Consider the following 109,877-nt stretch of genomic DNA (forward strand, 5'->3'; position numbering starts at 1 on the left):
TCACGGTGATCTCGGCCAATCCAAGCTCGGCGGCGACCTGCTTGTTCATCAGCCCGGATGCAACCAGGGCCAGGACGTCGCGCTCGCGTGCCGTCAGCGCCTCGAAACGGGATCGCACACCCGAGATCGATTTCTCGGCATCGCGGCGCTTGCGATCTCTCTCGATTGCCGCCTGCACCGCATCCAGCATGTCCTGGTCGCGCACCGGCTTTGTCAGAAAATCGACGGCGCCGCTTTTCATGGCTCTCACGGTCATGGGGATGTCGCCATGGCCGGTGATGAAGATGATGGGCGTGTGAATATTGGCCTTGGCGAGGTCCGCCTGCAGGTCGAGGCCGCTCGAGCCCGGCAGGCGGATGTCGAGCACGAGGCAACTGGGGACCGCGGGCGGTTTGGCTTCCATGATCTCCGCCGCCGAGCTGAAGGCTTCGACCCTGAGACCAACGGATTGAAAGAGATTAGTGAGCGCGCGGCGCATCGACGGATCATCATCCACGATCAGAACGATCGGATCGCCGGCGCTCGGCCCGGCCTGCTTGGCATTGTCAGTCACGACGTGTCCTTGTGCGACAAGGGCAGGGCGATCTGGAATGTCGCACCGCGTCCCTCGTTTTGGAAGGCCGAAAGTCGGCCCGCGTGAGCCTCGATGATCGATCGGCAGATCGAGAGTCCCATGCCCAGACCGCCGGATTTCGTCGTGAAGAAGGGGCTGAAGATGCGCTCCTTGACGTCTTTGCCGAGACCGACACCGCGGTCCGTCACGGTGAGGAGCAGACGGTCGTCGTCATCCGCACAACACGAGCGGATCGCCAGCTCGCGCGGGCGATCGACATTGGCCTGCATCGCCTCGATGCCGTTCATCACCAAATTGATCAGCACCTGCTGGAGCTGGATCCGATCGCCGCAGACCTGGGGCAGGTCGGACGCCAACTCCATCCGCACCGACACCCCATGGGTCGCGAGCTCGCGCCGAACGAGCGCCACGGCCTCTCTGACGACCTGGTTGATGTCGAGTGCAACGATTTCGATCTCGGTCTTCTTCGCAAGCGCCCTGATCCGGCGGATCACCTCGCTCGCGCGATTGGCGTCCTCGACGATCCATTCGGCGGAACGGCGCGCGGCTATCAGATCGGCCGGTTCGCGGTCGAGCCAGGCGATGCAGGCGTCCGCGTTGGAGATCACCGCGGCCAGCGGCTGGGTGATTTCGTGGGCAATCGAGGTGGTCAGTTCGCCGAGTGTCGTGACGCGCGTGACGTGGGCGAGCTCGCCTTGTGCCTTGCGCAGCGCCTCTTCCGCCTGCTCGACGCGGATCGCCGCCGTGACGTCGCTGCTGACGCCGCGATAGCCGAGAAAATTGCCATTCGCGTCGTGAAAGGGCTTGCCGCTGGTGCGTACGTAGATGGGAGATCCGTTACGATCCTTGCTGCGGTAGATCAGATCGCGGAACGGAACGTGGGCATCGAGCGCCGCGCGATGCTCCTCCCATTTCTCCGGCTCGAGCTCGGCATCGGGTGGAATGTCCCAGCGGGGCAGGCCGATCACGCCCGTCGGCGGGGCGCTGGAGCTGTCGGCATGTTCCGATATCCTGGTGATGCGGTGGTCAGGCCCGGTCTCCCAGAACCAGTCCGATGCGGTTTCGGCGTAGTCGCGGAATCGCTGCTCGGATGCCTTGAGCTCGTCGAATGCCTTGTGCAGCGCATCTTTCGCCGCGATCTGCTCGGTGACGTCCACATGCGTGCCGATGATTTCCATCACCTCGCCGTCGCGGCCCATCACGGGATGGCCCTCGCTGTGGACGCGTCTAATCGCGCCGTCGGGGCGCGCGATCCGGAAGTCGATCTGGAAGGGCTGCTTCTGCCTGACAGCTTCACGTTCGACCTCGATAATCCGCCGAAAGTCCTCCGGCAGGATACGTTGCTGAAATGCCCGGGCCGGGACATCGGTCTGGTCCGGCTCAAACCCGAACAAGCGGTAGAGTTCAGCCGATCGGTAGGCGAACTCCTGGCGATGAACGTCCCAGGCCCAGCTGCTCGTCTGGCTGAGGCGCTGGGCTTCGGTCAGATAGGCTTCGCTGCGCCGCAGCCTCTGTTCCGCTTCCTTCGTGATCGTGACGTCGGTCACCGCCCCGACGAACTCGATGCGCCCGGATGGATGCCGAACCGCGCGCGCCACGGAATGCAGATATTTGACCGATCCGTCGGGCATCAGCAGGCGGTATTGGTGGTCGAAATCCTCCGCCAGGCGGTAGGCCCGCTCGAGGGTGCTGCGGACCGTATGGCGATCTTCCGGATGGATGCGCTGGAAGACGAAGCCCAGGCTCGGCTTCGTCGCCGGGTCACACTGGAAGATGCGGAATGTCTCCCTTGACCAGACGGCTTCGCCGGTCGCAAAGTTCAGGCCGAAGCTGCCGGTGTGGCTCAGTTCCTGGGCCTGGGCGAGGTAGTCCTCGCTCTGCCGCAGTGCATCCTCCGCTTCCTTGCGCTGGGTGATGTTCTCGCAGGCAACCAGCAGGATCGGCGTGCCGTCGCCGCGCAGCATCGCCTTGGCGTTTTCACGGACCCAAAGCACCGACCCGTCCTTCCGGAATTTACGAATCTCCCAGGTATGCGACTGGTCCACGGTCGTCAGGCACAAGGCGACGCATTGACGTACGAAGTCGCGGTCTTCCTCGAAGAAGACGTTCAGCACCGATTGGCCGATCAGCTCGTCCGTCGTGTAGCCGAGCTGGGCGGCGCCGAACGTGTTGACGTTGAGCACCTTTCCGGCGGGATCGACCATGAAGTACATGACGGGATTGTGCTCGAACACCTCGCGCCATTGCTTCACGGCATCACGCAGGTCGGTATTCTTCCGCGAGGCGTCTACGACGGCCGGGCCGTCCTTCTCGCCGTTGCCGAATGAGCGAAGCGCTGCAAGGCCGCCGAGCAGGAATTGTGCGGCCGAACTCCCGATTTTCGTGATCTGGCCAGGCATCATCGCAAGCGTTCCGGCTCGCCGGCGTCGAAGGCGAGTAGAGCACTTTGGCATAACAGGGGCAATTGCCTCCGACGAAAGTCGGATTCCCGGCAAAACTCCCGACTGCCGTGCAGCTTGCGCGCCTTGCGCCGTCACGTTGCGCTGGCCGACGTCCGCAAAACTACGGCACAAACCTACGTATAGCTCGCACAACCCTAGTTCTAGCGTGCATTTACCTCCGTACAATTGAGCGGTGCGTTGCAAGGAGCCTAGTCTTGCGGCCAATCGAGAGAAGTCGATTGCGGAGCACAAATCGCCGAAATGCTCGGCGTGTTACTCCCGAAGAGCCAGGCTCTGCGTCCGTTGCCCCGACCTGCCGCACGATTTGGCGGTCGCGATTGAGAAGCCGCATTTTCCGTGACGACCGTGGCGCCTCCTGCCTTTTGCGCAGGAGGAAGCCAGGACCCCAGAGGTCAAGAGGAGAGGATCATGTGCGATAGGCCTGATGATTCCGACCGACGTTCCGAGTCCGAAAGCTGCGCCCTCTGTGCCGGGAAGTTTGGCCTGATCCGGTACTACTCCTGGCGGACGCCGCTCTGCTCGCGGAAGTGCCTCGACCGGTTCAGGGCACGTCGCGAACGCGACCGCCGCTGGCTGTTCCAATGTCAACTGGCATGACGATCGACTGCCGCACCTAGCCCGTCAGGTCATTTTTCGTCCGGAGGCTGTGAGTTGAACCGAGGCTGCAAGCTCCTGTTGGCGATCGCGCTGCCGCTTCCGCTGGCGACGGGCGTGAAGGCCGAGGACGTTGGACGGGATGGTTCGCATCGTCACCATCCGCCTCAGGATCAAGTGCTGCACGAGAAGTTCTATTCGAACTGGCGCATGCCGGACAATCCGGTTCTGAGCTGCTGCAACAATGCGGATTGCTACCCGACCGAGATACGCTACGTCGAAGGCCGGATCTACGCACGGCGCCGGGAAGACGGCAAATACATCCTGATCCCGTCCCAGAAGGTCGAGCGCAACAGGGACAATCCCGACGGCCGCAACCATATCTGCGCGCCGCCGCCGTCCGCCTCTCTGGTCGATACGGTCTTCTGCTTCGCGCTGGGAGGTGCCACGTGAGATTCATATTGGTGAACGGCAGAACCCCGTTTCGCAAGACGTCATGTCTGTGGTGTTGCGAGGAGATCGACGGTGGCTATCTGCGCGATGCCAGGACGCTGCTGCGCTACTGCGGCTACGAGTGCTACGCAATTCATCAGGACGCGGCGTCGTTGATCCAGGAGCGTTCGCGCGCGGCGTCCTGAGCGGACGGGCAGGAAATAGGCGAGGACACGGCATTGAGATTCATGCTCGTCAATCAGGAACACCCCCGCCACGGCGCGGCCTGCAGCGCATGCGCCCGGCCGCTGGGTTCGAGCTACGTCCGGCAGGTGTCCAGGCAGGAGCGGTATTGCGACTATGATTGCTACCGCCAAGAGACGGCCATGGACATGTTGTGGCCCTACCGCAGCGCGATCGAGACGGTCGCGGTGCTGACGGCCATCACGAGCTGGAGCTGGATGATGCAGATGGGCGCGCTCTCGCGCTCACTGGCTGAGGCATATCTGCGCGTGCACAACCTTCGAACCCTGGAAGGAGGTGACGGCTAGCCCCACGATGCCGGCCGCGCAGAACCGTCGGCCGCAGTTCCCGCGTCCAGCTTCGCGCCGCGTCCAGCCCCGGCGGTCGCGAGGCTAGGGCGATGGGGCTGCGGCCGATGCCGTTGGTTCCGCGCTCACTTCGTGCGTCGTGACGCGCTGCTCGGATTTCGCGGCCATCATGCCGCTGCCCTCGAACCTTGCGCGGTAGACCAGCACGTTCTCTATCACACGCTGGACGTAGTTGCGCGTCTCGGACAGCGGGATGCGCTCGACCCAGTCGACCGGATCGACTTTGGGATCCCTGGGGTCGCCGCGGGCCTGCACCCATTCGCGCACCCGGCCGCGGCCGGCATTATAGCCGGCGAAGGTCATGATCTGGTTGCCGCGATATTCCGACAGCAGCGCGCTGAGCTCGGCGGCGCCCATCTGCGTGTTGTAGACGGGGTCGGAGACCATCCGGTCCCAGTCATAGGTCAGGCCGAAGCGCTTGGCGGTGTCGCGGCCGGCTTCCGGCGTCACCTGCATCAGACCGACCGCGTTGGCAGGCGACTTGTCGCGCTGGTCGAACGAGCTCTCGGTGCGCGCCACCGAATAGATCACGCTGGTTTCGATCGCGGGCGCGACCTGCTTGTGTTCGGGGATGCCGATGGTCGGGAAGGCGTAATGGTCGAGCGCGAGCCCACGCGCCAGCGCCGTCTTGCCGACCTCCAGCATCACGCGGGCATCGTTGCGCCGGCCGGCGAGCTCACCGAGCGCTTCCAGCGCTGCGACGTCGGTGCTCTCCTTGGCGAAATCCTCGGCGTAGTAGAACGCCATGTCACGCTCTCCGATGCCGTAGAGCATGTCGGCAGCGCGCACGCGCTCGTCGGTCGGCGGCGTGTCGGCCGAGGCCAAAGCGGGCGAGGGCGCGCGCAACTCGATGCGGTCGATGCCGAGCCTGGCGCGGGCGAGCTGGCCGTAATAGGCGGTCGGATAGCGCGCCGCAGCCTTGTAGCTCATGCGGGCGTCGGCAGCTGCGCCCATGGCTTCCGCCGCGCGGCCGCGCCAGTAATGCGCGCGCGACAGTGCGATCGGGTTGACCGAGCCCTCGTCGATCGCGGCGAAATGCACCATCGCCGTCCTGGGATCGTCGAGATAGCGCAGCGCGATCCAGCCGCACATGAAATGGTAGTCGATGCGGTAGACTTCCTTTTCCGGCACCGCCGCCGTGCGCACCACGTCGTAGGCGGTCCTGGCCTTGCCCTGGTCGAGCAGCTTGCGCGCCAGCAGGCGGCGTTCGCGCCACCAGGCATCGGTGTCCTGCGCCGCCATCGTCTCGGGCGCGGCCGCGAGGATCACTTCGGCCGCGTCGTCGATGCGGTCCTTCTGCAGATGCCATTGCGCGCGGCACAGCACGTAGCCGAGATCGCGGCGCGCCTCGGCCGCGACGTCGTCGAGATAGTCCTTGGCCTTGTTCGCCTTGCCGGTGACGGCGGCGCAGGCTTTCACGATGGCCAGCGCATCCTCGCCGAGACGCTTGGCCGCGCGCCTTGCGCCGGCATAGTCCTTGGCACCGAGGCGCTTGTCCATGCGGGCGCGATGATCCTCGGCGCTGAGGAGATCGCGGAACGCCTCGTAGGAATCTTCCTCGCTGCGCTCGGACAATTCGTCCGTGCGCCAGGCCTCGCGTACCAGCCGTGCGGCCCGGTCGGACTCGCCTTCGCTCAGCAGCACGCGGGCAAGCGCGAACTTGCCCTTGGCGCTGGTCGGCCGGTCGAGCGTGAATTTGTGCACGGTGGCCGCGTCGGACTTTTCCTGCCACAGCCGGGCCTCGGCGCGGCGGCGGAGCGGGGCGCTGCTCGGCCAGTCGGGATTGGCGGCGAGGAAGGCGGCGTAGCGCTTGAAATTCGCGGTGCTCTCGGAGTGGCGCAGCATGAACCAGTCGGCGAGCTTTTGTCCCGCCGGATCGGCGATGCGGTCGCGCGCGGCGCTGGCATCGTCGCTCTTGCCCCGGCGCGTGAGATCGATGGCGTCCTTCAGCGCGGCGAGATCGCCGGTGAGTGCCGGCGCGGCCGGCTTCTCCGCAGGCTCGTCGTCCTGCTTCTTCGCCTTGCGCTTGGCCTCGGCGTGCTTGCCGTGACGCGACTTCGCGGCGGCGTGCCGCTGCTTGCCGGCCTTGCCGGCGGCTTTGGCTTCGTGCGTCTTCTTCGACGCGGACGATTTGTGACTGCTCTTCGCTGCCAGTTCGGACGGGAGAAGGGCCAATGCGGCCACGGCAACGACACACGCGAGCGAGCGTAGGCACTGGTTCATTGGATGGTCCCCCTGCGAAACCACTACAAACCAAGGTCCGCGACGACATGCGGCTTGAGAATCAAAAACGACACCAAAACGATGTCACGACATCGTTTCGCATTCCTCACGCTGTCGCAACAATGCGGCAAAATACGGATAGGGCCATGGAACTTCCGCAAAGGAGAAAAGGGCAGGTGCTTTAACCTTTGTTAACGATTTGGGCTCGCGCGCCGGTTGTGCGCGGTCTGGCGCGTCACGACAGCCAGATTGCGCGTGTTCCCGCCGTCAAATCCGGTGTATGAGTTCCCTCAAACCCGTCCTTCAGCCTTTGCCCCGCACCTATGCCGATTTTCAACCAGTCGATCCGGCGCAAGATCGTCGGCATCGCCCTCGGATTGATCGTCCTGATGCTCGTCACCTCGATCCTGTCGATGGTGATGTCGAGCCAGGTCGGCGTCCTCCTGGACGAGCTGACCAACCGCTACATCCCCGCCTACGGCGAACTGGCGCGCGCCAATATCCGTTCGCTGGAGCGGTCGGTGGCGCTGCGGCGCATGGTGATGATGAAGATGCAGGAGGCCCCGGACGAGGAGGCCTACGCGGCGCGGCTGAAGGAGTTCGAGGAGGCCGACCGCAAGATCGAGCAGGAGACCTCGGACGCGCGCAAGCATATCAATGCGATTATCGAGGATCCCAGGACGCCCTCGGACAATGCCGCGCTGGCGCGGATCGACATCCGCATCGAGACGGCCGTCTCCGAGCTGCGCCGTGGCATGGCCGAGGACCACGCAAAGCTGCTCAAGCAGATCGATGCCAAGCAGATGCCGGAGGCGCGCGGGACGCTGGAGCATCTCGACGTCCTGCGCGACCAGTTCAACGACCGGATCGACGGCATTCGTGGCGACATGCTCAAGCAGGTCTACGCGTCGACGTCGACGGTGGTTGGCCGCCAGCATCAGGCGATCATGATCTCGGCCGTCGTCACCATCCTCGCCGCGGTGGTCGGCTTCGTCTTCGCCCTGCTGGTCTCGAGCGGCATCACGCGGCCGGTGCGCCTGTTGCTCGCCGGCACCCGCGAGGTGGAGGCCGGCCGCTTCGACAAGCCGATCGCGGTGTCGACCCAGGACGAGATCGGCGAGCTCGCCGCCGCCTTCAACCGCATGACCGAGCAGCTGCGCCACAACGAGCGCGTCCGCGAGACCTTCGGGCGCTACATCGATCCGCGGGTGGTGCAAGGGCTGATCGACAGGCCGGAGGTCGCCATCGACGGCCAGCGCCGGGTGATGACCATCATGTTCTGCGACATGAGCGGCTTCACCTCGATGAGCGAGGGCATGACGCCGCGCGGCCTCGTCAAGGTGATGAACCACTATTTCACGGTGATGTCCGCGCCGATCAGGGCGCATCGCGGCATCATCGACAAATATATCGGCGACGCCATCATGGCCTATTGGGGACCTCCCTTCATCGAGGAGGACGAGCCGGCGCTGCTCGCCGGCTATGCCGCCATCGACATGGCCGACCAGGTGCCGGCGCTGCAGAAGCAGTTGCCGGACCTGCTCGGCATTCGCGCCATGCCCGGTCCCTGCGATCTGCGCATCGGCATCGCCACCGGCGAGGTGCTGACCGGAAGCATCGGCTCCGAGCTGATGATGAGCTTCACGGTGATGGGTGACGCCGTGAACCTTGCCTCGCGCCTCGAGCTCGTCAACAAGGTCTACGGTACCCGCATCCTGATCTCGCAGGCCACGGCGGATGCGGTCGGATCGAACCTCGAGCTGCGCGAGATCGATCGCCTCGCGGTCGCCGGCCAGAGCGCGCCGCAGCCGATCTTCGAGGTGATGAGCAAGGCGCACGGCCTGAGCGTGCCGCAGGAGGCCTTGCGCACGCACTATGCCGCAGGTCTCGCCGCCTATCGCGCGCAAGCCTTCGACGAGGCCCGCAGCGCTTTCGGCGCTGCGCTCGAAGCCGTTCCCGGCGATGGCCCCTCGCGCACGCTGCTCGATCGCATCGCGCAGTTCGAGGCAAATCCGCCGGACGCGGGATGGGACGGCGCCTGGCGGCTGGAGCAGAAATAAGCCGCCCGCTACCGTTGCGACGCCTGCGGCGACGAAAATTGATTCTACTCCATAACGATGTTCGCCGTGACCTATTTCCCGGGCTTAGGTTGAGTGTCCTTGAGGCGTTTGACGGGGACACGCCGATGACAGAACTTGAGGACAGGCTGGAACGTTTCGAGACGCTCACCGCCGAATGCGAGCTGATCGCCAAGCTCGCCACCGACAGCACCAAGCGCGAATTCTATCTCAAGCTCGCCGGGCACTATTACGAGCTGGCGGATGAGACGCGCCGCGCGGTCGCGACCAGAGCTGCGGCCTGAGGCAGAAATCTTAGCACCGCTTGATGCGGAACCCGTGCGACACCGCGGGCTTGCGCCTGAAAGCCGTTTTTAACGTTTCGCGCGCATTGACCCGTGTTTCTCTCAGGCGATCCCATGCGTGTTCTGTTGTTGCTCGTGCTTGCCTTCACGATGGCGGCCTGCAACCAGGAGCAGGACATCACCGGCTCGACCGCGGTCTGTCCGATGCGCAGCTACACCTCGTACAACCCTCGCGACATGAACCAGTGCGTGGCCGCCTGCAAGGCGTGCGATCACGGCAATACGGTCACGTGCACGACGTCCTGCAGCCTCAAGGGCGCGCACTGAGGCGGTTTGCGTGGGATCGCAACGCCGCGGAACTCCGGCCGCCCTCGCGCGGCCGGGGCTGACGGTGCCAAGACACCGGAACGATTCACTTGGGTTAATCATTGAAGGGACGGGCAGGGGCATGGAGTCCGATGGAATGGGTATGCTCGATCCCGGACGGTTTCTGGTGTCGTGCTCGCACTGCGAGGCATGGCCGATGGCGGCCAATGTGAAGCGCTCGAGCTGGTCGGCGTCCCCGCACGAGGTCCGCTTCGTGTGCCCGCGCTGCCGTCGCGAGGAGACTGCGATCATTTCCGCCTCCGGGCAGCTGATGCCGGTCAAGCGCGTTGAAATCCCGCCGCGCGACGTCACCGCGGCCTGGGCTCAGGCCCAGCGGCCAAGAGGGCGGGCGTAGCTCGCCCGTCTCACTGGCAAGAGGGCGGGCGTAGCTAGCCTGTCTCCAGCGTAAAGCGGCGGGCGTAGCCCGTGAATGATCCCGTTTTGGAACCCGGCCATCGCCAGAGCGTTTCCGCCCCGACATCAAACGCGATCGAGGCCGTGCGAATGATCAGCGAGCATTTCGACACCCGCACCCGCATCAACATGAAGCTGGCCCTGGACCGGGTCTGCCGCAATCGTCCAGACGGCGAGGAGCATCGCTTCCGCAGATCGGTCGCCGAAAACATCATCCGCTGTGCGCTTGCAGGCCGGACCGGCATCGGTCAGCTCGTCGACGCCGGCGAGCGGGCAATGATCACGACGCGCGCCGAGCAAGAGCCCGCCTAGCGCCCGGCCGCTTCTCGCATGCATGTCATATCGAGGCCCCCGGCGGATGTGCTAGGATCGGGACCGGAGATCCATGATGCCCGCCGAAATGCACTCGCCCGAGATTGATCGTTGCCGCCTTCACCCGGTGGCGCAGCGCCTTGCGCCGCTGTTCTGTTTCGCGCTGCTGACCGCGGCCTGCGCGCTTGCGAGTTTTGCGCTGGCCTGTGCGACGCCGTTCGCAGCCTTCGCCGTCGTTGCGGCCGCGATGCTGCCGCTGCGTCCGGCACTGCTCGTGGTCGCCGGCGCCTGGCTCGTGAACCAGGGCATCGGCTTCGGCGCGCTGCATTACCCGATCGATAGCAGCACCATCGCGTGGGGCTTGGTCATCGGCGCGGCGGCGCTGCTGGCGACCGCGGCGGCATCGGCCGTGCTCCGCAGGCTGCCACAGGGCCGCACGCCGCTGATGCTGGCGATCGCGCTCATTGCCGCCTACGCGGCCTACGAGCTCGCGCTGCTTGCCGCGACGCCGTTCCTCGGCGGCGAGGGCGCCTTCACCGCCGCCATCGTGACGCGGCTTGGGTTCCTCAGCGCCGTCTGGCTCGCCGGCCTCGTCGCGGGCTGCGAGATCGTCCGCCTGCTCGCTCCGTTCGGCCGCAAAGTGCGGAACGCTTGAGCGCTTCCTAGCTGCGCCCCGTGCGCGGCTCCAGCCACCTCATGATCACCGCGCACGGCGTCTGGCGGCTGCGCGGCAGCCTGTGCCGCTCGCTCGCATCCTGTGCGAAGGCGAGGGCCTGCTGGCCTGATCGGCGCTGTTCGGGGGCACGTGCCATCCACTCGCGGATGACGGCGCGCCGTGTCTTCGACTTCAACATAAGAGAGAACTCCAGAAGACAGGATCGAGCAGGGGCCGGATCAAGCCGTTCGGCCCCTCCTCCCCCTGCGTGACCGGCGGCGGCCTATGCCGCCTTTTGCATCGGATAGGCCTGCGAGCGTCGTGCGAGCAGGGCGCTGCCGCAGGGATGCTCAGTGCCTTGCAGCACGATGAAGCCACGCTTCGCCACTGCGGCGCGAAGATTGTCCTTCGCCGCCGGCTTCTGCGCGTCGAGCCAGATCACCAGCACCGCGCGCGGGCCGAGGAAGCCGTCGAGCCAATCCATGGCCGCATCGAGCGCGCCGAGCGGACGCCGCCGCCAGTCCACGAGGGCTGCGTCGTACTGGGCGGCCGGGAGGCCGCAATTGCCGGCCGATGCCGCCAGGAAATATCCGCGCCGTTGCAGATCCATCATCAATTCGATGCTCTTGGCACCGACCACGACAATGCGCTGCCCTGGCGAGCAGCCTGCGAGCGCGATCATGGGGTCAATGATCCTGTCGCCGACCTCTGAGGTAGACATGAGTTCACCGGTTCTGTTGGTGTTGCCTGGCAGGGAGGGCCGAACCTTGCGGGACAGATGTGGCGGCGTGCCGCGCTGTCGCCTCGTTCGCGTCCCTGCGCTCGGTCGCGCCGACAGGCGTGACCGGCTCGATATGTTGCCGGCGGCGATATGATTTCGAGATGAGCGTGGCCGCGATCGTATAGGTTCGGCATAGGACCACTATGCCGCGCCTAGAAACTGGCGGTCCGATCCCTATCGCATTCAAACATGTCCGCCGTCATGTTCTGACCTGTAGCTGCAACCCTTTGCGGGAGGTCAGGATGCCGGCATATCGCGCCTTCGTCGTCGGACGGCACAGCGTACCGATCGGCGTGGTTCAGATCGATTGCGCCGACGATGACGCGGCGATCTCTCGCGCCGCCAAGCTCGTCGACAGCCACGATGTGGAGCTCTGGCAGCGCGATCGACCGGTCGCGCGGTTCGAGGCGCAGTCCGGACACATGCACAGGAAATAGGTCGCGGATAGCTGTTGCCGGACGGGCAAAACATCTGACAATTTCGGCGAGGGTCGCGGCGTACTGGATTCCCCCACCTTCGCGGGAAATGACAGCGGAGGACGGCGCCATTGCCTCACGCTCCGTCATTGCGAGCGCAGCAGCTTGCCAGGCACCCAGGCATCGCAAGGTGGGCAAAGCGCAACGTGCCCACATCGATGCGCATTTTGACGGGATTGGTCGGCACGGCGCTTTGCGCCTTTGCTCACCCTACGGCAGTGCGCCGCGTCGCTGGCGCCTCCAGCGACTGCGCTACGCGCCCGTGCAGAAAATTGATAGCCGGGGCGACTCAGTTGCGGTTCATCCTCCGCGACCGCACAGCCGGGTGCGTGCTTCGTGTCACAAAATCTCAAGTTGTGGAGTGTCATCTTCGCGGCGGTATCGCGGTAGCCTTCCCCGTGTCTTCCCGGTAACGATTGTGCCGTCTGCGCAACACTCACAGTGGATTTAACCCTCATCACGGGTCGTTCGCATCAGCGCCGCTTTTTGGCCACACCCGAACATGAATAAAATCACTCTAAGTTTTAGGCAGCGGCGATCCATCAGGCGGCAACGGGAAATCCCAAGGTCGATTCAAATCTTGGCTCTGATTTTTCGGGTCTGAAAGGGTTGACCGGGGAAACTGGTTTGCGATGGGCGCGAAGATTGACAAGCAGAGGCTGCCGAGCCGTCACGTGACGGAAGGCCCTGCGCGCGCGCCGCACCGGTCCTACTTCTACGCCATGGGTCTGACCACCGAGCAGATCCACCAGCCCTTCGTCGGCGTCGCTTCGTGCTGGAACGAGGCCGCGCCCTGCAACATCGCCCTGATGCGCCAGGCGCAGGCGGTGAAGAAGGGCGTCGCGTCGGCCGGCGGCACGCCGCGCGAATTCTGCACCATCACCGTCACCGACGGCATCGCCATGGGCCATGACGGCATGCGCTCCTCGCTGCCGTCGCGCGAATGCATCGCCGACTCGGTCGAGCTGACCGTCCGCGGCCATGCCTACGACGCGCTTGTGGGTCTGGCCGGCTGCGACAAGTCGCTGCCCGGCATGATGATGGCGATGGTGCGCCTCAACGTGCCGTCGATCTTCATTTACGGCGGCTCGATCCTGCCCGGCAATTTCCGCGGCCAGCAGGTCACCGTGCAGGACATGTTCGAGGCCGTCGGCAAGCACTCGGTCGGCGCCATGTCGGACGAGGACCTCGACGAGATCGAGCGCGTCGCGTGCCCCTCGGCGGGCGCCTGCGGCGCGCAGTTCACCGCCAACACCATGGCGACCGTCTCCGAAGCCATCGGCCTTGCGCTGCCTTACTCGGCCGGTGCCCCGGCACCGTACGAGATCCGCGACGCGTTCTGCATGACCGCGGGCGAGAAGGTGATGGACCTGATCGCCCAGAACATCCGGCCGCGCGACATCGTTACCCGCAAGGCGCTGGAGAATGCCGCAGCCGTCGTCGCCGCGTCCGGCGGCTCAACCAATGCTGCACTGCACCTGCCGGCGATCGCCCATGAGTGCGGCATCAAGTTCGACCTGTTCGACGTCGCCGAAATCTTCAAAAAGACACCTTATGTCGCGGATTTGAAGCCGGGCGGCCGTTATGTCGCCAAAGACATGTTTGAAGTAGGTGGCATACCGCTTCTGATGAAGACGCTGCTCGACAACGGATTTCTCCACGGCGACTGCATTACGGTCACCGGTCGAACGATCGCCGAAAACCTCAAAAGCGTGAAATGGAATCCGCACCAGGACGTGGTGCACCCGGCAGATAAACCCATCACCGTCACCGGTGGTGTGGTCGGTCTGAAGGGCAATTTGGCGCCAGAAGGTGCGATCGTGAAAGTCGCGGGAATGTCCAACCTCAAGTTTACCGGTCCGGCCAGGTGCTTCGACCGTGAGGAGGACGCGTTCCAGGCTGTCCAGAACCGCACCTATCGCGAAGGCGAAGTCATCGTGATCCGCTACGAGGGCCCCAAGGGCGGCCCCGGCATGCGGGAAATGCTCCAGACCACCGCGGCGCTGACCGGCCAGGGCATGGGCGGCAAGATCGCGCTCATCACCGACGGCCGCTTCTCCGGCGCCACCCGCGGCTTCTGCATCGGCCATGTCGGGCCCGAGGCGGCGGTCGGCGGCCCGATCGGGCTGCTTGAGGACGGCGACATCATCGAGATCGACGCCGACGTCGGTACCCTTAACGTAAAATTGAGTGACGCTGAGCTGGCTCAGCGCAAGACCAAATGGGCCGCTCGCGCGACTAACCACACGTCGGGTGCGCTCTGGAAATATGCTCAGCAGGTTGGACCAGCGGTCGGGGGGGCAGTGACCCATCCGGGCGGCGCGCACGAGAAGCAGTGCTATGCGGACATCTAGGCGTGCCATTGTTGCGTTTGTGTTGGGGGCCAGTGCGCTGGCCGCGCCCGCGCTCGCCTTCGACGGCGCGCCGGTCAACAAGGATGCGGCTCTCCCCGTCGTGACCACCTTGCCGGGCGCTGCACCGACCGTGCGCAGCCGGACCGCGCCGGTCACCGCGCCCCAGGAAACCTCGCTCAGTGCCCTGCAATATGCCGCCGAGGGTGGTCATCCCATCGCGCAGTGGAAGCTCGGCCGCATGTACGCCAATGGCGACGGCGTCGCCCAGGACGATCTGCGCGCCTTCGAATATTTCAGCCGGATCGCCAACGCCCATGCCGAGGACAGCCCGTCGGCGCCGCAGGCGCAGGTCGTGGCCAACGCCTTCGTCGCGCTCGGCCGCTACTATCTCGCCGGCATCCCGAACTCGAAGATCAAGGCGGACCCGGACCGGGCGCGGGAGATGTTCTCCTATGCGGCCTCCTATTTCGGCAACGCGGACGCCCAGTACGATCTCGCCCGCCTGTACCTGAAGACTCCGGACGCCTCGCGCGAGGACTTCCGCTATGGCGCCCGCTGGCTCGGCCTTGCCGCCCAGAAGGGTCAGCACGAGGCGCAGGCGCTGCTTGGCCAGATGCTGTTCAACGGCGACCGCCTGCCGCGGCAGGCCGCGCGCGGCCTGATGTGGCTGACCCTGGCGCGCGATAGCGCCGGCGCCGAAGAGACCTGGATCAAGGAAAGCTACAACCGCGCCTTCGCCAAGGCCTCCGACGACGACCGCGCCATGTGCCTGCAAATGCTGGAACAGTGGGTGCAGGGGCGTCGGGAGTAAGAACGGCAACCTTGGTGCCGTAGGGTGGGCAAAGCGAAGCGTGCCTACCACCTGTTTCGATCATGAAGAGATCGTGGGCACGGCGCTTTGCGCCTTTGCCCACCCTACGGCAGTTGCGATTGCCGCCGGCTGAGCTTACGCCGCCTCCAGATCCAGATCCGCCCACACCGGCACGTGGTCCGACGGCTTCTCCCAGCCGCGCACATAGCTGTCGATGCCGACATTGGCGAGCTTGTCGCTGGCCTGCGGCGACATCAGCAGGTGGTCGATGCGCAGGCCCTGGTTCTTCTGCCAGGCGCCGGCCTGGTAGTCCCAGAAGGTGTAGAGCCCCGGCTCGTCCGTTACTGCCCGCAGGGCATCGGTCAGGCCGAGGCCGAGCAGGGCCTGAAAGCTCTCCCGCGTCTCCGGCTTGAACAGGGCGTCCTCGGTCCAGGCGGCCGGATTGTGCACGTCGCGGGCATGCGGGATGACGTTGAAGTCGCCTGCGAGGATCAGCGGCTCCTCAGTCTTAAGGCGCTCCTTCGAATACTCAAGAAGCCGCGACATCCATTTGAGCTTGTAGGGATATTTCTCGGTCCCGACCGGATTGCCGTTGGGCAGATAGAGGCAGGCGATGCGCATCACGCCGGACTTGAGCGTCACCACGCCCTCGAGGAAGCGGGCATGGGTATCCTCGTCGTCGCCGGCGAGCCCCGACTTGGTTTCGTCAAAGCGGAGCTTCGAGAGCAGGGCGACGCCGTTGAAGGTCTTCTGCCCGTGCGTGACGACGTTGTAGCCGAGCGCCTCGATCTCCAGCCGCGGGAAGGCATCGTCGACGCATTTGATCTCCTGCAGGCAGACGATGTCCGGCTGGCACTCCTTCAGCCATGTCAGCAGCAGGTCGATCCGCTGCCGGACCGAGTTCACGTTCCAGGTGGCTACTCTGATGGGCATGTCGGCAAGGCTCCGGGCAGGGGCCTTGGTTAGAACAAAATGCAAACGCGCCCGTCAAGGAGGCCGCAAAATCTCCCACAAAATTAACCCGGCTTAAGCCGGCTGCAGGCCATTGATGGGAAAAAGGTTCCGCGGATGGGATGGCCGGTCGAGACTTCACAACGCATTGAACAGCGCGACGGCGTCGTCGGCGCGTTCCTGTACTGGCTCGGCGGCTTCGAGATCGAGGACGGCCTGACCGCCGATCTCAGCGAGCGCCAGATGGGCCGCATCCGTGCCAAGCAGATCGACGCGGTGATCCGGCTGATCCCGGTGACGATGGCCGTCACCATGCTCAACGTCGCGATCGTGCTGATCCTGTTCTGGGGCCGGGGCTGGAACGACTTCCTCGCGATCTGGGGCATGACCCTCGCCGTCACCGCGTCGCTGGCGGTGCGGGCCTGGCGGCGGTCGCATCACAACCCGCCGCAGGAGGCCTCCCCCCGCGCCGCGCGTCACATGATGCGGCAGGCGTTTTTCCTCGCCGCGATCTGGGCCACGCTGCCGCTCGCTCTGTTCAGCCGCATCGAGCCGACCAGCCAGCTCATCCTCGCCTGCCTGATGGTCGGCATGATGTCGGGCGGCGCCTTCACGCTCTCGACCTTCCCGCGCGCCGGCCTCGTCTATCTCGCGACCATGACGGTCGGCTGCGCCGGCGCGCTGCTGCTGTGCGGCAGCGGGCCTTATCTGGTAACCTCGGTGTTCCTGCTGCTGTTCGCGTTCTTCATGGCGCGCAACATCGTCTCGCAGGGCAATCTGTTCCTCGGCAACCTCAAGGCCCAGCTCGAGCTCGAGCGGCAGACCGAGATCATCTCGCTGCTGCTGAAGGATTTTCAGGAGAACGCCAGCGACTGGCTGTGGCAGACCGACGCCGACGGGCATCTCACCGACGTGCCGCAGCGCTTTGCCGATGTCGCGCAGCTGCCGCTTCCGCTGCTGAAGGGCTCGCACTTCGCCGACGTGCTCGACATGCTCTGTCCCGAGGACAAGAGCGCGGCCTACAACATCGTCGGCCTGATGGAGCACACCGAGCCGCTGCACGAGATGAACCTCAAGGTCGTCGCCGGCGGCGAGGCGCGGCTGTGGTCGCTGACCGCAAAGCCGGCCTATGACCGCGACGGCCAGTTCCTCGGCTATCGCGGCTTCGGCCGCGACGTCACCGAGCGCTGGCGCGCGGAAAAGGCCGAGGCCGAGAGCCGCGCCAAGTCCGACTTCCTCGCGGTGATGAGCCATGAGATCCGCACGCCCATGAACGGCGTGCTCGGGCTCGCCAGCATGCTGCTCGAGACGAAGCTCGACGCGGAGCAGCGCGAGGCCGTCACCACGATCCGCGAGTCCGGCGACAATCTCCAGCGCATCCTCAACGACATTCTCGACCTCTCCAAGCTGGAGGCCGGCCGCTTCCAGTTCGAGGCGATCGACTTCGCGCCGCAGGCGCTGGCCGAGACGGTGGCGACCGTGGTACGCGCAAGTGCGAAGAGCAAGGGGATCACGGTCAAGGTCGAGCTCGATCCGAACCTGCCGCCGACGCTGCGCGGCGATGTCGCGCGTATTCGCCAAGTGTTGCTCAATCTCGCATCCAACGCGGTGAAATTCACCGACGAGGGCGAGGTGACGATCGCGGCCACCTGCCAGGCGCGACGCGACCTGCTGGCGACCGTCGAATGGACGGTGACCGACAGCGGCATCGGCATCGCGCCCGAGAAGCTCGGCCAGCTCTTCAGCGATTTCGCCCAGGCCGACGCCTCGATCAGCCGCCGCTTCGGCGGCACCGGCCTTGGCCTTGCGATCTCACGGCGCATCATCGAGCAGATGGGCGGCACGATCGGCGTCACCTCGACGCCGGGCGAAGGCTCGACCTTCCGTTTCACGCTGGTGCTGCCCTGGAGCCAGGTGCAGGCCTCCGATGCCGCGGCCGGCCGCGACGAGGCGGAGGAGTTGAAAGCCCGTATCGCGGACCTCGACCGGCCGCTGAAGGTGCTGGTCGCGGAGGACGACGCCGTCAACCGCATGGTCGTGAGCAAGATGCTGGGTGCGTTCGAGGTCGAGCTACGGGTCGTCACCGATGGCGTCGAGGCCGTCGCGGCTGTCTCCGAAGGCGACTACGACATCGTGCTGATGGACGTGCGCATGCCGGAGATGGATGGCCTTGCCGCAACCCGCGCGATCCGCGCGGAAGGAGGCCGCTTCCACGCCTTGCCGATCATCGCGCTCACCGCCAACGCCTTCCCCGAAGACGTCAGGATCTGCCGCGAAGCCGGCATGTCGGATTTCCTGGCCAAGCCGCTGCGCAAGCCGGCGCTGGCCGCGGCCTTGCTGCGCGCGCTCGACGGCCATGCGCTGTCGGAGGATGCGCCGCTTCAGCCGGAGCTGATGCCGGCGGACGTGGAGTGGACGGATGAAGAAAGGCAGATGACTGGGGTCTAACCAGTCAGATCGAGAAGCTCGTGCCGCAGCCGCAGGACGCCGTCGCGTTCGGATTGTTGACGCGGAACGAGGCGCCGATCAGGTCGTCGACAAAATCGACCTGCGAGCCCTCCAGGAACGGCTGCGAGGCGGAATCGACCAGCACCACCGCATTGTCCTGCTCGATCACGAGGTCGTCGTCGGTGCGGTCGCGGTCGATGTCGAACTTGTACTGGAAGCCGGAGCAGCCGCCGCCCTCGACCGAGATACGCAGCATCGCGCCGGAGCCTTCGCCCTTGAGGATTTCCCCAATCCGGCGTGCGGCCCGGTCACTGATGGTCACGGCAGTCGTCATCGCAAGTCTCCGATAGTCCCGCGGTCATACCAAGTTGGCTTGCCCAATTCATTTGGTATCCCGCGCCCGACATAGTTAAGTGCCACCATACGCAGAATCAAATGGATAGGGACTAAATTCGCCGTGTCCGTCGGAATGGCAGCCCCCCGCGCGCCCTATGCCTGCGACCCCGACCGCAGCCGCGGCCGGCTGGTCGCCGAGCCCCCGAGCCGGACCCGCAGCCCGTTCCGGCGGGATTGCGACCGGGTCATCCATTCCACCGCGTTCCGCCGCCTCAAGTACAAGACCCAGGTGTTCGTGTTCCACGAGGGCGACCATTACCGCACCCGGCTGACGCATTCGCTGGAGGTGGCGCAGATCGCCCGCGCGCTGGCCCGGCAGCTTGGCCTCGACGAGGACCTCACGGAAACCCTGGCACTTGCCCACGATCTCGGCCATCCGCCGTTCGGGCATGCCGGCGAGCGGGCGCTGGACGCCTGCCTGAAGGACTTCGGCGGCTTCGACCACAATGCCCAGACCTTGCGTGTCGTTGGCTCGCTGGAGCACCGCTATCCTGAATTCGACGGGCTCAACCTGACCTGGGAGTCGCTGGAGGGCATCGTCAAGCACAACGGCCCGCTGACCGATCGCAGCGGCGCGCCGGTCGGGCGCTATCGCGAGCACGGCATTCCCGTCGGCATCGCCGACTACATCAAGGTCTACGATCTCGAATTGTGGAGCTTCGCCTCGCTCGAAGCCCAGGTCGCCGCGATCGCCGACGACATCGCCTATGATGCCCACGACATCGATGACGGCCTGCGCGCCGGCCTGTTCGATCTCGACGATCTCAGGGCGATGCCGCTGACCGCGGAGATCATCGACGGGATCGCCGCCCATTATCCCGATCTCGAAGACGTCAGGCGCGGCGCCGAGCTGGTGCGCGAGCTGATCTCGCACCTGATCGGCGCGGTGTTTGCCGAGGCGCAGAAGAACCTCGCCGCGACCAGGCCGCAATCGGCCCAGGACGTGCGGCAGCTGAGCCGGGCACAGGTCGCGTTCCCCACCGAGGTTGCCGCGGAGGAGGCCGCCATCAAGCGCTTCCTGTACCAGCACATGTACCGCCACAAGCGGGTGATGCGGGTGATGGGGGAGGCCGAGCAGATCCTGTTCGACCTGTTCGCAAAATACCTGAAATCGCCGGCCGAACTGCCGCCGGAATGGCTGGTCGGGGCGCAGACCGATGACGAGGGCGACCGGGCCCGGCGGATCGGCAATTTCATTGCCGGAATGACCGACCGTTTCGCCCTCACCGAGCACCAGCGGCTCTTTGACTCGACCCCGGATTTGCGTTAGGCGGCGCCCATGCCCCAGACATCCTCATCCCTGCATCTGTTCGCCGATGTGCTCGCACGCGTGCACGCCGCCTGCCGCGCGCTCGCGGCGGACGCCAGCTGGCCCGAGGGCATCGATTTCTCGCGCGTGGTGGTCGAGCCCCCGCGCGATGCCACCCATGGCGACATGGCGACCAACGCCGCCATGGTGCTTGCGAAAGAGGCAAAGGCAAAGCCGCGCGACCTCGCCGAGCAGATCGCCGAGCGGCTCCGCGCCGACGCGCTGATCGCCAAGGTCGATGTCGCCGGTCCCGGCTTCATCAACCTGACGCTGAAGCCGGCCGCCTGGGCGGAAGCGCTGCGCACCGTGCTGCGCGAGGCCGCCGATTACGGCCGTGTCCGCGGCGGCGCCAAGGTCAACGTCGAATATGTCTCGGCCAATCCGACCGGGCCGATGCATGTCGGCCATTGCCGCGGCGCCGTGTTCGGCGACGCGCTGGCGAGCCTGCTCCAGTTCGGCGGCCACGACGTCACCCGCGAATATTACATCAACGATGCCGGCGCGCAGGTCGACGTGCTCGCGCGCTCCGCGTTCCTCAGGTATCGCGAGGCGCTCGGCGAGGACATCGGCGCAATTCCGGAAGGCCTCTATCCCGGCGACTATCTCAAGCCGGTCGGGCAGGCGCTGGCGAAGGAGCACGGCGACAAGCTGCGCGCGATGAGCGAGGCCGAGTGGCTGCCGACCGTGCGCGCCAAGGCGATCGCAATGATGATGGACGAGATCAAGGACGATCTTGCCGCCCTCAACATCCGCCACGACGTGTTCTTCTCCGAGCGCTCGCTGATCGAGACCGGCGACAACAAGGTTGCCGAGACCATCGATTTCCTGAAGGCCAAGGGCGACATCTACGAGGGCCGCCTGCCGCCGCCGAAGGGCGCGCCGGTCGAGGACTGGGAAGACCGCGAGCAGCTGCTGTTCAAGGCGACCGCCTACGGCGACGACGTCGATCGTCCGCTGATCAAGTCGGACAATTCCTACACCTACTTCGCCTCCGACATCGCCTACCACAAGAACAAGTTCGACCGTGGTTTTGCGGAGATGATCGACGTCTGGGGCGCCGACCATGGCGGCTACATCAAGCGCATGCAGGCGGCGGTGAAGGCGACCACCTCCGGCAAGGGATCGCTCGACGTCAAGATCGTCCAGCTCGTCAAGCTGCTGCGCAACGGCGAGCCCGTGAAAATGTCGAAGCGGAGCGGGGACTTCGTCACCTTGCGTGAGGTGGTGGATGAAGTCGGCCAGGACGCCGTCCGCTTCATGATGCTCTATCGCAAGAACGACGCGGTGCTCGACTTCGACCTCGCCAAGGTCATGGAACAGTCGCGCGACAACCCGGTGTTCTACGTCCAGTACGGTCATGCCCGCGGCCACTCGATCTTCCGCAACGCGCGGGCGGAGGTGTTCCCGGAACTGCCGGAGGACGCCGGCAAGCGCATCGCCTGGCTCAGTGAGTCGGCCGTCGAACGGCTGTCGGACCCCGTCGAGCTCGATCTTCTTAAGCGCCTCGCAATTTATCCTCGCATGCTGGAAGCGGCTGCCGCGGCCCATGAGCCGCACCGAATTGCCTTCTATCTCTATGACTTAGCGAGCGAATTTCACGCACTTTGGACGAAAGGGCGGGATTTGCCCTATTTACGCTTCATTATCAATAATGATGCAGATCTTACAAAGGCGCGACTGGCCATGGTCCAGGGCGTCGTCTCTGTCCTGGCATCGGGCCTCGCCATCCTCGGCGTCCATGCTCCGGACGAGATGCGGTAGTTTGGGGCGAACTACTTAATGGGAATTCGGGGGTAACCGGCAGAAGCCGGATCGCTTAGACTTGGTTGAATGCCTTGTGGGTCGGAAGCCGTGCCTTGGTCGAGGGGCGCGCGGCTTTCCCGAAGGGACGCATCATCACGATGGCCGAACGATATCACGACAGACCGTTTCCTTCCGATGACTATGGTCGCGGCGGCGATCAGCATGGAAAGGCGGACAGCGATCCCTTGGCCGAGCTCGCCCGCCTGATCGGACAGACCGATCCGTTTGCCGCGCAGGGCCGGCCCGCCGCGCAGCCGCCGGCCGCACCGGCGCAGAGCTACCAGGACGATGACTACCGTCAGGAAGATTATCAGCAGGACTATGCCGAGCCGGCCGCGCCGCCGCCGTCCGGGCCGCCGTCATGGATGCGCCGCGCCAACGTGCAGCCGCAGCCGACACCCGCGCCGGAGCCCGACTATCCCGTTTCGGTCAGTCCGGTGCACCCGCTGCACCGCTATTCCGCCCAGCCGGCCGCGCCCCAGCCTGATGTCCACCAGGTGCAGGCGTATCAGGATCATGCCTATCAGGGGCATGCCTATCAGGAGCAGGCCTACGCGCCGCAGGATCAGGGCTATCAGCAGCAGGCTCATCAGGAGCCGTATCAGCAGCAAGCCTATCAGGAGCCGCACCAGCAGCCCGGTCCGTCGCGCTACGATGATGCGCTCTATGGCCGTCTGGAGACGGGCGAGCAGGACTTTCAGCGCGACCCGGCCTATCCGGACGATCCGTACGCGTTCCAGAGCGACTATCCCGAGGCCGATCTCGACGAGCCGAAGAAGCAGCGCGGCGGCATGATGACGGTCGCGGCGATCGTCGCGCTTGCCGTGGTCGGCACCGGCGCTGCGTTCGCCTACAAGACCTATGTCGGCTCGCCCCGCAGCGGCGAGCCGCCGATTATCAAGGCCGACAACACCCCGACCAAGATCGTGCCGGCGCCGTCGGACTCCTCCGCCAAGGTGCCGGATCGCATGGTCACCGGCGATGGCAGCGAGAAGATCGTGCCGCGCGAGGAAGCGCCAGTCGACGTCAACGCCAGGGCAGGTGGTCCCCGCGTGGTGTTCCCACCGCTGAACCAGAACGCCAATCCGCCTGCAGTGGCGAGCGTGTCGCCGTCCACGGTGCCGCCGCCGAGCGCGGGTCCGGTTCCGAGCAACGGCACGCTGCCGAACAACTCGCCGCGTCCGATCAGGACCGTGGCCGTGAAGGGCGATCAGACCGACAGCGCCACGCCGCAATCGGCCGCCGCCAGGCAGCCGGCAGCAGCGGCGGCGAAGCCTGTTGCAGCTCCGGCTCCTGCAGCACCGGCCGCGCCGCGCAATCCGCCGACCTCGGCCAATGCCAGCGCCAACCAGCCGCTCTCGCTCGCGCCGCAATCGGCGCCCGCGTCCGAGCCGCCGCAGCGGATGGCCGCGACCAACCCGACGCAGATCGCGCCCGCGAGCAGCGGCGGCGGCTTCATCGTGCAGGTCTCCTCGCAGCAGAGCGAGGACAGCGCGCACGCCTCCTACCGGGTGCTTCAGAGCAAGTACGGCAGCGTGCTTGGCTCGCGCTCGCCGGTGATCAAGCGGGTCGATCTCACCGACAAGGGCAAGGGGATCGTCTACCGCGCCTTCGCCGGTCCCTACGCATCGGCCGAGGAAGCGACGCAGGCCTGCAACAGCCTGAAGTCCGCCGGCCTGCCGACCTGCTTCATCCAGAGGAATTAACGGCCGTTTCCTTGACCCCCTCGCGGGGCAGGGTTAATCGGCCGTTATGAGCACGCGGGCCTTCATTACCGGCGTTTCCGGAACCGAACTGACCGCCGACGAGCGGGCGTTTATCCGCGCCGAGCGCCCATGGGGCTTCATCCTGTTCAAGCGCAACGTCGCGACGCCGGCGCAAGTTGCTGCGTTGGTTGCGGAATTGCGCTCGGCTGCGAATGCTCCCGACGCCCCTGTCCTGATCGACCAGGAGGGTGGACGGGTGCAGCGGCTGGGCCCGCCGCACTGGCCGGTCTGTCCGCCGGGCGCCGTTTTCTCGACCTTGTACGACACTGATTCGGCGCTCGGGCTCACCGCGGCGCGTCTCAGCGCCCGCCTGATTGCGGCTGATCTGGCCGATCTCGGCATTACCGTGGACTGCCTGCCGTTGGCCGACGTGCCGGTGCCGGGCGCCGACGCCGTGATCGGGAACCGGGCCTATGGCACCTCGCCGGACAAGGTCGCAGCGATTGCCCGCGCGGTGACGGAGGGGCTCGAGCAGGGCAGCGTGCTGCCGGTGCTCAAGCACATCCCCGGCCATGGCCGCGCCACGGCCGACACCCATTTCAAGCTGCCGACGGTCGACACACCGCAGGACGAGCTGGAACGCACCGACTTCGCCGCATTCAAGCCGCTGGCCGATCTGCCGATGGCCATGACTGCACATGTTGTGTTTAGCGCGGTCGACCCCGCCCATCCGGCGACGACATCTGCGACAATGATTGCTCAGGTGATTCGCGGCGCAATCGGGTTCCAGGGTTTGTTAATGAGTGATGACGTGTCGATGAACGCGCTGGCAGGCAGCATCGCCGAGCGGACCCGCGCCATCTTCGCGGCCGGCTGCGACATGGCCCTGCATTGCAACGGCAACATCGAGGAGATGCGCGAGGTCGCCGGCCAGACACCTGAGCTGTCGGGGAGGGCGCTGGAGCGGGCGAACGCTGCGCTCGCGGCGCGCAAGGCCCCACAGCCGTTCGACCGCGTCGCTGCGCGCGCCGAACTCGACGCATTGATCGCACGGGCAAACACGGCATCCGCATGACCGCAGAAATCCTATCGTTTGAAACCGGGCGGCCCGCAGAGCTCGCCGAGGGTGAGCCGGCGTTGGTGGTGGACGTCGAGGGATACGAAGGCCCGCTCGACCTGTTGCTCGCGCTGGCGCGGCAGCAGAAGGTCGATCTCGCCAAGATCTCGATCCTGGCGCTCGCCGACCAGTATCTCCACTTCATCGAAGCTGCGCGAAAGATCCGGCTGGAGCTCGCTGCCGACTATCTCGTCATGGCGGCCTGGCTCGCCTTCCTGAAGTCGCGCCTGCTGCTGCCGGAGCCGCCGAGCGCGGAAGGCCCGAGCGCCGAGCAGATGGCGACCGCGCTCGCCAATCGCCTGCGTCGTCTGGAAGCCATTCGCGAAGCCGCCAACCGGCTGATGAACCGGCAGCAATTGCTGCGCGACATCTTCCCGCGCGGCGAGCCCGAGCAGATCGCCGAGATCAGGCATCCGAAATACACCGCGACGCTGTACGACCTGCTCACCGCCTATGCCTCGCAGCGCCAGTCGCGCGTGCTGGCCAGCGTGCATCTGGCCAAGCGCACGGTGTGGTCGCTTGCCGAAGCGCGCGCGACGCTGGAGCGGCTGGTCGGCAGCATCACCGAGCAGGACGATTGGGGCGTTCTCGACGACTTCCTGGTCCGGCATGTCGCCGATCCCACGCAGCGGGCGACGGTGTTCGCTTCGAGCTTTGCCGCAGCGCTGGAACTGGTCCGCGAAGGGCAACTGGAGCTGAACCAGAAAGAGGCATTTGCGCCCATCTATTTCCGGAAGGGGCGTCCTAAACCGGTTCCGGACGCAGCTCCTGCGCCCGACGCGCCGGTCGCTTAAGTGCAAGAAGGAGAATCTGCCATGGCAAGCCTGGCTGAAGTGCGGGTAGAAGAGGCCGAGCCGATGGAGAACGAAGCCCAGGCACGACCCGAGGAATTGCGGCTGCTGGAAGCGCTGCTGTTTGCCTCGAATGAACCGCTCGACACCGCGACGCTGGCCAAGCGCATGCCTGACGGCGTCGACGTCAAGGCTGCGCTCGAGCAGCTGCAGGCCGACTACGCCTCGCGCGGCGTCAATCTCGTGCGGGTCGCCAACAAATGGACCTTCCGCACCGCCGGCGATCTCGCCTGGCTGATGACGCGGGAGAGCACCGAGACGCGGCGCCTGTCGCGCGCCGCGATCGAGGTGCTGGCGATCATCGCCTATCACCAGCCGGTGACGCGCGCCGAGATCGAAGAGATCCGCGGCGTCGTCACCTCGAAGGGCACGCTCGACGTGCTCCTGGAGACCGGCTGGATCAAGCCGCGCGGCCGCCGCAAGACGCCCGGCCGCCCGCTGACCTTCGGAACCACCGAGGACTTCCTGTCGCAGTTCACGCTGGAACAGCTCGGCGACCTGCCGGGCCTGGAAGAGCTGAAGGGCACGGGCCTCCTGGATTCGCGCCTGCCGACCGGCTTCAGCGTGCCGACGCCGTCGGACGATCCGGCGCTGCGTGAGGACGAGGATCCGCTGGAACCGGGCGAGGACCTCGATCTCGCGCTCGCGCCTGCGGTCGAGCCCGAGACCTCGGAAGCGGCTCCGGAAGGCGGCAATGAGGGTGGCGGCGAGGGTGGCCCCGAAGGCGGCACCGAAGACTGACGTACCGTCCGTCCGCGGACCCCTGCGACCAGTTACCACTTAGCAAGATTACGTAGTGCCAACAGAGAATTGGCACTGCCTTGGTCCTTGTTTTTGACACCCGCCAAGCCTAGGTTTCGGTGAAGATCGGCCGGGTCCCCGGCCATGCGTGTTTGGAGGGTTGCAGGATGGGTTCACTCAGCATTTGGCACTGGATCTTGGTGATCGCAGTGGTCCTGCTGCTGTTCGGCCGCGGCAAGATTTCGGACCTGATGGGCGACGTGGCGCAGGGCATCAAGGCGTTCAAGAAGGGCATGCAGGACGACGACAAGGTTGCCGACAAGCCCGCCGAGCCGTCCAAGTCCATCGAGCACAATGCCGCGCCGACCGCGGCACGGACCGACGTCGGCAGCAAGGCCGTCTGAGCCGAAAGAAGCACGCGAGACGCGGGGTGCGACCCGATCCTGCGCACAAGGGATTGGGCCGGCTCCGGCTGGCGTGAACGGAAGACCTCATGTTCGACATCGGGTGGAGTGAACTGGTCCTGATCGGGGTCGTGGCCCTGATCGCCATCGGCCCGAAAGAGCTGCCGGGCGTGCTGCGCATGGTCGGACAGTGGATGGGCAAGGCCCGCAAGATGGCCGCCGAATTCCAGGGCCAGTTCCAGGAAGCGATGCGCGAGGCCGAGATGGCCGACCTCAAGAAGAGCTTCGACGAGGTCAAGGAAGCCGCCACGGGCTTCAATCCGCTGAGCTCGCTGCAGAAGGACGTCAGCGACGCGCTCCGCGTCGATGCGCTGGACAAGCCGGCCGAGACGCCGGCCGTCGCCGCCGTCGAACCGCCCGCAAGTCCCACCACTCCGGAGCCGCCGCCGCCCGCGACCTTCGTGGAAGCCGAGGCGCATCCGGTCGTGGACGAGCCGCTCGTCATCACCCGTGAGGTCGAGCAGGCCAAGGTTGCGCAAGACCCTGTCGCTCAGGACACCGCGCCATCCGAAGCGATCAAGGACGCCAAAGCGTCATGACCGACGCCGATATCGAGGCCAGCAAAGCCCCGCTGATGGACCACCTGATCGAGCTGCGCTCGCGGCTGATCAAGGCGCTGCTCGGCTTTGGCATTGCGTTCATCTTCTGCTTCTTCTTCGCCAAGCAGATCTACAACGTGCTGGTCTGGCCGTTTGTGTGGGTCGCGGGGCCGGAGAATTCCAAATTCATCTACACGGCGCTGCTGGAATATTTCATCACCCAGCTCAAGCTGGCGCTGTTCGGTGCGGGATTCATCTCGTTCCCGATCGTTGCCACGCAGATCTACAAGTTCGTGGCGCCCGGCCTCTACAAGCACGAGAAGCAGGCCTTCCTGCCGTATCTGGTCGCGACCCCGTTCTTCTTCGTGCTGGGCGCGGCGCTGGTCTATTTCGTGGTGCTGCCGATGCTGGTGCGCTTCTCGCTCGGCATGCAGCAGGCCGGCAGCGACGAGACCGCGCAGATCCAGCTCCTGCCCAAGGTCGGCGAATATCTGTCGCTGATGATGTCACTGATCTTCGCCTTCGGCATCGCCTTCCAGCTTCCGGTGATCCTGACGCTGCTCGGCCGCATCGGCATCGTCACCTCGAAGATGCTGCGCGAGAAGCGCCGCTATTTCATCGTGATCGCCTTCGTGATTGCGGCGGTGCTGACGCCGCCCGATGTGCTCAGCCAGTGCTCGCTCGCGATCCCGCTGCTGGCGCTCTACGAGGGCTCGATCATCGCGGTCGGGATGGTGGAGAAGAAGGCGGCGGCGTCAAAGGCTGCCACCGGCACCGACGTCACGACGCCGGCCAATCCGGCGGAGTAGGGCCGGCTAGCTCCACTGTCATTCCCCGCGCAGGCGGGGAATCCAGTACGCCTTGGCCTATCGGGAATCACCCCCGTCTCTGGAATACTGGATCGCCCGCTTTCGCGGGCGATGACGGGATGCTAGGAGACGCGCTGACGTACAACGTTCGCGCTGTATGTTTCCGCGCCGATCTAGGACCACAGCCATGCACGACATCAAATCGATCCGCGACAATCCGCAAGCCTTCGACGCCGGTCTCGCCCGGCGTGGCCTGAAGCCGTTGTCGGCGTCGCTGCTGGCGATCGACGAGAGGCGGCGCGCGGCAATCCTGGCCTCGGAGCAGGCGCAGGCGCGGCGTAATGCGGCCTCCAAGGAAATCGGCGACGCCAAGAAGGCGAAGGACGACGCGCGCGCCACCAAGCTGATGGCTGAAGTCGCCGAGCTCAAGACCACGATGCCGGAGCTCGAGGCCGCGGCGAAGGCTGCCGACGAGGAATTGACGAAAGAGCTGTCCGCGATCCCGAACATTCCGTTCGACGAAGTGCCCGACGGCGTCGACGAGCACGGCAACGTGCAGCACCATGTGTTCGGCAACAAGCGCAGCTACGGCTTCGCGCCGAAGCTGCATGACGATCTCGGCACCGCGCTCGGCTACATGGATTTCGAGGCGGCGGCCAAGCTCTCCGGCGCGCGCTTCGTCGTGCTGAAGAAGGGGCTGGCGCGGCTCGAGCGCGCGATCGGCCAGTTCATGCTCGATCTGCACACCAACGAGCACGGCTACACCGAGATCAACCCGCCGCTGCTGGTGCGCAACGAAGTGATGTTCGGCACCGGACAGTTGCCGAAATTCGAGGACGATCAGTTCTGGGCGATCAAGGGCGAGCTGCTTGCATCGCCGGACCATGAGCGGCTGAAGACCGAACGCCTCGGCCTGATCCCGACGGCCGAGGTCTCGCTCACCAACCTCGCGCGCGAATCCATCCTCGACGAAAAGCAATTGCCGATGCGCCTCACGGCGCTGACGCCGTGCTTCCGCGCCGAGGCGGGCGCCGCGGGCCGCGACACCCGCGGCATGATCCGCCAGCACCAGTTCACCAAGGTCGAGCTGGTCTCGATCACGACGCCCGAGACCAGCAAGGACGAGCTGGAGCGGATGCTGTCCTGCGCCGAGCAAGTGCTGCAGAAGCTCGACCTGCATTACCGCGTGATGACGCTCTGCGCAGGAGACATGGGCTTCTCGTCGCAAAAAACCTATGACATCGAGGTCTGGATGCCCGGGCAGGGCGAGGGCGGCATGTTCCGCGAGATCTCGAGCTGCTCGGTCTGCGGCGACTTCCAGGCGCGCCGCATGGATGCGCGCTCGCGCGGGCCGGACGGCAAGCCGCGCTTCGTGCACACGCTGAACGGCTCCGGCACCGCGGTCGGCCGCGCGCTGATCGCCGTGATGGAGACATATCAGCAGGAGGACGGCTCGATCGCAGTCCCCAGCGTGCTTCAGCCCTATATGGGCGGCCTGAAGGTGATCTCGCGCGACTAAAGCGTTTTCGAGCGAAGTGGGTACCGGTTCGCGTCAAGAAAACGCGTCGCAATAAGCGTCGCGTTGCTCATCTGAAACACGAGAAACGTTTGGCGAAGATCGGGCGGCCGGGTATCCTGACGGCCACCCGTCAATGCGAACCTCGATTTCATGCCCTTGCACCGCGACATCTTCTGGGTCGGCAGACAATGGGCGGTGACGGGCGCCGGCATCCAGGCCGTCGACCAGCGCCTGCGCGGCGTGCTCGACATCGAGATCGCGCGGCTCTGGGACGACCAGCTCGTGCAGAGCCGGCGGGCCAAGCCCGGCGTGAACGCCGCGGATTTCGACAAGGCGGTGACCGTCGCCCGCGAACGCTTTCCGCAGGAAGCGGCGTCCGATCCGATCGTTGCGCAGCTGGAAGCGCTCGGCGTGGTCGAAGCACCCGCCGCAAGCCCGGTCCCGCCGGCAATGCAGCTGCGTGCCGAGGGCCGGCTTGCGCGCTTCCTGCCGCAATGGCGCGTCCGCCGGTAGCGCGACGAGGCCCGGGAACCAGGCGGCCGCGAAATGTGCCCGGTTTGCCTGATCGGCCGTTGCCGGATAAGACGGCTCTGACCCCCGCTTTTCCAGGAATCGACCAGCCGCATGCGCATTCTCTGCACCAATGACGACGGTATTCACGCTCCCGGCCTCAAGGTCGTGGAGGAGATCGCGCGCGCCTTGTCCGATGACGTCTGGGTGGTGGCGCCCGAGCTCGACCAGTCCGGCGTGTCGCATTCGCTGTCGCTGAACGATCCGCTGCGCTTGCGTGAGGTCGGCCCGCGGCACTTCGCGGTGCGCGGCACCCCGACCGACTGCGTCATCATGGGCGCGCGCCACATCCTCGGCACCAAGCCGCCCGATATCGTGCTGTCCGGCGTCAACAAGGGCCGCAACGTCGCCGAGGACGTGGTCTATTCCGGCACCATCGCCGGCGCGCTGGAAGGCACCATCCTGGGGCTGCCGTCATTCGCGCTGTCGCAGGAGTTCAGCGTCGAGACCCGCGAGCGGCCGCCGTGGGACACCGCGCGCAAGTTCGGCCCCGACATCCTGCGCAAGGTGATCAAGGCCGGTATCCCCAAGGACACCGTCATCAACGTCAACTTCCCGTCCTGCGCGCCGGAGGAGGTGCTCGGCATTCGCGTCACCCGCCAGGGCAAGCGCAATCTCGGCTTCCTCAGGATCGACGAGCGCAGGGACGGCCGCAACAATCCCTATTTCTGGATCGGGTTTGAGCGCGCGGCGATGATGGATACGCCCGCGGAGGGCACCGACCTCGCCGCGCTCCGCGAGCGCTACGTCTCGGTGACGCCGCTCCGGCTCGACCGCACCAATGAAGCGTTTTCGGAGGAGCTGAGCGCGACGCTGAAATAGCGATGCCGGGCGAGCAGCCGTAGCCCGGATGGAGCCAACGGGTCGGCGCAAGGCGCCCGATGACAGGCTCGGCGAAATCCGGGGCTGCTGCAGCTCGTGGCACGATTCCCGGATTGCGCTTCGCTCCATCCGGGCTACGGAAGTCTCCTAGCTGCCGCGCAGCGCGGCTTCGATGGTCCTGCCGAGCGCATCGAGCTGGAATGGCTTCTGCAGTGCCGGCCGGTCGCGATACTGCTCGGGCAGGCCGGAGGAGCCGTAGCCGGTGGCGAAGATGAAGGGACAGCCCTTCGCCTTGATGACGTCGGCGACCGGCGAGATGACCTTGCCGTTGACGTTGACGTCGAGGATGGCGATGTCGAACTCGGTCGCCTGGGCAAGCCGCATGGCCTCGGTGATGTCGCCGGCTTCGGCTGCGACCTTGTAGCCGAGCTCCTCGAGCATGTCCGCGACCATCATCCTGATCATCACCTCGTCTTCGACGAGGAATACAGAGCGGCCGGAAAGCCCTGTCGCGGTCATTGTCGGTGAGTCCTTGCCCATTCTGCAGAAAACGTTCGCAGATTACACGAATCGACGCAATGCGCGTTTCGGCGAACGGTCGGCCGAAAATGCCCTTTGAGCCCGGTTCGCTGCAAGCCAATTTATGGTCAAATAACGCTGCAAAAGGCTATCATGGGTTCCTGAGCAGGAACAAGATTCCTGTCCGCCGCTTGGGCTCTGCAAGCTGCGATCCGCACCTGACGAGACGACACTGGCCGCAATGACCCCCACTCAGCCCCCGCCGGAAAAGATGATGTTTCAGCTCACGCTGAGGCGTCGAGGCATCAGCGATCAGGCGGTCTTGCGGACCATGGAGGAGGTGCCGCGCGACGAGTTCGTCGACGAGGCCGATCGCGAGGGAGCCTATCGCGACAGCGCGCTGCCGATCGCTTGCGGCCAGACCATCAGCCAGCCCTTCGTCGTCGCCTACATGACCGAGCAGCTCCAGCTCCGGAAGCAGCACCGCGTGCTCGAGATCGGGGCCGGCTCCGGCTACCAGGCCGCGGTCCTGTCGCGGCTCGCCGGCCAGGTGCTGACGGTCGAGCGTTATCGCAAGCTGGCGGACGCGGCGCGCGTCCGGCTTGAAAAGCTGGACTGTCACAATGTCGAGGTGATGCTCGGCGACGGTCTCAACCTGCCGCCCAATATCGGTCCGTTCGACCGCATCATCGTCACCGCCGCGGTCGAGCAGCTTCCGGAGAACCTGGTCGAGCGGCTCGAGGTCGGCGGCATCCTGATCGCGCCGGTCGGGCCGCATCAGGGCGTCCAGACGCTGGTCCGCCTGACCCGGACCGAAGCCGGGATCGAGCGCAGGGAACTCGTCGAGGTCCGCTTCGTTCCCGCGCTGCCCGGCGTGGCCCGGGAGCTGTAGAACTCCGGATCAGCTGTGCTGCCAACATCTTATTGGGAGGGTTAAGCCGTTATTTACTCGGCGCGTGTTTACTTAAAACACCAGTTCAGTTGCGTACGAGTGAGTAACCATGTCTGTCGTCGCCGAGTTGCTTTACTCGCGCCGCGTGCCGCAGGTCGCGGTACTGGCGCTGATCTCCTTCAGTTTCGCAGGGTGCAGCGCCGACATGTCGTCGCGGCTGTCCCAATCGAACTTCTCCAACCCCTTCGCTTCCGACCAGACCGGTTCGGTGCAGCAGGCGCCGCCGCAGCAGCCGCGTGAGCTGCCGCAATATGCGCGGCCGCAGACGCAGCCCGGTTACTACCAGTCGCAGCCCTTGCCGCCGCCGGCAGTGTCCGCGCCGCAAACCCTTCCGGTTGCGGGAGGCGGCGGCGTGTCCGGTGGCGGGCGCGGCGTCAGCTCCTATGCGCCCCCTTCGCAGCCGCACCTGGAGACGACGGCCACCGTGCCGCCGCGCTCAGTGGCAGCCGCCCAGCCGGCCGGTGGAACCAAGATCATCGTCGGCACCAGCGACACGCTCGACGTGCTCGCCAAGCGCTATCACGTCACCCCGCAGGCGATCCTCGCCGCCAATGGCTACAAGGGCCCCCGCGCGCTCTCGCCCGGCCAGCAGCTGATCATCCCGCATCCGGCCACGGCCGCTGCACCCGCGCCCGCGATGGCTCCGGTCGCGGCAGCTACCCCTGTGAAGCCGGTGGCGGCCATTGCCGCACCGTCCAGCACCCACTTCGTCAATCGCGGCGATACGCTCGCCAGCATCGCCCGCAAGAACCATATCTCGGCCGCCGAGCTCGCCCGCGCCAACGGCATCGAGCCGTCGGCCAAGCTCAAGCTCGGCACCAAGCTGAACGTGCCTGGCGCCAAGACCGCTGTCCTGGCAGCGCCGGTTGCGGCGGCTCCCGTCGGTGCTGCTCCGGTTGCCGGTACGCTCCAGCCGGTAGCGGCCGCTCCTGCGCCCGCCACCAAGATGGCCGCCGTCGCCGCGCCCGTGCAGAGCGCGCGCCTCGCCCAGGCCACGGCCAATGTCGAAGAGAAGCCCGCCGCTGAAGCTCCGGCGAAGGCTGCGGAAACCACCAGTGCGCTCCCGACCTTCCGCTGGCCGGTGCGCGGCAAGGTGGTCACCAGCTACGGCGCCAAGACCAACGGCAAGTCCAACGACGGCATCAATCTCGCGGTGCCCGAGGGGACGCCGGTCAAGGCGGCTGAAGACGGCGTCGTTGCCTATTCCGGCAACGAGCTGAAAGGATACGGCAATCTGGTCCTGGTTCGGCACTCCAACGGCTACGTCACCGCATATGCCCATGCGAGTGAGCTGTTGGTGAAGCGCGGCGATACCATCAAGCGCGGTCAGGTCATTGCCAAGTCGGGTCAATCCGGGGAGGTGGCGTCGCCGCAGCTCCACTTCGAGATCCGCAAGGGATCGAGCCCGGTTGACCCGCTTCAATTCCTGAATGGGGCGTGAGGCCTAAATTGCCTCCGCACGAAAACTGTCATCGCCCGGCTTGACCGGGCGATCGAGTATTCCAGAGACATTCGTTATTGAGCCGATAAGCCGCGGCGTACTGGATTCCCCGCCTACGCGGGGAATGACAGTGGTGTGCTGGGCGATGGCTTTCGGCTCATTACTTCGCCGTCAACTTCACGCCGAGCCGTCCCGCCAGCTCCTGCACGAACTGCCAGGCGACGCGGCCCGAGCGGGAGCCGCGCGTGGTCGACCATTCCAGCGCCTCGCGTTCCAGCGCCTCGTCATCGACCTTGATGCCGAAATGGCTGCAATAGCCGCGCACCATGGCGAGATATTCGTCCTGGCTGCAACGGTGGAAGCCGAGCCAGAGGCCGAAACGATCCGACAGCGAGACCTTCTCCTCGACCGCTTCGCCGGGATTGATCGCGGTCGAGCGCTCGTTCTCGATCATGTCGCGCGCCAGGAGATGGCGGCGGTTCGAGGTGGCGTAGAGGATGACGTTCTCGGGCCGGCCCTCGATGCCGCCTTCGAGCACGGCCTTGAGCGACTTGTAGGACGCGTCGTTGCCGTCGAAGGAGAGGTCGTCGATGAAGACGATGAAGCGGAAGTCGGCGTCGCGCAGCTTCTCCATCAGCATCGGCAGCGTCTCGATGTCCTCGCGGTGGATCTCGATCAGCTTCAGCCGGTCGGCCGCCTTGCGGTCGGCATTGATGCTGGCATGCGCTGCCTTGACGAGGGAAGACTTGCCCATGCCGCGCGCACCCCAGAGCAGGGCGTTGTTGGCGGGCAGGCCGCCTGCGAAGCGCTCGGTGTTCTCCATCAGGATGTCGCGCATCCGGTCGACGCCCTTGAGCAGGAACAGCTCGACGCGGCTGACCCGCGGCACGGCGGAGAGGCGGCCGTCGGGGTGCCAGACATAGGCATCGGCCCGCGCGAACGTTTCGCGCTCGACGGCGGGCTTGCCCTGGGCTGCGAGGTGCGCCGCAATGCTCTCGAGCGCGCGGACGAGGCGCTCCTGGGAGAGGTCCGGGGATGGCTTGGAATCTGCCTTGGAGGCGACCCTTCGGGCCGCCGTGGGGCGTTTTGCCGCGACGGCGGCGGGCTTCCTGGCAGGGGTACGGGGGCCTTTGCCGGCCGGGCTTTTGCTAAGGTTTTTGGGCATGTCCGAAGTTCCTGAGAATGCAGCCTTATCGGGCCTGACGGCGCGCCGCAAGGTGGCCAAATCGACGGTCTGGCAGCGTTGCAATTGGGGCAATGGCCGCTATAGTCCGCGCGAATTTGACCGAACCGGTCGCCTTGAGGGCCTGACCGGCTTTCCCCCGTTCTCACGAGGATCGTCCGAATGTTGATTACCCCTGCGTATGCCCAGGCTGCGGGCGCCGGTGACACCAACAGCATGTTGATGTCGCTGCTGCCGTTCGCCCTGATCTTCGTGATCATGTACTTCCTGATTCTGCGTCCGCAGCAGAAGAAGGTCCGCGACCACGCCGACCTCGTGAAGAACATCCGCCGCGGCGACACCGTCGTGACCTCGGGCGGCCTCGTCGGCAAGGTCACCAAGGTCGTCGACGACGACCAGATCGAGTTCGAGATTTCCGACGGCGTGCGCGTGCGCCAGATGCGCCAGATGATTTCGGGCGTGCGCGCCAAGGGCGAGCCGGCGAAGGAATCCAAGGATAGCGCGAAGGAATCCGCCAAGGACGACGCCGCGTCGAAGTGAGCGCTTCCGCGGCTTCCTCAAGTCTCCTGATCTGACAGGTCCAATCGATGTTGTATTTCACGCGGTGGAGGGCGCTCGGGATCATCCTGACGGCGCTGATCGTGTGCCTCTTCGCGGTTCCGAACTTCTTCCCCGAGGCGACGGTCAAGACCTGGCCCGCCTGGGCGCAGCGCCGGATCGTGCTCGGCCTCGACCTTCAGGGCGGCTCCTATCTGCTGCTCGAGGTCGATTCGAACTACGTGAAGAAGGAGCGGCTGGACCAGGTCCGCGACGACGTTCGCCGGACGCTGCGCGATGCCAAGATCGGATTCACCGGCGGCGTGACCGTGCGCAACGACGCCGCCGAGGTTCGCATCACCAAGGACACCGACGTGCAGCCGGCGCTCGCCAAGCTGCGCGAGCTGTCCCAGCCGCTGGGCGGCCTGATGGGATCGAGCGGACAGCGCGACCTCGAAGTGGCTGACGCCGGCGGCGGCGTGATCCGCCTGACCATCCCGCAGGCCGCGATGCTCGACCGCATGCGCAAGACCATCGAGCAATCGATCCAGATCGTCGAGCGCCGCGTCAACGAGCTCGGCACCGTCGAGCCCGTCATCCAGCGCCAGGGCAACGACCGCATCCTGGTGCAGGTCCCCGGCCTCCAGGACCCGACCCGCCTGAAGGAGCTGCTGGGCAAGACCGCGAAGATGGAATTCCGCATGGTCGACACCTCCGTGCCGCCGGATCAGGCGCAGCAGGGCAGGTTGCCGCCGGAATCCGAGCTGTTGATGAGCGCCTCGCCGCCTCCGACGCCATACGTGGTCAAGAAGCAGGTGCTGGTCGCCGGCGGCGATTTGACCGACGCGCAGGCGAGCTTCGACCAGCGCACGGGTGAGCCGGTCGTCAGCTTCAAGTTCAACACCTCGGGCGCGCGCAAGTTCTCGCAAGCCACGCAGGAGAACGTGGGTCTGCCCTTCGCGATCGTGCTCGACAACAAGGTGATCTCGGCGCCCGTCATCCGCGAGCCCATTACCGGCGGTCAGGGCCAGATCTCCGGCAATTTCACGGTGCAATCGGCCAACGACCTCGCCATCCTCTTGCGCGCCGGTGCGCTGCCGGCGCCGCTCACGGTGGTCGAGGAACGTACCGTCGGTCCGGGCCTCGGCCAGGACTCGATCGAGAAGGGCGAACTGGCGGCTTACGTCGGCTCGATCCTGGTCATCGTGTTCATGCTCGTGACCTACCGGCTGTTCGGCGTGTTCGCCAACATCGCGGTGGCCATCAACGTCGCCATGATCTTCGGCCTGCTGTCGCTGCTCAGCGCCACGCTGACGCTGCCCGGCATCGCCGGCATCGTGCTCACCGTCGGCATCGCGGTCGACTCCAACGTGCTGATCTACGAGCGCATCCGCGAGGAGCTGCGCGGCGGCCGCAACGCGATCTCGGCGATCGACGCCGGGTTCAAGCGGGCGCTCGCCACCATCCTCGATTCCAACATCACCACCTTCATTGCCGCCGCGGTGCTGTTCTACATCGGCACCGGCCCGGTGCGCGGCTTCGCCGTGACGCTCGGTATCGGCATCATCACCACGGTGTTCACCGCCTTCACCCTGACGCGGCTGATCGTCGCCGGTTGGGTGCGGTGGAAGCGGCCGCAGAGCGTGCCGATCTAGGAGCCTGATCGTGACTCACACCGTTCTCATCGGGCTCGGCGTCCTCATTGCCATCCTCACCGTGGTCGCGGCCTTCGGCTGGCTGCCGTCGCTGCGCATCGTCCCGGACAATACGCATTTCGACTTCACGCGCTTCCGCCGCATCAGCTTCCCGATCTCGGCCGCGCTGTCGATCCTCGCGATCACGCTGTTCTTCACCCATGGGCTGAACCTCGGTATCGACTTCAAGGGCGGTACGCTGCTGGAGGTGAAGGCGAAGTCCGGCGTCGCCGACATCGCGGCGATGCGCACCTCGCTCGACGCCCTCGGTCTCGGCGAAGTCCAGCTGCAGCAGTTCGGCGGCCCCGAGAACGTCCTGATCCGCGTCGCGGAACAGCCGGGCGGCGACGCCGCACAGCAGGCAGCCCTCGCGAAGCTTCGCGGCGCGCTCGGCGACAGCGTCGACATTCAGCGAACCGAGGTGCTGGGACCGCGCGTCGCCGGTGAGCTGCTGGCCTACGGCATGATCGGCCTGATGCTCGCGATCATCGCGATCCTGATCTATCTCTGGTTCCGGTTCGAATGGCAGTTCGCGCTGGGCGCCATGATTGCCAACGTGCACGACATCGTGCTGACGATCGGCTTCATGTCGGTCAGCCAGGTCGATTTCGACCTGACCAGTATCGCCGCGCTGTTGACCATCCTGGGCTATTCGCTCAACGACACCGTCGTCATCTACGACCGTATCCGCGAAATGCTGCGGCGGTACAAGAAGATGCCGATGCCGCAGCTGCTCAACGAATCCATCAATTCGACGCTGTCGCGCTCGATCATCACCCACGTCACCGTGACGCTGGCGCTGCTCGCGCTGCTGCTGTTCGGCGGCCACGCCATCCACAGCTTCACGGCGGTGATGATGTTCGGCGTGGTGCTGGTCGGCACCTACACCTCGATCTTCATCGCGGCGCCGATCCTGATCTATCTCGGCGTCGGCGAGCACCGCGAGGATGCCAAAGAAGACGCTCCGCCGGCGAAGAAAAACAAGGCATGATCCGAACTGCAGGCCCCCGCATGCGTTTGCGGGGGCGGTAAGCTCATTCGGACGAAACTGATGGCCGGCGATCCCAACGCACCGCATTTCCCGCGCTCGGCGCCGATCGATGCCTATGGCAAGGGCGGCTTCGCCTTTGCCGGCATGTCGCATCGGGGATCGCTGCTCTGCCTGCCCGACGCGATCTGGGCCTGGGACGTGACCGACCCTGCCAAGATCGACCGCTATTCGCTGGACCGGGTGTTCGCGGCCGCCAACAGCATCGACACGCTCCTGGTCGGCACCGGAACCGGCCTGTGGCTGCCGCCGCCGGAACTGCGCCAGGCGCTCAAGGCGGTGAGGGTGGTGCTGGACACGATGCAGACCGGCCCTGCCGTGCGCACCTACAACATCATGATCGGTGAGCGTCGCCGCGTCGCTGCCGCGCTGATCGCCGTGCCATGAGCGCCGCCGCCGCGCCGCCCGACAGCGTTTTGTTCTGCGCCGATCTCGTGCGCAGCCACGATTTTCCGCGCTATGCCGCGACCCTGTTCGCGCCCGCCGCCGAGCGCCGCGCGCTGCTGGCGCTCTATGCCTTCAACGTCGAGATCGTCCGCGTCCGCGACCAGGTCAGCCAGCCCTTGCCTGGGGAGATCCGTCTGCAATGGTGGACCGACATGCTGTCGGGCCACGTCCATGGCAGCGCCGAGGGCAATCCCGTGGCGGCGGAGCTGCTGCGCGCGATCCGCGATTTCGACCTGCCGGTGGAGCCGCTGTCGCTGCTCGCCGACGAGCATCAGTTCGATCTCTACAACGATCCGATGCCGACGCTGACCGCGCTGGAGGGCTATCTGGCAGCGACCTCGTCGGCATTGTTGGGTTTGGCTGGCCGGGTCATGGGCGCGCCGCCAGATGCCGCTGATCATCTCGCGCGGCATGCCGGGCTCGCCCAGGGCATCGTGCAGGTGATCGCCAATCTGCCGCGCGATGCCGCGCACCGGCAATTGTTCCTGCCGCAGCAGGTGCTGGAGAGTCACGGCTGCAGCATGGAAGATGTGTTCGCCGGCAAGGCGACGCCCAATCTCCATGCGGTGCTTGAGCAGCTTGCGGGTGAAGCCCGCCAGCATGCGACGACGGCCGTGTCGTTGTTGGCGCAGGTGCCGCCGTCGGTGCGGCCGGCGTTCCTGCCGCTGAGCCAGGCGCAGGCCGACCTCAAGCGCCTCACGCAACCCGGGCGCAATCCGTTTGCGCTACTGCCGCCGTCGCGACTGCGCACGCTGTGGACGCTCTGGCGTGCTTCACGTTCCCGGGAGTTTACCAAATAGCGTTTGGTTTCTCGCCCGGGCCGGGCAAATGCTCTATGCTGTCCCATGGCTGAGTTGTCCCAAAGCACGTCTTCCGATCTCACTGGCTTGCCGGTCGCGCCCGCCGACATTCATGCCGCCGCCGAGACCATTCGTGGCGCCGTCGTCGAGACGCCCTGCAGCTACAGCCGCACGCTGAGCAGCATCTGCGGCTGCGACACCTGGCTGAAATTCGAAAACCTCCAGTTCACGTCCTCGTTCAAGGAGCGCGGTGCGCTCAATCGGCTGAACGCGCTGACGCCGGAGGAGCGCGCGCGGGGCGTGATCGCGATGTCCGCCGGCAATCACGCGCAGGGCGTCGCCTATCACGCCAGGCGCCTCGGCATTCCCGCCACCATCGTGATGCCGGTCGGCACGCCCATGGTGAAGGTCGAGAACACCCGGCATCACGGCGCGGAGGTCGTCGTCACGGGCACGACGCTGGAGGAGGCTGCCACCTTTGCCCGGAGCCACGGCGAAGCCCGCGGCATGATCTTCGTTCATCCCTACGACGATCCGCTCGTGATCGCGGGGCAGGGCACCGTTGGCCTCGAGATGCTCAAGGCCGTGCCGGAGCTCGACACGCTGGTCGTCCCGATCGGCGGCGGCGGGCTGATCAGCGGCATCGCCATTGCCGCCAAGTCGATCAAGCCGTCGCTGCGGATCCTCGGCGTCGAGGCCTGGCTCTATCCGTCGATGTACAATGCCATCCATGACGGCAATCTGCCGGCGCGCGGCGACACCTTGGCCGAAGGCATCGCGGTGAAATCGCCGGGCAAGATCACCACCGAAATCGTCCGCCGCCTGGTCGACGACATCGCGCTGGTCAACGAAGCCGAGCTCGAGCGCGCGGTCGCGACCCTGATCTCGATCGAGAAGACGGTCGTCGAGGGCGCCGGCGCCGCCGGCCTTGCCGCGCTGATGTCCGATCCCTCCCGCTTTGCCGGCGAGAAGGTCGGCCTCGTCCTGAGCGGCGGCAACATCGACACGCGGCTGATCGCCTCCGTGCTCACCCGCGAGCTCGCGCGCGAAGGACGGCTGACCCAGCTCTCGCTCGACATTCCCGACAGGCCCGGGCAACTCGCGGCCGTCGCGGCACTGCTGGCCGAAGCCGGCGCCAACATCATCGAGGTCTCGCATCAGCGGACCTTCTCCGACCTGCCGGCCAAGGCAACGCTTCTGCAGCTCGTCATCGAGACGCGCGACAGCGCGCATCTCGACGAGGTCATGGCGAAACTCAGTGCCTCCGGGCTGAGCGCGCGCTGCACGTAAGAGACGTATTGAAACGCCGGGCCGGGGTTCGCTACTCCGGAAGGCCGGCCGCGCGGAGGGCATCGCCGAGCGAGGCCGCGAGGTCGGGCGCGCAGTTGACGCCCTGAAATTGACGGCTGTAGCGAAACGTCGGGTGCAACTCGAGCACACGCGCGGCTGCTGCTTTCGCCTCCTGCAATCGTCCAAGCTTTGCGAGCGCTGCGGTCAACTGCACATAGGTGATGCTGTGGCGAGGATTGGCCTGCACCGAGCGGTAGGCGGCGCGGCTTGCCTCCTCGTATCGGCCGCGGTGGAAATGTCCCATAGCCTGCGCGTCGAATGCGGCGAAAGCCCATGAATCGAACGGGCTTAGCCGCATGCCACGTTCGCTCCATTCGATCGCGCGGTCCGCGTCTCCGCCCCAGCCGAACATGACACTGCCGAGGATGTAGGTCAGCGCCGAGGATGGACTGATGGCGAGCGCGGCATCGAGCGCTGCAAATGCTGCGGAGCGGTCGTGGCCGTCCATGCCAAGCGAAAATCCCGCGAGGGTGAGGGCCAGGGCATCATCCTGGCCGTGGGCGATGGCCGAGCGTGCGTGGCGGATCGAGGCCTGGCGGTTGACGTCCTGCAGACCGGATCGAAGGAACAGGCAGTGATGGCACATCGCGGCATTTCCGTGCGCGAGCGCGTAGTCGGGTTCGAGTGCGATCGCACGTTCGAGCAGCACGAGTGCCCGGGTGACCTGATCCGGCATGCCGGAATCGACGTCCGGTTGGGCGCGCAGGACGAGGTCATAGGCATCCAGGTTGTCGGGCCGCTTGCGCCGGACCCTGTTGATCTCGGCGCGCCGCAGGCTCGGCGCTATCGCGCCGACGGTGGACAGAGCGATGTCATCCTGGAGAGCGAAGACGTCTTCGGACCGGCGGTCATACCGCTCGGCCCATACATGCATCCCGGTCGACGCGTCGATCAACTGGCCGGTAATGCGGACCAGGGTGCTGGTCCTGCGAACGCTGCCTTCCAGCACATAGCGTACGCCAAGTTCGCGGCCGACCTGTTTCACGTCCACCGCCCGGCCCTTGTAGGTGAAGGTGGAATTGCGCGCGATCACGAACAACCAGTTGATGCGCGAGAGGCCGGTGATGATGTCGTCGACCATCCCGTCGGCAAAATAATCCTGCTCCGCATCGCCGCTCAGGTTCGTGAAGGGCAGCACCGCGATCGATGGCCTGTCGGGCAATGTCAGCGATGGCGCCTCGGCGGTGGGCGCGCGATCCGGATCGGACGTTGTCGCAGCCGGACCAACATAGCGGTAGCCGCGGCGCGGCAGCGTTTCGATCCAATGTGCCTCACCGGAGACGTCCGCCAGCGTGCGCCGCACGGCCGCGATCTGGACGGTCAGATTGCTGTCCTCGACGGCCTGGGCGGGCCAGGCGGCCTCGATCAATGCATCTTTCGACACCGGCGCGCCAGCCCGCCGGACGAGCAGGGCCAACAGCAGCACGGCGCGCTGGCCGAGTGGAGTCGGCTCGGCACCGTGGAACAGGATCCCCGCGTCACCGTCGAGGCGGAAGGGACCGAATTCGAGGATCGCGGCCATCGCCCAAGAAGGGCACATTTCGCAGGTTTTTTGCAATGATTTCCGGGCCGTTTCACGACTTTCCGGCCCGGCTCGACCACCATGGCGGACCTGTGAGGAAGGCTCCAGCAAGCCAGGGAGGGATACATGACCGCCAAATACGTCGTCCGCAGGCCCGGCGAGACCAAAGGGGTGATGCTGCGCGGCCAACCCATGGCGTTCCTGGTGACCGGCGAGGACACCAGGCATACCAGCATGTTCGACTGGACGATTCCGGCGGGGTTCGCCACCGGCCGGCACGTTCATCGTGTGCAGGAAGAGACCTTCTACATGCTCGAAGGCGAGTGCGAATGGCATGTCGGGGATGAGGTCGTCCGGGCTGCAGCGGGAACCTACCTCTTCATTCCACCCGGCGTTCCCCACAACATCACCAACGTCAGCGAGAAGCCCGCCCGCGTCCTCATGACCGTCTCACCTCCGGGACACGAACATTACTTCGAAGCGCTGGCCGAGCTCACCGCAAAAGGACCGCCAGATGCGAAGGCCATCAGCGAGCTCCGCGCTCGCTTCGATACCGACCAGCTCTCAGCGCTGACGGCACGAGCCTGAAGGCTTTGGCGGAGCGATGGTCGTGCGGCTCCGAAGGCGGCTGGCGATGCGGGTCCGCTCTTGCTACCGCGACGCCAAATCCGCGAGATGACCGATCAGCCGGTCGATCTCGGTCTCCGTGTTGTAATAGTGCGGCGAGGCCCGCACGACGTTCGGCAACGAGCGCATTTCGGCGTCGATGCGGGTGCTCGCAGGATCTGACGCGCCGATTGTGATGCCGGCCGCGGCGGCGTTGCGGACGATATCCTCCGCCTCGTGCCCGTCCATCGTGAAGCTGACGATCGCGCCCGGCGTGCGTCCAAGGTCGCGAATGGTGACGCCGCGAATGCCGGCGAGGCCGCTGCGAAGCCGGCCGGCAAGCAGGCGGCAGCGCTGCGCGATCGGGCCAATGCCGATCTTGAGGGCATAGTCGACAGCCGCGCCGAGGCCGAGCCGGGCTGCGTAATTGTTCTCCCAGTTCTCGAAGCGGCGCGCATCGTCGCGCAGTCGATATTCGTTGCGCGAGACCCAGGGTGCCGCGAAATGGTCGATCATCGGCGGCTCGAGCTGTTGCATCAGTGCCCGGCGGACATAAAGGAATCCGGTGCCGCGCGGGCCGCGCAGGAATTTGCGGCCCGTGGCGGACAGCATATCGCAGCCGATCGCTTCGACATCCACCTCCATCTGGCCGACCGCCTGGCAGGCGTCGAGCAGATAGGGGATGCCGTGCGCCCGCGCGATCTTGCCGATTGCCGCCGCGGGATTGACCAGCCCGCCATTGGTCGGAACCCAGGTGATCGCGATCAGCTTGACGCGCTCATCGATCATGCGCTCGAGCGCCTGGACATCGAGCTCGCCGGTGGCATCGCTGGGCACGATTTCGATGACCGCGCCCGTGCGCTTGGCGACCTGAAGGAACGCAACATAGTTTGCGGCGTATTCCGCCTCGGCGGTCAGGATGCGGTCGCCCTTGCGAAACGAGAGCGAATAGAACGCCATCTGCCAGGCGACGGTGGCGTTTTCCACGAGCGCGATCTCGTCGGGAGACGCATTCAGCAGACGCGCGGCGACGGAGCCGTAGACCGCGCCGAGCCGGTCGGACTCGCGGTCGGACGCGGCATAGCCTCCGATCTCGCTCTCCAGATCGATGTGCTCTTTCATCGCGGCTGCGACCACGGTGGGCATGAGGGCCGCGCCCGCATTGTGGAGATATGCTCGCCTGGAGGCGGCCGGCGTGTCGGAACGAATTTGGTCGAGATCGAGCAACGTCACCTCCGCCTGCTGGCTGCACAGCCAGCATTAGGCGCGATGCCGCGCGTGAGCAAGGCCGAGGCCACAGCACCAATCTTGGGAAAAATCAGCAGAATTGAGCGCGCGGTTGGTATGTGATTCCAATTCAGCAGCCTCGCTCTCGGCAATTTGAGAAATCCGGCGGCTCCGAACGCGATATTCTCCTGCATCGGAACATCGCCCATGCAAGAGAAAACGCAGTCGTCGCGCCCGACCGGCGGCGCGCCCCGAATTAACATCGCCAGGCGGATCGATCTCACGACGCTCAGGCTGTTCATCGCCGTCTGCGAAGAGGGCAATTTGACGCGTGCCTCGCAGCGCGAGGCGATCGCGCCCTCTGCCGTCAGCAAGCGCATGAATGATCTGGAGGAGGTTCTCGAGGTCACACTGTTCGAGCGGCATCCGAACGGGATGGCGCTGACGCCGGCCGGCGAGTCGTTGCTGCATCATGCGCGCGTGACGCTGCTCAATGTCGAGAAGATCGCGGTCGACATGGCCGAGCATGCGCGCGGCGTGCGCGGGCATGTGCGGATGCTGGCCAATCTGTCGTCGATCGTCGAGTTCCTCCCCGACGATCTGCCCGGCTTCTTCCGCTCGCACGAACTGGTGCGCCTCGACCTGCAGGAGCGTCCCAGCGCGGATGTCGTTCGCGGTGTCGAGGAGGGCGTGGCTGAAATCGGCATCTGCTCCGCGGATGTGTCGACGCGCGGGCTGGATCGGTTCTCGTACCGGCGGGACCGCCTCGTGATCGTGGTGCGCACGGACCATCCGCTTGCATCGGCCCGGGAGGTTTCGTTCGCCGATACGCTCGACTACGACCATGTCGGCCTGTTTGCGGCGAGTTCGATCTATCTGCGCTCGCAATACACGGCGCAGCAGATCGGCAAGTCGATCCGGCTGCGGGTTCATGTCCCGGGCTTCGATGCGGTGTGCCGGATGGTGCAGGCCGGCATGGGCATCGGCCTCATTCCCGATCGTGCGTTCGAGGTGCTCAGTCACGGCATGAACCTGACGGCCGTCGAGCTGAGCGACGACTGGGCCGACCGCGAGCTGGTGCTGGTGGCGAGGGATCCGGCGGGACTGTCGGCGACCAGCCAATTGATGCTCGACCATCTGCGGATGCCGGGCAGCAGGCCGCACTGACTCCACGTCGTTCGTCATCCGCGAACGCGTGTTCATCAAAGGATATTGGACTTGAGACGGTGAGCTCGGCGACACCTCGATCAAAGACGATCGAGGAGCGCGAGACATGGACGGACCATTATCCGGAATACGGGTCGTCGAACTCGGAACATTGATCGCCGCGCCGTTCGCCGCGCGGCTGTTCGCCGAATTCGGCGCCGACGTCATCAAGATCGAGCAGCCGGGCAGCGGCGATCCCTTGCGCAGATGGCGCAAGCTGCATCAGGGCACCTCGCTCTGGTGGTATCTGCAGTCGCGCAACAAGAAGTCGATCGCGATCGACCTGAAATCGCCTGATGGTCGCGACGTCGCGCTGCGGCTGGCCGCACAAGCCGATGTCGTGATCGAGAATTTCAAGCCGGGCAGCCTTGAGAAGCTCGGCCTCGGCTGGGATGTGCTGTCGAAGCTCAACCCAGATCTCACGCTGGTGCGCATCTCCGGCTACGGGCAAACCGGCCCTTATCGCGATCGCTCCGGTTTCGGCGCGATCGGCGAAGCCATGGGCGGGTTGCGTTTCACCACGGGCGACCCGGACAGCCCGCCGGCGCGGGTCGGCATCAGCATCGGCGACAGCCTTGCATCTCTTCACGGCGTGATCGGCGCGCTGATGTCGCTGCTCCGCGTCAAGACCGGGCAGGGACGAGGGCAGGTCGTCGACGTCTCGCTCTACGAGAGCGTGTTCAATCTGATGGAAAGCCTTGTCCCGGAATACGATCTCATGGGGCATGTCAGGACCCGCACCGGCGGGGCCCTGCCGGGCATCAGTCCCTCCAACACCTATCCGAGCTCCGACGGACGCCACGTCGTCATCGCCGGAAACAGCGATGCAATCTTCAAGCGGCTGATGCAGGTGGTCGGCCGGTCCGATCTGGCCGACGAGCCGTCACTTGCCAGCAACGACGGACGGGTGCGCAGCAACGACATGCTCGACGCCGTGATCGCGACGTGGACGTCGGCGCGAACGATGAACGAGATCCTTGCGCGTCTCGATGCGGCCGACGTCCCCGCGGGCCGGATCTATTCGGTCGCCGACATCGTCGACGATCCCCATTACGCCGCCCGCGAGATGATCCTGCCGACCGAGCTGCCGGGGGATGTCACCGTCAAGATGCCGGGTATTACGCCAAAGCTCTCGGAGACGCCTGGCGAGGTCAGGTGGTCGGGCCCGACGCTGGGACAGCACACCGACGAGGTACTGACCGGCCTCGGCCTGCAGGCGGGCGACATCGCGCAGCTGCGCCGCAGCGGAGCGGTGCAATGATGGCAACGCATCCGGATATCCTGATCCAGGAAGTCGCTCCGCGTGACGGCCTTCAGATCGAAGCCAGGTGGGTCGAAACCGGCGACAAGATCCGGCTGGTCAACTCGCTGTCCGCGATCGGCTTTGGCCGCATCGAAGTCTCGTCGTTCGTGTCGCCGGCGGCGGTCCCGTCGCTGCGCGACGCGGCGGATGTCTTCGCCGGCATCGAGCGCCGGCCCGGCACGATCTATACGGCGCTGGTCCCGAACCGGAAAGGCGCAGAGCTGGCGCTGGCGGCACGTGCCGACGAGCTCAATTTCGTCATGTCGGCCAGCGAGACCCACAACCGCGCCAACATGAACATGACGCACGCGCAGTCGCTGGCCTCGCTTGCCGAGATCGTGAGGCCGGCGCACGCCGGTGACGCCCTCGTCAATGCCACCGTCGCGACCGCGTTCGGCTGTCCGTTCGAAGGCGTGCAGCCGTTCAAGAAGGTGCTCGACATCGTCAAGCGCTATCTCGACCTCGGCACCGACGGCATCACGCTCGCGGACACCACGGGCATGGCCAATCCCAATCAGGTCTCGCAACTGGTGGCCGAGGCCTTGATGCTGCTTTCTGCGGACAGGCTCACGCTTCACTTCCACAACACGCGCGGCCTTGGGCTCGTCAATGTTCTCGCGGCCCATGACACCGGCGCGCGCCGCTTCGACGCCGCACTGGGGGGCCTCGGGGGATGTCCGTTTGCGCCGGGCGCGACAGGCAATGTCTGCACCGAAGACCTCGTCAATCTCTGTCACGAGATCGGCTTGCGGACCGGTCTCGATCTGCAGCGCTTGATTGATCTGTCGTTCCGGCTCCCCGGGCTGGTTGGACATGAGGTGCCGGGGCAGGTCGCCAAGGCCGGCCGTCCCCTCGATCTGCATCCCATACCCGATCGTTTGCGGCGCTCGGGCTGAACGGCCGCCAACAAATCTCAAAGCAAAATTGGAGGAAACCATGACGATTGCGACGGCGGCCACCGCCGACCTCGACGCTGGACTGACGGAGCAGCAGGTCATCAGGAAGATCGCCTGGCGGCTGATGCCGCTGATCATCATCTGCTACTTCTTCGCGTTCTTCGACCGCGTCAATATCAGCTTTGCCAAAACCGCACTCCAGACCGATCTCGGGCTGAGCAACACCGCCTACGGATTTGGCGCCAGCCTGTTCGTCGTCGGTTATGTCCTGCTGGAAGTGCCGAGCAACATGCTGCTCTATCGCTTCGGCGCACGGCGCTGGATCGCCCGCATCATGATCTCCTGGGGACTGGCGACGGCGGCCATGATCTTCGTCCGCAGCGAATGGCAATTCTACGCACTGCGCTTCGTGATCGGCGCTATGGAAGCCGGTTTCGCGCCGGGCATTCTCTACTATCTGACGCTCTGGTTTCCGAAGTCGCATCGCGGCCGCATGACGTCCGTGTTCTTTCTTGCGACGGCGTTCTCCGGGATCGTCGGCGCGCCGATCTCCGGCCTCATCCTCAACTATCTGAACGGGCTGCACGGTCTTGCGGGCTGGCAATGGCTGTTCCTGGCCGGCGGCATTCCCTGCGTCGCCCTCGGCTTCGTCGTGCTGCTGCGTTTCGACGACGGGATCGCGCAGGCCGAATGGCTGAACGACGACGAGCGGCGGCTGATCTCGGTCCAGCTGGATCGCCAGAACAGCGAGATCGGCGAGCATTCGGCATGGCGCTCGCTGCTCATGCCCGGCGTGCTGCTGCTCGGCTTCATCTACTTCCTGATCCAGATCGCGTCCTACGGCCTCAACTTCTGGGCGCCCGATCTGATCAAGGCGGCCGGCGGAGGCAGCGCGGCTGCAATCGGCTTCCTGACCGCCGTGCCCTACATCTGCGGGGCGATCTGCATGATCATCGTCGGACGCTTGTCGGACGCGTCGGGCGAGCGACCGAAATTCGTCGCCGGCCTGGTGCTGGCTGCGGCGGTGGGCTTCTTTGCCTCGGGCGCGTTCGACCGGAATGTCGTCACGCTGGTCGGTTCGCTTGCCATCCTCGGCGCCGGCGTCGTTGCGGCCATCCCGACGTTCTGGACGCTGCCTCCGAAGATCCTGACCGGTGCGGGCGCGGCGAGCGGGATCGCGCTCATCAACACGCTGGGGCAGGTCGGCGGTATCGTCAGCCCGATCATGGTCGGGTCGGTCAAGGATATGACCGGCAGCACGACGCCGGCGCTCTATGTGATCGGGGGCCTGTGCCTGCTCTGCGCCGTCCTGGTGTTGACGGTGCTTCCACGAGATCTCAAGGCCAAGGATCTGGCCGAGCCGATCCGGTAAGGGCGCGACCCGTTCGTCTCAGTCAGGCAATGAACCGGGCCGGGATGCGCTGTCGATGATGTCATCCCAGCTCTTCCCGGCCGCGCGGAGAAAGTCGATGGAGGGCCCGGCCGGATTTGCCGTATTGGGCAATCGTTCGCGCCCGAATTCTTGTCCTGAGCGGCTCCGGCGTGAGGTCCTTGAACGCCTTGGCGATCGCGAGGCGCTCGGCATGGACCGCTCTCGCAATGGTCTCGGCCTCAAGGCCCCGGCGCCGCATATCCATGGCCATTTCGGCGAGCGTCTGCACCTTCCGTTCGTACGCCGAGCGAAGGTCGTCCATGGGCGATGCGCTCTTTCGTGTCTGGTCGTCTGCGACGGCCAGCTCAGATGCAGAGGCTGAGCAGCTTGATATGGCAGCTGCTGGATTTGGGCTTGGACTCGGATTTGGGCTTGCTGGCGGGCGCGGCATCGCGCTTCACCGCGACCAGCGGCTCCGCGTCCTTGTTGCCCTTGCCTTTACCTTTGCCCTTGCCTTTGGGCTCGTAATCGCCGGCGATCACCATGGCCCAATAGGTGCGCTTGCCGCTGGCGTTCCTGGCGCTGGCGACGCCGACGCGGGAGGCGTTATGCAGCAACAGGTTCTTGCGGTGCCCGGAGGAGTCGATCCACTGGCCCAGCGTCTTCTCGAAATTGTCGTAACCGTAGGCGATGTTCTCGGCGGCGCGGCCTGCGCCGGCCGGGGCGACGCGCCGGTTGAACGGGCCGAGCGCATCGTGGCTGAGATCGTCCTTCGCCGCCATCGCGCGGGCCTGGTCCATGGCGATGCGGTCGAGCGTTGAATCGCGGACGACGCGGACTTCGCCGTGCTTGAGGCGGAAGCTGGAGATCAGCTCGGCCGCGGAATCGGCCGTCGCCGGGGCAGCCGAGAGCAGCAGGAGGCTGGCGACGAGGGCGCCAACCACACGATGCATTACCGTCCCCCCAGTACCCATGACCCCGCCAAGTCCGAATGATCCGACCGCTTCTCTATCGCTATTGTGGAGGCTTCATGGCGCGGGCGGCGCTAGCCGGCCGGCAGATCGGCCTCGAAATTGAAGCGGTCGCGCAGGTTCTTGCGCTGCTCCAGGATGTCCTTGAGGAAGGCGCGGTCCTGGTCGTTTTTCATCATCGGCTCGATCAGGTCGAGCTGGTTCATCGCGACCAGCTGCAGGATCTCGGTGCGCGGCTTGCCGCCGGCATCGCGCGGCAGCGCGTGCACCACCTGGATATGCTCCGGCGGCTTGGGGCCCTTGGCCGCCGATAGCTCGCTGCGAAGCTGGCCCTCGAGCGTGGCCTGATCGGCTTCGACGAAGGCATAGAGGCCGACGCCGGAGCGCCGGTCGGCGAAGGCGACGATGGCGGTGTCGCGCACCGCCGGGTTCTTGCGGATCAGCTCGGCCAGCACCGGCGCATCGTTGACGAGCCGGCGGCCGCCGCCCTCGCGGTCGGTGAAATTGAACAGGCCGCGCGTGATCGCGCGATAGACCTTCTTGCCCGTGGCAAGCCACAGGCTGGCGGCAAACGACTTCTTCGCCAGGATCTTTCGCTCGCGCGGCGTCAGCGCCTCAGGGGCGTAGGAGCGCTTGTGCTTGAGCAGGTGGCGGAGATCTTCGTAGGCCAGGATGCGATAGAGGCGGCCGCGCCGCGCAAAGCACGCGGCAAGCTGGAAGTCCGTCACATAGGCGCGGCCGTCGCGGCCGACCAGCCAGTTCTGCTCCTTGGCGAGGTCATTGTGGCAGATGCCGGCGCGGCGCAGCCGCCGCAGCGCCGCCTTGGCCGAGCGGAAATAGGCGAGGTCGCCATGGGGCTTTGCCAGGTGCAGCGCGACGCCGTCGACGAAGCCGCGCACCAGCGCGCGGCGTCCGGCCCACAGCAGCTCGGGACCGACATCGAGGCCCTTGGCGAGGGCCAGCGCATGCTTCTCGCGGGCGAACAGATGGCGCGCCAGAGGGAATGACCACCACGGCACTTCATCCAGCCGGCGCAGCACGGCGTCGACCTCGCCGGTGTCGGCGCGGAAGCGGCCGCGCTCGACGGTCGAGAACACGTCGCGCTTGAGCAGCACGCCCTCGGTCCAGCGCGCCGAAAGCTCCGCGGCGTCGTCTTTGGGGAGGCTCATTGTCAGCTCACGCAGCGGCAGCGATGCGCAGGTGATCGGCGATCCAGCGATCGAGATCGGCAAGCGCCAGCGCGCTCATCGCCTGCTTCTTGGCCACCGTCTTCTCGTTGCCGCGCAGGCGCGTGCCGTCGGGCTTCTTCGTCGGCGCGCTCGCGAGCGGCGGGAACAGTCCGAAATTGATGTTCATCGGCTGGAACGAGCGCGTGCCAGGCTCGATCGTCTCGATATGGCCGCCGGTGATGTGGCCGAGCAGGGATCCGAGCGCGGTCGTGTTCGGCGGGTTCGCAAGCGTCTCGCCGCGCGCATCGGCTGCCGCATAGAGGCCGGCAATCAGGCCGACGCTCGCGGATTCCACATAGCCCTCGCAGCCCGTCATCTGGCCGGCGAAGCGCAGCCGCGGCTGCGCGCGCAGGCGCAACTGGCCGTCGAGCAGTTTTGGCGAATTCAGGAAGGTGTTGCGATGCAGGCCGCCGAGGCGGGCGAACTCGGCCTTCTCCAGCCCGGGAATGGTGCGGAAGATGCGCTGCTGCTCGCCGTACTTCAGCTTGGTCTGGAAGCCGACGATGTTGTAGAGCGTGCCGAGCTTGTTGTCCTGGCGCAGTTGGACGATCGCGTAGGCTTTCGTGGTGGGATCGTGCGGATTGGTGAGGCCGACCGGCTTCATCGGGCCGTGGCGCAGCGTTTCGGGGCCGCGCTCCGCCATCACCTCGATCGGCAGGCAGCCGTCGAAATAGGGCGTGTTGGTCTCCCACTCCTTGAACTCGGTCTTCTCGCCGGCGATCAGCGCGGCGACGAAGCCGTCATACTGCTCCTTGGTCATGGGGCAGTTGATGTAGTCGGCGCCGGTGCCGCCGGGGCCGACCTTGTCGTAGCGCGACTGAAACCAGGCCACCGACATGTCGATGGATTCGCGATGCACGATCGGCGCGATCGCATCGAAGAAGGCGAGCGCGTTCTCGTCGGTCAGCTCGCGGATGGCGTCGGCGAGCGGCGCCGAGGTGAGGGGGCCGGTGGCAACGATCACATTGTCCCAGTCGGCCGGCGGCAGGCCTGCGACCTCGCCGCGGGCGATCTCGATCAGGGGATGCTCGTTCAACGCCTTGGTAACGGCCGCCGAGAAGCCGTCGCGGTCGACGGCAAGGGCGCCGCCGGCGGGCACCTGATTGGCGTCGGCCGCGCGCATGATCAGCGAGTCGAGACGGCGCATCTCCGCATGCAGCAGGCCGACGGCGTTGTTGGCGGCGTCGTCCGAGCGGAAGGAGTTGGAGCAGACGAGCTCGGCGAGCCCGTCGGTGCGGTGCGCCTCGGTCATGCGGGTCGGCCGCATCTCGTGCAGCACCACGGGCACGCCCGATTTGGCGACCTGCCAGGCGGCTTCGGAACCGGCAAGGCCGGCACCGATCACGTGTACACGATTTGAATGGGATCCTGTCATGGGGCGGACAGGTAGCGCTTTTCGGCGAGGAGTGGAATCGCCGAGATCGAGTTTTCTGCCTCCGGAAACGACAACGCCCGCACGAGGCGGGCGCTATCGGTCCGTTCCGGTGAAGGGCTGAACGATATCAGCCCTGATACTGGCCGGCAGCAACGCGCGGGATGTCCGAGCGATCGAGGCCGATGTCGGCCAGTTCGCGATCGCTGAGCTGGGACAGCTCGGCAACATTGCGCTGATAGTCCCGGAAGGCCTGGATCATGCGGATGAGCGAGAGCAGCATTGGTAGTCTCCTGTAGTTCGATTCAGCCTTTGCCTAGGCGTCATCGTTGAAATGAATATAGGTGAGAGTGGTGCAGTGCGAAAGTTCCGATGTTGCGACGCAGCTAAGCGACTGACGCATAGCACTGGTAATAGCCGATTAACCTCTCGGCAGGCCCGCTCAATCGCTGGGCGGCCGGCCTCGCTTAGTGCAATAAATTACCGTGAAATCACGGGTTTATGGCAGATCCCGCGGTTCCGTCGATGCTTGAAATAGGTCGCGTTTTCGTGATCCGCAAGACAACGGGGCAGCCTGTAAGCCCAAGTCTCGCATGCGAGAATCGCATGAAAGCGGCCGTCATATAATTGAATATAAATTCATATCATTGGATGCTTGCGCCAGGCTTGAGCTGGCAAAAGGGCGAGCGGAGCCTTGCAGAGCGCCGGCTTGGGCCGATGCCGTTCGCCCATCTCTCAGACCGGGCGCATTTGCTTCTTTGGTGCGGCGCACACACGCCATGCGTGCGTTGTCGGGTTACGAAGTTGTAATGAAAATCAGAAGTTCCGCATACGCGCTCTGCGCGGCGCGCAACATCACGCAATTCTCGCGGGGAATTTATTGCGGCAAGTTGCCGCAACCGGGGAAAGTCATGCCGCAGATTCCGGCAATGTCGCTGGTTCTGGCCCAAGAACAAAAGAAGGAAAGTAACATCATGACGAAGTTACTCGGGGTTATCGCAATTGCCGCCGTCGCATTCGCCGTCGCGCCGGCCCAGGCCGCCAAGCATGCCATGGGCGGTTGCAGCGGGGCCAATCTGGAGAAGACGGAGACCGCGATCGAGGCCATGCCCGACGGCGACAGCAAGTTCGTCGCACAGAAGGAGATCGCGGCGGCGCAGGACGCGCTGCTCAACGGCAAAATGGGTGTGTGCGGAGCGCACCTGAACAAGGCGATGCACGCCACCATGGGCAAGTAAACGCACCCAAGAGAGGGCCGGTCGCCTGGCGGTCGGCCCTACGCTTTTTGCCGATTGTCGTCTTTAGGGAGCGCGCGCCAGCTGAGCGGCGAAATAGGCGACGGTCTTGGAGTAGACCTCGCTCTTGTTCCACTGCTGGAGCACCGCGAAGTTCGGGCCGCCCGGCTGCCAGTCCTTGCCCTTCTGCCAGCCATAGCCGGCGAGATAATTGGCGGTCGAGGCCAGCACGTCGGGTGCGTTGTGCAGCAGGTCGCGCTTGCCGTTGCCGTCGAAATCGACGGCGTATTTCATCCATGACGAAGGCATGAACTGGGTCTGGCCGAGCTCGCCGGCCCATGCGCCCTTCATGTCGGCCGGCGCGAGGTCGCCGCGCTGGACGATGCGCAGCGCATCCATCAGCTCGCCGCGAAACTGCTCGGCGCGCCGGCAGTCATAGGCCAGCGTCGCCAGCGAGCGGATGGTGGCGAACTTGCCGGTGTTGACGCCGAAATCGGTCTCCAGTCCCCAGATCGCGACCAGCACTTCGCCGGGCACGCCGTAGGTCTGCTCGATGCGCGACAGCACCGAGCCGTATTGCTTCATCATGTTGGAGCCGCGCGTCATGCGTGGCGGCACCATGCGGCCGGAAAACTCCTCGAAGGTCTGGGTGAAGACCTTTTGCGAGCGGTCGCGCTTGAGCACGCTCTCGTCGAGGGTCACGCCTGCAAGCCCCGCGGCGATGGCCTGCTGCGAGATGCCCTTGGCGGCGGCGTCGGTTTTGAAGTCCGCAAGCCAGGCGTCGAAATTGCCCGAGCCGCAGGACACAGCGGCAAGCGCTGGCTGGGCGGACAGGATGGATGCGGAGAGGGCGAGGGCTGCGAGAGCGAGACGAGAAATCGTCGGGGTCATCAGATGAAATGGATTCCGTGAAGTGATCTGACCGGCCACGTAATCTCGGTCGGAACCGCGGCCAAAGCAAGGCGTCTGACGAGGCCCGATCCTGCCCGGAGCCGGGCAGGACCGGATGTCACGCGATCGTTAGGCGTCTGTCCTGTTACGCCAGGGGAACAGATTGGCCGGGAAGTCGGCGGCCGGCTTGCGCGGACGATGCGGCGGGGGCGGTACGGGCCGCGCGCCGGGATCGGACGCGATCACCTTGCGGTAGAGATGCCAGGTGGCGTGGCCGAGCAGGGGGATGACGACGGCGAGGCCGAGGAACGCCGGGATCGTGCCGAGCGCGAGCAGCACCGCCACGATCACGCCCCAGGCCGCCATCGGCACCGGGTTCTTCGCGACGACGCGGAGCGAGGTGACCATTGCCTCGAACGCGCCGGCATGGCGGTCGAGCATCAGGGGGAACGACACGGCGCTGATGCAGAGCGCGGCGAGCGCGAACAGGAAGCCTGCACCGCAGCCGACCACGATCAGCCACCAGCCCTGCCGGGTCGTCAGCACGCGCGTGACGAAGTCCGAGATCCCGGTCACGCCCTCATAGCCGAAGGCCGCGACGTAGATCGCCTGCGCGGTCGCAACCCAGGTCACGAACAGCGCGAGCAGCAGCGTGCCGAGGCCGAGCATGGCGCCGAACGACGGCGAGCGCAGCACCTCCATGGCATCCCAGGCGCTGGCCTCCTCATAGCGTTCGCGCCGGCTGGAAAGCTCGTAGAGGCCGAGCGCTGCGAACGGGCCGATCAGGGCGAAGCCCGCGGCCAGCGGAAACAGCAGCGGCAATACCGAATAGCCCATCGCCACGCGGGCGATCACGAGGCCCAGCACCGGATAGATCACGCACAGGATGATGGCGTGGCTCGGAACCGCCTTGAAATCCTCCCAGCCGCGCCGGAGCACCTCGTGCAGGTCGGACAGTTGGATGGTTCGAATGACAGGTCCAGCCGCATCCGCGGGCTGGGCCATGGTGGGGACATTGCCCTGGTAGAGTGTGGCCATGGTCGCTAGCTCCCTTGCCGGGCAGCCGCACGCGACGCCGGCAAACGGCGCAAGCGGCCGCTCTTCTCTGAGTTTCGCGATTCCAACCAGACGCGAATTCCGGAGGGGATCGCGAGTTGAGCGCAAAGGCTACTCCCAATTCCGAGTCCTGTCCCTCACGCTTGGGTGAAATTCGATGCCGCAGTGCAACTTCGACGAATGTCATTCGGTCGTCATTTCGCCGCAGATAAGCTCATGCTGCTTGCCGGTTCGCAGAACGCGAGCGCAACGCAGTAACTTCGTCTATAAGTGGCCACTCCAGGCCCTTCCAACGGATCCTTTTCGGGGAGCAGACATGAGCATTTTTGGAAAAATCATGAGCGCGATCTTCGGCAGCCAGCCGGCTTCCGCCGCGCCCGCCGGTGGCGCAGCCCCGGGTAGTGCCCCCGCAGGGACCGCGCCGGGCGCATCGGCGCCGGCAGGTGCGCCCATGGCAGCCGTCGACGTCGCCGCCATCGTCGACAAGGCGGTCGCCGCGCACAAGGGCGAGAAGCTGGAATGGCGCACCTCGATCGTCGATCTCATGAAGGCGCTCGACATCGATTCCAGCCTTGCCGCGCGCAAGGACCTCGCCAAGGAGCTCGGCTATACCGGCGACATGAACGACTCGGCCAGCATGAACGTCTGGCTGCACAAGCAGGTGATGTCCAAGCTCGCCGCCAATGGCGGCAAGTTGCCGCCCGAGATCAAGCACTGACCGATCCCTAGGTCGTCGAAGGGCCCGCCATCGCGCGGGCCCTTTTGCATCAGGCGACGAGGTCGGCATCCTCCGGATGCCTGTCGAGATAATCGACGACGAAGCCGCAGCCGGCGATCACCTTCTTGCCGTCACGGCGGATCAGCTCCAGCGCACCCTTGACCAGCTCCGAGGCGATGCCGCGGCCGCGCAGCGCGCGCGGCGTCTCGGTGTGGGTGATGATCACCGCCGACGGCGTCAGCCGGTAATTGGCGAAGGCGACCTCGCTGCCGATATCGAGCTCGAAACGGCTTTTGTCCTTGTTGTCGCGTACCGATGCCGCCATGCGAAATCCTTCCGAAGCGCTGCCTGCCCCTGATCTAGGCCGCTGAACCGGCCCTTGCCAAGATGCGACCAAGCAAGGTTGCCGCAAGGGAGATATCCGGAAAATGCGTGTCCAGCTCAGCGTCCTGACGTTGCTCGCCGCGCTTGCTTCGGCCGCTCCGGTGCCGGCGGCGGCCGAAGGCGGTCCGGCCTGGCAGGCCTGTTTCGCGGCGGCCAGCACGCCGGACGAACGGGTCAAGGCCTGTTCGACCGTCATCGACACCGGGAGCGAGACCGGACAGAGGCTCGCCGGTGCCTATTGCAGCCGCGGCCACGGGCTGACCGAGAAGCGCCAGCTCGACGCTGCGCTGTCCGATCTCGACGAGGCGGTCAAGCTCGCGCCGGACTATGCCTGCGCCTACAACAACCGCGGTCGCGTCTACGGCTTCAAGGGCGATTATGACCGCGCCATCGCCGAGTACGACCAGGCCATCAAGCTCGATCCGTCGATGGCGCTGGCCTACAGCAACCGCGGCGATGCCCGCTACAACAAGGGCGACCTCGACGGCGCGATCGCCGACTTCGACGCGGCGATCAAGCGCAATCCGAACTATGCCCGCGCCTACGCCAATCGCGGCTATGTCTACGCCCGCAAGCACGACACGGCACACGCGCTCGCCGACTACAGCACGCGGATCAAGCTTGCGCCCGATCTGCTCGCCTATATCGATCGCGGCAACGTCTATCGCGACAGTGAGCAGCTGGATCGTGCCGCCGCCGATTATGGCGAGGCAATCCGGATTGCACCGACGGATGCGCGCGGTTGGCGCAACCGCGGCATGATCCGGCTCTTCCAGGGCAACAACAAGGGCGGCGTCGCCGACTACGACAAGGCGCTGCAGTACGATCCGTCCGACGCGTTCTCGTGGAACAATCGCGGGCAGGCCCGCATGCGGCTCGGCGACAAGCAGGGGGCGATCGCCGATCTCAGGAAGGCGCTGGAATTGAATCCGAACCTTGCGACTGCGCGCGGGGCGCTGCAGAGGCTCGGGGCCCTTTAGCTGCGGTGCGATATGGGGTGACGACCAGCGAGGATCGCGGCTACCAGCGAAATAATCCTCGCGCTTGCTCTTGCGCGGCCGTCCGCGGTTCCCACGTCCTTTGCAGGACATACGTCCGAATGCGGCCGGCAGGGTCGCCATACATTCGGAAGTCGTGATCGCCAGCCGCCGACGTGTGCTCTGTCATAGGAGGGTACGATGTCGGACTTTGGTTTTTTGAATACTCATCGCACGTGGGAGGACTGGGCCGGAATGCTGGTGGGCGCCCTGATCGTCGTCTCGCCATGGTTTCCCATCCAGGACCATCCCGCGATCGCCGGAGACTCGATGGTCATCCTGAACGCGGTCGCGGTCGGCCTGATCGTGTTTGGCATCAGTCAGCTCGAATATGTGGCGCTGCAGCGCTGGCAGGAGGTGGCGACGATCCTGATCGGATTGTGGCTCATCGCCTCGCCCTATACGCTCGGCTATTCCGCTGAAGGCTTCCTGCGCATCTATCATACGAGCCTCGGCGCGGTGGTTGTGCTCCTCGGCGTGCTGCTGCTGTGGCAGGACTGGGACCTGAACGACCAGGACATGCTCAAGCACGGGCAGTAAATCGCAGATGTCCGCGGGTCCGCCAGGCTACAGGCGGACCCGTGCGCTCATGGCTTCACGAGGTCCTGATAGTCCGGGTGCTTGTCGATCCAGGCCTTCACGAACGGGCATTGCGGGATCAGCTTCAGGCCGGCCGCGCGCACCTGGTCGAGCGCGCCTTGCACCAGCTTCGATCCGACGCCCTTGCCGCCGAGCTCTTTCGGCACATCCGTATGCTCGAACGTGATGACATTGCCGTCGAGCTTGTAATGCTCGGTCGCCAGATGGCCCTCGACCTCGAGCTCGAAGCGGTGATGGACCTTGTTGTCGATGACGTCGCTCATTTGGTCTCCAGTCAGCTCTTGAGCGAGTCCGTCAGCATCTTGCGGATCGACCAGGCTTCGCCGTCGGAGGAGCCCCTGATGTCGTCGATCCGCCAGCTGCCGGCCTCGCGCACGAAGTCGTAACGCACGATCAGGTCGGCGGGTTTCCGGTCATTGCGGTGGCCGGTGATGGTGACCGCGACGATCGCTTTGTCCGCCTCCATCTTCTCGGCGTCAACCTTGAACGATTTCACGTCCGGCTCCTGCGAATTGGTCACCGGATCGAAATCGACGGGACCGACGTCGCCCTTCGGCGTATGCGCATCGGCCTTGGCCCAGAGCGCGACCAGCGCCTTGGAGAGATATTTCGCCTTGGCCGCCTTGTTCTCGATGACGAAGGCGGCGCCGCCATCGCCCTTGCCCTTGGCGGCGCGGGTGTAGATCGCGGTCAGGATGGCGGCGGGATCCGCGGGGGCAGCGGTCTCGGCCAATGCCGGGGAGATGCCGGCGAGCAGGGCGACGGCGACGAAGCAGCGGCGGGTGAGCATGGGATGTCCCTGAGATGATGGCGCATGGCGGCGGGCCGGGGCCGGCGCGCATCTCTGTAGACCAGCGTGAAGGCGGTTCGGTTCAATCGCTCGCTTTGGCGAGCCTGGAATCTTCGGCCTGCGGCTGCGTAGGGAGGCAGCCCTGGCAGATGACGAGGGAGCGGTTGACCCTGGCGTCCTGCTCGGCCTCGATGCCGTCCTGGGCCTGCCACCATTCCTTGGAATAGGGCTGAAGTCCGGCTTGCGACCTGCTGCGTTCGGCGGCGGCACGCGTGGCTCGCGATGCTCCCGCGGAAGCGCGCGGCTGATTGGGATTCTCGCCGGCGCCATCCCAGGCGTAGCGCGCGGGCGTGAAGGCGGGGTCGGAGGCGAACTGAGCTTGCGGCCCCATGGCGGCACACCCGGCGAGCGCCAGCGACAACAGGAGGAGGGCGGGCGCTTTGACCATGATGCGGCACTCTGTACGCGAGAACTGGTGAACGTTGCGCTGATCATGTTTAAAATTCCCTGAACGATTGCAGGCCCGCGCACGACCAACGCGAATGAGATATTGGCTGCTCCTGTTGACGATCCTTGCCACGGCTGCACGCGCCGACGACGCAAGGCCCTTCAATCCCGCTGACTATCCGCCCGGCGTGCAGAAGGCTCTGCACTACGCCAATGAGGAATGCGAGAGCCAGGATGGCGGCGCGGTCACGTTCGCGCCGGACACGGTGCGCAAGCTCGACCTGACCGGCGACGGCCGTGACGACTACATCGTCGATTTCCGCGACACCAAATGCGGGGAACGCGAGACCACCTATTGCGGAACCGGCGGCTGCGTCATGACCATCCTGGTGACGCTGCCGGACGGCAGCATTCGTCCCGTGTTCGACGGCTATGTCCGCAGCTACACGATCGTGGCGCCGCCGGTGAAGCGCGGGGCCGCGCGCACCATCCGCTTCGACCTGCACGGCAGCTATTGCGGCGGCTTCGGTGCGCAGGCCTGCGTCAAGGAGAAGGCGATCACGGCGAGGCCGTTCGCGTTCAAGCAGCCGTAGGCAGGTGTGCGGCAGGCGGCCTTGCAGGGGCGCCGGCGATGGCGATAAATGGGCCGAAATGAGCGGGCGTCCTGCGTGCCGTCCGCGCTCGATGAGGAAGCCCGATGCAGCCCCTGCGCATGTCCCGCCGCGTCATGAATCTCGCTCACATGCTGACCCAGAATGCGCGGCGGCATGGAGCACGTCCCGGTTTCGTCTGGGGTGATAGATCCTGGACCTGGCGCGAGGTCGACGCGCAGGTCTCGGCGCTCGCGGCGGCGCTCGCCGCGCGCGGCATCGCCAAAGGCGACCGCATCCTCGTCCATTCCAAGAACGGCGACGAGATGTTTGTCTCGATGTTCGCCGCGTTCCGCCTCGGTGCGGTCTGGGTGCCGACCAATTTCCGCCTGATGCCCGACGAAGTCAGCTATCTCGCGGAAGCCTCCGGCGCGAAGGCGTTTCTGTGCCATGTCGATTTCCCCGAGCATGCCGCGGTCGTGAAGGGCGGCGCGCTCGCGTTCACCTGGAGCATCGACGGCAAGGCCGCGTTCGCCGAGACGTCGGTTGCGGAGGCCATCGCCGCGCAGGCAGGTCGCGTGGTCGAGAACGTCGCGGTCGAGCACGACGATCCCTGCTGGTTCTTCTTCACCTCCGGCACCACGGGGCGCTCCAAGGCCGCGGTGCTGACCCACGGCCAGATGGGTTTTGTCGTCACCAATCATCTCGCCGATCTCACCCCGGGCGTGACGGAAGCCGATGCCTCGCTGGTGGTGGCGCCGCTCTCGCATGGCGCCGGCGTGCATCAGCTGGTGCAGACCGCGCGCGGCGTCTGCACCGTGCTGCTGCCGACCGAGAAATTCGACATCGACGAGGCGTTCCGCCTGATCGAGAGGCATCGGGTCGGTAATCTCTTCACGGTGCCGACCATCCTCAAGATGATGGTCGAGCATCCCGCCGTCGACAAATACGATCATTCCTCGCTGCGTCAGGTGATCTATGCCGGCGCGCCGATGTATCGCGAGGATCAGAAGACCGCGTTGAGGAAGCTCGGCAAGGTCATCGTACAGTATTTCGGGCTTGGCGAGGTCACCGGCAACATCACCGTGCTGCCGGCGGCGCTGCACGATCCCGAGGACGGCCCTTACGCCAAGGTCGGCACCTGCGGCTTCGAGCGCACCGGCATGCAGGTCTCGATTCAGGATGATGAGGGCCGCGAGCTCAACGCGAACCAGAGCGGCGAGATCTGCGTGATCGGGCCCGCGGTGCTCGCCGGCTATTACGACAACCCCGAAGCCAATGCGAAGGCGTTCCGCAACGGCTGGTTCCGTACCGGCGATCTCGGCCACATGGACGAGGAGGGGTTCCTCTACATCACCGGGCGGGCCTCCGACATGTACATCTCCGGCGGCTCCAACATCTATCCGCGCGAGATCGAGGAGAAGATCCTGACGCATCCCGCGGTGGGCGAAGTGGCCGTGCTCGGCGTGCCCGATGCGACCTGGGGCGAGGTCGGCGTCGCCGTCTGCGTTCCGCGCGAAGGCGCCAAGGCCGTGAGCGAGGCCGAGATGGCGGCGTTCCTCTCGCCGAAGGTACCGCGCTACAAGATGCCGAAGCGCTTCTTCTTCTGGGAGGCGCTGCCGAAGTCCGGCTATGGCAAGGTGCCCAAGCGCATGGTGCGCGACGAGCTCGAGGCGCGCGGGCTGCTCGACCTCGACAAGACGAAGGCGGGCTGAGCGGACACGATGCGGAGTATCAAGCAGCCCGGCGCGCCCGTCGCAGAGCGCATCCAATCGGTCGAGGCGAGGGGACGTGCCTTCTCCTTCACGCTTCAGGCAGGCGTGCCGCTGCTGGAGGCCGCGCGACGCGGCTTTGCGGCGGAGGGCTTTGCCGGCGGTGTGCTGAATTTCGAACGCGGCGCGCTCGGCCCGTTCGGTTATGTCATGCCGGCGCTGTCCAAAACCGGCGAGAATGCCGCGTTCTACAGCGATACCTACCGGCCGGGGGGCATCACGCGCACGTCGCTCGGCAGCATGACGCTCGGCACGCGCGACGGCGCGCCGTTCTTTCACTGTCATGGGCTGTGGACCGAGGCCGACGGCAAGGCGAGCGGTGGCCACATGCTGCCGGACGAGACCATCGTGGCCGAGCCGTTCGAGGTCGAGGCTTTCGGTCTCGACGGAGCGATGTTCACCGCCGAGCCGGATCCCGAGACCAATTTCAGGCTGTTCGGCCCGGTCGCCGCCGCGAGCAGCGGTGCGCGCACGACGAGCCGCGCCTTCGCGCTGCGGCTGCGCCCCAACCAGGACTTTGCGGGCTGCCTCGAAGACTTTTGCCGCGCGCGCGGCATCTCGCGCGCCAGGATTCACGGCGGCGTCGGCTCGACCATCGGCGCGCGCTTCACCCATGGCGGCGTGACCGAGCCGTTCGCGACGGAGCTGGCGATAACGGCCGGTGCGATCGCGCCGGGCGCTGCCGGCACGCTCGAAGCCACGCTCGATGTCGCCCTGATCGACTACACCGGCGGCATCGCGCAGGGTCGTCTGATCCGCGGCGACAATCCCGTGCTGATGACCATGGAGCTGGTGCTCGAGGTGTTGGGCTAGGCTTGGCGCGCGATCATCGCGGGCTGGAACGCAGCTTGGCAATCGCCAGGTACGTGGAGTCGCTTATCGCCGAGCCCGATCCCTGAAAGAGATTGAGCAGGGGGGATTGTCCCTGGCCGATGCTCTGGCCGTTCTTGACGTCATACATGGCGGAGAAGCGGCCCAGCAGCTTTTCAACCTTGGCCGGATCGGAGAGATCCTTGATCTTCATGAATTTGTCCACGAACTTGGCCTGCTGATCGATCGGCATCGCCGCCATCGAGTCGGGCAGATTGAAGGTCGTCCTGAACACCTCCGACAGCGCCTTGTCGGCGAGGATGTCGTAGGCGGACGTGATCTCCCCCGCCTTGCGCTGGAAATAGAGCGCCAGGCGCACACCGGGATTCGCATCTCCCTGCTGCTGTTCCAGGCTTTGCTGGAGATAGTTCGCCTGTGTTTCCCGCAACTGGACTTGCTTCTGCGGACCCATCATCGGGAGGCGCGCGACATTGCCCTTGCTGTCGAAATTGAACGACGACGCGATCTCGGCAAAGCGCGGATCGGTCTCTGTGTTCGCGAAGCTCTTGGGATTGTTCAGGTCCGAGGCGAAGATCTTCTTCAGATATTCGGTGCTGACCTTCTTGGGGTCCAGACCCTTGGCGACGAGAACGAAATTGATCAAATTCCGGTTCGCAAGCAGCTCGGAAACGCTGTCGACGCCTCCGATGGCTTCCTGATAGGCCGTCGCGTCTTTCTGGGCCTGTTCGCGGACTGCCTTCTGCTCTGAGGTGCTTGCCCCTCTCACCACCGCAATGACGTAGTCCTTCGCAATGTCGAGGACTTTTGCCGGGTCCTGGGCCACCAGCGGCGTCGTCAGATTGCCCTTTGCGTCGAAGTTGAAGGCGCGCGCGAGCTCGACGTAGCGATTGTCCTTGAGGGTATAGACAAAGCTCTTGGGATCGCTGAGATCGCTTTCGAGCACAGCCTTGATGGTGTCCTGTGAGGCCTTCGCAGGATCGAGGCCGACGGAGCCCAGTGCGAAATTGTACACGGCCGGCGTCGATACGAACGCCTGCACGGAATTCACCTTGACGACGGCCGACCTGAATTGCGTGATCGCCAGGGCTTCGCTCAGCGGGCTCGCCGCCGCATAGACCTCGGACTTGCTGTCATCGAACCACTGCTTCGTGAGCGTGATATTTGCGGCGGTCTGGGCGGACTGGCCTGGTGGAAGTGACCCGTCAGGCAGAAACTCGAACGCGCCGGCGAGGTCTACGAGGTTGCCGATCCCCGCGATCTGGTCGCTGAGGCTGGATACGCTCTTGGTGTATGTTTCCAGGTGATATTTTTCGACCAGGATCTGGACGTTCAACTGGTTCACGTCGGCGCCCGGTTGCGAGAGCTGCGCCGTGTAGTCGGCGATCCTGGTGTTGGTGGCGGCGACGTCCGATTTGGCCTGAGTGAGCTGGGCGTTGAGGCCGCTCAACTGAGACGTGAAGGTGGTGCTGACATAGCTGTTCGGGTCGGATGGATCGCTGCGCAGCACCTGGCTTATGGTGTCGCGCGTCCACTTGCTCTCATCGATCCCGAATGCCGAATAGACGTAGTTGCGAAGACGATCGTCGTTCAGGAGATCGTCGGCACTGGTGATGGTGCCGATCTTCGAGCTGTAGTAGTTCGAGGCGTCGGTCAGCGCATCGACCTGTTTCTTCATCGTCGCCGTGTACAGGCCGATCATCTCGTCGGTCTGGTCCTCCGATTGCGCAGCCGGCTTTCCTATGCCGTTGAAGGAGAATGCCGCGGCAAACTCCCGGTAACGCTTGTCGACCAGCTTGTTGACGAAGCTCGTGCCGTCGGAGAGGTCGCTCTCCAGCACCTTTTTCATGAAGGCCTTGGCATAGGCCATGTCTTCGAGGCCGTATGCCTTCATCGCATAGTGATAAAGGCGGTAGTCCTTCATGAAATCATCGACGGTCTTCACCTTGCCGATGTTGGCTTTGTAATAGGCGGCCTCTTTCGCGATGTCGGCTTGCTGCTCGACCCGGGTCAGGGACTGCTTGAGGTGGTGCGAGATGTAATTGTAGCTGAAATAGGTCGATACCATCGCGCACTCCTCGCGGCTTCTGACGATCCCGGACGTCCCTCAATCATTGCGGGGTCGCGAGGTTGGGAAGCTGGCCTCATGCCAGCCGACGGTCGGACGGCCACGTCCTGGGCTGCAATCTCAGATCCGGGAGCGCATGAGAGACACGTAGACCGAGTTTGTTGCTGTTTGTTTCCCAATATTTCTCAAATGCAGCTTTCGCGGGGGTTTCGTTCCCGGTATGTTCTGGCGGGCGCTCCGTTGGAATCTGTCCATCGTCGTTGCGCTCGCAATGACGGCGTGTGGGGCAGCGGCATTCCTCTCTCTCGTGTCCCGGACGTGGCGCAGCGCGTAAGCGGTGCGGCGCAGAGCCGGGACCCACGAAGCGGCACGGATCGCTGCAGCATGGGCCCCGGCTCTGCAGCGCACCGCACCGGACGATGCTTCGCATCGCCGGGGGCGCTGCGCTGCGTCCGGGGCGCGAGAGCGGAATTCATTTCGTATCCCCATCCAGGTTGCACACGCAGTTTCGCGCTCTCGCGGCACATCGTGCCTGAGCTTGGCTGCATCCACTGCCCCCGAAAGTGCCGAGGGCGCAGGGAAGGCCGGGTGCCGGCTGGCACCCGCGGTCCACTGTGCGAAAATTGCGCTACGAGAAGCTTGCACAGCGGCATACAGGTGAAGCCCAACATCCGGCCTTCCCTGCGCAGTGGTTTGACGGCTTATGTCGTGATCTCCCCGGGGAGCGATGCACTATTGCCCCCGTCGCCCTGCGGATCGCTGATGCTGCGGGCCCGGTCGGGCCGCAGCATCACCGCAGGACTTGGCGCACAGACCCCGGGCGCCAGGACCACACGATTTTGCCGTACGCAGGCTGCACCGGTCGTGTGCGCGCACGCCGTCGCTCACGGAGTGATCCGCCCTGCAACCGCCTTCGCGCCGACGCCGCCTGCGTCCACCACGTCCCCTCCCGCGTGTCGTGACGATCGCGATACGCCCCTCGGACCGGGTTGGGATGGCCGCAACATGCGATAATTCCGAATTCGCGTAAAGCGAATTGTTTTGACTTGGGCGCATTGACCTCGACCTTGGTGTTTTGCCTGGTGGGCAACCCAAGGAGTGGTGTCGGGACGAGAACGCGGCCCGCCACAGCCGCGCCACGAACCGGTCTCCCCACGGTCGAAAAATGCGCTACGATGCCCCCAGCGCGCCTCAAGTCGCGCAAGCTTCAAGGATGAGGAAACGAGATGAGGATGACGATCGGAACGGCGACCGCCGGGGTGGCGGCGCTGGCGGTGGCAGGGATGGCCTTCACGGCTGCCTGGGCCCATGGGCCGACCCGGCAGAAGGTACGGGAATCCATCGAGATCAACGCGGCTCCGGCCAAGGTGTGGGCGGCGATCGGTAATTTCCAGGACATGAGCTGGCTCCCGCCTGTCACCAAGACCGAGGGCGAGAAGGGCAACGAGATCGGCGCGACGCGCAAGCTGACGCTGACGGGCGGCGCCACCGTGGACGAGGAGCTCTACAAGTTCGATGCCGCCGCGATGACCTATTCCTACCGGATCACCAATGTCGACGTGAAGGTGCTGCCGGTCACCAATTATTCCTCGACGCTGACCGTGACGCCGAGCGCCGACGGCAAGGGCTCGACGCTGGAATGGGCCGGCGCGTTCTACCGCGGCTTTCCCAACAACGATCCGCCGCCGGAGCTGAGCGACGAGGCCGCGATCAAGGCGGTGAAGGGGCTCTATCAGACCGGCCTCGGTGCGCTGAAGAAGAAGATCGAGAGCGGAAGCTGACCGTGCGGATCCTGGTCCTGGCGGCGCTTGCCGCCAGCCTTGCTTGCCCGGGCGGCGCCTCCGCCGAGGAGGCGTTCGTCACCAATCAGCTCAGCGACGATTTGATGGTGGTGGACCTCGCGACGTCGCGCAGCGTTGCGACCATCCCGATCGGCGGCAAGCCGGCCGGGGTCGCCGTCAGCCCGGACGGGCGCTTTGCCTATGTGACCAGCCCCGACGCCAAGGCGGTGACGGTGGTGGATGCCGCCACGCGGCAGGTCGCGGGCAGCATCGAGGTCGGCGGCGGGCCGCTCGGCATTGCGGTGGCCCCAGATGGCAAGACGGTCTATGTCGCCGACTGGTATGCGGCGGCGGTGCGGGTGATCGACGCGGCCTCGCGCAGCGTCACGGCCAGCATCGCGGTCGGCGCCTCGCCGTCGGGCCTTGCGGTGACCCCTGACGGCAAGCTGCTGCTCTCGGCGGACCGCGACGACGACAGCGTCTCGGTCGTGGACACCATGACGCGCCAGCGTAAGGCCACCATCAAGGTCGGCACCCGCCCGTTCGGCGTCACGATCGATGGCGACGGCAAGCGCGCCTACACCGCCAATGTCGGCTCCGACGACGTCTCGGTGATCGACATCGCGGAAGGCCGCGAGATCGGCCGCGTGCCGGTCGGGATACGCCCCTATGCGGTGGCGCTGGCGCAAGGCCGCGGCTTCGTCACGGACCAGTATGGCGGCACCGTCAGCGTGTTCGACGTTGCCAGTCTTAAGCCGGTCAAGCGCATCAATGTCGGCGACTACCCCGAAGGCATCAATGCGACCGCCGACGGCAAGCGCATCATCGTCGCCTGCTGGGAGAGCAACACGCTTCACATCATCGATGTGGCCGAGCTGAAGGTGATCGGCGAGATCAAGACCGGCGACGGCCCGCGCGCGTTCGGCGCGTTTCTGCGGAGGACGGAGTAGGGGGCGTTTCCTGGTAGCCCGCATGGAGCGGAGCGGAATGCGGGAACAGTCGTCCCGGATTGCGCTTCGCTCCATCCGGGCTACGGCAGCCGACACGGTGTCGGCATGGCATCGAACCGGATGTTGCTCTCCGCCGACAGATGCTATCCAGGATAGTCGTCATGCGCCGACTCGCGAGCGGCGGACGTGGAGAAGTGTCTGATGGAAAAGTGGATGGTCGAGCTGGCGCTGTCGTGGCTGCCGTTCGTGGTGCTGGTCGGAGTCTGGTTCTGGTTTGCGCGACGCAGCGGGATGCAGGCGCGCGCCAAGTCGGGCGTGACCATGATCGAGCTTTACGAACAGCAGGTCATCGAGACCCGGCGCATGAACGGCTTTCTGGAGCGGATCGCGCTGTCGCTGGAGAAGCACGAGCCGCCGCGTAGTTCGTAGCCCGCATGAGCGCAGCGACATGCGGGACCGCGCCTCCTCATCCCCTGACGCTCCCGGACGTCGCTGCGCTCATCCGGACTACGGCACTTTCGCCGCAGCGAAATCCCGCAATTTCACGAAGAAATCCTTCAGGATCGCGTTGCGGTCCACATAGGTCACGTAGCGGATCGGATGCCGCCGGCGATCGACGCTCCAGGTCATCTGGTCGGTGAGCACCGGGGCCGGGATGATCACGCTCGGCGCCCACAGGGGATTCAGCAGCCAGCCGACCGGCGCCATGTCCCAGATTTCCTTGGCCCAGCCCATGTGGTCGGACGCGTATTCCTTGAAGCGCATGGCGAGAAACGCGCCGATGCTGCCGTGGGGTTCGACGTATCGCTCGATCTCCGGCACCGTCGAATGAAGCCGCGAGGTCACGCCCATGCACGGGACGAGCACGAGCGGCACGCCGCTGTCGAGCAGCACCTGCGCGCCGCCGACGTCCTGCTTCAGATTGAACTCGACCGTGTGGGGCCATTCCAGCGCATGGCCGCCGAGCCAGACCACGACGATACGGTCGATGATATCGGGGGCCTTCAGCAGCGCGGACGCGACGTTGCTGATCGCGCCGATGGCGACGACGTAGAGCGGATGGTCCGGCGAGCCGACCCGCGCCCGGGCGATGAGGTCATCGACGGCGGGAGCTGTCCGCGCCGTCTTGCCTGGGCCGACATAGTCGGTGACGCCGCGGTGAACCAGGCCTTCCGGCGCAACATTCAGGCGATCCAGCAGGCGCAGGATTTCCTGGTAGCTCAGCTCCATGCCGTGGCCGGGACTGTCCGCGCGCGCATTGAAGAACGGTGCGGCGTAGATCGCCTCGACCGCGAAGCGGTCCTTCGACAGCAGCATCTGCACCAGTGCGAACTGGTCGTCGATCTCGTTATAGGTGTCGGTGTCGAGCACGACCCGCAACCGGCCGGCCGGCGGCTCCAGCAGCTTGAGTCGGCCAGCGTCCGTGAGTGTCATCGACGTCTCCTCGAACAGTTCGTAGGGTGGGTTAGCGGGCGGCTGCGCAAAGCGCAGTCCGCCGGCGTAACCCACCTCTTCTGTCTCTGCGGATACGAACAGTGGTGGATTACGCCGAGCAGATGCAATTTATGCATCTGCAGGGCTAATCCACCCTACGTTTCCGCATAAGGTATCCGCAATGTCGCGCATATGTTCGAACATGTAATCCGGCGCAAGCGCCCGCAATGCCGCCGGGGCCGCATAGCCCCAGCACACCGCGCCGCAGGCGATGCCCGCCGCGCGCGCCGCCTCGATGTCGCGAACCTCATCGCCGATCGCGATGACCTGGGCAGGGGCCACGCCGGCGCGGCGGATCACCCGGCGGAATTTCGCGGCCTTGCCGAAGAGCGAGGCGGAGCAGTCGAAATGCGAAAACAGCGCCGCGGCCGGCCCAAGCTTCTCGCGCGCATTGGCTTCGCTGTCCGACGTCACCAGCGCGAGCTGCACGCCGTTGTCGGCCAGCGTCCGCAGCATCGTCTCGACGCCCGCGAACAGCGAAATCTCCGCTGCCGCCTCCGCCTTCAGCCGCCGCGCATGCCGCGCGATCGCCGGCAGCTTCCACAAGGGCACCTCGAGCCGGGTGAGGATGTCGCGGCTCGAAGCATGCCGCAGCGGCTCGATGTCCTCATCGGCAACGCGCCGAAAGCCGAAGCGGTCGGCGACGTCGTTGATGGTGCGCAGGAACCACGGAAAGCTGTCGGCGAGCGTGCCGTCGAGATCGAAGATGACGAGGGAGTAGGGCATGGAGGAGGGGTGGTCGAGCCAAGTGGCCGGATGTTACAAGCGTGAAACAGGAAGACACAGATGCCGGTCGATCAGGTCCAACTTAGCAAGTTCCTCAGCTTCGTGCTGAGACACAAGCCCGATGAGATCGGCTTGACGCTCGGTGCCGAGGGTTGGGTCAATATCGACGAACTGGTTGAAAAAGCCAATGCGGCGGGGACGACGTTTGACCGCGCCGACCTGCTCGGCGTCGTCGCAAGCAGCGACAAGAAGCGATTTTCGTTGTCAGCGGACGGGCTGATGATCCGGGCTGCCCAGGGGCACTCCGTAGCGGTGGAGCTCGGCTTGCCGCCGCAAGAGCCGCCTTCGATCCTGTACCACGGCACGGCAACGCGGTTCGCCGATGCGATCCTTGGCGAGGGCCTGAAGCCGCAGGCGCGCCAGCAGGTGCATCTGTCCTCCGACGAGGCGACCGCACAGCGGGTCGGGCAGCGCCACGGCAAGCCGCACATCTTCAGGGTCGATGCGGGCGGCATGCACGCGAAGGGGCTCAAGTTCTATCGAGCGGACAACGGCGTGTGGTTGACGGACCATGTGCCGCCGGAATTCCTGAGCTGAGCGGGCATGGTCGTTCGGAGCGCTGCTGCGCAGTTCTTTGGGAAGCGCACTAGGCCTTCCACACGGTCGCCTCGGTCCATCCGAGCTCGTCGAACTCGGCGGCCCTGAGCGGCGCCTCTCCCGCGGCGAAGAACTCGTCGAGCTGGGGCGGGGCGACGCTGGTTGCGGACAGCATGGCGTGTGCCTGTCCGCGGTGATGGATCTGATGCTGGAATAGATGCATCAGCAGCCGGTCGCGGCGTTCGGTCTGGACGCTGGTGTCGCGGTTGATCCGGACAAGGCCGTCGAGCAGCTCAGGCGTGAGCGCGTCGCAGATGGCCAGCAGGCGCTGGTCCATCGCAGCCTGGGCAGGCTTCAGTTCGGAAACCGAGGCGTACGGCACCTCGTTCGCCCAGGCCCGTGGTCCGAGCCAGCCGCCCTCGAGCGCATCGATGTAGAAGAGATCGATGACGTAGATATGGTTCAGCGTGCGCTGGATGCTCGGGAAGAAGCCGGTGCGGTGGGCTTCGAATTCAGACTGGCTCAGCGCGGCGCAGGCGGTGAGCAGGCGATGGTTGGCCCAGGCGTTGTTGTGGGCGAAGGCGCGGTAGGTCTGCACAAGGCTAGCGGACATAACGGCTCTCCCTTGCAGCCGGTCGCCGGTAGCCCGCATGAGCGAAGCGATATGCGGGGCCGGTGCTTGCCTTACGAGTGGTCCCGGATGTCGCTTCCGCCTTCGCTCTTTGAGCTACGGCGGACAAGTCGCTCATCCGGGCTACGCGGCCTCAACGCAGTTCAATGATTTACTCCGCCGCCTCGCTCGTGCTCCGCCGCTTCGGCTTCCCGGCCTTCTTCAGCACCGGCGCCAAAAACTTGCCGGTATAGCTCCGCGGCGCCTTCGCGATGTCTTCCGGGGGGCCCCAGGCGACGATCTCGCCGCCGCCGTCGCCGCCTTCGGGGCCGAGGTCGATGACCCAGTCGGCGGTCTTGATGACTTCGAGATTGTGCTCGATGACGACCACCGTGTTGCCCTGCGCGACCAGCTCGTGCAGCACCTCCAAGAGCTTCTTGACGTCGTGGAAGTGCAGGCCGGTGGTGGGCTCGTCCAGGATGTAGAGCGTGCGGCCGGTGGCGCGCTTGGACAGCTCCTTCGCCAGCTTGACGCGCTGGGCTTCACCGCCTGAGAGCGTCGTCGCCTGCTGGCCGACGTGGATGTAGTCGAGGCCGACGCGGTGCAGGGTCTGGAAGGTCTCGCGCACGCGCGGGACCGCCTTGAAGAACTCGGCGGCTTCCTCGACGGTCATGTCGAGCACGTCGGCGATGCTCTTGCCCTTGAACAGGACTTCGAGCGTCTCGCGGTTGTAGCGCTTGCCCTTGCAGACGTCGCAGGTGACGTAGACGTCGGGCAGGAAGTGCATCTCGATCTTGATGACGCCGTCGCCCTGGCAGGCTTCGCAGCGGCCGCCCTTGACGTTGAAGGAGAAGCGGCCGGGCTCGTAGCCGCGCGCTTTTGACTCGGGCAGCCCGGCGAACCATTCGCGGATCGGCGTGAAGGCACCGGTGTAGGTCGCCGGATTCGAGCGCGGGGTGCGGCCGATCGGCGACTGGTCGATGTCGATGATCTTGTCGATGTGCTCGAGGCCCTCGATGCGGTCGTGCGGGGCTGCGCCTTCGCTGGCGCCGTTCAGCTTGCGCGCGATGGCGCGGTAGAGCGTATCGATCAAGAGCGTCGACTTGCCGCCGCCGGAGACGCCGGTGACGCAGGTGAACAGGCCGAGCGGGATCTCGGCCGTGACGTTCTTGAGGTTATTGCCGCGCGCGTTGACCACCTTGATGGTGCGGCGATGGTTCGGCGGGCGCCGCTCCGGCACCTCGACCTCGAGTTCGCCGGTCAGGTACTTGCCGGTCAGCGATTTCGGGTTGCGCATGATCTCGGCGGGCGTGCCTTCGGCGACGATGTTGCCGCCATGCATGCCGGCGCCGGGGCCGATGTCGAGCACGTAGTCGGCGAGGCGAATGGCGTCCTCGTCATGCTCGACCACGACCACGGTGTTGCCGAGGTCGCGCAGCCTCTTGAGGGTGTCGAGCAGGCGCGCGTTGTCGCGCTGGTGCAGGCCGATCGAGGGCTCGTCCAGCACGTAGAGCACGCCCGTCAGGCCCGAGCCGATCTGCGAGGCCAGGCGAATGCGCTGGCTCTCGCCGCCGGACAGCGTGCCGGACGAGCGGGACAGCGTCAGATAGTTGAGGCCGACGTCGAGCAGGAAGGTCAGGCGCTCGCGGATCTCCTTCAGGATGCGGCCGGCGATCTCGTTCTGCTGCTTGTTCAGCGCCTCCGGCACGCCCTCGAACCATTCGCCGGCCTTCTTGACCGACAGTTCCGAGATCTCGCCGATATGCTTGCCGCCGACCTTGACGCAGAGCGCCTCGGGCTTGAGGCGGAAACCGTTACAGCCGCCGCAGGGCACGTCGTGGAAATATTTTGCGAGCTCCTCGCGCGCCCACTCGCTCTCGGTCTCGCGATAGCGGCGGTTGATGTTGGTGATGACGCCCTCGAACGGCTTCTTGGTGTCGTAGGAGCGCACGCCGTCCTGGTAGGAGAACTTGATCTCGTCCTCGCCGGAGCCGTAGAGGATCGCATCGCGCGTCTTCTTGGCGAGATCCTTCCACTTGGTGTCGACCGTGAACTTGTAATGCTTGCCGAGCGCGGTCAGCGTCTGCTCGTAATAGGGCGAGGACGACTTGGCCCAGGGCGCGATCGCGCCCTTGCGCAGCGACAGGTCCTTGTCGGGAATGACGAGGTCCTCGTCGACATGCTGCTCGACGCCGAGACCGCCGCAGGCCGGGCAGGCGCCATAGGGGTTGTTGAACGAGAACAGGCGCGGCTCGATCTCGGGAATGGTGAAGCCGGAGACCGGGCAGGCGAATTTTTCCGAGAACAGGATGCGCTCGGGCCCGCTCTTGTCGTGGATTTTTGCGGTCTTCTTTTTCTCTTCTGCAGGGGCGGCCGCGGGCGCGTCGGCGAACTCGACGACGGCCAGGCCCTCGGCGAGCTTCAGCGCGGTCTCAAAGCTCTCCGCGAGGCGCTGGCCGATGTCGGCGCGCACCACGATGCGGTCGACCACGACGTCGATGTCGTGCGGGAATTTCTTGTCGAGCGTCGGCGCCTCCGCCAGCTCGTGGAAGGTGCCGTCGATCTTGACGCGCTGAAAGCCCTTCTTGAGCCATTCGGCGAGCTCCTTGCGATACTCGCCCTTGCGGCCGCGCACGACGGGGGCGAGCAGATAGAGGCGGGTGCCCTCGGGCAGCGCCAGCACGCGGTCGACCATCTGCGAGACGGTCTGGCTCTCGATCGGCAGGCCCGTGGCCGGCGAGTAGGGCACGCCGACGCGCGCCCATAGCAGGCGCATGTAATCGTAGATCTCGGTGACGGTGCCGACAGTCGAGCGCGGGTTCTTCGAGGTGGTCTTCTGCTCGATCGAGATCGCCGGCGACAGGCCGTCGATCTGGTCGACGTCCGGCTTCTGCATCATCTCGAGGAACTGGCGGGCATAGGCCGAGAGCGACTCGACGTAGCGCCGCTGGCCTTCGGCATAGATGGTGTCGAAGGCGAGCGAGGATTTGCCGGAGCCGGAGAGGCCGGTGAACACCACCAGCTTGTCGCGGGGAATCTCGACGTCGATGTTCTTGAGGTTGTGCTCGCGCGCGCCGCGGATCGTAATTGCGCGCTGGCTGGAGCCGGCGTTCTGTTGTTGGCGCTTCGCCTTGATCACTTCATCCATCCGAGTTGCCCTCAAGGAAGCCCAAAGGTGCGCAATCGCGCCAACAAAAAAGGCGCGCTTCGCCCGGAACCGGGATCGGCGCCAATGGGTATGGCAGCGAACGTAGGAAGAACGGAGACGGATTTCCAGAGGGAGTTGCGAATCGTCAACGGAATGTTGGCGCTCTGGCGGCATCTGGCAGCAGGAACTGCGCTGGACCATGCCCGCAAAGGAAAAAAGGCCGGCGCGAGGCCGGCCTTTCGTAACGCGAGGGCGCTGAGCGTTGCTCAGTACTTGGCGACGACCGGGCCGCCGAAGGTGTAGTTGAGGCGGACGGTGCCCATATCGACGTCCTGCTTGATGCGGTCGATGCGGTCGTTGACGCCGAGGATCGTGAAGCTGACGTTGCGATGGCCCATGAACAGATGGTCGTATTCGATGGCAACGGACCAGTTCGGCGCGAAACCGAATTCGAGGCCGGTGCCGACCGCGCCGCCCCAGCGCGTCTCGCTTGCGCTGTCGAGGACGACGCCGCCCACCAGACCGTCGTATTTGGCGTGCGTGACGGCCGCGCCACCCTTCACGTACCAGAGCACGTTGTTCCAGGCGTAGCCGATCTGGCCGGTGAACAGACCCAGCGCATCGATCCTGGTCTGGTTGACCAGCGGTGCGAGCACTAGGCTCGTGTTCGAGCCCTTCAGGTCGGCCCAGTCGCCCTGGGCTTCGAGGCCGAACACCCAGTTGGCCGACTGCCAGCGATAGCCGATCTGGCCACCGACGATGCCGCCGGTCGCGTTGTGGCAGCCTTCAGCCGTGTCCGGACCGGGAACGCCGAAGATATTGTTAACGTCCCAGCAGTTGCGACTCGAGGCGCCACCGCCGTTGATGCCGATATAGAATCCGCTCCAGTTGTAGATCGAGGCCACGGCGACCGGCGCCTTGGTGTAGGGGCGGGCCGCAAGATCGGCCGCCGAAGCCGGTGTCAACGCGCTGAGTGCGAACAGGCTGGCCGAGGCCAGCAAGATCTTCTTCATCTGAATTCCCCAGTTCCATTTCACTTGGCTGCCTTCCACAGGAACGGCAGCCGACGCTACGACCCAAACGAATGCTGCAACCTTACATTATTGAATCCTAAGGTTGTGTCACTCGTACGCCACAGCTCCTGGAAAACGCGAGAGGCCGGCCGGCGTCTATCGCTACGCGCGCAAAAACAAAAGGGCCGGCGCGAGGCCGGCCTTTCGTAACGATGGTGCGTCGGAGACGAAGCTCAGTACTTCGCGACGACCGGGCCGTTGAAGTGATAGTTCACGCCGACCTGCACGGTGTGGAAGTTGAGCGTGCCGGTGGGCAGGGCGCCCGAGAAGTAGGTCTCGCCGCCGAGGCTGCGATAGAGGTACTCGCCCTTGACGGTCCAGTTCGGGGCGAAATACGCCTCGACGCCCGCACCGACGGTCCAGCCGGAGTGGAACTTGCTGTCCGACGCCGAGACGCCGAGCGCGGAGAGGGTGATCTTGTTGTCGATCCAGGCGTAACCACCGGTGCCGTACAGCAGCACGTTGTTGACGGCCCAGCCGATGCGGCCGCGCACGGTGCCCATGGCATCGGTCTTCGAGCTGGCGCTCGCGGTCACGACGCCGAAGCCGGGGACGACGGTCGCGCCGGTCACCGAAGCGTTCACGTCAGCCCAGGCGGCATCGGCCTCGACGCCGAACACGACGTTGCCGGTCTGCCAGTTGTAGCCGGCGGTGCCACCGACGAAGCCACCCTGCATACGGGGGGAGCCCGAGTCTTCCCAAGCGCCGCCACCGACGACACCGAGGTAGAAGCCGGTCCAGTTGTAGACCGAAGCCACAGCCACCGGAGCCTTCGTGTACGGGCGAGCCGCGAGATCAGCCGCCGACGCGGGGGCAGCCAGAGCGAACAAACAGGCCGAAGCCAACAAAACCTTCTTCATTTTCAACCTAATCCCAGTCCCAGTTTCTGTTGTTGCCTTCCCTCAACGGAAGGACAGCGGACGCTGTGGTCCAACTGGTGACGTCCATACACCAGCGAAGCCGCAAGTTGTGTACCCAAAAAGCCACAACAGTCCCAAAACGTCATAATCGCTGACGGATTATCCCCATGGCGCGCGCGGCAACGAAAAAGGCCGGCGCGAGGCCGGCCTTTCTCTCAGGAATATCAAAGGGATATCAGTACCGCGCGATGACCGGACCGCCCCAGCGATAGTTCAGGCGGACGAGGCCCATATCGACGTCCTGGCTGATGCGCTCCGAGCGCGTGGCGACGCCAAGCGGGGCGATCCCGAAATTGCCAGAACCGGTGAAGCCGATGGTCCGGTTGCCGAGGAAGATGTGGTCGTACTCGACGCCGACGGTCCAGTTCGGTGCGAAGCCGAATTCGAGACCTGCGCCCACGGTGCCGCCCCAGCGGGTCTCATTGGACCGGTCGAATTCGAGACCGGTGATAACGTCGTAGCTCCGGTAGCGGTCGTTCACGACCGCGCCGCCGCCCTTCACGTAGAACAGCACGTTGTTCCAGGCGTAGCCGATCTGGCCGGTGAAAAGCCCGAACGCGTTGATCTTGGAACGGTCGCGCAGACCCGTGCCGACGAACGTCGCGCTGATGTTGTCGCCGGAGAAGTCGGCCCAGTTGCCCTGGCCTTCCAGGCCGAACACCCAACTGGCCGACTGCCAGCGATAGCCGACCTGTCCACCGACCGTGCCGCCGACCGCGTTGTGGCAACCTTCACCGACGAGAACGCCGGTCACGGGCGTGACGAAGTCCCAGCACTTGTGGCTGCTGCCGCCGCCGCCGTTGATGCCGATGTAGAAACCGCTCCAGTCGTAGATCGCCGCGACCATCGGGGGCGGAGCCTTGGTGTAGGGACGTGCAGCGAGGTCCGCCGCGCTCGCTGGAGCCGACAGGCCCAGCGCGACCATGCCAATTGTACCAATCAGAATTTTCTTCATTGCAGTCTCCCCAAGTAAGGTCCGCTTCTTGAAATCCCCGAAGCGGCCAGTCAGGCGCGACGCCCATATGAAACAATTCCAAGGGAGAGCGTAGCGTCGCGGGGAAGCAGAGTCCGTCTCCGAAATGCAACAGTCCGAGACCATGTGTTCTGCTTCTAACTTGATGAATGTTAAGAGGTTTTGGGCGGTCACGGGAACCCGGAAAGGTTCCATCTGTGCAGCCAATTTTGGGGCAGGGTCTCGCGTTGTTCTCCGCGCGCGATGACGATTGTAATCGCCGGAACAAATCTGGAACATCGTGGAGGCCGATGCTATATGTGGGGATAAGTGGAGGGGCCATGGGCCGACCGGTCCGCGCAAGCGTATAGGGTCGCCTCAACAGGTTGCAGAGGACCGCGGGGCGCGGCCCGGCCTCATGAATTCAGTGGCATTTGGAGTGGAGAGCGGCGATGGCGGGAAGCGTCAACAAGGTCATTCTGGTTGGAAATCTCGGCAAGGATCCTGAAATCCGCCGCACCCAGGACGGGCGGCCGATCGCGAATTTGAGCATCGCGACCTCGGAGACCTGGCGCGACAAGAACAGCGGCGAGCGCAAGGAAAAGACCGAGTGGCACCGCGTCGTGATCTTCAACGAAGGGCTCTGCAAGGTCGCCGAGCAATACCTGAAGAAGGGCGCCAAGGTTTACATCGAGGGCGCGCTGCAGACCCGCAAATGGACCGACCAGCAGGGCGCCGAGAAGTACTCGACCGAAGTCGTGCTGCAGGGCTTCAACTCGACCCTGACCATGCTTGACGGCCGCGGCGGTGGCGGGGGAGGCGGCAGCTTCGGTGACGAGCCGGGCGGCGATTTCGGCTCATCCGGCCCGGTCAGCAGCGCACCGCGCCGTCCCGTTGCCGCCGGCGGCGGTGGCCGCAACAACGACATGGACGACGACATCCCGTTCTGAGGTGGCGCTTTAGTCCCGTTCGGCGGCGGCCTTGTAAGCCGCCGGCGACGAGCGCGACAGGAAGCGGCCCGCGCGGTTTTCGAGGATCCGGACCAGGGCCGGGTCCATGAATTCGTAGTCGTCGGGGATGTCGAGGCAGATGACCCGCTTGCCGTTCAGGCTGGATCGGAATTTCCGATTCAGCTTGTTGCGGTGGAGCTTCTCCATGACGAAGATGATGTCGGCCCATTCGACCTGTTCGGCCGACAACACCACGACCGCGTCGTTCGAGATGCCGGCCGAGTCGGCCTCGATCCCCGGCCAGGTCGAAAAGACCTGTTCGGCGGTGGGGCTGCGGAGGCGATTGGCACTGCAGACAAACAGGACGTTGGTCACTTCACTGCTCTGGACAAGCGATCGGGGAGAGCCCGGCGTCCACGCGCTGGGTGGGTGGTGGTGCTCGGTGGCGGATTTCAAAACAGTTACATGCGCACCTTCAGGGTGTCGACGGCCGCTACGGTCCCAGTCTGAGCGCGTCAGCGCGATGTCTGCGGTTGAATTCGTCGCTCGCGTGAAGCCACAGGATTTCTTACCAATTGACGGGTAAGGCTCGGCTTTCCGGCCTTGCCTCATGTTCTGCATCAGCGCTTTGACGGACTGCGATGTGAATGGTATTAACTAACTTAATGTTAATCCTATTCACATGGTGCGATCCGTCGATCTGGGGGGAGCCTGCATGAGCCTTACGCCGCTGCTTGAGGCTGCCCCTGCGATCCCGCTACATGCCTTTGCAGCCATGGCTGCCTTCGTGCTCGGCCTCGTCCAGTTCGCCGCTCCCAAGGGCACGCTGCCGCACCGAACGATCGGCTGGATCTGGGTCAGCCTGATGGTCGTGGTCGCCGCATCCTCGTTCTGGATCCACGGGATTCGGATGGTCGGACCGTTTGGCCCGATCCACCTCTTGTCGATCTTCACGCTCGTGGTCCTGCCGCTCGCGGTGTGGCGGGCCCATACCCATCGCGTCGCCGATCACCGGCGGATGATGATCTTCATCTTTGCCGGCGCGCTGGTCGTGGCGGGCCTGTTCACGCTGGTCCCCGGGCGCATCATGCACCGGGTGATTTTCGGGGCTTGAAGGGCGGTTCCACGCTGCTTGTTCCGGCCCTGTCCGAGGCGGTGCCGGGATAGGCGTAAGTCTCTGGAAAAACAGTCGGAAAAAGCGCTTCCAAGACCCCCGTAAGGGTGGTTATCAGGGGTTCGATGCGCTATATGATTCCCAGACAAAAACTCACCGGATTCCCCCTTGGCTGACGACGACAACAAGCCCGGCGACCAGCCGGCGCAACCCTCGGACATTCGCCCCGTTTCGATCTACGAGGAGATGAAGAAGTCCTATCTCGATTACGCGATGAGCGTGATCGTGTCGCGTGCGCTGCCCGATGCGCGCGACGGGTTGAAGCCGGTGCATCGCCGTATCCTGTACGCGATGAACAATCGCGGCGACACGCCGGACAAGAAGCACAAGAAGTCCGCCGGTGCCGTCGGTGAGGTCATGGGTAAGTACCATCCCCATGGCGACCAGGCGATCTACGACGCGTTGGTGCGCATGGCGCAGGACTTCTCGATGCGCGCGCCCCTGATCGACGGACAGGGCAATTTCGGCTCGGTCGACGGCGATCCGCCGGCGGCGATGCGCTACACCGAATCCCGCCTGACCAAGATCGCGCTGAAGCTGCTCGAGGACATCGACGACGACACGGTCGATTTCCAGGACAATTACGACGGTTCCGAGCGGGAGCCGGTGGTTCTGCCGGCGCGCTTCCCGAACCTGCTCGTCAACGGCGCCGGCGGCATCGCGGTCGGCATGGCCACCAACATCCCACCGCACAATCTCGGCGAGGTCATCGACGCCTGCGTGGCGCTGATCGACAACCCGTCGCTGACCATCGACGAGCTCAACAACATCATCCCGGGTCCGGATTTCCCGACCGGCGGCATCATCCTCGGACGCCAGGGCATCCGCAGCGCCTATCATCTCGGCCGCGGCTCCATCGTGATGCGCGGCAAGGTCACGTTCGAGACGGTCCGGAAGGAACGCGAGGCGATCGTCATCACCGAGATCCCGTATCAGGTGAACAAGGCGACGATGGTCGAGCGCATCGCCGAGCTCTACAAGGAAAAGAAGATCGAGGGCATCTCCGATCTGCGCGACGAATCCGACCGCGACGGCTACCGCGTGGTCGTCGAGCTCAAGCGCGACGCCGTGCCCGACGTGGTGCTGAACCAGCTCTACAAGTTCACGCCGCTGCAAACCTCTTTCGGCGTCAACGCCGTCGCGCTCGACAGCGGCCGTCCGCAGACGATGAACCTGAAGGACATGCTGACGATCTTCGTCGGCTTCCGCGAGCAGGTCGTCACACGCCGCACCAAGTACAAGTTGCGCAAGGCGCGCGAACGCGCGCATGAGCAGGTCGGCCTCGCCATCGCGGTCGCCAACATCGACGAGATCATCCGCGTGATCCGCCACTCGCCGACGCCGGCCGCCGCGCGCGAGACCCTGATGACGCGCGACTGGCCCGCCCGCGACGTCGAGGACATCATCACGCTGATCGACGATCCGCGCCACCGCATCAACGAGGACGGCACCATCCGCCTCTCGCTGGAGCAGGCGAGGGCGATCCTCGAGCTGCGCCTCGCACGCCTCACCGCGCTCGGACGCGACGAGATCGGCGAGGAGCTCGCAAAACTCGCCGGCGAGATCGAGGACTATCTCTCGATCCTGCGCTCGCGCGCCCGCATCCTCGACATCATCAAGACCGAGCTTGCCGAGGTGAAGGCCGAGTTCGCTACCCCGCGCCGCACCGTGATCATGGAGCAGGAAGGCGAGGTCGAGGACGAGGACCTGATCCAGCGCGAGGACATGGTCGTGACCGTGTCGCACGCCGGCTACGTCAAGCGCGTGCCGCTGTCGGCCTACCGGGCGCAGCGCCGCGGCGGCAAGGGCCGCGCCGGCATGCAGACCCGCGACGAGGACTTCGTCAGCCGGCTCTTTGTCGCATCGACCCATACGCCGGTGCTGTTCTTCTCGTCCCGCGGCCAGGTCTACAAGGAAAAGGTGTGGCGCCTGCCGATGGCGGCGCCGAACGCGCGCGGCAAGGCGCTGATCAACATCCTGCCGCTGGAGCAGGGCGAACGCATCACCACGATCATGCCGCTGCCCGAGGACGAGTCCACCTGGGGCCAGCTCGACGTGATGTTCGCCACGACAGGCGGCAACGTCCGGCGCAACAAGTTGTCCGACTTCGTCGACGTCCGCCGCTCCGGCATCATCGCGATGAAGCTCGACGAGGGCGAGGCGATCGTCGACGTGCAGATCTGCACCGAGCACGACGACGTGCTGCTGACGACGGCCGCCGGCCAGTGCATCCGCTTCCGGGTCAGCGACCCCCGACCCGACAAGGACGGCGAGATCAAGGAGCACGGCGTTCGGGTCTTCGGTGGTCGAACCTCGATGGGCGTTCGAGGCATCTCGCTTGACGATGACAAGGTCATCTCGATGTCGATCTTGCGCCATGTCGAGACCACGTCCGACGAGCGCTCGGCCTATCTGAAGATGCGCCGCGCGGTGGCCGGCGATACCGCGGCCGAGGAGCCTGCGGTCGATACCGAGGCGGAAGAGACCTCTGGCAACTTCCAGCTCACCCAGGAGCGCTATGCCGAGATGTCGGCGGCCGAGCAAATCGTGCTGACCGTCTCCGTCAACGGCTATGGCAAGCGGACCTCGTCCTACGAGTACCGCACCACCGGCCGCGGCGGCAAAGGCATCGTCGCCATGAGCGTCAACAACCGCAACGGCAATTTGGTCGCTTCCTTCCCCGTGGAGGATGCCGACCAGATCATGCTGGTGACCGACAAGGGCCAGCTGATCCGCTGCCCGGTCGAAGGCATCCGCATCGCCGGCCGCTCGACCCAGGGCGTGATCGTGTTCGACACCGCCGAGGACGAGCATGTCGTCTCGGTCGAGCACATCACGGAAGAGGCCGAGAGCGGCAATGGGGCGAATGGAGAGGCAAGCGGGGAGTAAGATCGAGCCCCGTAGCCCGTAGCCCGGATGGAGCGAAGCGAAATCCGGGTTCTCGCCGGGCGTCAATCGCCGCCGTAGCGCTTGATGTACTCCGCGGCCCCACTCTTGTCCGCCCCGTATATGGCGCCCAAGCAATCGGATCGTTTCGCGCGCTGCTCGAAACTGGGTTCGGCGCCAAGTTTACCGCACCGCGCCAGGGTGACTTCCTCGAGGTGTACGGAAGAGTTGTACAGCTGAAGCCGATCACGCTTCTCCAGGTAATACATGCTGCGGGAATCCACCGCGAACATCGTTTTGATTATTGAATCCGGAATCTCCATCTCGCGAAGATAAGCTTGTGCTTCATTCACCGACCGATCATAGGCTTTCTTTGCGGCGTCGAGCGGTAGTCTTCCGTACCAGGCCTGGTCCACAAATGATGGACGGTGCACGCCGATGACATCTCCATGCCGTCCTGTGCCTGCTGCCCAGATGAGGAAGCACGCACTCGCGCAGACGCAGTCCACGTCGCCCTGGCCGGTCGGCGGCAAATAATACAACCATTTGCCGGTTAGATCGTCTCCTATGGGGCATGCGTTGGCCCCGGGCTTCACTGTCGGATTGTAGTCAGACAGCCTCAGAGGAGCCTGTGTTGACGCGCCAAGCGTTCGAAGCTGCCTGCCAATGCTCAAGGCCTCCGTTACGTCTCCTCCCGGGCTGTAGACGCGCACAATCCCGGGGATGAGGCCACGCTTGATCAGGTCCAGCGCCTGCTTTTTGAAGCGGTCGGCATCTCCTGCTGTTATCGGCCCACGTACGACAATGTAGGCGCTGCTGCCGACGCGATACAATCTCCCACTCGATATGTCCGCCGCGCGAAGCTCGCTCCGCGGCAGGCTGACCAGGACGACGACAAGCAAAAATAGGAGCGACTTGAGCATTGGCAGTTCTCTGTCCGATGAGGGCTTGCTCGACCAGCTCCCGGGCCAACTGCTGCCTCGCGTCGATCGCCTCGGCCCCAAGCCGCGCGAAAGCTGTCCACTCTGAGGCGTTCGAAACCTTTGCCTGAGACGGCTGGAGCAGATTTTGAGGGAGAAGCCGTTGGCGTTGCCGCCGTGGCGGGGGCTTGTGGAGCTGGCGCTATTACAAATGCATCAGCGCGTGACTTCATTGCTGTTAAACGAGGGGCGATACACTTTTCGCAACGAGGGATGTGAAATGCACAACAAGAAGTAGAAAGCTAAAAGCCTTTTCCGAGTATTGTCAATCGACCTGCGTCCCTGCCCATGAACGCGGAATTGCCTTGGAGCGCCCTAGATCTCCAGCTCCGTGCCGAACTCCACAACCTGCTTGGTCGGCACGCCGAAGAACGCGGCGGAGCGTTCGGCGTTGCGCTGGAGGAAGGCGAACAGGCCTTCGCGCCAGACCCACATGCCCGGAACGTCCTCGCGCGGGATGATGGTCTCGCGGCCGACGTAATAGGTGATGTCGGAGAGGTCGATGCCGGGCAGCTGGCCCTGGCGGCAGGCGAGCGTCAGTCCCTCGTAGATCGTCGGGTTCTGCATGAAGCCGTAATGCAGGATCACGCGGGTGATGCCGGATATGATCTCGTGCACCTCGGCGCGGGCCTCGTCGGCGACGTGCGGCACCTCCTCGATCAGCACGGTGACGAGGATGATGCGCTCGTGCAGGACGTGGTTGTGCTTGACGAACTGCGTCAGCGCCAGCGGCACGCCTTTCGCCGCGGAGGCCAGGAACACCGCGGTGCCCGGCAGCCGCGCGCTGCACTTGTTGACCGCGGTCTCGATCAGGTCCTCCTCGGGCTGGCGCAGCCGGCCGCGCGCGGCCTCGACCAGCTTCACGCCGCTGCGCCAGGTCAGCATCATGAACGCGACGAGGGCCGCGAGCATGAGCGGAAACCAGCCGCCCTCGAACAGCTTGACCGAATTGGCCGAGAAGAAGATCACGTCGATCACGAAGAAGAAGCCGTTCACGGCGACCACGAGCCAGGGCGAATAGCCCCACTGGATCGCGACCAGGGCGGCGAGCAGCGTGGTGATCGCCATCAGCAGCGACACCGCGATGCCGTAGGCGCCGGCAAGCGCGTCCGACGTGCCGAAGGAGAGCACCGCCCCCAGCGTGGCGGCGGCGAGCAGCCAGTTCACCAGCGGCACGTAGATCTGGCCGATCGCATCGCTCGTGGTGTGGCGGATCTGCATGCGCGGCAGGAAGCCGAGCTGGATCGACTGCTGGGTCAGCGAGAACACGCCGGAGATGATGGCCTGCGAGGCGATCACGGTCGCCACCGCCGAGAACGCGACCAGCGGATAGTGCAGGGCGTCGGGGCAGAGCTGGAAGAACGGATTCTCGATCATCGTGGGATCGGTGATCAGGAGCGCGGCCTGGCCGAAATAGTTCAGCACCAGCGCGGGCAGGCAGATCGCGAACCAGGCGAGCCGGATCGGCATGCGGCCGAAATGACCCATGTCGGCATACATGGCCTCTCCGCCGGTCACCGCGAGGAAGGCAGCGCCGAGGATGGCGAAGGAGATGTGGAAGTCCTGGTGGATCAGGAAGTCGAAGGCATAGAACGGGCTGAGCGCGGCCAGCACCGCCGGTGCCTTGACGATGCCGTGGATGCCGAGCGCGGCCAGCACGACGAACCAGGCCAGCATGACCGGTCCGAAGATGCGGCCGATGAAGCCGGTGCCCTGCTTCTGCATCATGAACAGCCCGATCAGGATGGCGACCGTGACGGGCACCACGACCGGCGCGAGCGAGGGCGCGTCCACCTTGAGGCCCTCGATGGCTGACAGCACCGAGATCGCGGGCGTGATCGCACCGTCGCCATAGAGCAGGGCGGCCCCGACGAGGCCGACGACGAGCAGATGCGCGCGCCAGGTGCCGGGCTGGGCGTTGCGGGCGTGCAGCAGGGCCAGCAGGGCGACGATGCCGCCTTCGCCGCGATTGTCCGCACGCAGGATCAGCAGGGCATATTTCAGCGAAATGATCAGCAGCAGCGCCCAGAGGATCAGCGAGGCAACGCCCAGGACAGCGTCGTGACTTAGCGTGCCGCCATGCGCCGCCGCCTTGGCGGCCTCCTTCAGGGCGTAGAGAGGGCTGGTGCCGATATCGCCATAGACGACCCCGAGGGCGCCCATGGTCATGGCAAGCGGCAGTGGATCAGGATGATGGCCGGAGGCGACTGCGGGCGTACTGGACAAAGGCAAACCCCCCGATGGGATCGCGCCCGGCGGGCCATTCCGACGGGCGCGAGCATGACCCAGTCTGCGACGGGACGTCGCAAATAGCCATGGGGTTTATCTTGGGAGGCTCACCTGACGCGAAACTGACAGAGGCGGCTACGGCGTGCGGTCGGCCGTCACGAGGCGAGCCTGGCGGACGTCGGTCTTGGTGCCGGCACGTCGGAGGCAGGACGCCTCGAAATTCGGCCAGGCCTGCTGGGAGCAGTCACGGCCGATGCTCCGGATATCGAGCCGGTCGCTCTTGGCCAGCGGCTGCGGCACGCTCGCCTCGACGGTCGGTGCAAAGCCGGGCAGGAGGGTGAGGGCTGCGGCAACACACGCAGAGAGTACGATCGCCGAAAGCGTCTTGATCATTGACTGTCCCCTGTGATGCGGCCGCCTACGCCCAGTGTGCGGCCCGTCTTTCGTTGGCCGGATAAGTAACCATGGCCAGTTTCCGGACGTCTTCGCGGACGCCGGAAATGGTTTCGTTCGCGCTCCGTTTTGTTTCGTCGCTGCCCCGAGGACGAAACAAAGCCGGGTGCGCCGACATTCCCGGCGGCCAATTTCCGGGCGAGGGCAGGAAACAGGGCAGAAAACCGACAAGGAACCTGTCCGGCTTGCCGGGCCGGGCCCGGCGCGGTAGGAGGGGGCCATGCCGCGCATTGCCTTCTATCCGGGTTCCTTCGACCCCATCACCAACGGCCATCTGGACGTGGTCCGGCACGCCGTCCCCCTGTGTGACAAGCTTGTGGTCGCGATCGGCGTCCACCCCGGCAAGAAGCCGCTGTTCTCGACCGAGGAGCGGCTGAAGATGCTTCACGACGTCTGCGGGCCGGTGGCGGCCCAGGCCGGCTGCACGCTCGAAGCCGTGACCTTCGACGATCTGTCGGTGACCGCGGCGCGCAAGGCTGGTGCGACCATCATGATCCGCGGCCTGCGCGACGGCACCGACCTCGACTACGAGATGCAGCTTGCCGGCATGAACGAGGCCATGGCGCCCGAGGTGCACACGGTGTTCCTGCCGGCCTCTCCCATGGTCCGCCCGATCACCGCCACTTTGGTGCGCCAGATCGCAGGGATGGGCGGAGATGTCTCGACCTTCGTGCCGCCGCTCGTTGCCACCCTGCTCAAGGCCAAATTCGCCGCATAACGGCGCGCTTTCTCATCTCACCAGATCCGGAGTTTTCATGATCCGCCGTCTCGCAATTCTTGCCACGATCTTTGCCGCGCTGTTGGGCGCGGCCCCGGCGCTGGCGCAGCAACTGCCGGCAAACCTGGACAAGGCCAACGCGCTGGTCATCGACACCACCAAGGGCCGCATCGTCATCAAGCTGCGCACCGACCTGGCGCCGCAGCACGCCGAGCGCCTCAAGACGCTCGCGCGCGAGGGCTATTACAACAACGTGCCGTTCCATCGCGTCATGGACGGTTTCATGGCGCAGACCGGCGACGGCGAGAAATTCAACGGCACCGGCGGCTCGAAATATCCGAACCTGAAGCAGGAATTCTCCAAGGTGCATTTCGCGCGCGGCATCGTCGGCATGGCCCGCCGCGGCGACAGCGTCGACACCGCCAACTCGCAGTTCTTCATCATGTTCGCCGACGGCGGCAGCCTCGACGGCCAGTACACCGTGATCGGCGAGGTCGTGCAGGGCATGGACGTCGTCGACAAGTTGAAGAAGGCCCCGGCGGGCTCGCCGGGCGGTACCGTCACCGATCCCGACAAGATGGTGAAGGTGCAGGTCGCTTCCGACATCAAATAGGATTGGCCATGGCGTACCCCGGCGACAAGCTTCTGCTGGTTGCCGCGGTGCTGCTCTCCGGCGTGTCGGGCGCGGCCGCCCAGGACGGACAGGTCAACACCATCAAGGACCTGTTCCAGCGTCTGCACAGCTGCTGGAAGCCACCGCCGCCGGCCAAGGCCCGCCCCCTCGACATCACCGTCGTCGTGAGCTTTAACCGGTCCGGCGACATTCTGGGCCATCCGAGGATTAGCTATGAATCCGCGGAGGCCTCCGACAATGACCGGCTGCAATACCGGATCGCGGTGATGGAGGCGTTGCAACGCTGCACGCCGATGCCATTTACCGAAACAATGGCCGGCGCCGCGGCGGGGCGTCCCTTCGCGATCCAGTTCCGTAACCGCAAGACTTCACCCCCAACGCAAGAGAGACGAGCATGAGCGCCACCGAAAACACCCTGATCCTCGAGACCACGCAGGGCCCCGTCACCATCGAGATGCGGCCCGACCTCGCGCCCGGCCATGTCGCGCGCATCAAGGAACTGGTCCGCGAGGGCTTCTACGACGGCATCGTGTTCCATCGCGTGATCGAGGGCTTCATGGCGCAGACCGGCTGCCCGCACGGCACCGGCACCGGCGGCTCCGGCAAGAAGCTGAAGGCCGAGTTCAACAAGGAGCCGCATGTGCGCGGCACCACCTCGATGGCCCGCGCCGCCAATCCGGATTCCGGCGACAGCCAGTTCTTCATCTGCTTCGACGACGCCCGCTTCCTCGACAACCAGTACACGGTGTGGGGCAAGGTCACCGAGGGCATGGAGAACGTCGACAAGATCAAGCGCGGCGAGCCGGTGCAGAACCCCGACAAGATCGTCAAGGCGCGCATGGCGGCCGACAAGGAATAAGTCCATCCCCTCGTGGTGAGGAGGCGCGCAGCGCCGTCTCGAACCATGAAGGCCGAGCTGCGAGAGCGGGGCCTTCATCCTTCGAGACGCGCGTTCCGCGCTCCTCAGGATGAGGAATGACTGTGTCGCGCCGAGCCCGACATGCGCACCGACCTCTTCGATTTCGACCTGCCCGCCGAGCGCATCGCGTTGCGCCCGGCGCATCCGCGCGACTCCGCCAGGATGCTGGTCGTGGAGAACGGCGCGCTGCGCGACCGGACCATCGCTGATCTCGCGCAATGGCTGAAGGCGGGCGACCAGCTCGTCGTCAACGACACCAAGGTGATCGCGGCGCAGTTGAAGGGCCGCCGCATCGGCCGCGAGACCGAACCGAAGATCGAGGCGACGCTGATCAAGCGGCTCGACGGCTCGCGCTGGCAGGCGCTGGTCAAGCCCGCGAAGAAGCTGGTTGCGGGCGACCGCATCCGCTTCGGCAACGAGGGCAAGGTCTGCCTGCTCGGCCATCTCGACGCCGAGGTCGAGGCCAAGGGCAGCGAGGGCGAGGTGACGCTGTCGTTCTCGTTCCACGGGCCGGCGCTCGACCAGGCCATCGCCGATCTCGGCAGCCCGCCGCTGCCGCCCTACATCGCCTCCAAGCGCACGCCTGATGATCAGGACCTCGCGGACTATCAGACCATGTTCGCGGCGAATGAGGGGGCCGTCGCGGCGCCCACCGCCGGCCTGCATTTCACGCCGGCGCTGGAGCAGGCGCTGTACGCGCGCGGCGTCGGCATCAACCGCGTCACGCTGCATGTCGGGGCAGGGACCTTCCTGCCGGTGAAGGTGGACGACACCGAAGGCCACAAGATGCACGCCGAGTGGGGCACCATCTCGGCCGAGACGGCCGAGCGGCTCAACACCGCGCGGAAAAACGGCGGCCGCATCATCGCGGTCGGCACCACGTCATTGCGGCTGCTGGAAAGCGCGGCGAGCGAAGACGGCACGATCCAGCCGTTCGCGGCCGAGACCGCGATCTTCATCACGCCCGGCTATCGCTTCCGCGCCGTCGATATCCTGATGACGAATTTCCATTTGCCGAAGTCGACGCTGTTCATGCTGGTGTCGGCGTTTTCCGGGCTGGAGACGATGCAGCAGGCCTATGCGCATGCCATCGCGAATGGATACCGGTTTTACTCGTATGGCGATGCGTGTTTGTTGTTCCGGGCAGAGCCGTAGGGTGGGTTAGCCGCAAGGCGTAACCCACCACGTCTCTATCCGCGTCGACAGTAAAGAGGTGGTCTACGCCTTGCGGCTAATCCACCCTACGCAGCTTCCGCTACGCCATCACTCGCTGCGGCAGCAGCTCGGCGATCTGCACCGCGTTCAGCGCCGCGCCCTTGAGCAGCTGATCGGCCGCCACGAACATCGAGATCGAATGGCCGCTAGCGTCGCTGAGATCCTTGCGGATGCGGCCGACCAGGACGTCGTCCTGGCCCGAGGCGTCGATCGGCATCGGGAAGTAGTTCTTGACGCGGTCGTCGACGATCTTCACGCCGGGCGCCTGGGCCATGATGGCGCGGACCTGGTCCTCATTGATCGGCTTCTCGCATTCGAAGGTGATGGCCTCGCAATGCGCGCGCAGCACGGGCACGCGGACGCAGGTCACGCCGATCGCGATCTTGTCGTCCTCGAAGATCTTGCGGGTTTCCTTGATGACCTTGGTCTCTTCGTCGTTGTAGCCGGTGTCAGGGTCGACCGCGGTGTTGTGGTTGAAGAGATTGAAGGCGTAGGGGTGCGGCATCACCTTGGGCGTATAGACCTGCCCGTTGAGATTGGCGCGGGTGGATTCCACGAGCTCGTCCATCGCGGCGGCGCCGGCGCCGGAAGCTGCCTGGTAGGTCGAGATGATCACGCGCTTGATGCGGTTCTTCTGGTGGATCGGCCAGAGCGGTACGAGCGCAGTGATCGCGGCGCAGTTCGGGTTGGCGATGATGCCCTTGTGATCCCTGATGCGGTTCGCGTTGATCTCGGGGATCACCAGCGGCACGTTCGGATCCATGCGGAACGCGGAGGAATTGTCGACGACGACGGCGCCCGACTTCACGGCGATCGGCGCGAACTTCCTGGAGATGCTGCCGCCGGCGGAAAACAGGGCGATGTCGACGCCCTCGAAGGCGCGCTCGGTCAGTTCCTCGATGACGACGTTCTGGCCGCGGAACGACACCGTCTTGCCGGCCGAGCGGGCGCTGGCCAGTGCCTTGAGCTTGCCGACGCGGAAGCCGCGCTTGTCCATGGTGGCGATGAATTCGGCGCCCACCGCACCGGTGACGCCGACAATCGCGACGACGGGATCGTTACTCACTTTGTCCTCCATTGCATTTGAATTCGAGACAACAAAAAAGCCCCGGACCATCGAGGGCGGGGCTTCGGTAGAGCTGATGCGTTTAAGTCGACGACCTACGCGCGCACGCCTCCCCGGGCCCCTGGGGCCGTGGTGGTTTTGGTCGTGCGTTTGGTGGTCGTGAACATGGTGCGCCTTATGCGGGAGAGTCTGGCGCCCGTCAATGGCTTTTCGGCGGGAATGTGGCCGCGAGCGACCCGCCGCTATCTGGCGCGGGCGCCCGGCGGCTCCAGGATGACCTCCTTGAGGTCGTCGCCGCTGATCACGACGATGGCGAAGCTGAGCCTGCCGCCCTCGCGCACGAGGCCGCCGCTGATCGCCTTGCCCGAAGCTGCGCGCTCGGCGACGCGCACGGCATCGGCAAGGCGGTGCCTGATCGCGCCGAGCGCTGCGAGATTGCTGCGATCGTCGTGGTCGAGCTCGGCGAGGGGGAGGGCGGCTTCCCCGCCCACGAGCTCGCCGGTCGCGGCATTGATGGTGTGGCGCCAGATACGGTCGTTGTGCAGGGTCTTCACCCGGTAGACCGGCACGCCCGAGGCGCCGTCGAAACTCACATCGGCGGTGGTGGCGCCGGCATGGCGGGCTTCCGCGATGGCCATGGCCTGACTGATCGTGATCGACGAGGAGCGGAATCGTTCGATCTCGCGGCTGACCGCTTGGCGATCGGCCTCGGCGTCACCATCTGCCTCGCTGTGGAGGGCGGTAGGTGTGCTGCCAGCCGAGACGATCGCCTGCGCCGGCGCTGCGACGAGCAACGTCGACAGCGCTGCAGCGAATAACGTCAAGGCGTGTTGTCGTGCGGCCTTCATGCTCGAAACCCTCGGCCAGCGAGTGTGCCGGATGATCGTAAAGATTTCACGGCCGGCCTTGGGCAAAGGCCGGCCGCGGAGCGTCGTAGCAGGTTGTGCCCGCCGCGGCGTTCGAAACAGCACGGACCTCTTTGGGGCTGGTGAAAAAGCGGTCCGTACCGGCTCATAACTAAACCATACCGTATCGTTTTATTTTGGTCAACGACGTGGCGCGGTTCCCCGCGGGGAAAAATCGCAAGCTCACGGAATTGTCAGCGCGACGGGCGGCGGCGCGGCGAGGCCTTGGGCGCGTCTTTGGGCATGTCCTGGACGCGCATGTCCTGGACGCGGTCGGCCGGACCCAGCGCGCCGGCCAGGAACAGCTTGATGGCGGCTCGCATCCGCTTTTCCGCGGCCTTCATCTCGAGTGCCGTGCCGAACGTCGCCATGCGGTGGGTATGGCCGACCACGACGTCGAGGAACACTTCCGCTGCGATCGTCGTGTCCTCGAGGTCGAGCGCGCCTTGCGCCACCAGATGGTCGAAGAAGCGCGCCGTGGTGGCGACCGCCTTGAGCCAGCCTTCCTCCTTGCCGAGCTTGGCGACGTCGGGGAAGTTGATGGCCTGTGACGTCATCATGCGGCTGAAGGCGACGGCATCGGGCCCGCAGGTGAAGGTCAGCATCTCGCGCCCGATCTCGACCAGTCGCTGCTCGACGGAAATGTCCGAGGCGCTGGAGAGCTGCGTTTCGGCTGCTGCGGAAAGAGGCGCAAGCCAGCGCTCGATTTCGCGCCGGAGCACGGCGGCAAACAGGCCGCGCTTGTCGCCATAGCGGGAATAGACGGTCGGCTTGCTCACGCGCGCCGCCTCCGCGACGGCGTCGAGCGAGGTGGCGTCGAAACCGCGGTCCAGGAACAGGCGGGTGGCGACCTCGATCAGTCGCTGGTCGCGCTCGATCGCGGCGGTCTTGGTCGGCCGGCCGCCGCGCGATTTCGGCACCTCGCGCCGCGCCGTTGCCGATCTTGTCCTGGTCGCAGTCAATCCCATGCCCAATGATTCCTGCGCGTTTCCTGTCATTCGCTCTATATCGCGCAGGAGCCGGGGCGTCATCGCGAATCTGGCCGAACTGGCCGTATCGTCAACGGTCTCGATACGACCTCGTTCCGTCACGACGGGGTCACGGCAGCGTCGAGGTCCAGGCCTGGCCGGACGCGGCCTTCTCATATCCGTACTGGTAAAGCGCTCGCATATAGCCGGTGTCGAACCCCTCCGACGGCGGCGCCGGATAGTCGCGCGCGATATAGGAGAGGTGGAAGCCCAGGCGGTTGCGCTTGGCGAAATCGTAGGTCGAGAAGATGATCGAGCGGGTCTGCGACTGCGTGATCGCCGACAGGCTGCGCGAGGCGACGTCGATGGTGCTGTTGGATACCAGCTCGAAATTGCGCTCGATCTTCTTGTTGACGAGGATGTAGATGTCCATCCGCGCGCTGCCCGGCAGGCGGCTGCCCTGGAACAGCAGCGCGTCGGGCAGCGTCAGCACCGGCGCCGTCACGCCGCCGTCGACATGCATCTCCTGAAATTTGCGGCCCTGGCCCTCGGCGTCGATCATGATCGGGGGAAACACCAGCGGAATGCTGGCGGAGGCCGCCATCACGTCGCGAAACAGCTTGAGCGCCTCGGGCGTCCCGACGGCTGCGATCTTGCCCATGTCCCAGATCGCGGTGCGCTGGGTGTCGAGATCGGTCGTCACGATCAGCAGCCTGCGGCCCTTGGCGTTCTCGCGCGCGACCTGTGCCATGATTTCGGGCCCGACATAGCGGGCGACGAGCTCGCGCAGCCGCGTGTTGCCGAACAGGCCGGATCCGAACAGCACGCGCATGATGCTGGGATCGTTCAGGAGGCTTTCCGCGATGCCGCTGGTGTAGACGTCCTTCAGCGTGTCGTCATATTGCGAGCCGAGAAACGCAAAGGGCGCGATCAGGCCGCCGGTGCTGACGCCCGAGACGACCGAGAAGGTGGGGCGGGTCCTCGCCGCGGACCAGCCGTTGAGCACGCCGACGCCGTAGGCGCCATCGGCGCCGCCGCCGGAGAGCGCCAGATAGCTCTTGGTCGCGGTGCTGGTGTCCTTCTCGAAGCTGAACTTCGTGACCGGCTCGTCGGCGTAGCGCCTGAGGCCGTCGATATCGAGCACGCGCGAGGCCTGGGCTTCGGCGGCCGTGTAGGGCGTGCGGGGCAGGGAGGTGCAGGCGCCGAGCGCCAGCCCCAAGGACAGGGCCAGGAGCGCGGTCAGGCGGACACCTGCGTGCCTGATCCGGCCGCGCGAGGCGCCGGAGATTTCAGTCGAACTTGAAAGGGAGGGCATTGTCGGTGGCTGGCGATCACGCAATTACTGCCGCCGGCAAAGTCACCGCGGCATCTCGTCCAGCCCCCACGGTAAAACTACACTGTATCGTTTTATTTGGCAAGCCGCGGGAACACCGAGCCGCCCGTCAAATCTGTCCCACTCTGAGGCAGTGGAGGGTCCGTGCGGGTTGATCGGCCCCGCCCGACACGCAATAAGCACCGCCATGAATCCTTCTGATACCAGTCTTCCAAACCATTTCGAACTGCTCGGCACCGATGGTGCCGCTCGCACCGGGCGCCTGACCACGCCGCACGGCGTTGTGCGCACGCCGGCCTTCATGCCGGTCGGCACCGCCGGCGCGATGAAGGGCATGCACTGGCGCGAGGTGCGCGACGCCGGCGCCGACATCGTGCTCGGCAACACCTATCATTTGATGCTGCGCCCCGGCGCGGAGCGGATCGCCGCGCTCGGGGGCTTGCAGACATTCACCGGCTGGAACGGGCCGATGCTGACGGATTCCGGCGGCTTCCAGGTGATGTCGCTGGCTGACTTGCGCAAGGTCAGCGAGCACGCCGTCACCTTCCGCTCGCATATCGACGGCGCCAAGGTCGAACTGTCGCCGGAGCGCTCGATCGAGGTGCAGCGCTTCCTCGGCTCCGACATCGCCATGCAGATGGACGAATGTGTGCGGCTTCCCGCCGAGCGCGATGACATCGACCGCGCGATGCGGCTGTCGCTGCGCTGGGCCGAGCGCTCCAAGCGCGCCTTCGAGAGTGCGCCCGACGGCTACATGCTGTTCGGCATCGTGCAGGGCGGCGACATCCCGCAGCTTCGTCACGCCAGCGCGCAGGGCCTCGTCGAGATCGGATTCCACGGCTACGCGATCGGCGGCCTTGCCGTCGGCGAGCCTCAGGCGGTGATGCTGGCAATGATCGACGAGACCGCGCCGCTGCTGCCGCAGGAGCGGCCGCGCTATCTGATGGGCGTCGGCACGCCCGACGACATCCTCGAAGCGGTGAAGCGCGGCATCGACATGTTCGATTGCGTGATGCCGACGCGCAATGGCCGGCATGGCGTTGCCTTCACGCGCTTCGGTCAGGTGAACTTGCGCAACGCACGCCACGCCGACGATCCGCGTCCGCTCGACGCGGAAAGTCCATGGCCGTCGACGCGCAACTACGCGCGCGCCTACCTGCATCATCTCGTCAAGGCGGGCGAGACGCTGGGGGCGATGCTGCTGTCCGAGATCAATATCGCTTACTACCAGTTCCTGATGCAGGGCATCAGGGACGCGATCGCACACGGAACGTTCGACGAGTTCTACCAGCGTACGCGTGAGGATTGGGCGAGGGGCGATATCGCCCCGCGCTGATCAAGGGCGCGACTTCAATTGCAGACGATCCGCTGCTTGACGGCGTGCTTGGTCACGAAGCCATAGCCGCAATTGTCGCAGGTCCAGAGGTAGCTGATCATGTGGTCCGAGACGTAAGCGGATGCTTCAGCGGCGACCATGGAGTCGGCGCAGACGGGACAGGTGGGCAACTCGCTGCAACGTGGATCGCGGGTGTGCGCGACGGTCGACAACACTTCAGCAACTGCTGACATCGTGGTGACCTCCCTGCTTCTGAGACGTAAGTCTAACATAAGCATAAGCCGTTGACGAGGTCGCAACACGAAAGCGTTGGCTTTTCTAAAATTCTTCTCACCTTGGCGTGTTCTGCCGCTGTTTCGCTCTCGCTATTGCAGCGCAAACAATTCGTGTGCGTTGCGGGAGTCCGAGGCGTACTGCGTCAAACGTCGTGACGCTTCGTCATTGCGCCGCGCTCTGCCGGCCGAGTGCCGGCGCGAGAGCAGCCGGCTTGCTGCGGTCTGAACGAAGCATGCGCCCAAACGCGATCCAGGGTTTCTCGACGAGCGAATGTGACAGCCAGCTGACAAAAATCGATGATGCCACGACCGCGGCGACGAAGGCGAACCACGCCAGCGGGCCATCGCCAAGCCAGGCGTAACGGTGCACCCAGACCATTGCGAACGGCGACAGCAGGTAGACCGAATAGCTGATCAGGCCGACGAATGCGATCGGCCGCCAGGCCATCCTCTCGCCGAATGCGGCAAACGCGATGAAGACGAGGGCGGCGCAGACATAGGCCGCACCGATCGAATAGCTGTAGAAGAAATTGTCCTCATACGCCCCGCCATAGCGCCTGCTGGCCAGCGCGATCGCGAAGACGGCGTACAGCGCCGTGCATATGGCGACATGCCGCCAGCGCAGCGATCCGCCGATGACGGTATCGCGAACGATCTTGCCGAGGAACATCGCCGAAAGGTTCAGCGCGACCTCCATCATGATCCAGGCCGCCCTGTTCTCGACCAGGACAGCCACCGCGATACCGGCGAATGCGGTTGCTACGACGATGGCGATGGCGGTGGAGCGACGGTTCAGCAGTCCTGCCGCAAACAGAACGATGCAGACAACGTAGAACAGCAGCTCGATCGTCAGTGTCCAGTAGAAGTCCCAGAGGTGAGGGACCTCCAGGAAAGACTGCAGCATCGTGAGGTTCACGGCGATCTGCGTCAGCGAATAGGTCTTGGAGTCGACCAGCAGCATCGTGACCAGGCCCAGCGCGATCGAGGCCCAGTAGGCCGGGTAGAGCCGGAAGAAACGGCTGACCGAGAAGTCGTTCACGGGAGATGCGCTGGCGGGAAAGCTGAAGGGGATGACGAAGCCGGAGACGAAGAAGAACAGCACCACGCCGAAGCGGCCGAAATTCATGTAGTAGCCGATCGCGTCGTGAAAGACCGCGTGATAACCGCCGGTCGGATGCTCCCGCACGATCACCTCGAGCGCGTGCTGGATCACCACCGACAGGACGGCGATACCGCGCAGCGTATCGATGAAGGCGAGCCGTTGATGCATCATGCGTTCTCTGCCGCTTCCGCCTCCGTCCCATGACCGGATCGGCCGGGCGGCACCCCAACCGCGGTCAGCCGGCCGGACGTCGCCTGTCGGGGGATATCCGGCTGAGACACAAGCGGGGATCAGGAGGCTGGACGCTGCCGGCAGTTCAGCACGGCAATCGTGAACAGATTGACAACGCACGGCAGGGTGGTGCGCCCCGAGCCAGGGGGGCGGAACGGCCTGTCGGCTCACATGATTTTGCTGGGAGGCGGGTTCCGGGCGGGCCGCATTGCCGCTTGCGTGTCGCCGCCAGCTGTCTGTAACTGCAAGGCAGCTGCGACAGCGGTCAAAATTGTCGCCAGAGGGAGTTCATGATGGACGCATCGTCCAAGACGGGTGCAGCGCACCAAGCCGGCCGCGGCCGGATCTATTCTTCGATCGTCGAGGCTTTCGGCGACACGCCCATCGTGCGCTTGCGCCGCCTGCCGGGCCAGCACGGGGTGAATGCGACGATTTTGGCAAAACTTGAATATTTCAATCCGGCCGCGAGCGTGAAGGACCGCATCGGCGCGGCGATGATCATTGCCATGGAGAAGGCCGGCATCATCAAGCCCGACACCGTGCTGATCGAGCCGACCTCCGGCAATACCGGCATCGCGCTCGCCTTCGTGGCGGCTTCGCGCGGCTACCGGCTCAAGCTGGTGATGCCGGAATCCATGTCGATCGAGCGGCGCAAGATGCTGGCCTTTCTCGGCGCCGAGCTGGTGCTGACACCGGCCGCACAGGGCATGAAGGGCGCGATCGCGGCCGCCGAGGAGCTTCTGAAGACGACGCCGAACTCGGTGATGCCGCAGCAGTTCAAGAACCTCGCCAATCCGGAAGTCCACCGCCGCACCACGGCCGAGGAGATCTGGAACGATACCGAGGGCAACATCGACTTCTTCGTCGCAGGCGTCGGCACCGGCGGCACCATCACCGGCGTCGGCCAAGTGCTCAAGCCACGCAAACCGTCGCTGCGCGTGGTCGCGGTCGAGCCGGAGGAGAGCCCGGTGCTGTCGGGCGGCCAGCACACGCCGCACAAGATCCAGGGCATCGGCGCGGGCTTCGTGCCCGACATCCTCGACCGCTCGGTGATCGACGAGATCGTGAAGATCAACTCGACCACGGCGATCGAGACCTCGCGCGCATTGGCGCGGCACGAGGGCATTCCGGGCGGTATCTCCTCGGGTGCCGCGATCGCCGCCGCGCTTCAGATCGGCAAGCGTCCGGAAGCTGCGGGGAAGACCATCCTGGCGATCGTGCCGTCCTTCTCCGAGCGCTATCTTTCAACGGCACTGTTCGAGGGAATCTAGCCCATGGCGGATCAACCGAGGCGGCCGCGCACGCTGGGAGACGCACGGACCGAGGCCGAGGCGGCGTTCAAGAAGGTGACGGCCAAGGTCGCCGCGCCGCCGCCGAAGCAGAACGCCGTCCCCGGCATCAAGGAGCAGGTCACGCTGCGCATCGACCAGGACGTGCTGGAGTTCTTCCAGCAAGGCGGACCCGGCTGGCAGGACCGCATCAACGAGGCGCTGCGCAAGGCTGCGGGGAAGTAGGCGCGGCTGCCAAGGGGCGCCGAACGCCGGCGCGCGAGCGAACTCAGAGGACCTGCGACAGGAACCGCTGCGTGCGCTCGTCCTTGGCCGCCGTGAACAGGACGTCCGGCGGGCCATGCTCGACGATCACACCGCGATCGGTGAAGTAGACGTGGTCGGCGACCTCGCGGGCGAAGTTCATTTCGTGGGTCACGAGGATGCACGTCATGCCATCCTCGGCGAGCTCCCGGATGGTCACCAGGACCTCCTTGACCGTTTCCGGATCGAGGGCGGCGGTCACTTCGTCGAACAGCATGATGTCCGGTCGCATCGCCAGCGAACGGGCGATCGCCACGCGCTGCTGCTGTCCGCCCGACAGCTCGCCCGGATAGGTGTCCTCCTTGCCCGCGAGCCGCACCTTGGCGAGCAGCGCCCGGGCGCGCGCTTCGACCTCGGCGCGCTTCTGGCCGAGCACATGGATCGGCGCCATCATCACGTTCTGCAGCGCGGTCCTGTGCGGGAAGAGGTTGTACTGCTGAAACACCATCCCGACCTTGCGACGCAGCGCTAGCTTGTCGAGCCTGGGGTCGGTGACCTCGATGCCCTCGATCTGAATGCTGCCTGATGTGATCGGCTGAAGCGCGTTGATGCAGCGGATCAGCGTGGATTTCCCCGATCCGGACGGGCCGATGATACAGATCACCTCGCCCTTTCTGACCGACAGGCTGATGCCTTTCAGAACCTCGAGGGCACCGAACGACTTTCTGACGTCGACGCATTGGACGATGGGCTGATCCGGAGTCCAGCTCGTGGCCATGCTCTGCTTCCTCAGCGTACGCGGAACCGACGCTCGAGACGAGCGGTCCAGAGGTTGATCGGATAACAGTAGAGAAAGAAGCACAGCAGCGCGAAACCGTAGAGCGGTGCGAACAGCTCCGGCCTGCCGCCTTCCGCGGCGTGGACCTGCGCCGTCAGGGTGAGCATTTCCGAGACGCCCACGATCGATGCCAGCACCGTCGACATCGCGACGATCGCATAGATGTTCATCCAGGGCGGCAGCATGCGCTTGATGCATTGCGGCAGCATGATCAGCCACATGGTCTGGCGTCGCGTGAAGGAAAGCGACTCCGCCGCCTCCCATTGCGTCGACGGAATGGAGCGCACGGCTCCGCGCACGACCTCTGCGACATTGGCCATGACGGGCAGGGCGAAGCCCACGGTCGCCTTGATCCAGTCCGGCAGGGGGACGGTCGTCTTGAACAGGGTGAGCTGGAAGGGCACCAGAAACATCACGAAGAACAGCAGCACCAGCCAGGGCGCGTTGCGGAAGAATTGCGTGACGGGCCAGCTGACGGCAGCGAGCAGCCGGGACTCCGACAGCAAAGCGAGACCCAGGCCAAGCCCGGCGATGGTCCCGAGCAGCATGGCCAGCAGGGAAATCAGGATGTTGAAGGCGAACCCGCGCAGCAGCAGCGGCGACCATTTTACGATGACTTGCAGCGGCGACAGTGTCGTCGGTCCGGCCTGCGCCCATGCGGTGGATGCGGCCATGATGACACAGAAGCAGAGGATCGCAGCCAGCAGCGGGCCGATCCGGACGGACATCGGGGCCGGTGCGGGACGATACGGCAGAAGGACGGCCAGCCTGTGTCCGGTTGTCTTCATCGCGCATAACCGGGGATGTGCATCGCCCGCTCCCAGCGATGCATCAGCCAGACGAGGATCCCGACCAGGATGCCGTAGGTCGCCAGCAACACGACCATCATCTCGAAGACGTTCTGCGATTCCGACCAGATCTGCTTGACCGCATACAGCGTTTCGGGGACGGCGATCGCGTAGGCGAGGGTGGTGGTCTTGAGCAGGTTGACGAGGTTGTTGTTCAAGGCCGGAAGGCAGACGCGAATGGCCAGCGGCAGGACGATATGGATGTAGGCCTTGAGGCGCGTGTATCCCAGCGCCTCTGCGGCTTCCAGCGTCGTTCGCGGCACCGCCTCGATGCCGGAGCGGAAGATTTCGACGTTGAAGGCGCCCGCGAACAGCGACAGCGAGATGATGGCCCACTGCACGTTGCTCAGTAGTGGCACGCGCATGCCCGCCGCCTCGACGGCCGGAAGCATGGTGCCGAGGCCGAAATAGAAAAAGAACAGCTGGACCAGCGGGGGCGTGTTGCGGAACACCACCACGAAGGCATTGACGGGCAGCCGCAGCAACACCGACGGACTGCCCTGCATCAAGGCGCCGATCGCGCCGACGATGAGGCTCAGCAGGATGGTCGTGACGCTCAGAAGCAGCGTCATCTTGAGGCCGCCGAGGTAGCGGCCCCAATCATAGGCGTCGTAGAACACGGAGAAATTCAGCCCCGTCGTGTCGTAGAGCCGCTGAAACCAGTCGCTGATTGCCTGCATGTTGCGCGACACCGAGATGTTGAGGCGATGCCTCGTGTCAGTGCATGGGTTCGACCTGTCCGGAGCGCAGGACCCTGCCTGCGCTCCGTCTCATGCGCTCATTTGTCCTTGAACTGCTCGTGCATCAAGAGCGAGTACTCGGTCGGCGTAATGCCCCACTTCTTCTCGGCATTCACGATGAAGCCGATCTTCATCCAGTCCTTCGTCGTCTCTTCGAGCAACTTCTGAAGGCTGTTGTTCTCGAGCGCGACGGCGATCATCCATGGCGATGGCAGAACGCCCTTGAGCGGGAGGTCGTAGTCCGCCTTCCACTCGTCCTCGAGCAGTTTGCCTTGCAGGAAGGTCTGATCGTAGACGTAGCCGATGCAGTTGCCCTGCTTCATGGCGAACAGCGGCTTCTCCGAGCCGTCGAACGCAACAATTTCGGGGCCGTAGGATTTGGCGACGTCCTTGTTGTACCATGCCCCCGACGTGGCGCAGACGGGTTTTCCCTTGAGGTCGGCCCAGTCCTTGATACCGGCCTTCTTGTTGAGAAGGATGTTCACATAGTCCGAATAATACAGCGGCTCGATGGCCTGAACGACGCGGCGGCGTTCCGGCCGATCCGACATGGTCGCGATCAGCAGGTCAACCTTTCCCTGCTGAAGAAACTCGATCCTGTTCGAGGCTGCGACCGGAACGAGCTCGAGTTTGACGCCGAGACGCTTGGCGATGTCTGCGGCAAGATCCGGCTCGATGCCGACGACGTTGCCCGCGGGATCGCGGAAACCGAAGGGCTTGTAGTCAGCCTTGACGCCGACGTTCAACGTGCCGCGCTGCTTGATGGCATCGACGCCATCGGCTGCCTGAGCGCTGCCAAGCATCATCAGCGCCGCAGCACCTGCCATCATGGAAAGGACAACGTTTCTCATCGGATGACGCCTCCAGGATTGAAATCACGACGCGCGTTGCGCGTGCTTGTTGAGGATACAAGGCTCGTGCCAAACGTCACGAGAATCGGGATACGGAGAATGGCGTAAGGTCGATCGCGCTCCGGCCGTCGGTCACCATTGCGGCTGCGACGTTGCCGATGCCCGCCGAGTGCTTGAAGCCGTGGCCCGAGCAGGCGGAGATGACGAAGACCCTGTCCTGCTCGGGATGCCGGTCGATGATGAAGCCCCGATCGGGCGTCACGGTGTAGATGCAGGCGGCTGCCTGTGCGACGCGTGGCGTCGCGCCCGCGAGCCGTCCCTCGACGTGCTTGCGATACATCTCGGCCGACTCCCTGGGATCGACGGTGCGGTCGATGGTGTCGGCCGTGGTGTCGGTCTCGTACTGCTCGGTTGCGACCTTGAGGCGATGGTCGCCGGGCAAAGGAGGGAAGCCGTAGAGGTAATCGACGTCGGTCGCGCCATGCATCCAGATGAACACGGGCGCGTTGGCGCGATAGGCGCTGGTGTCGTCGAGCTCGTACCAGTGCAGCACCTGCCGCTTCACGGTGAGGACGCGGTCGAACGGCGCGCCGAGCAGGTGTGCATTCCAGCCGCCGGCCGACACCACGACCTGGTCCGCCTCGAATGTGCCCGAGGACGTTTCCACCCGAACGGCGGATCCCTTCTGCACGATCGAGAGCACCTCGACCCCGGTGCGTATCGTTGCGCCGAGCTGCTTCGCGCGCGTCAGCTGCGCCGTGATGCAGCGCTCCGGAAAAACGTATCCCCCGCCGGGCTCGTAATAGGCCTTCTCGTTGCCCTCGAGGTTCAGGAATTGCGGGAAGCGGTGCGCGACCTCGCGCCCGTCGATCACCTCATGCGCGATGCCGAAGTCACGCGCCGCCGCAATCGAGCGCTTGACGAAATCCGGCTTGCCGTGGTGCGAGGTCTCGCCGACACCGGGCGCCATGACGACGAGGCCGCACGGGTTCAACAGCTCGGCGGACGTCTCGGCTTCGAGCTCGCGCCAGATCCGGTGAGTATCGAGCACCAGGGGGACGTAATCGCGGCCTTCGCCGACCGCCTGGCGGGTGATGCGGGTCTCGCCGTGGCTGGATCCCATCGTGTGGGGCGGGGCAAAGCGATCGAGGCCGACCGCCTTCACCCCTCGCTTGGCCAGCTGATAGAGCGCCGCGCTGCCCATGGCACCGAGGCCGATCACCAGAATATCCGCTTTCTCGCTCATCAATCGGAACTGCTTAATTGTTGGGACAGCAGGAATTCTGCTTTCAGATGCGGCTCTCCGACAAGGATAATTCATGTAATGAAGCAAGTTTGCATCTTCATATGACTTTTGCTTAAGTTGTGGGGATGCAGCTACCCGGTCCAGATCTTCGAAGCCTCCAGATCGTTGCCGCTGTCGCGGACACCGGCAGCATGCTGGAAGCGTCGCGCCAATTCGGGATGACGCAATCCGCCGTGTCCCAGGCGGTCCGGCGCGCCGAAGCCGCGCTCGGCGTCGCGTTCTTCAACCGCGGCCGGAGGCCGCTGACACTGACGCGGGCGGGCCGCATCCTTGCTGGTCGTGTCCGCGACCTGAATCGCGACTTCGACTCATTGCTCAGCGCACTTCGGGACGCGGCGAAACTGCCTGAACGTGTCGATCTGAGGCTCGGCCTCATCGACTCCTATGCCGCTACGGTCGGCGCGCACCTCGTCAAGGAGCTCATGACGGGCGAGGTCGCGCTGAGTCTGTCCGTTTGGTCGGGCCTTGCTCACTCGCACGCCGAGGCGCTGGTCAACCGAACGATCGACGCGGCAATCACCTGCGATGCGATGGATGACCTGTACGATATCGAGCGCTTCCCGTTCTACCGCGAGCCAAATCTGCTGCTGGTGCCGCGCGGATTGGAAGCCGAATTTGCCGACCTTGATTTGCGGGAGATCCTGACCCGGCATCGCCTGGTCCGCTACAGCGAGCGCTCCTATGCGGGCGCTCAGGTCGAGCGCCACCTGAGCCGTTTGGGCATTCGCCCGCCACGGTCCTTCGAGTTTGACACCTCGGACAGCCTGGTCGCCATGGTCGCCACCGGGATGGGCGTGGCGATCACCACGCCGCTGTGCCTGTTGCAGGGGCTCGCTCACGCGGCCCAGGTCAGCGCTCTCCCGCTGCCGGGCCCCGGCTTCTTTCGTGAGCTGCTTCTCGTCACCCGCCGTGGAGATCTCTCATCACTGGCGCCGCGGATCGCGGAGATGGCGCGAACGAGCATCACGACGCAGGCGATGCCGCGCATCCGAACGCTCGTGCCCTGGTTCGCCGAGGATTATCCGCAATAAAAAAGCCCGGCGCGAGCCGGGCTTTTGTTTGCGATCGCTCGTCGCGCTTTTCGTCTCAGCGGCGGAACATGCCGCCCATCATGCCGCCGACGACGCCGCCCACGAAGGCCGCACCGGCGGCATCGCCGGGATTGCTGCGCTGGGGTGCCGGGGCCGGCGCGCCGCTGCCTGCGGGCGCGGCAGCACGCCGGGGCGCCTTCTGGCTGCTGTCGCTGGCGCTCGGCGGCCCAGCGACGACTTCGGAGAGCAGGGCCTTGTGCTGGGGCTTGTTGAGGTAGCCCGACGCGGGATAGCCGCGCGCGGCCTGCCAGCGCTTGAGGACGGATCGGGTTTCCTCGCTGAAGACGCCGGTCTGCTTGGTGTCGAAGCCGAGGCCGGTGAGGCGGCGTTGCACGTCGCGGCGCTGGGTCTTGTCGAGGCCGATCTGGTCCTCGGTCAACAGGCTGGCCTCGTCGGTAAACGCTGCGGGATCGACGCCTGCATTGAGGGTGCGGGTCGCGGTCGAGGGACCGCTCTTGATCGCGGCGAGCCGTGCCAGCGCCAGCGCCTTGAACTGACCGTTCGGATAGGCGGCGAGATAGGCGTTGAGCTCTTCCGGCTTGTTGCTCTCCTTGACCGAGCGCCAGTATTCGAGCTCGACGCCATCCGTGCCGCTGGTGGCCGCCGGCGCGACGCCGGAGGCGGTCGGCGCGGCATTGGCGACCTGCGTCGTCTGCGACGGGTTGAGGTAGACCGCGCCGATCAGGTTGGTGTGGCCCCAGGGCAGCTGGCCCTTGCGGGTCTCTTCGTTGACCTGGGCGCGCACAGAGGTCATGGCCTGCTGGATCTCGACGCCGGGCTTGGTGATGTTGTCGATCAACGCGCGGGTGAACGGGCTGTTGTTGCCCTCCTGGCCGTCGAGCGCGGTCTGGCCCGGGCCGGTCGCAAACGCGATCAGCGTGCCTTCGCCGGACTTCATCTCGGCGAGACCGCTTCCCACGTTGACGCTGCGCGTCGCTGCATTCGACTTGATCTTGGCGGCGAACGGATTGTCGCGGCAGGCATCGAGGAACACGAGCTTGACCTTGGCATCGCCCATGGTCTGCTCGAGCGTCAGGTCGATGTTGATGGCGGCGCCCAATTTGACGTCCATCTCCGACTTGATGTCGGCATCGACCGGCAGGAGATAGTTGGTGCCGCCGACGGCGATGCCGTGGCCGGCATAATAGAACAGCGAGATGTCGGCGCCCTGCGCCTTGCGGCCGAAGTCGAGCAGCTTTTCCGTCATCTGGTCGCGGCTGAGATTGGATCCTTCGATCACCTCGAAGCCGACATTGCGCAGCGTCGCCGCCATCGCCTTGGCGTCGATCGGCGGGTTCGGCAATTGCGCGACGTTCTTGTAGGAGCCGTTGCCGACAACGAAGGCGACGCGGCGGTCGGCTTTCGCGGCACTGACCGACAACGCCATGCACATGAGCGAGGCGAGGAGGGTGAGATAGCGCATCTGAAATCCCCAGAATCGAATTGCAGGCAGCAACAAATTGACAACGAACCTACACGAAGAGCCCGACTTCGCGCCACCGAAACGGCGGTACGGCTCGTTCAACCCGCTGCTGTGTGGCCGAATGTGCACGATGGAGGGGTTCTCCAACGTGATCCAAATCACGCTCGACCACTTTGTTTTGTCGCGCGACGCGACGCATGGTTCATTGCGCGCGGGCCGAAACCGGCGAAGCCGGCTTTAGATTCAGGAGGTTGCCGCACAGGATCAGCACCGCGCCGAGCACGGTCCAGGTGTCGAGCCGCTCGGAGTAGAGCAGCCAGCCGACGGTTGCGGTCAATGGAACCCGCAGGAAGTCCATGGGGACCACGATGGTCGCGTCGGCATAGCGGAGCGCGCTGGCGAGGCAATAGTGCGAGAACGTGCCGCACACGCCGATGACGAACAGCCAGCCCCATAAGGCGGGCGAGGGCCAGACCCAGACATAGAACGTCGGAAGCAGGCCCATGACGAACTGCACGACGATCATCCAGAACAGGATCGAGAGTGCGCTCTCTGTCCGGGTCAGCGATTTCGCCAGGATCATGGAGATGCTGAAGCCGATCGCGGCCCCGAGCGCGATCAGCTGGCCCGGATTGATCTCGCCCGTGGCGGGCCGCACGATCATGACGACGCCGACGATGCCGAGCACGACGGCGGCAATTTTCCAGACCGTCATGCGCTCGGCCAGGAATGTCGCTGCGAGCAGGGCGGTCCAGATCGGCATGGTGAACTCGATCGCGACGACCTGGCCGATTCCGATCAGCGTCAGTGCGTAGAACCAGCCGAGCTGCGCGAAATAGTGCACGCCGTTGCGTGCAAGGTGCTGCGGCAGGCGCTTGGTCGCCACCGCCTTGAAGCCTCCGGCCCGGTAGATGATCGGCAGCAGCAGCGTGAAGCCGATCACCGAGCGCACTTCCATGATCTGGAAGACGTTGAGGTCTCGGGTGGACTCACGGCCGGCGACGGCCATGACCAGCATCAGCGCCAGCCAGCCGGCCATCCACAGTGCAGCCATCGTTTTGGACGGTGTCGCGGTCATCGGTGCAAGTGCGGGAGATCGTACCTCGAGGGGACGGCCGGTATCGGCGACATCGCCGCGGTTTGCAACGGCCAAATCTGCGGATGCAGCGATGCAAGGCGGCGTGCTAAGCAGCATTGAACAACAAGAAAGGGAGACGTCGCTCATGCAGATCTTGCAGCCGGCCGAATGGAAAAAACCGCGCGGATTTTCCCACGGTGTCGTGGCCGAAGGGCCGGGCCGCTGGGTGGTGCTGGCCGGGCAGACCGGCGGCGACGAGACCGGCAATTACGCGCCCGACATGGCGGGGCAGGTGGCAACCGCCCTGAAGCGGATCATCAAGCTTCTGGCAGAAGCCGGTGCAGGCCCGGAGCACATCGTCCGCCTGACCTGGTACCTGACCAGCCGCAGCGAATATGAGGCCGCGGGCGCCGGAATCGGCGCAGCCTGGAAGCAGACGCTGGGGCGCAATTTCCCGCCCTCGACGCTGCTCTATATCGGCGGGCTCGTGGACGAGCGCGCCAAGGTCGAGATCGAGGTCACGGCCTTCGTGCCCGGCGCATAAGAAAAGGCCCGGCGTCGGTCGCCGGGCCTTGTGTCGTGTCGCGGTGCTGTCGTCTTACTTCGACAGCGAGATGTTGGCGCCGCGGAACTGGCTGTCCGCGCGCATCGAGACGTTTTGCTTGTTGCCGGACGTCTTCAGCGAGATGTTGGCGTTGAAGCCGGCGGTCGAGGCGACCAGCTCGTAATTGCCGCCGGCGCCGCGGCCCTGGAGCGATCCGGAGATGTTGCGGCTGGCCTCGGACCAGCTGCCGGCGATGGCTCCGCCTTCAGACTTCACGTTGGCGCCGAGGTTGAACTTATAGGCGTCGCTGGCGCAGGTCAGCGACATCTCCATGGTCGGGCCGATCGGGGCGTATTTGGCCCGGCAGCGGATGCGTTCGGTCGAGCCGTCGTCCAGCGTGACGGTGCCGCTGCCGTTCCAGGTGCCGGCCAGGGGGGCAAACGGGCCGGACTGGGCCTTGCCTTCAGAGTTGACGAGCCCCGCCGCAAACAAAACGGCGGCCGCAATCAGCAGCCGCCGGTTCCGGGCGCGAGCCTCGATTGGTTTATTGGCGCGATGCTTCCCACCGCCCGCTGCACGGTATGCCTGCAGATGCTCCATTCCACTTCCCCGATCCGGCGTTGCCGTTGAGTTGACCGTTGGCATATGCACCATTGATCGAAACTTTCACAAGTCCCCCGCTGCCGATGGTGCCGGAAACGTTAGCGCCGGGCGCGGTGATCTTGCCGTCGGCAACGGTCAGCATGGAGCTTGCGCTCGGCTCACAGGTGCCGCTCTTGGTGACGATGGTGACCTGCCAGTTGCCGTCATAGGGGCTCTGGGCGAAGGCGGGAGCGGCGAGGGTGCCGGCGAAAACTGAAGCGGCACAGAACGCCGCGATGCGAGCAAAACGCATGAATTCCGTCCTTGAATATGTCCGATATGCTGTCGCTTATTCGGGGCAAATGTGACGGAAATTTGTTGCAACGCCAAATCGAAAATTGTTCCAGTGGAAACAATGGTTTATTTGCGTTTTTGACTCCAATTTTCGAAGCAGAATCAATGCGGCTTCACGTTAAGGGTAAACGTCAGGAGAGACTCGGTGCCGAGGTCGCGAACTGCTCGTCCTGGACCTTGGCCGGCAGCGCCTTGTGGACCTTGGCATAATCGATCACGTCGGCCAGCAATTTGAGCCCGAGCGGGGCGAGCGCACGCTCCCAGAGGTCACGGGCGGTCTCGCCCTTCTTGACGAAGCACCAGTCCTGGGCGGCGATGGCTCCGGCGTCCATGCGGTCGGCAAGGTGATAGATCGTGCCGCCGGCGATCGGATCGCCCTCCTTGATGGTCCATTCCACCGCCGCCTTGCCGCGGTGGCGCGGCAGCAGCGAGGGATGATAGCCGATCCCGCCGAGCCTGGCGGCGGCCAGCGCGTCCTTGCCGATCCTGGCATGGCTGTGCGCGGTGATGATCAGATCGGTGTCGGGGGCGATCTCGGAGGCCACCACCAGCTTGGGATTGGCCTGCACCACGACCTCGATGCCGGCCGCCTTGGCCGCCGCGGCAAGGCGATCCTCGGCGTCGGCCACCACGACCCGTGCGATCGAGACGCTGTGCTCCCGGAGCATGTTCAGGGTGGTCACACCAAAATGGCGGGAGCCGACGAGGGTAATGCGCATGGGGGTCCGATCCGTCTCGCAACTGCGTCGTACCCCCGATAACACGTCCGGCCGCCGTGTCACCAGCCACGGGCCGTTTGCGCCGGTTATCAACAATGCACCGGGCGCGGAGACGTCGAATTCTGCGATTGCGCGGCCGGCCGTTGCAGTGCTTCCTTATGCGCGTTGCACCGATCCGGGAGCGAGCGCATGCGCAGCGCGTGGTTTTTCCTTCTCGTCGCACTGGTCGCGGCCACGCCGGCCCGCGCCGGCGGGCCTTATCCGGCGGTGCCGCCGGAGATTGGCGTTGCGCCGTTCATCGGCCCGACCTGGGATACGTTTCGCTGCGCCGAGGGGACCATCCACAATTTCTATCACGGCGCCTATTACGGCGAGGAGCCGCCGGCGCTCTATCGCGGCTATGCCTACCGGCCGCATTACCGATACAGCGCCTATCGCAAAGTGCCGCGGACCTATTTCTGCGTGACGGACTAGCGTTGCCGGTCTGCCACGGCTGGCCGGGAAGTGCGGATACACGGTTCCTGTGTTTCATTTTTAACAGAAGCGATCGCCGGTTTGCGGCTAGAACGTGCCCCACCGGGGCTGGTCACATTTCAATCCGGATCCGTTTTCGAACCCGGCTTTGGCCGCTGGCGTGATCGCCAGCGGCTTTTTCATTCCGCGCATCGCGAAATCATCTGACGGTAATACGTTCTCAACCAGCTTGTCGTATCGACGAATCCGTCGCGGATTTGTATTGCGTACCGCGACACCGAAAATGTCCGCCGGCGTGGGTGCGCCGCG

General features: G+C 65.2%; 113 protein-coding genes (1 of these 113 cut by a window edge). 63 read left to right on the forward strand and 50 right to left on the reverse strand.

The window, feature by feature from the left end:
* Together JQ617_RS05855 and JQ617_RS05860 are read right to left on the reverse strand one after the other, a co-directional pair.
* Nucleotides 1–553 carry the 5' portion of a response regulator transcription factor gene (locus JQ617_RS05855; protein WP_212025089.1) on the reverse strand. 113 nt of this gene lie to the left of the window's left edge, so 553 of the gene's 666 nt are visible here — the first part of the coding sequence; its start codon is at nt 551–553; its stop codon lies beyond the left edge, outside the window.
* Complete coding sequence (locus JQ617_RS05860) at nt 550–2,976, reverse strand: PAS domain-containing sensor histidine kinase (RefSeq protein WP_212025975.1); 2,427 nt, start codon at nt 2,974–2,976, stop codon at nt 550–552. The genes JQ617_RS05855 and JQ617_RS05860 overlap by 4 nt, the downstream gene beginning before the upstream one ends.
* A 711-nt stretch (nt 2,977–3,687) precedes the next feature.
* On the opposite strand from JQ617_RS05860, the gene JQ617_RS05865 reads away from it, so the two are divergent.
* The 3 genes from JQ617_RS05865 to JQ617_RS39900 all read left to right on the forward strand — a co-directional run bounded on the left by JQ617_RS05865 (nt 3,688) and on the right by JQ617_RS39900 (nt 4,613).
* Nucleotides 3,688–4,083: a hypothetical protein gene (locus JQ617_RS05865; RefSeq protein ID WP_063683300.1), complete on the forward strand. Its 396-nt coding sequence runs from the start codon at nt 3,688–3,690 to the stop codon at nt 4,081–4,083.
* Complete coding sequence (locus tag JQ617_RS05870) at nt 4,080–4,268, forward strand: hypothetical protein (protein WP_212026005.1); 189 nt, start codon at nt 4,080–4,082, stop codon at nt 4,266–4,268. The genes JQ617_RS05865 and JQ617_RS05870 overlap by 4 nt, the downstream gene beginning before the upstream one ends.
* Before the next feature lie 180 nt (nt 4,269–4,448).
* Nucleotides 4,449–4,613, forward strand: a complete 165-nt coding sequence (locus tag JQ617_RS39900; protein ID WP_249156656.1) for a hypothetical protein — start codon at nt 4,449–4,451, stop codon at nt 4,611–4,613.
* An 84-nt stretch (nt 4,614–4,697) separates the two neighbouring features.
* Here JQ617_RS39900 and JQ617_RS05880 read toward each other — a convergent pair whose 3' ends face one another.
* Entirely contained in the window at nt 4,698–6,896 is a 2,199-nt protein-coding gene (locus JQ617_RS05880; RefSeq protein ID WP_212025092.1) for a lytic transglycosylase domain-containing protein, read from the reverse strand.
* A 323-nt stretch (nt 6,897–7,219) separates the two neighbouring features.
* Here JQ617_RS05880 and JQ617_RS05885 point away from each other — a divergent pair, with 323 nt between their 5' ends.
* From JQ617_RS05885 to JQ617_RS05910, 6 genes are all read left to right on the forward strand, one after another.
* A complete protein-coding gene (locus JQ617_RS05885) occupies nt 7,220–8,956 on the forward strand; it encodes an adenylate/guanylate cyclase domain-containing protein (protein WP_212025094.1) in 1,737 nt (578 codons plus the stop codon).
* Nucleotides 8,957–9,081: 125 nt separating this feature from the next.
* Nucleotides 9,082–9,258, forward strand: coding sequence for a hypothetical protein (locus JQ617_RS05890; protein ID WP_212025096.1), 177 nt, complete (start codon nt 9,082–9,084; stop codon nt 9,256–9,258).
* Nucleotides 9,259–9,372: 114 nt separating this feature from the next.
* Complete coding sequence (locus tag JQ617_RS05895; protein WP_063683304.1) at nt 9,373–9,585, forward strand: hypothetical protein; 213 nt, start codon at nt 9,373–9,375, stop codon at nt 9,583–9,585.
* A 136-nt stretch (nt 9,586–9,721) separates the two neighbouring features.
* A complete protein-coding gene (locus JQ617_RS05900) occupies nt 9,722–9,979 on the forward strand; it encodes a hypothetical protein (protein ID WP_212025097.1) in 258 nt (85 codons plus the stop codon).
* A 71-nt stretch (nt 9,980–10,050) separates the two neighbouring features.
* A complete protein-coding gene (locus tag JQ617_RS05905) occupies nt 10,051–10,350 on the forward strand; it encodes a hypothetical protein (protein ID WP_249156658.1) in 300 nt (99 codons plus the stop codon).
* A gap of 73 nt (nt 10,351–10,423) precedes the next feature.
* Nucleotides 10,424–11,005 carry a hypothetical protein gene (locus tag JQ617_RS05910; protein ID WP_212025099.1) on the forward strand — a complete coding sequence of 194 codons (582 nt, stop codon included), beginning with the start codon at nt 10,424–10,426 and terminating at the stop codon, nt 11,003–11,005.
* A gap of 7 nt (nt 11,006–11,012) precedes the next feature.
* On the opposite strand, the gene JQ617_RS05915 is transcribed toward JQ617_RS05910, so the two are convergent.
* Both JQ617_RS05915 and JQ617_RS05920 read right to left on the reverse strand, forming a co-directional pair.
* Entirely contained in the window at nt 11,013–11,204 is a 192-nt protein-coding gene (locus JQ617_RS05915) for a hypothetical protein (RefSeq protein ID WP_212025101.1), read from the reverse strand.
* Between the two features lie 84 nt (nt 11,205–11,288).
* Complete coding sequence (locus JQ617_RS05920; protein ID WP_212025103.1) at nt 11,289–11,726, reverse strand: hypothetical protein; 438 nt, start codon at nt 11,724–11,726, stop codon at nt 11,289–11,291.
* Nucleotides 11,727–12,028: 302 nt separating this feature from the next.
* Between JQ617_RS05920 and JQ617_RS05925 the strand changes: the two genes are divergently transcribed.
* The 3 genes from JQ617_RS05925 (at nt 12,029) to JQ617_RS05935 (ending at nt 15,427) form a co-directional block, all read left to right on the forward strand.
* Nucleotides 12,029–12,223: a hypothetical protein gene (locus JQ617_RS05925; RefSeq protein WP_063683309.1), complete on the forward strand. Its 195-nt coding sequence runs from the start codon at nt 12,029–12,031 to the stop codon at nt 12,221–12,223.
* A gap of 671 nt (nt 12,224–12,894) precedes the next feature.
* Entirely contained in the window at nt 12,895–14,616 is a 1,722-nt protein-coding gene (gene ilvD, locus JQ617_RS05930; protein WP_063683311.1) for a dihydroxy-acid dehydratase, read from the forward strand.
* Entirely contained in the window at nt 14,603–15,427 is an 825-nt protein-coding gene (locus JQ617_RS05935; RefSeq protein ID WP_212025105.1) for a tetratricopeptide repeat protein, read from the forward strand. The genes ilvD and JQ617_RS05935 overlap by 14 nt, the downstream gene beginning before the upstream one ends.
* Nucleotides 15,428–15,562: 135 nt before the next feature.
* Here the strand turns inward: JQ617_RS05935 and xth are convergent, their stop codons facing one another.
* Nucleotides 15,563–16,360 carry an exodeoxyribonuclease III gene (gene xth, locus JQ617_RS05940; protein WP_212025107.1) on the reverse strand — a complete coding sequence of 266 codons (798 nt, stop codon included), beginning with the start codon at nt 16,358–16,360 and terminating at the stop codon, nt 15,563–15,565.
* A gap of 135 nt (nt 16,361–16,495) precedes the next feature.
* On the opposite strand from xth, the gene JQ617_RS05945 reads away from it, so the two are divergent.
* The gene (locus JQ617_RS05945; protein WP_212025109.1) at nt 16,496–18,826 is read left to right on the forward strand and encodes an ATP-binding protein; all 2,331 of its coding nucleotides are present in this window, start codon (nt 16,496–16,498) and stop codon (nt 18,824–18,826) included.
* A 4-nt stretch (nt 18,827–18,830) separates the two neighbouring features.
* Here the strand turns inward: JQ617_RS05945 and erpA are convergent, their stop codons facing one another.
* A complete protein-coding gene (gene erpA / locus JQ617_RS05950; protein WP_212025111.1) occupies nt 18,831–19,160 on the reverse strand; it encodes an iron-sulfur cluster insertion protein ErpA in 330 nt (109 codons plus the stop codon).
* A gap of 123 nt (nt 19,161–19,283) precedes the next feature.
* Between erpA and JQ617_RS05955 the strand changes: the two genes are divergently transcribed.
* From JQ617_RS05955 to surE, 12 genes are all read left to right on the forward strand, one after another.
* Nucleotides 19,284–20,492 carry a deoxyguanosinetriphosphate triphosphohydrolase gene (locus tag JQ617_RS05955; RefSeq protein WP_212025113.1) on the forward strand — a complete coding sequence of 403 codons (1,209 nt, stop codon included), beginning with the start codon at nt 19,284–19,286 and terminating at the stop codon, nt 20,490–20,492.
* 9 nt (nt 20,493–20,501) lie between these two features.
* The gene (argS, locus tag JQ617_RS05960) at nt 20,502–22,292 is read left to right on the forward strand and encodes an arginine--tRNA ligase (RefSeq protein ID WP_212025115.1); all 1,791 of its coding nucleotides are present in this window, start codon (nt 20,502–20,504) and stop codon (nt 22,290–22,292) included.
* Between the two features lie 140 nt (nt 22,293–22,432).
* Nucleotides 22,433–24,040 (forward strand): SPOR domain-containing protein, encoded by a 1,608-nt coding sequence (locus JQ617_RS05965; protein WP_212025976.1) that lies wholly within the window; start codon nt 22,433–22,435, stop codon nt 24,038–24,040.
* A gap of 46 nt (nt 24,041–24,086) precedes the next feature.
* Nucleotides 24,087–25,115 carry a beta-N-acetylhexosaminidase gene (nagZ, locus tag JQ617_RS05970; RefSeq protein WP_212025117.1) on the forward strand — a complete coding sequence of 343 codons (1,029 nt, stop codon included), beginning with the start codon at nt 24,087–24,089 and terminating at the stop codon, nt 25,113–25,115.
* Nucleotides 25,112–25,951: a segregation and condensation protein A gene (locus JQ617_RS05975; protein WP_063683320.1), complete on the forward strand. Its 840-nt coding sequence runs from the start codon at nt 25,112–25,114 to the stop codon at nt 25,949–25,951. Before nagZ ends, JQ617_RS05975 begins: the two co-directional genes overlap by 4 nt.
* A gap of 21 nt (nt 25,952–25,972) precedes the next feature.
* Nucleotides 25,973–26,749: an SMC-Scp complex subunit ScpB gene (gene scpB, locus JQ617_RS05980; RefSeq protein WP_212025119.1), complete on the forward strand. Its 777-nt coding sequence runs from the start codon at nt 25,973–25,975 to the stop codon at nt 26,747–26,749.
* A gap of 167 nt (nt 26,750–26,916) precedes the next feature.
* On the forward strand, nt 26,917–27,153 hold the full coding sequence (locus tag JQ617_RS05985) for a twin-arginine translocase TatA/TatE family subunit (RefSeq protein WP_008134998.1): 237 nt from the start codon (nt 26,917–26,919) through the stop codon (nt 27,151–27,153).
* Between the two features lie 89 nt (nt 27,154–27,242).
* A complete protein-coding gene (gene tatB / locus JQ617_RS05990; RefSeq protein WP_212025121.1) occupies nt 27,243–27,752 on the forward strand; it encodes a Sec-independent protein translocase protein TatB in 510 nt (169 codons plus the stop codon).
* Nucleotides 27,749–28,561 (forward strand): twin-arginine translocase subunit TatC, encoded by an 813-nt coding sequence (tatC, locus tag JQ617_RS05995; RefSeq protein ID WP_063683323.1) that lies wholly within the window; start codon nt 27,749–27,751, stop codon nt 28,559–28,561. The genes tatB and tatC overlap by 4 nt, the downstream gene beginning before the upstream one ends.
* A gap of 187 nt (nt 28,562–28,748) precedes the next feature.
* Nucleotides 28,749–30,080, forward strand: coding sequence for a serine--tRNA ligase (gene serS / locus JQ617_RS06000; protein WP_212025123.1), 1,332 nt, complete (start codon nt 28,749–28,751; stop codon nt 30,078–30,080).
* Nucleotides 30,081–30,230: 150 nt separating this feature from the next.
* Nucleotides 30,231–30,593 carry a hypothetical protein gene (locus tag JQ617_RS06005; protein ID WP_212025125.1) on the forward strand — a complete coding sequence of 121 codons (363 nt, stop codon included), beginning with the start codon at nt 30,231–30,233 and terminating at the stop codon, nt 30,591–30,593.
* 111 nt (nt 30,594–30,704) lie between these two features.
* Complete coding sequence (surE, locus tag JQ617_RS06010; protein ID WP_063683326.1) at nt 30,705–31,472, forward strand: 5'/3'-nucleotidase SurE; 768 nt, start codon at nt 30,705–30,707, stop codon at nt 31,470–31,472.
* Between the two features lie 147 nt (nt 31,473–31,619).
* Here the strand turns inward: surE and JQ617_RS06015 are convergent, their stop codons facing one another.
* Nucleotides 31,620–31,991, reverse strand: coding sequence for a response regulator (locus JQ617_RS06015; protein ID WP_212025127.1), 372 nt, complete (start codon nt 31,989–31,991; stop codon nt 31,620–31,622).
* 241 nt (nt 31,992–32,232) lie between these two features.
* Here JQ617_RS06015 and JQ617_RS06020 point away from each other — a divergent pair, with 241 nt between their 5' ends.
* Both JQ617_RS06020 and JQ617_RS06025 read left to right on the forward strand, forming a co-directional pair.
* Entirely contained in the window at nt 32,233–32,883 is a 651-nt protein-coding gene (locus JQ617_RS06020; protein ID WP_212025129.1) for a protein-L-isoaspartate(D-aspartate) O-methyltransferase, read from the forward strand.
* 109 nt (nt 32,884–32,992) lie between these two features.
* A complete protein-coding gene (locus JQ617_RS06025) occupies nt 32,993–34,384 on the forward strand; it encodes a LysM peptidoglycan-binding domain-containing M23 family metallopeptidase (protein WP_212025130.1) in 1,392 nt (463 codons plus the stop codon).
* A gap of 160 nt (nt 34,385–34,544) precedes the next feature.
* Here the strand turns inward: JQ617_RS06025 and JQ617_RS06030 are convergent, their stop codons facing one another.
* Nucleotides 34,545–35,549, reverse strand: a complete 1,005-nt coding sequence (locus JQ617_RS06030; RefSeq protein ID WP_063683329.1) for an ATP-binding protein — start codon at nt 35,547–35,549, stop codon at nt 34,545–34,547.
* 180 nt (nt 35,550–35,729) lie between these two features.
* Between JQ617_RS06030 and yajC the strand changes: the two genes are divergently transcribed.
* From yajC to JQ617_RS06060, 6 genes are read left to right on the forward strand one after another with little or no spacing between them, the layout of a single operon-like run.
* The gene (gene yajC / locus JQ617_RS06035; RefSeq protein ID WP_027546603.1) at nt 35,730–36,107 is read left to right on the forward strand and encodes a preprotein translocase subunit YajC; all 378 of its coding nucleotides are present in this window, start codon (nt 35,730–35,732) and stop codon (nt 36,105–36,107) included.
* 47 nt (nt 36,108–36,154) lie between these two features.
* Nucleotides 36,155–37,759, forward strand: a complete 1,605-nt coding sequence (secD, locus tag JQ617_RS06040; protein ID WP_212025132.1) for a protein translocase subunit SecD — start codon at nt 36,155–36,157, stop codon at nt 37,757–37,759.
* 10 nt (nt 37,760–37,769) lie between these two features.
* On the forward strand, nt 37,770–38,789 hold the full coding sequence (gene secF, locus JQ617_RS06045; RefSeq protein ID WP_212025134.1) for a protein translocase subunit SecF: 1,020 nt from the start codon (nt 37,770–37,772) through the stop codon (nt 38,787–38,789).
* 60 nt (nt 38,790–38,849) lie between these two features.
* Nucleotides 38,850–39,233 carry an Mth938-like domain-containing protein gene (locus JQ617_RS06050; protein WP_063683332.1) on the forward strand — a complete coding sequence of 128 codons (384 nt, stop codon included), beginning with the start codon at nt 38,850–38,852 and terminating at the stop codon, nt 39,231–39,233.
* Entirely contained in the window at nt 39,230–40,093 is an 864-nt protein-coding gene (locus tag JQ617_RS06055; RefSeq protein ID WP_212025136.1) for a phytoene/squalene synthase family protein, read from the forward strand. Before JQ617_RS06050 ends, JQ617_RS06055 begins: the two co-directional genes overlap by 4 nt.
* A gap of 45 nt (nt 40,094–40,138) precedes the next feature.
* Entirely contained in the window at nt 40,139–41,383 is a 1,245-nt protein-coding gene (locus tag JQ617_RS06060) for a threonine ammonia-lyase (RefSeq protein ID WP_212025138.1), read from the forward strand.
* A gap of 31 nt (nt 41,384–41,414) precedes the next feature.
* On the opposite strand, the gene JQ617_RS06065 is transcribed toward JQ617_RS06060, so the two are convergent.
* The gene (locus tag JQ617_RS06065; RefSeq protein WP_212025140.1) at nt 41,415–42,965 is read right to left on the reverse strand and encodes a winged helix-turn-helix domain-containing tetratricopeptide repeat protein; all 1,551 of its coding nucleotides are present in this window, start codon (nt 42,963–42,965) and stop codon (nt 41,415–41,417) included.
* 126 nt (nt 42,966–43,091) lie between these two features.
* Here JQ617_RS06065 and JQ617_RS06070 point away from each other — a divergent pair, with 126 nt between their 5' ends.
* The gene (locus JQ617_RS06070; RefSeq protein ID WP_212025142.1) at nt 43,092–43,553 is read left to right on the forward strand and encodes a cupin domain-containing protein; all 462 of its coding nucleotides are present in this window, start codon (nt 43,092–43,094) and stop codon (nt 43,551–43,553) included.
* Nucleotides 43,554–43,616: 63 nt separating this feature from the next.
* On the opposite strand, the gene JQ617_RS06075 is transcribed toward JQ617_RS06070, so the two are convergent.
* The gene (locus JQ617_RS06075; RefSeq protein WP_212025144.1) at nt 43,617–44,798 is read right to left on the reverse strand and encodes an aminotransferase class V-fold PLP-dependent enzyme; all 1,182 of its coding nucleotides are present in this window, start codon (nt 44,796–44,798) and stop codon (nt 43,617–43,619) included.
* A 207-nt stretch (nt 44,799–45,005) separates the two neighbouring features.
* Here JQ617_RS06075 and JQ617_RS06080 point away from each other — a divergent pair, with 207 nt between their 5' ends.
* The 4 genes from JQ617_RS06080 (at nt 45,006) to JQ617_RS06095 (ending at nt 49,575) form a co-directional block, all read left to right on the forward strand.
* Complete coding sequence (locus JQ617_RS06080; RefSeq protein WP_212025146.1) at nt 45,006–45,965, forward strand: LysR family transcriptional regulator; 960 nt, start codon at nt 45,006–45,008, stop codon at nt 45,963–45,965.
* Between the two features lie 106 nt (nt 45,966–46,071).
* Nucleotides 46,072–47,265 carry a CaiB/BaiF CoA transferase family protein gene (locus JQ617_RS06085; protein WP_212025148.1) on the forward strand — a complete coding sequence of 398 codons (1,194 nt, stop codon included), beginning with the start codon at nt 46,072–46,074 and terminating at the stop codon, nt 47,263–47,265.
* Nucleotides 47,262–48,203, forward strand: a complete 942-nt coding sequence (locus JQ617_RS06090) for a hydroxymethylglutaryl-CoA lyase (RefSeq protein ID WP_212025150.1) — start codon at nt 47,262–47,264, stop codon at nt 48,201–48,203. The genes JQ617_RS06085 and JQ617_RS06090 overlap by 4 nt, the downstream gene beginning before the upstream one ends.
* A 40-nt stretch (nt 48,204–48,243) precedes the next feature.
* Nucleotides 48,244–49,575 carry an MFS transporter gene (locus JQ617_RS06095; RefSeq protein ID WP_212025152.1) on the forward strand — a complete coding sequence of 444 codons (1,332 nt, stop codon included), beginning with the start codon at nt 48,244–48,246 and terminating at the stop codon, nt 49,573–49,575.
* 61 nt (nt 49,576–49,636) lie between these two features.
* Here the strand turns inward: JQ617_RS06095 and JQ617_RS06100 are convergent, their stop codons facing one another.
* The 5 genes from JQ617_RS06100 to JQ617_RS06120 all read right to left on the reverse strand — a co-directional run bounded on the left by JQ617_RS06100 (nt 49,637) and on the right by JQ617_RS06120 (nt 53,430).
* Nucleotides 49,637–49,897 (reverse strand): cell wall-binding protein, encoded by a 261-nt coding sequence (locus JQ617_RS06100; RefSeq protein ID WP_249156661.1) that lies wholly within the window; start codon nt 49,895–49,897, stop codon nt 49,637–49,639.
* Nucleotides 49,898–49,940: 43 nt separating this feature from the next.
* Nucleotides 49,941–50,528, reverse strand: coding sequence for a CAP domain-containing protein (locus JQ617_RS06105; protein ID WP_212025154.1), 588 nt, complete (start codon nt 50,526–50,528; stop codon nt 49,941–49,943).
* A 92-nt stretch (nt 50,529–50,620) separates the two neighbouring features.
* Nucleotides 50,621–51,715: a serine/threonine protein kinase gene (locus tag JQ617_RS06110; protein ID WP_212025156.1), complete on the reverse strand. Its 1,095-nt coding sequence runs from the start codon at nt 51,713–51,715 to the stop codon at nt 50,621–50,623.
* Nucleotides 51,716–51,722: 7 nt separating this feature from the next.
* Nucleotides 51,723–53,150: a methylenetetrahydrofolate--tRNA-(uracil(54)-C(5))-methyltransferase (FADH(2)-oxidizing) TrmFO gene (gene trmFO / locus JQ617_RS06115; protein WP_212025158.1), complete on the reverse strand. Its 1,428-nt coding sequence runs from the start codon at nt 53,148–53,150 to the stop codon at nt 51,723–51,725.
* A gap of 127 nt (nt 53,151–53,277) precedes the next feature.
* Nucleotides 53,278–53,430, reverse strand: coding sequence for a DUF1127 domain-containing protein (locus tag JQ617_RS06120; protein ID WP_007590701.1), 153 nt, complete (start codon nt 53,428–53,430; stop codon nt 53,278–53,280).
* 628 nt (nt 53,431–54,058) lie between these two features.
* Here JQ617_RS06120 and JQ617_RS06125 point away from each other — a divergent pair.
* Nucleotides 54,059–54,385 carry a hypothetical protein gene (locus JQ617_RS06125; RefSeq protein WP_212025977.1) on the forward strand — a complete coding sequence of 109 codons (327 nt, stop codon included), beginning with the start codon at nt 54,059–54,061 and terminating at the stop codon, nt 54,383–54,385.
* A gap of 63 nt (nt 54,386–54,448) precedes the next feature.
* Here JQ617_RS06125 and JQ617_RS06130 read toward each other — a convergent pair whose 3' ends face one another.
* Both JQ617_RS06130 and JQ617_RS06135 read right to left on the reverse strand, forming a co-directional pair.
* Nucleotides 54,449–55,273, reverse strand: coding sequence for a lytic murein transglycosylase (locus tag JQ617_RS06130; protein ID WP_212025160.1), 825 nt, complete (start codon nt 55,271–55,273; stop codon nt 54,449–54,451).
* 129 nt (nt 55,274–55,402) lie between these two features.
* Nucleotides 55,403–56,311: a DUF2189 domain-containing protein gene (locus JQ617_RS06135; protein WP_212025162.1), complete on the reverse strand. Its 909-nt coding sequence runs from the start codon at nt 56,309–56,311 to the stop codon at nt 55,403–55,405.
* Between the two features lie 334 nt (nt 56,312–56,645).
* Between JQ617_RS06135 and JQ617_RS06140 the strand changes: the two genes are divergently transcribed.
* Nucleotides 56,646–57,047 carry a DUF3597 domain-containing protein gene (locus tag JQ617_RS06140; RefSeq protein ID WP_212025164.1) on the forward strand — a complete coding sequence of 134 codons (402 nt, stop codon included), beginning with the start codon at nt 56,646–56,648 and terminating at the stop codon, nt 57,045–57,047.
* A gap of 49 nt (nt 57,048–57,096) precedes the next feature.
* On the opposite strand, the gene JQ617_RS06145 is transcribed toward JQ617_RS06140, so the two are convergent.
* Nucleotides 57,097–57,372, reverse strand: coding sequence for a GNAT family N-acetyltransferase (locus JQ617_RS06145; protein ID WP_212025166.1), 276 nt, complete (start codon nt 57,370–57,372; stop codon nt 57,097–57,099).
* 103 nt (nt 57,373–57,475) lie between these two features.
* On the opposite strand from JQ617_RS06145, the gene JQ617_RS06150 reads away from it, so the two are divergent.
* Both JQ617_RS06150 and JQ617_RS06155 read left to right on the forward strand, forming a co-directional pair.
* Complete coding sequence (locus JQ617_RS06150; protein ID WP_212025168.1) at nt 57,476–58,411, forward strand: tetratricopeptide repeat protein; 936 nt, start codon at nt 57,476–57,478, stop codon at nt 58,409–58,411.
* 198 nt (nt 58,412–58,609) lie between these two features.
* The gene (locus tag JQ617_RS06155; RefSeq protein ID WP_063683351.1) at nt 58,610–59,008 is read left to right on the forward strand and encodes an SPW repeat domain-containing protein; all 399 of its coding nucleotides are present in this window, start codon (nt 58,610–58,612) and stop codon (nt 59,006–59,008) included.
* A gap of 47 nt (nt 59,009–59,055) precedes the next feature.
* Here JQ617_RS06155 and JQ617_RS06160 read toward each other — a convergent pair whose 3' ends face one another.
* The 3 genes from JQ617_RS06160 to JQ617_RS06170 form a co-directional block, all read right to left on the reverse strand.
* Nucleotides 59,056–59,331: a GNAT family N-acetyltransferase gene (locus JQ617_RS06160; RefSeq protein ID WP_212025170.1), complete on the reverse strand. Its 276-nt coding sequence runs from the start codon at nt 59,329–59,331 to the stop codon at nt 59,056–59,058.
* Between the two features lie 11 nt (nt 59,332–59,342).
* The gene (locus tag JQ617_RS06165) at nt 59,343–59,858 is read right to left on the reverse strand and encodes a DUF3828 domain-containing protein (RefSeq protein WP_212025172.1); all 516 of its coding nucleotides are present in this window, start codon (nt 59,856–59,858) and stop codon (nt 59,343–59,345) included.
* Between the two features lie 82 nt (nt 59,859–59,940).
* The gene (locus tag JQ617_RS06170) at nt 59,941–60,306 is read right to left on the reverse strand and encodes a hypothetical protein (protein WP_212025174.1); all 366 of its coding nucleotides are present in this window, start codon (nt 60,304–60,306) and stop codon (nt 59,941–59,943) included.
* Between the two features lie 94 nt (nt 60,307–60,400).
* Between JQ617_RS06170 and JQ617_RS06175 the strand changes: the two genes are divergently transcribed.
* The 3 genes from JQ617_RS06175 to JQ617_RS06185 all read left to right on the forward strand — a co-directional run bounded on the left by JQ617_RS06175 (nt 60,401) and on the right by JQ617_RS06185 (nt 63,480).
* The gene (locus JQ617_RS06175; protein ID WP_212025176.1) at nt 60,401–60,898 is read left to right on the forward strand and encodes a hypothetical protein; all 498 of its coding nucleotides are present in this window, start codon (nt 60,401–60,403) and stop codon (nt 60,896–60,898) included.
* Between the two features lie 104 nt (nt 60,899–61,002).
* On the forward strand, nt 61,003–62,610 hold the full coding sequence (locus JQ617_RS06180; RefSeq protein ID WP_212025178.1) for an acyl-CoA synthetase: 1,608 nt from the start codon (nt 61,003–61,005) through the stop codon (nt 62,608–62,610).
* Between the two features lie 9 nt (nt 62,611–62,619).
* Nucleotides 62,620–63,480 (forward strand): PCC domain-containing protein, encoded by an 861-nt coding sequence (locus JQ617_RS06185; protein ID WP_212025180.1) that lies wholly within the window; start codon nt 62,620–62,622, stop codon nt 63,478–63,480.
* 13 nt (nt 63,481–63,493) lie between these two features.
* Here the strand turns inward: JQ617_RS06185 and JQ617_RS06190 are convergent, their stop codons facing one another.
* The gene (locus JQ617_RS06190) at nt 63,494–65,563 is read right to left on the reverse strand and encodes a DUF1217 domain-containing protein (protein ID WP_212025182.1); all 2,070 of its coding nucleotides are present in this window, start codon (nt 65,561–65,563) and stop codon (nt 63,494–63,496) included.
* A 1,226-nt stretch (nt 65,564–66,789) separates the two neighbouring features.
* Here JQ617_RS06190 and JQ617_RS06195 point away from each other — a divergent pair.
* From JQ617_RS06195 to JQ617_RS06205, 3 genes are all read left to right on the forward strand, one after another.
* Complete coding sequence (locus tag JQ617_RS06195) at nt 66,790–67,344, forward strand: SRPBCC family protein (RefSeq protein ID WP_212025184.1); 555 nt, start codon at nt 66,790–66,792, stop codon at nt 67,342–67,344.
* A 2-nt stretch (nt 67,345–67,346) separates the two neighbouring features.
* Nucleotides 67,347–68,294 (forward strand): YVTN family beta-propeller repeat protein, encoded by a 948-nt coding sequence (locus JQ617_RS06200; protein WP_212025186.1) that lies wholly within the window; start codon nt 67,347–67,349, stop codon nt 68,292–68,294.
* Between the two features lie 201 nt (nt 68,295–68,495).
* Nucleotides 68,496–68,723, forward strand: a complete 228-nt coding sequence (locus tag JQ617_RS06205; protein WP_212025188.1) for a hypothetical protein — start codon at nt 68,496–68,498, stop codon at nt 68,721–68,723.
* Between the two features lie 78 nt (nt 68,724–68,801).
* Here JQ617_RS06205 and JQ617_RS06210 read toward each other — a convergent pair whose 3' ends face one another.
* Nucleotides 68,802–69,728, reverse strand: coding sequence for a nucleoside hydrolase (locus JQ617_RS06210; protein WP_212025190.1), 927 nt, complete (start codon nt 69,726–69,728; stop codon nt 68,802–68,804).
* A 129-nt stretch (nt 69,729–69,857) separates the two neighbouring features.
* Nucleotides 69,858–70,514 carry an HAD-IA family hydrolase gene (locus JQ617_RS06215; RefSeq protein ID WP_212025192.1) on the reverse strand — a complete coding sequence of 219 codons (657 nt, stop codon included), beginning with the start codon at nt 70,512–70,514 and terminating at the stop codon, nt 69,858–69,860.
* Between the two features lie 60 nt (nt 70,515–70,574).
* On the opposite strand from JQ617_RS06215, the gene JQ617_RS06220 reads away from it, so the two are divergent.
* A complete protein-coding gene (locus tag JQ617_RS06220) occupies nt 70,575–71,111 on the forward strand; it encodes an RNA 2'-phosphotransferase (RefSeq protein WP_212025194.1) in 537 nt (178 codons plus the stop codon).
* Nucleotides 71,112–71,160: 49 nt separating this feature from the next.
* Here JQ617_RS06220 and JQ617_RS06225 read toward each other — a convergent pair whose 3' ends face one another.
* The 5 genes from JQ617_RS06225 to JQ617_RS06245 form a co-directional block, all read right to left on the reverse strand.
* The gene (locus tag JQ617_RS06225) at nt 71,161–71,724 is read right to left on the reverse strand and encodes a DinB family protein (protein ID WP_212025196.1); all 564 of its coding nucleotides are present in this window, start codon (nt 71,722–71,724) and stop codon (nt 71,161–71,163) included.
* 169 nt (nt 71,725–71,893) lie between these two features.
* Nucleotides 71,894–74,869, reverse strand: coding sequence for an excinuclease ABC subunit UvrA (gene uvrA / locus JQ617_RS06230; RefSeq protein WP_212025198.1), 2,976 nt, complete (start codon nt 74,867–74,869; stop codon nt 71,894–71,896).
* Between the two features lie 266 nt (nt 74,870–75,135).
* The gene (locus tag JQ617_RS06235; RefSeq protein ID WP_212025200.1) at nt 75,136–75,882 is read right to left on the reverse strand and encodes an outer membrane protein; all 747 of its coding nucleotides are present in this window, start codon (nt 75,880–75,882) and stop codon (nt 75,136–75,138) included.
* A 233-nt stretch (nt 75,883–76,115) separates the two neighbouring features.
* Nucleotides 76,116–76,802, reverse strand: coding sequence for an outer membrane protein (locus JQ617_RS06240; RefSeq protein WP_212025202.1), 687 nt, complete (start codon nt 76,800–76,802; stop codon nt 76,116–76,118).
* A gap of 235 nt (nt 76,803–77,037) precedes the next feature.
* Entirely contained in the window at nt 77,038–77,817 is a 780-nt protein-coding gene (locus JQ617_RS06245; protein ID WP_212025204.1) for an outer membrane protein, read from the reverse strand.
* 449 nt (nt 77,818–78,266) lie between these two features.
* On the opposite strand from JQ617_RS06245, the gene JQ617_RS06250 reads away from it, so the two are divergent.
* Nucleotides 78,267–78,764, forward strand: a complete 498-nt coding sequence (locus JQ617_RS06250) for a single-stranded DNA-binding protein (protein ID WP_063683369.1) — start codon at nt 78,267–78,269, stop codon at nt 78,762–78,764.
* A gap of 9 nt (nt 78,765–78,773) precedes the next feature.
* On the opposite strand, the gene JQ617_RS06255 is transcribed toward JQ617_RS06250, so the two are convergent.
* Nucleotides 78,774–79,139: a low molecular weight protein tyrosine phosphatase family protein gene (locus JQ617_RS06255; protein ID WP_212025978.1), complete on the reverse strand. Its 366-nt coding sequence runs from the start codon at nt 79,137–79,139 to the stop codon at nt 78,774–78,776.
* Nucleotides 79,140–79,479: 340 nt separating this feature from the next.
* Between JQ617_RS06255 and JQ617_RS06260 the strand changes: the two genes are divergently transcribed.
* Together JQ617_RS06260 and gyrA are read left to right on the forward strand one after the other, a co-directional pair.
* A complete protein-coding gene (locus tag JQ617_RS06260) occupies nt 79,480–79,878 on the forward strand; it encodes a DUF2306 domain-containing protein (RefSeq protein WP_212025206.1) in 399 nt (132 codons plus the stop codon).
* Nucleotides 79,879–80,046: 168 nt separating this feature from the next.
* The gene (gene gyrA, locus JQ617_RS06265) at nt 80,047–82,827 is read left to right on the forward strand and encodes a DNA gyrase subunit A (protein WP_212025208.1); all 2,781 of its coding nucleotides are present in this window, start codon (nt 80,047–80,049) and stop codon (nt 82,825–82,827) included.
* A gap of 62 nt (nt 82,828–82,889) precedes the next feature.
* On the opposite strand, the gene JQ617_RS06270 is transcribed toward gyrA, so the two are convergent.
* From JQ617_RS06270 to JQ617_RS06280, 3 genes are all read right to left on the reverse strand, one after another.
* Nucleotides 82,890–83,747, reverse strand: a complete 858-nt coding sequence (locus tag JQ617_RS06270) for a COG3904 family protein (RefSeq protein WP_212025210.1) — start codon at nt 83,745–83,747, stop codon at nt 82,890–82,892.
* Between the two features lie 372 nt (nt 83,748–84,119).
* Complete coding sequence (locus tag JQ617_RS06275) at nt 84,120–85,973, reverse strand: potassium transporter Kup (RefSeq protein WP_212025979.1); 1,854 nt, start codon at nt 85,971–85,973, stop codon at nt 84,120–84,122.
* A gap of 195 nt (nt 85,974–86,168) precedes the next feature.
* Entirely contained in the window at nt 86,169–86,426 is a 258-nt protein-coding gene (locus JQ617_RS06280; protein ID WP_212025212.1) for a hypothetical protein, read from the reverse strand.
* A gap of 280 nt (nt 86,427–86,706) precedes the next feature.
* Here JQ617_RS06280 and coaD point away from each other — a divergent pair, with 280 nt between their 5' ends.
* The 5 genes from coaD to queA all read left to right on the forward strand — a co-directional run bounded on the left by coaD (nt 86,707) and on the right by queA (nt 89,912).
* Nucleotides 86,707–87,204, forward strand: coding sequence for a pantetheine-phosphate adenylyltransferase (gene coaD / locus JQ617_RS06285; RefSeq protein ID WP_212025214.1), 498 nt, complete (start codon nt 86,707–86,709; stop codon nt 87,202–87,204).
* A 37-nt stretch (nt 87,205–87,241) separates the two neighbouring features.
* Nucleotides 87,242–87,817 (forward strand): peptidylprolyl isomerase, encoded by a 576-nt coding sequence (locus tag JQ617_RS06290; protein WP_212025216.1) that lies wholly within the window; start codon nt 87,242–87,244, stop codon nt 87,815–87,817.
* An 8-nt stretch (nt 87,818–87,825) separates the two neighbouring features.
* Nucleotides 87,826–88,236 (forward strand): UCP034077 family protein, encoded by a 411-nt coding sequence (locus tag JQ617_RS06295; protein ID WP_212025218.1) that lies wholly within the window; start codon nt 87,826–87,828, stop codon nt 88,234–88,236.
* Nucleotides 88,233–88,697: a peptidylprolyl isomerase gene (locus JQ617_RS06300; protein ID WP_063683376.1), complete on the forward strand. Its 465-nt coding sequence runs from the start codon at nt 88,233–88,235 to the stop codon at nt 88,695–88,697. Before JQ617_RS06295 ends, JQ617_RS06300 begins: the two co-directional genes overlap by 4 nt.
* Before the next feature lie 141 nt (nt 88,698–88,838).
* Nucleotides 88,839–89,912 (forward strand): tRNA preQ1(34) S-adenosylmethionine ribosyltransferase-isomerase QueA, encoded by a 1,074-nt coding sequence (gene queA / locus JQ617_RS06305; RefSeq protein WP_212025220.1) that lies wholly within the window; start codon nt 88,839–88,841, stop codon nt 89,910–89,912.
* 100 nt (nt 89,913–90,012) lie between these two features.
* Here the strand turns inward: queA and JQ617_RS06310 are convergent, their stop codons facing one another.
* From JQ617_RS06310 to JQ617_RS06325, 4 genes are all read right to left on the reverse strand, one after another.
* Nucleotides 90,013–91,050, reverse strand: coding sequence for an aspartate-semialdehyde dehydrogenase (locus JQ617_RS06310; RefSeq protein WP_212025222.1), 1,038 nt, complete (start codon nt 91,048–91,050; stop codon nt 90,013–90,015).
* Nucleotides 91,051–91,280: 230 nt separating this feature from the next.
* Nucleotides 91,281–91,886 (reverse strand): PepSY domain-containing protein, encoded by a 606-nt coding sequence (locus JQ617_RS06315; protein WP_212025224.1) that lies wholly within the window; start codon nt 91,884–91,886, stop codon nt 91,281–91,283.
* Between the two features lie 251 nt (nt 91,887–92,137).
* Complete coding sequence (locus JQ617_RS06320; RefSeq protein WP_212025226.1) at nt 92,138–92,911, reverse strand: TetR/AcrR family transcriptional regulator; 774 nt, start codon at nt 92,909–92,911, stop codon at nt 92,138–92,140.
* 130 nt (nt 92,912–93,041) lie between these two features.
* Entirely contained in the window at nt 93,042–94,226 is a 1,185-nt protein-coding gene (locus JQ617_RS06325; protein WP_249156664.1) for a patatin-like phospholipase family protein, read from the reverse strand.
* Nucleotides 94,227–94,431: 205 nt separating this feature from the next.
* On the opposite strand from JQ617_RS06325, the gene tgt reads away from it, so the two are divergent.
* Nucleotides 94,432–95,580 (forward strand): tRNA guanosine(34) transglycosylase Tgt, encoded by a 1,149-nt coding sequence (gene tgt / locus JQ617_RS06330; RefSeq protein ID WP_212025230.1) that lies wholly within the window; start codon nt 94,432–94,434, stop codon nt 95,578–95,580.
* 14 nt (nt 95,581–95,594) lie between these two features.
* On the opposite strand, the gene JQ617_RS06335 is transcribed toward tgt, so the two are convergent.
* Together JQ617_RS06335 and JQ617_RS06340 are read right to left on the reverse strand one after the other, a co-directional pair.
* Nucleotides 95,595–95,813: a hypothetical protein gene (locus JQ617_RS06335; RefSeq protein WP_063683382.1), complete on the reverse strand. Its 219-nt coding sequence runs from the start codon at nt 95,811–95,813 to the stop codon at nt 95,595–95,597.
* A 205-nt stretch (nt 95,814–96,018) separates the two neighbouring features.
* A complete protein-coding gene (locus tag JQ617_RS06340) occupies nt 96,019–97,128 on the reverse strand; it encodes an acyltransferase family protein (RefSeq protein WP_249156665.1) in 1,110 nt (369 codons plus the stop codon).
* 353 nt (nt 97,129–97,481) lie between these two features.
* Between JQ617_RS06340 and cysK the strand changes: the two genes are divergently transcribed.
* Both cysK and JQ617_RS06350 read left to right on the forward strand, forming a co-directional pair.
* Complete coding sequence (gene cysK / locus JQ617_RS06345; RefSeq protein WP_212025981.1) at nt 97,482–98,459, forward strand: cysteine synthase A; 978 nt, start codon at nt 97,482–97,484, stop codon at nt 98,457–98,459.
* Nucleotides 98,460–98,462: 3 nt separating this feature from the next.
* On the forward strand, nt 98,463–98,702 hold the full coding sequence (locus JQ617_RS06350; RefSeq protein WP_212025232.1) for a BrnA antitoxin family protein: 240 nt from the start codon (nt 98,463–98,465) through the stop codon (nt 98,700–98,702).
* 43 nt (nt 98,703–98,745) lie between these two features.
* On the opposite strand, the gene JQ617_RS06355 is transcribed toward JQ617_RS06350, so the two are convergent.
* The 5 genes from JQ617_RS06355 to solA all read right to left on the reverse strand — a co-directional run bounded on the left by JQ617_RS06355 (nt 98,746) and on the right by solA (nt 103,243).
* Entirely contained in the window at nt 98,746–99,498 is a 753-nt protein-coding gene (locus JQ617_RS06355) for an amino acid ABC transporter ATP-binding protein (RefSeq protein WP_063683384.1), read from the reverse strand.
* Nucleotides 99,499–99,509: 11 nt separating this feature from the next.
* A complete protein-coding gene (locus JQ617_RS06360) occupies nt 99,510–100,286 on the reverse strand; it encodes an amino acid ABC transporter permease (RefSeq protein WP_502754870.1) in 777 nt (258 codons plus the stop codon).
* 56 nt (nt 100,287–100,342) lie between these two features.
* The gene (locus JQ617_RS06365; protein ID WP_212025236.1) at nt 100,343–101,086 is read right to left on the reverse strand and encodes an amino acid ABC transporter permease; all 744 of its coding nucleotides are present in this window, start codon (nt 101,084–101,086) and stop codon (nt 100,343–100,345) included.
* A 98-nt stretch (nt 101,087–101,184) separates the two neighbouring features.
* Complete coding sequence (locus JQ617_RS06370) at nt 101,185–101,997, reverse strand: transporter substrate-binding domain-containing protein (protein ID WP_212025238.1); 813 nt, start codon at nt 101,995–101,997, stop codon at nt 101,185–101,187.
* Between the two features lie 76 nt (nt 101,998–102,073).
* The gene (gene solA / locus JQ617_RS06375; RefSeq protein WP_212025240.1) at nt 102,074–103,243 is read right to left on the reverse strand and encodes an N-methyl-L-tryptophan oxidase; all 1,170 of its coding nucleotides are present in this window, start codon (nt 103,241–103,243) and stop codon (nt 102,074–102,076) included.
* 125 nt (nt 103,244–103,368) lie between these two features.
* Between solA and JQ617_RS06380 the strand changes: the two genes are divergently transcribed.
* Nucleotides 103,369–104,334 carry a LysR family transcriptional regulator gene (locus JQ617_RS06380; RefSeq protein WP_212025242.1) on the forward strand — a complete coding sequence of 322 codons (966 nt, stop codon included), beginning with the start codon at nt 103,369–103,371 and terminating at the stop codon, nt 104,332–104,334.
* A gap of 55 nt (nt 104,335–104,389) precedes the next feature.
* On the opposite strand, the gene JQ617_RS06385 is transcribed toward JQ617_RS06380, so the two are convergent.
* Together JQ617_RS06385 and JQ617_RS06390 are read right to left on the reverse strand one after the other, a co-directional pair.
* Nucleotides 104,390–105,817: a caspase family protein gene (locus tag JQ617_RS06385; RefSeq protein ID WP_212025244.1), complete on the reverse strand. Its 1,428-nt coding sequence runs from the start codon at nt 105,815–105,817 to the stop codon at nt 104,390–104,392.
* A gap of 202 nt (nt 105,818–106,019) precedes the next feature.
* The gene (locus JQ617_RS06390; RefSeq protein ID WP_212025246.1) at nt 106,020–106,895 is read right to left on the reverse strand and encodes a DMT family transporter; all 876 of its coding nucleotides are present in this window, start codon (nt 106,893–106,895) and stop codon (nt 106,020–106,022) included.
* 145 nt (nt 106,896–107,040) lie between these two features.
* On the opposite strand from JQ617_RS06390, the gene JQ617_RS06395 reads away from it, so the two are divergent.
* Nucleotides 107,041–107,439: a RidA family protein gene (locus tag JQ617_RS06395; protein WP_212025248.1), complete on the forward strand. Its 399-nt coding sequence runs from the start codon at nt 107,041–107,043 to the stop codon at nt 107,437–107,439.
* A gap of 54 nt (nt 107,440–107,493) precedes the next feature.
* Here JQ617_RS06395 and JQ617_RS06400 read toward each other — a convergent pair whose 3' ends face one another.
* The 3 genes from JQ617_RS06400 to JQ617_RS06410 all read right to left on the reverse strand — a co-directional run bounded on the left by JQ617_RS06400 (nt 107,494) and on the right by JQ617_RS06410 (nt 109,094).
* Nucleotides 107,494–108,039, reverse strand: coding sequence for a hypothetical protein (locus tag JQ617_RS06400; RefSeq protein ID WP_212025249.1), 546 nt, complete (start codon nt 108,037–108,039; stop codon nt 107,494–107,496).
* A complete protein-coding gene (locus JQ617_RS06405) occupies nt 107,984–108,334 on the reverse strand; it encodes a hypothetical protein (protein ID WP_082884840.1) in 351 nt (116 codons plus the stop codon). The genes JQ617_RS06400 and JQ617_RS06405 overlap by 56 nt, the downstream gene beginning before the upstream one ends.
* Nucleotides 108,335–108,506: 172 nt before the next feature.
* Nucleotides 108,507–109,094 carry a formyltransferase family protein gene (locus JQ617_RS06410; protein WP_063683392.1) on the reverse strand — a complete coding sequence of 196 codons (588 nt, stop codon included), beginning with the start codon at nt 109,092–109,094 and terminating at the stop codon, nt 108,507–108,509.
* 189 nt (nt 109,095–109,283) lie between these two features.
* Here JQ617_RS06410 and JQ617_RS06415 point away from each other — a divergent pair, with 189 nt between their 5' ends.
* Nucleotides 109,284–109,568: a hypothetical protein gene (locus tag JQ617_RS06415; RefSeq protein WP_212025251.1), complete on the forward strand. Its 285-nt coding sequence runs from the start codon at nt 109,284–109,286 to the stop codon at nt 109,566–109,568.
* The last annotated feature ends 309 nt before the right edge of the window (nt 109,569–109,877 follow it).

It is taken from the genome of Bradyrhizobium sp. KB893862 SZCCT0404 (genome assembly GCF_018130885.1).
Taxonomy (GTDB): Bacteria; Pseudomonadota; Alphaproteobacteria; order Rhizobiales; family Xanthobacteraceae; genus Bradyrhizobium; species Bradyrhizobium stylosanthis.

Excerpts from the sequence above, each read along its gene's own strand:
- JQ617_RS06005 (WP_212025125.1), top strand. The coding sequence starts at position 30,231 with ATGCCCTTGCACCGCGACATCTTCTGGGTCGGCAGACAATGGGCGGTG.
- xth (WP_212025107.1), bottom strand. The coding sequence starts at position 16,360 with ATGCCCATCAGAGTAGCCACCTGGAACGTGAACTCGGTCCGGCAGCGG.
- JQ617_RS05900 (WP_212025097.1), top strand. The coding sequence starts at position 9,722 with ATGGGTATGCTCGATCCCGGACGGTTTCTGGTGTCGTGCTCGCACTGC.
- JQ617_RS06155 (WP_063683351.1), top strand. The coding sequence starts at position 58,610 with ATGTCGGACTTTGGTTTTTTGAATACTCATCGCACGTGGGAGGACTGG.
- JQ617_RS06290 (WP_212025216.1), top strand. The coding sequence starts at position 87,242 with ATGATCCGCCGTCTCGCAATTCTTGCCACGATCTTTGCCGCGCTGTTG.
- nagZ (WP_212025117.1), top strand. The coding sequence starts at position 24,087 with ATGAGCACGCGGGCCTTCATTACCGGCGTTTCCGGAACCGAACTGACC.
- JQ617_RS06095 (WP_212025152.1), top strand. The coding sequence starts at position 48,244 with ATGACGATTGCGACGGCGGCCACCGCCGACCTCGACGCTGGACTGACG.
- JQ617_RS05880 (WP_212025092.1), bottom strand. The coding sequence starts at position 6,896 with ATGAACCAGTGCCTACGCTCGCTCGCGTGTGTCGTTGCCGTGGCCGCA.
- JQ617_RS06295 (WP_212025218.1), top strand. The coding sequence starts at position 87,826 with ATGGCGTACCCCGGCGACAAGCTTCTGCTGGTTGCCGCGGTGCTGCTC.
- JQ617_RS06340 (WP_249156665.1), bottom strand. The coding sequence starts at position 97,128 with ATGATGCATCAACGGCTCGCCTTCATCGATACGCTGCGCGGTATCGCC.
- ilvD (WP_063683311.1), top strand. The coding sequence starts at position 12,895 with ATGGGCGCGAAGATTGACAAGCAGAGGCTGCCGAGCCGTCACGTGACG.
- JQ617_RS06300 (WP_063683376.1), top strand. The coding sequence starts at position 88,233 with ATGAGCGCCACCGAAAACACCCTGATCCTCGAGACCACGCAGGGCCCC.
- JQ617_RS06410 (WP_063683392.1), bottom strand. The coding sequence starts at position 109,094 with ATGCGCATTACCCTCGTCGGCTCCCGCCATTTTGGTGTGACCACCCTG.
- JQ617_RS06315 (WP_212025224.1), bottom strand. The coding sequence starts at position 91,886 with ATGAAGGCCGCACGACAACACGCCTTGACGTTATTCGCTGCAGCGCTG.
- uvrA (WP_212025198.1), bottom strand. The coding sequence starts at position 74,869 with ATGGATGAAGTGATCAAGGCGAAGCGCCAACAACAGAACGCCGGCTCC.
- JQ617_RS06275 (WP_212025979.1), bottom strand. The coding sequence starts at position 85,973 with ATGACCATGGGCGCCCTCGGGGTCGTCTATGGCGATATCGGCACCAGC.
- JQ617_RS06165 (WP_212025172.1), bottom strand. The coding sequence starts at position 59,858 with ATGCTCACCCGCCGCTGCTTCGTCGCCGTCGCCCTGCTCGCCGGCATC.
- JQ617_RS06050 (WP_063683332.1), top strand. The coding sequence starts at position 38,850 with ATGGCCGGCGATCCCAACGCACCGCATTTCCCGCGCTCGGCGCCGATC.
- JQ617_RS05985 (WP_008134998.1), top strand. The coding sequence starts at position 26,917 with ATGGGTTCACTCAGCATTTGGCACTGGATCTTGGTGATCGCAGTGGTC.
- JQ617_RS06260 (WP_212025206.1), top strand. The coding sequence starts at position 79,480 with ATGAGCCTTACGCCGCTGCTTGAGGCTGCCCCTGCGATCCCGCTACAT.
- JQ617_RS06215 (WP_212025192.1), bottom strand. The coding sequence starts at position 70,514 with ATGCCCTACTCCCTCGTCATCTTCGATCTCGACGGCACGCTCGCCGAC.
- JQ617_RS06220 (WP_212025194.1), top strand. The coding sequence starts at position 70,575 with ATGCCGGTCGATCAGGTCCAACTTAGCAAGTTCCTCAGCTTCGTGCTG.
- tgt (WP_212025230.1), top strand. The coding sequence starts at position 94,432 with ATGAATCCTTCTGATACCAGTCTTCCAAACCATTTCGAACTGCTCGGC.
- JQ617_RS06080 (WP_212025146.1), top strand. The coding sequence starts at position 45,006 with ATGCAAGAGAAAACGCAGTCGTCGCGCCCGACCGGCGGCGCGCCCCGA.
- JQ617_RS06030 (WP_063683329.1), bottom strand. The coding sequence starts at position 35,549 with ATGCCCAAAAACCTTAGCAAAAGCCCGGCCGGCAAAGGCCCCCGTACC.
- JQ617_RS06350 (WP_212025232.1), top strand. The coding sequence starts at position 98,463 with ATGGCGGATCAACCGAGGCGGCCGCGCACGCTGGGAGACGCACGGACC.
- JQ617_RS05920 (WP_212025103.1), bottom strand. The coding sequence starts at position 11,726 with ATGTCTACCTCAGAGGTCGGCGACAGGATCATTGACCCCATGATCGCG.
- tatB (WP_212025121.1), top strand. The coding sequence starts at position 27,243 with ATGTTCGACATCGGGTGGAGTGAACTGGTCCTGATCGGGGTCGTGGCC.
- serS (WP_212025123.1), top strand. The coding sequence starts at position 28,749 with ATGCACGACATCAAATCGATCCGCGACAATCCGCAAGCCTTCGACGCC.
- JQ617_RS05945 (WP_212025109.1), top strand. The coding sequence starts at position 16,496 with ATGGGATGGCCGGTCGAGACTTCACAACGCATTGAACAGCGCGACGGC.
- JQ617_RS05915 (WP_212025101.1), bottom strand. The coding sequence starts at position 11,204 with ATGTTGAAGTCGAAGACACGGCGCGCCGTCATCCGCGAGTGGATGGCA.
- JQ617_RS06175 (WP_212025176.1), top strand. The coding sequence starts at position 60,401 with ATGAGATATTGGCTGCTCCTGTTGACGATCCTTGCCACGGCTGCACGC.
- JQ617_RS05925 (WP_063683309.1), top strand. The coding sequence starts at position 12,029 with ATGCCGGCATATCGCGCCTTCGTCGTCGGACGGCACAGCGTACCGATC.
- JQ617_RS06090 (WP_212025150.1), top strand. The coding sequence starts at position 47,262 with ATGATGGCAACGCATCCGGATATCCTGATCCAGGAAGTCGCTCCGCGT.
- JQ617_RS06390 (WP_212025246.1), bottom strand. The coding sequence starts at position 106,895 with ATGACCGCGACACCGTCCAAAACGATGGCTGCACTGTGGATGGCCGGC.
- JQ617_RS06360 (WP_502754870.1), bottom strand. The coding sequence starts at position 100,286 with ATGTCCGTCCGGATCGGCCCGCTGCTGGCTGCGATCCTCTGCTTCTGT.
- JQ617_RS06270 (WP_212025210.1), bottom strand. The coding sequence starts at position 83,747 with ATGCTCAAGTCGCTCCTATTTTTGCTTGTCGTCGTCCTGGTCAGCCTG.
- JQ617_RS06110 (WP_212025156.1), bottom strand. The coding sequence starts at position 51,715 with ATGAGCCTCCCCAAAGACGACGCCGCGGAGCTTTCGGCGCGCTGGACC.
- JQ617_RS06370 (WP_212025238.1), bottom strand. The coding sequence starts at position 101,997 with ATGAGAAACGTTGTCCTTTCCATGATGGCAGGTGCTGCGGCGCTGATG.
- argS (WP_212025115.1), top strand. The coding sequence starts at position 20,502 with ATGCCCCAGACATCCTCATCCCTGCATCTGTTCGCCGATGTGCTCGCA.
- JQ617_RS39900 (WP_249156656.1), top strand. The coding sequence starts at position 4,449 with ATGGACATGTTGTGGCCCTACCGCAGCGCGATCGAGACGGTCGCGGTG.
- yajC (WP_027546603.1), top strand. The coding sequence starts at position 35,730 with ATGTTGATTACCCCTGCGTATGCCCAGGCTGCGGGCGCCGGTGACACC.
- JQ617_RS06335 (WP_063683382.1), bottom strand. The coding sequence starts at position 95,813 with ATGTCAGCAGTTGCTGAAGTGTTGTCGACCGTCGCGCACACCCGCGAT.
- JQ617_RS05910 (WP_212025099.1), top strand. The coding sequence starts at position 10,424 with ATGATGCCCGCCGAAATGCACTCGCCCGAGATTGATCGTTGCCGCCTT.
- JQ617_RS06245 (WP_212025204.1), bottom strand. The coding sequence starts at position 77,817 with ATGAAGAAAATTCTGATTGGTACAATTGGCATGGTCGCGCTGGGCCTG.
- JQ617_RS06325 (WP_249156664.1), bottom strand. The coding sequence starts at position 94,226 with ATGCCCTCCCTTTCAAGTTCGACTGAAATCTCCGGCGCCTCGCGCGGC.
- JQ617_RS05935 (WP_212025105.1), top strand. The coding sequence starts at position 14,603 with ATGCGGACATCTAGGCGTGCCATTGTTGCGTTTGTGTTGGGGGCCAGT.
- erpA (WP_212025111.1), bottom strand. The coding sequence starts at position 19,160 with ATGACGACTGCCGTGACCATCAGTGACCGGGCCGCACGCCGGATTGGG.
- secD (WP_212025132.1), top strand. The coding sequence starts at position 36,155 with ATGTTGTATTTCACGCGGTGGAGGGCGCTCGGGATCATCCTGACGGCG.
- JQ617_RS06320 (WP_212025226.1), bottom strand. The coding sequence starts at position 92,911 with ATGGGATTGACTGCGACCAGGACAAGATCGGCAACGGCGCGGCGCGAG.
- JQ617_RS05860 (WP_212025975.1), bottom strand. The coding sequence starts at position 2,976 with ATGATGCCTGGCCAGATCACGAAAATCGGGAGTTCGGCCGCACAATTC.
- JQ617_RS06235 (WP_212025200.1), bottom strand. The coding sequence starts at position 75,882 with ATGAAGAAGATCTTGCTGGCCTCGGCCAGCCTGTTCGCACTCAGCGCG.
- JQ617_RS06125 (WP_212025977.1), top strand. The coding sequence starts at position 54,059 with ATGCCGCAGATTCCGGCAATGTCGCTGGTTCTGGCCCAAGAACAAAAG.
- JQ617_RS06180 (WP_212025178.1), top strand. The coding sequence starts at position 61,003 with ATGCAGCCCCTGCGCATGTCCCGCCGCGTCATGAATCTCGCTCACATG.
- JQ617_RS06250 (WP_063683369.1), top strand. The coding sequence starts at position 78,267 with ATGGCGGGAAGCGTCAACAAGGTCATTCTGGTTGGAAATCTCGGCAAG.
- JQ617_RS05965 (WP_212025976.1), top strand. The coding sequence starts at position 22,433 with ATGGCCGAACGATATCACGACAGACCGTTTCCTTCCGATGACTATGGT.
- JQ617_RS06135 (WP_212025162.1), bottom strand. The coding sequence starts at position 56,311 with ATGGCCACACTCTACCAGGGCAATGTCCCCACCATGGCCCAGCCCGCG.
- JQ617_RS06415 (WP_212025251.1), top strand. The coding sequence starts at position 109,284 with ATGCGCAGCGCGTGGTTTTTCCTTCTCGTCGCACTGGTCGCGGCCACG.
- JQ617_RS06240 (WP_212025202.1), bottom strand. The coding sequence starts at position 76,802 with ATGAAGAAGGTTTTGTTGGCTTCGGCCTGTTTGTTCGCTCTGGCTGCC.
- JQ617_RS05895 (WP_063683304.1), top strand. The coding sequence starts at position 9,373 with ATGCGTGTTCTGTTGTTGCTCGTGCTTGCCTTCACGATGGCGGCCTGC.
- JQ617_RS06065 (WP_212025140.1), bottom strand. The coding sequence starts at position 42,965 with ATGGCCGCGATCCTCGAATTCGGTCCCTTCCGCCTCGACGGTGACGCG.
- JQ617_RS05975 (WP_063683320.1), top strand. The coding sequence starts at position 25,112 with ATGACCGCAGAAATCCTATCGTTTGAAACCGGGCGGCCCGCAGAGCTC.
- JQ617_RS06380 (WP_212025242.1), top strand. The coding sequence starts at position 103,369 with ATGCAGCTACCCGGTCCAGATCTTCGAAGCCTCCAGATCGTTGCCGCT.
- JQ617_RS06195 (WP_212025184.1), top strand. The coding sequence starts at position 66,790 with ATGAGGATGACGATCGGAACGGCGACCGCCGGGGTGGCGGCGCTGGCG.
- trmFO (WP_212025158.1), bottom strand. The coding sequence starts at position 53,150 with ATGACAGGATCCCATTCAAATCGTGTACACGTGATCGGTGCCGGCCTT.
- cysK (WP_212025981.1), top strand. The coding sequence starts at position 97,482 with ATGGACGCATCGTCCAAGACGGGTGCAGCGCACCAAGCCGGCCGCGGC.
- JQ617_RS06190 (WP_212025182.1), bottom strand. The coding sequence starts at position 65,563 with ATGGTATCGACCTATTTCAGCTACAATTACATCTCGCACCACCTCAAG.
- JQ617_RS06210 (WP_212025190.1), bottom strand. The coding sequence starts at position 69,728 with ATGACACTCACGGACGCTGGCCGACTCAAGCTGCTGGAGCCGCCGGCC.
- JQ617_RS06145 (WP_212025166.1), bottom strand. The coding sequence starts at position 57,372 with ATGGCGGCATCGGTACGCGACAACAAGGACAAAAGCCGTTTCGAGCTC.
- coaD (WP_212025214.1), top strand. The coding sequence starts at position 86,707 with ATGCCGCGCATTGCCTTCTATCCGGGTTCCTTCGACCCCATCACCAAC.
- scpB (WP_212025119.1), top strand. The coding sequence starts at position 25,973 with ATGGCAAGCCTGGCTGAAGTGCGGGTAGAAGAGGCCGAGCCGATGGAG.
- JQ617_RS06185 (WP_212025180.1), top strand. The coding sequence starts at position 62,620 with ATGCGGAGTATCAAGCAGCCCGGCGCGCCCGTCGCAGAGCGCATCCAA.
- JQ617_RS06130 (WP_212025160.1), bottom strand. The coding sequence starts at position 55,273 with ATGACCCCGACGATTTCTCGTCTCGCTCTCGCAGCCCTCGCCCTCTCC.
- JQ617_RS06280 (WP_212025212.1), bottom strand. The coding sequence starts at position 86,426 with ATGATCAAGACGCTTTCGGCGATCGTACTCTCTGCGTGTGTTGCCGCA.
- JQ617_RS06120 (WP_007590701.1), bottom strand. The coding sequence starts at position 53,430 with ATGCTGCTCTCGCTCATCCGCATGATCCAGGCCTTCCGGGACTATCAG.
- JQ617_RS06405 (WP_082884840.1), bottom strand. The coding sequence starts at position 108,334 with ATGCGTTTTGCTCGCATCGCGGCGTTCTGTGCCGCTTCAGTTTTCGCC.
- JQ617_RS06070 (WP_212025142.1), top strand. The coding sequence starts at position 43,092 with ATGACCGCCAAATACGTCGTCCGCAGGCCCGGCGAGACCAAAGGGGTG.
- JQ617_RS06205 (WP_212025188.1), top strand. The coding sequence starts at position 68,496 with ATGGAAAAGTGGATGGTCGAGCTGGCGCTGTCGTGGCTGCCGTTCGTG.
- JQ617_RS06225 (WP_212025196.1), bottom strand. The coding sequence starts at position 71,724 with ATGTCCGCTAGCCTTGTGCAGACCTACCGCGCCTTCGCCCACAACAAC.
- JQ617_RS06310 (WP_212025222.1), bottom strand. The coding sequence starts at position 91,050 with ATGGAGGACAAAGTGAGTAACGATCCCGTCGTCGCGATTGTCGGCGTC.
- JQ617_RS06395 (WP_212025248.1), top strand. The coding sequence starts at position 107,041 with ATGCAGATCTTGCAGCCGGCCGAATGGAAAAAACCGCGCGGATTTTCC.
- JQ617_RS06060 (WP_212025138.1), top strand. The coding sequence starts at position 40,139 with ATGGCTGAGTTGTCCCAAAGCACGTCTTCCGATCTCACTGGCTTGCCG.
- JQ617_RS05885 (WP_212025094.1), top strand. The coding sequence starts at position 7,220 with ATGCCGATTTTCAACCAGTCGATCCGGCGCAAGATCGTCGGCATCGCC.
- JQ617_RS06055 (WP_212025136.1), top strand. The coding sequence starts at position 39,230 with ATGAGCGCCGCCGCCGCGCCGCCCGACAGCGTTTTGTTCTGCGCCGAT.
- surE (WP_063683326.1), top strand. The coding sequence starts at position 30,705 with ATGCGCATTCTCTGCACCAATGACGACGGTATTCACGCTCCCGGCCTC.
- JQ617_RS06105 (WP_212025154.1), bottom strand. The coding sequence starts at position 50,528 with ATGCATCGTGTGGTTGGCGCCCTCGTCGCCAGCCTCCTGCTGCTCTCG.
- JQ617_RS06020 (WP_212025129.1), top strand. The coding sequence starts at position 32,233 with ATGACCCCCACTCAGCCCCCGCCGGAAAAGATGATGTTTCAGCTCACG.
- JQ617_RS06160 (WP_212025170.1), bottom strand. The coding sequence starts at position 59,331 with ATGAGCGACGTCATCGACAACAAGGTCCATCACCGCTTCGAGCTCGAG.
- solA (WP_212025240.1), bottom strand. The coding sequence starts at position 103,243 with ATGAGCGAGAAAGCGGATATTCTGGTGATCGGCCTCGGTGCCATGGGC.
- queA (WP_212025220.1), top strand. The coding sequence starts at position 88,839 with ATGCGCACCGACCTCTTCGATTTCGACCTGCCCGCCGAGCGCATCGCG.
- JQ617_RS06150 (WP_212025168.1), top strand. The coding sequence starts at position 57,476 with ATGCGTGTCCAGCTCAGCGTCCTGACGTTGCTCGCCGCGCTTGCTTCG.
- JQ617_RS06355 (WP_063683384.1), bottom strand. The coding sequence starts at position 99,498 with ATGGCCACGAGCTGGACTCCGGATCAGCCCATCGTCCAATGCGTCGAC.
- JQ617_RS05890 (WP_212025096.1), top strand. The coding sequence starts at position 9,082 with ATGACAGAACTTGAGGACAGGCTGGAACGTTTCGAGACGCTCACCGCC.
- JQ617_RS06085 (WP_212025148.1), top strand. The coding sequence starts at position 46,072 with ATGGACGGACCATTATCCGGAATACGGGTCGTCGAACTCGGAACATTG.
- tatC (WP_063683323.1), top strand. The coding sequence starts at position 27,749 with ATGACCGACGCCGATATCGAGGCCAGCAAAGCCCCGCTGATGGACCAC.
- JQ617_RS06100 (WP_249156661.1), bottom strand. The coding sequence starts at position 49,897 with ATGGACGACCTTCGCTCGGCGTACGAACGGAAGGTGCAGACGCTCGCC.
- JQ617_RS06385 (WP_212025244.1), bottom strand. The coding sequence starts at position 105,817 with ATGCGCTATCTCACCCTCCTCGCCTCGCTCATGTGCATGGCGTTGTCG.
- JQ617_RS06365 (WP_212025236.1), bottom strand. The coding sequence starts at position 101,086 with ATGCAGGCAATCAGCGACTGGTTTCAGCGGCTCTACGACACGACGGGG.
- JQ617_RS06400 (WP_212025249.1), bottom strand. The coding sequence starts at position 108,039 with ATGGAGCATCTGCAGGCATACCGTGCAGCGGGCGGTGGGAAGCATCGC.
- JQ617_RS06025 (WP_212025130.1), top strand. The coding sequence starts at position 32,993 with ATGTCTGTCGTCGCCGAGTTGCTTTACTCGCGCCGCGTGCCGCAGGTC.
- JQ617_RS06015 (WP_212025127.1), bottom strand. The coding sequence starts at position 31,991 with ATGACCGCGACAGGGCTTTCCGGCCGCTCTGTATTCCTCGTCGAAGAC.
- JQ617_RS06170 (WP_212025174.1), bottom strand. The coding sequence starts at position 60,306 with ATGGTCAAAGCGCCCGCCCTCCTCCTGTTGTCGCTGGCGCTCGCCGGG.
- JQ617_RS06140 (WP_212025164.1), top strand. The coding sequence starts at position 56,646 with ATGAGCATTTTTGGAAAAATCATGAGCGCGATCTTCGGCAGCCAGCCG.